92 protein-coding genes, 1 tRNA gene, 2 pseudogenes and 1 riboswitch (1 of these 96 cut by a window edge) are annotated in these 115,264 nt (G+C 70.0%); of the genes and pseudogenes, 27 read left to right on the forward strand and 68 right to left on the reverse strand.

Annotated features, from left to right (window positions below):
* Positions 1 to 1,327 carry the 3' portion of a hypothetical protein gene (locus ACTIMO_RS06395; protein WP_448181860.1) on the forward strand. The gene continues 221 nt to the left of window position 1, outside the view, so the window shows 1,327 of its 1,548 coding nt (coding positions 222–1,548); its start codon lies off the left edge, out of view; it ends in the stop codon at positions 1,325 to 1,327.
* Positions 1,328 to 2,212: 885 nt separating this feature from the next.
* Complete coding sequence (locus tag ACTIMO_RS06400) at positions 2,213 to 2,545, forward strand: hypothetical protein (RefSeq protein ID WP_448181861.1); 333 nt, start codon at positions 2,213 to 2,215, stop codon at positions 2,543 to 2,545.
* A 122-nt stretch (positions 2,546 to 2,667) separates the two neighbouring features.
* Here ACTIMO_RS06400 and ACTIMO_RS06405 read toward each other — a convergent pair whose 3' ends face one another.
* The gene (locus tag ACTIMO_RS06405) at positions 2,668 to 2,976 is read right to left on the reverse strand and encodes a hypothetical protein (protein ID WP_448181862.1); all 309 of its coding nucleotides are present in this window, start codon (positions 2,974 to 2,976) and stop codon (positions 2,668 to 2,670) included.
* Positions 2,977 to 3,018: 42 nt separating this feature from the next.
* Here ACTIMO_RS06405 and ACTIMO_RS06410 point away from each other — a divergent pair, with 42 nt between their 5' ends.
* Positions 3,019 to 3,252, forward strand: a complete 234-nt coding sequence (locus tag ACTIMO_RS06410; RefSeq protein ID WP_055772107.1) for a helix-turn-helix domain-containing protein — start codon at positions 3,019 to 3,021, stop codon at positions 3,250 to 3,252.
* A 12-nt stretch (positions 3,253 to 3,264) separates the two neighbouring features.
* On the opposite strand, the gene ACTIMO_RS06415 is transcribed toward ACTIMO_RS06410, so the two are convergent.
* The 17 genes from ACTIMO_RS06415 to ACTIMO_RS06495 form a co-directional block, all read right to left on the reverse strand.
* Positions 3,265 to 4,392 (reverse strand): tyrosine-type recombinase/integrase, encoded by a 1,128-nt coding sequence (locus tag ACTIMO_RS06415; protein ID WP_448181863.1) that lies wholly within the window; start codon positions 4,390 to 4,392, stop codon positions 3,265 to 3,267.
* 110 nt (positions 4,393 to 4,502) lie between these two features.
* Positions 4,503 to 4,575: transfer RNA gene (locus tag ACTIMO_RS06420), tRNA-Ala, on the reverse strand.
* A gap of 97 nt (positions 4,576 to 4,672) precedes the next feature.
* Complete coding sequence (locus ACTIMO_RS06425) at positions 4,673 to 5,353, reverse strand: histidine phosphatase family protein (RefSeq protein ID WP_055772114.1); 681 nt, start codon at positions 5,351 to 5,353, stop codon at positions 4,673 to 4,675.
* On the reverse strand, positions 5,350 to 5,760 hold the full coding sequence (gene rsfS, locus ACTIMO_RS06430) for a ribosome silencing factor (protein ID WP_055772117.1): 411 nt from the start codon (positions 5,758 to 5,760) through the stop codon (positions 5,350 to 5,352). The genes ACTIMO_RS06425 and rsfS overlap by 4 nt, the downstream gene beginning before the upstream one ends.
* 27 nt (positions 5,761 to 5,787) lie before the next feature.
* Positions 5,788 to 7,179 carry a hypothetical protein gene (locus ACTIMO_RS06435; protein WP_448181864.1) on the reverse strand — a complete coding sequence of 464 codons (1,392 nt, stop codon included), beginning with the start codon at positions 7,177 to 7,179 and terminating at the stop codon, positions 5,788 to 5,790.
* 82 nt (positions 7,180 to 7,261) lie between these two features.
* A complete protein-coding gene (nadD, locus tag ACTIMO_RS06440) occupies positions 7,262 to 7,975 on the reverse strand; it encodes a nicotinate-nucleotide adenylyltransferase (protein ID WP_448181911.1) in 714 nt (237 codons plus the stop codon).
* 37 nt (positions 7,976 to 8,012) lie between these two features.
* Positions 8,013 to 8,249 (reverse strand): hypothetical protein, encoded by a 237-nt coding sequence (locus ACTIMO_RS06445; protein WP_055772123.1) that lies wholly within the window; start codon positions 8,247 to 8,249, stop codon positions 8,013 to 8,015.
* A gap of 107 nt (positions 8,250 to 8,356) precedes the next feature.
* A complete protein-coding gene (locus ACTIMO_RS06450) occupies positions 8,357 to 9,736 on the reverse strand; it encodes a glutamate-5-semialdehyde dehydrogenase (RefSeq protein ID WP_448181865.1) in 1,380 nt (459 codons plus the stop codon).
* Between the two features lie 107 nt (positions 9,737 to 9,843).
* Positions 9,844 to 11,007 (reverse strand): glutamate 5-kinase, encoded by a 1,164-nt coding sequence (proB, locus tag ACTIMO_RS06455; RefSeq protein WP_055772128.1) that lies wholly within the window; start codon positions 11,005 to 11,007, stop codon positions 9,844 to 9,846.
* Positions 11,008 to 11,011: 4 nt separating this feature from the next.
* Positions 11,012 to 12,595 carry a GTPase ObgE gene (gene obgE / locus ACTIMO_RS06460; RefSeq protein ID WP_448181866.1) on the reverse strand — a complete coding sequence of 528 codons (1,584 nt, stop codon included), beginning with the start codon at positions 12,593 to 12,595 and terminating at the stop codon, positions 11,012 to 11,014.
* 126 nt (positions 12,596 to 12,721) lie between these two features.
* Positions 12,722 to 12,982, reverse strand: coding sequence for a 50S ribosomal protein L27 (rpmA, locus tag ACTIMO_RS06465; RefSeq protein ID WP_028280075.1), 261 nt, complete (start codon positions 12,980 to 12,982; stop codon positions 12,722 to 12,724).
* Between the two features lie 55 nt (positions 12,983 to 13,037).
* A complete protein-coding gene (rplU, locus tag ACTIMO_RS06470; RefSeq protein ID WP_043444935.1) occupies positions 13,038 to 13,346 on the reverse strand; it encodes a 50S ribosomal protein L21 in 309 nt (102 codons plus the stop codon).
* 212 nt (positions 13,347 to 13,558) lie between these two features.
* On the reverse strand, positions 13,559 to 15,139 hold the full coding sequence (gene thiD / locus ACTIMO_RS06475) for a bifunctional hydroxymethylpyrimidine kinase/phosphomethylpyrimidine kinase (protein ID WP_448181867.1): 1,581 nt from the start codon (positions 15,137 to 15,139) through the stop codon (positions 13,559 to 13,561).
* Positions 15,131 to 15,244: riboswitch (TPP riboswitch) on the reverse strand. It overlaps the preceding gene by 9 nt.
* Positions 15,245 to 15,420: 176 nt before the next feature.
* Positions 15,421 to 18,948: an Rne/Rng family ribonuclease gene (locus ACTIMO_RS06480; RefSeq protein WP_448181868.1), complete on the reverse strand. Its 3,528-nt coding sequence runs from the start codon at positions 18,946 to 18,948 to the stop codon at positions 15,421 to 15,423.
* Positions 18,949 to 19,361: 413 nt separating this feature from the next.
* The gene (gene dxs / locus ACTIMO_RS06485) at positions 19,362 to 21,335 is read right to left on the reverse strand and encodes a 1-deoxy-D-xylulose-5-phosphate synthase (RefSeq protein WP_422391743.1); all 1,974 of its coding nucleotides are present in this window, start codon (positions 21,333 to 21,335) and stop codon (positions 19,362 to 19,364) included.
* Between the two features lie 130 nt (positions 21,336 to 21,465).
* Positions 21,466 to 22,818, reverse strand: a complete 1,353-nt coding sequence (locus ACTIMO_RS06490) for a class I SAM-dependent RNA methyltransferase (RefSeq protein WP_448181869.1) — start codon at positions 22,816 to 22,818, stop codon at positions 21,466 to 21,468.
* A gap of 9 nt (positions 22,819 to 22,827) precedes the next feature.
* Positions 22,828 to 24,804: an APC family permease gene (locus ACTIMO_RS06495; protein ID WP_055772142.1), complete on the reverse strand. Its 1,977-nt coding sequence runs from the start codon at positions 24,802 to 24,804 to the stop codon at positions 22,828 to 22,830.
* 113 nt (positions 24,805 to 24,917) lie between these two features.
* On the opposite strand from ACTIMO_RS06495, the gene ACTIMO_RS06500 reads away from it, so the two are divergent.
* A complete protein-coding gene (locus ACTIMO_RS06500; RefSeq protein ID WP_055772364.1) occupies positions 24,918 to 25,589 on the forward strand; it encodes a potassium channel family protein in 672 nt (223 codons plus the stop codon).
* Positions 25,586 to 26,272: a potassium channel family protein gene (locus ACTIMO_RS06505; protein ID WP_448181870.1), complete on the forward strand. Its 687-nt coding sequence runs from the start codon at positions 25,586 to 25,588 to the stop codon at positions 26,270 to 26,272. The genes ACTIMO_RS06500 and ACTIMO_RS06505 overlap by 4 nt, the downstream gene beginning before the upstream one ends.
* Here ACTIMO_RS06505 and ACTIMO_RS06510 read toward each other — a convergent pair.
* From ACTIMO_RS06510 to dut, 4 genes are all read right to left on the reverse strand, one after another.
* A complete protein-coding gene (locus ACTIMO_RS06510; protein ID WP_448181871.1) occupies positions 26,269 to 27,105 on the reverse strand; it encodes a DUF3159 domain-containing protein in 837 nt (278 codons plus the stop codon). The genes ACTIMO_RS06505 and ACTIMO_RS06510 overlap by 4 nt on opposite strands.
* 23 nt (positions 27,106 to 27,128) lie before the next feature.
* Positions 27,129 to 27,533 (reverse strand): hypothetical protein, encoded by a 405-nt coding sequence (locus tag ACTIMO_RS06515; RefSeq protein ID WP_448181872.1) that lies wholly within the window; start codon positions 27,531 to 27,533, stop codon positions 27,129 to 27,131.
* A gap of 5 nt (positions 27,534 to 27,538) precedes the next feature.
* Positions 27,539 to 28,438 carry a DUF3710 domain-containing protein gene (locus ACTIMO_RS06520; protein WP_448181873.1) on the reverse strand — a complete coding sequence of 300 codons (900 nt, stop codon included), beginning with the start codon at positions 28,436 to 28,438 and terminating at the stop codon, positions 27,539 to 27,541.
* 150 nt (positions 28,439 to 28,588) lie between these two features.
* Complete coding sequence (dut, locus tag ACTIMO_RS06525) at positions 28,589 to 29,083, reverse strand: dUTP diphosphatase (RefSeq protein ID WP_448181874.1); 495 nt, start codon at positions 29,081 to 29,083, stop codon at positions 28,589 to 28,591.
* A 243-nt stretch (positions 29,084 to 29,326) separates the two neighbouring features.
* Here dut and ACTIMO_RS06530 point away from each other — a divergent pair, with 243 nt between their 5' ends.
* Positions 29,327 to 29,803, forward strand: a complete 477-nt coding sequence (locus tag ACTIMO_RS06530) for a DUF3093 domain-containing protein (RefSeq protein WP_055772152.1) — start codon at positions 29,327 to 29,329, stop codon at positions 29,801 to 29,803.
* A 14-nt stretch (positions 29,804 to 29,817) separates the two neighbouring features.
* Here the strand turns inward: ACTIMO_RS06530 and ACTIMO_RS06535 are convergent, their stop codons facing one another.
* Positions 29,818 to 30,141 carry a DUF4193 family protein gene (locus ACTIMO_RS06535; protein WP_055772154.1) on the reverse strand — a complete coding sequence of 108 codons (324 nt, stop codon included), beginning with the start codon at positions 30,139 to 30,141 and terminating at the stop codon, positions 29,818 to 29,820.
* A gap of 189 nt (positions 30,142 to 30,330) precedes the next feature.
* On the opposite strand from ACTIMO_RS06535, the gene sepH reads away from it, so the two are divergent.
* Positions 30,331 to 31,671, forward strand: a complete 1,341-nt coding sequence (gene sepH / locus ACTIMO_RS06540; protein ID WP_055772157.1) for a septation protein SepH — start codon at positions 30,331 to 30,333, stop codon at positions 31,669 to 31,671.
* A gap of 70 nt (positions 31,672 to 31,741) precedes the next feature.
* Here sepH and ACTIMO_RS06545 read toward each other — a convergent pair whose 3' ends face one another.
* From ACTIMO_RS06545 to ACTIMO_RS06560, 4 genes are read right to left on the reverse strand one after another with little or no spacing between them, the layout of a single operon-like run.
* Positions 31,742 to 32,563, reverse strand: coding sequence for a thymidine kinase (locus ACTIMO_RS06545; RefSeq protein WP_082471555.1), 822 nt, complete (start codon positions 32,561 to 32,563; stop codon positions 31,742 to 31,744).
* Complete coding sequence (locus ACTIMO_RS06550) at positions 32,556 to 33,710, reverse strand: alkaline phosphatase family protein (RefSeq protein WP_321166900.1); 1,155 nt, start codon at positions 33,708 to 33,710, stop codon at positions 32,556 to 32,558. Before ACTIMO_RS06550 ends, ACTIMO_RS06545 begins: the two co-directional genes overlap by 8 nt.
* A gap of 54 nt (positions 33,711 to 33,764) precedes the next feature.
* On the reverse strand, positions 33,765 to 34,442 hold the full coding sequence (locus tag ACTIMO_RS06555; RefSeq protein ID WP_157365917.1) for a DUF5998 family protein: 678 nt from the start codon (positions 34,440 to 34,442) through the stop codon (positions 33,765 to 33,767).
* Positions 34,443 to 34,489: 47 nt separating this feature from the next.
* Positions 34,490 to 37,345, reverse strand: coding sequence for a bifunctional acetate--CoA ligase family protein/GNAT family N-acetyltransferase (locus ACTIMO_RS06560; protein ID WP_448181875.1), 2,856 nt, complete (start codon positions 37,343 to 37,345; stop codon positions 34,490 to 34,492).
* 125 nt (positions 37,346 to 37,470) lie between these two features.
* On the opposite strand from ACTIMO_RS06560, the gene ACTIMO_RS06565 reads away from it, so the two are divergent.
* On the forward strand, positions 37,471 to 40,086 hold the full coding sequence (locus ACTIMO_RS06565) for a DNA gyrase/topoisomerase IV subunit A (protein ID WP_448181876.1): 2,616 nt from the start codon (positions 37,471 to 37,473) through the stop codon (positions 40,084 to 40,086).
* 72 nt (positions 40,087 to 40,158) lie between these two features.
* Here ACTIMO_RS06565 and ACTIMO_RS06570 read toward each other — a convergent pair whose 3' ends face one another.
* From ACTIMO_RS06570 to ACTIMO_RS06585, 4 genes are all read right to left on the reverse strand, one after another.
* A complete protein-coding gene (locus ACTIMO_RS06570) occupies positions 40,159 to 41,208 on the reverse strand; it encodes a GNAT family N-acetyltransferase (RefSeq protein ID WP_448181877.1) in 1,050 nt (349 codons plus the stop codon).
* A 153-nt stretch (positions 41,209 to 41,361) separates the two neighbouring features.
* A complete protein-coding gene (gene cydD, locus ACTIMO_RS06575; RefSeq protein ID WP_448181878.1) occupies positions 41,362 to 45,183 on the reverse strand; it encodes a thiol reductant ABC exporter subunit CydD in 3,822 nt (1,273 codons plus the stop codon).
* A gap of 20 nt (positions 45,184 to 45,203) precedes the next feature.
* Complete coding sequence (cydB, locus tag ACTIMO_RS06580; protein ID WP_055772171.1) at positions 45,204 to 46,226, reverse strand: cytochrome d ubiquinol oxidase subunit II; 1,023 nt, start codon at positions 46,224 to 46,226, stop codon at positions 45,204 to 45,206.
* A gap of 75 nt (positions 46,227 to 46,301) precedes the next feature.
* The gene (locus ACTIMO_RS06585; RefSeq protein WP_055772173.1) at positions 46,302 to 47,876 is read right to left on the reverse strand and encodes a cytochrome ubiquinol oxidase subunit I; all 1,575 of its coding nucleotides are present in this window, start codon (positions 47,874 to 47,876) and stop codon (positions 46,302 to 46,304) included.
* 222 nt (positions 47,877 to 48,098) lie between these two features.
* Here ACTIMO_RS06585 and ACTIMO_RS06590 point away from each other — a divergent pair, with 222 nt between their 5' ends.
* Both ACTIMO_RS06590 and ACTIMO_RS06595 read left to right on the forward strand, forming a co-directional pair.
* A complete protein-coding gene (locus ACTIMO_RS06590) occupies positions 48,099 to 48,467 on the forward strand; it encodes a BlaI/MecI/CopY family transcriptional regulator (RefSeq protein ID WP_055772177.1) in 369 nt (122 codons plus the stop codon).
* A 7-nt stretch (positions 48,468 to 48,474) separates the two neighbouring features.
* The gene (locus ACTIMO_RS06595) at positions 48,475 to 49,467 is read left to right on the forward strand and encodes a M56 family metallopeptidase (protein WP_055772180.1); all 993 of its coding nucleotides are present in this window, start codon (positions 48,475 to 48,477) and stop codon (positions 49,465 to 49,467) included.
* A 37-nt stretch (positions 49,468 to 49,504) separates the two neighbouring features.
* Here ACTIMO_RS06595 and ACTIMO_RS06600 read toward each other — a convergent pair whose 3' ends face one another.
* A complete protein-coding gene (locus ACTIMO_RS06600; RefSeq protein ID WP_055772183.1) occupies positions 49,505 to 51,613 on the reverse strand; it encodes a DNA gyrase/topoisomerase IV subunit B in 2,109 nt (702 codons plus the stop codon).
* A gap of 253 nt (positions 51,614 to 51,866) precedes the next feature.
* On the opposite strand from ACTIMO_RS06600, the gene ACTIMO_RS06605 reads away from it, so the two are divergent.
* Positions 51,867 to 52,088 carry a DUF7455 domain-containing protein gene (locus tag ACTIMO_RS06605; protein ID WP_055772186.1) on the forward strand — a complete coding sequence of 74 codons (222 nt, stop codon included), beginning with the start codon at positions 51,867 to 51,869 and terminating at the stop codon, positions 52,086 to 52,088.
* A gap of 286 nt (positions 52,089 to 52,374) precedes the next feature.
* Here ACTIMO_RS06605 and ACTIMO_RS06610 read toward each other — a convergent pair whose 3' ends face one another.
* From ACTIMO_RS06610 to ACTIMO_RS06625, 4 genes and pseudogenes are all read right to left on the reverse strand, one after another.
* Positions 52,375 to 53,586, reverse strand: a complete 1,212-nt coding sequence (locus ACTIMO_RS06610; protein WP_055772189.1) for an RNA polymerase sigma factor — start codon at positions 53,584 to 53,586, stop codon at positions 52,375 to 52,377.
* 310 nt (positions 53,587 to 53,896) lie between these two features.
* Positions 53,897 to 55,303: a DUF4192 domain-containing protein gene (locus tag ACTIMO_RS06615; RefSeq protein WP_448181879.1), complete on the reverse strand. Its 1,407-nt coding sequence runs from the start codon at positions 55,301 to 55,303 to the stop codon at positions 53,897 to 53,899.
* Positions 55,304 to 55,385: 82 nt separating this feature from the next.
* On the reverse strand, positions 55,386 to 56,726 hold the full coding sequence (locus tag ACTIMO_RS06620) for an MFS transporter (protein WP_448181880.1): 1,341 nt from the start codon (positions 56,724 to 56,726) through the stop codon (positions 55,386 to 55,388).
* 425 nt (positions 56,727 to 57,151) lie between these two features.
* Positions 57,152 to 58,102, reverse strand: a pseudogene (locus ACTIMO_RS06625) (proteasome assembly chaperone family protein); the annotation flags it as partial.
* 202 nt (positions 58,103 to 58,304) lie between these two features.
* On the opposite strand from ACTIMO_RS06625, the gene ACTIMO_RS06630 reads away from it, so the two are divergent.
* From ACTIMO_RS06630 to ACTIMO_RS06650, 5 genes are all read left to right on the forward strand, one after another.
* Positions 58,305 to 59,852: a leucyl aminopeptidase gene (locus tag ACTIMO_RS06630; protein WP_422391720.1), complete on the forward strand. Its 1,548-nt coding sequence runs from the start codon at positions 58,305 to 58,307 to the stop codon at positions 59,850 to 59,852.
* A gap of 224 nt (positions 59,853 to 60,076) precedes the next feature.
* Positions 60,077 to 61,459 carry a dihydrolipoyl dehydrogenase gene (gene lpdA, locus ACTIMO_RS06635; RefSeq protein WP_448181881.1) on the forward strand — a complete coding sequence of 461 codons (1,383 nt, stop codon included), beginning with the start codon at positions 60,077 to 60,079 and terminating at the stop codon, positions 61,457 to 61,459.
* A 159-nt stretch (positions 61,460 to 61,618) separates the two neighbouring features.
* The gene (gene sucB / locus ACTIMO_RS06640) at positions 61,619 to 63,505 is read left to right on the forward strand and encodes a 2-oxoglutarate dehydrogenase, E2 component, dihydrolipoamide succinyltransferase (protein ID WP_448181882.1); all 1,887 of its coding nucleotides are present in this window, start codon (positions 61,619 to 61,621) and stop codon (positions 63,503 to 63,505) included.
* 206 nt (positions 63,506 to 63,711) lie between these two features.
* Positions 63,712 to 64,143 (forward strand): OsmC family protein, encoded by a 432-nt coding sequence (locus ACTIMO_RS06645; protein WP_448181883.1) that lies wholly within the window; start codon positions 63,712 to 63,714, stop codon positions 64,141 to 64,143.
* Between the two features lie 381 nt (positions 64,144 to 64,524).
* The gene (locus ACTIMO_RS06650; protein WP_055772206.1) at positions 64,525 to 65,427 is read left to right on the forward strand and encodes a TIGR01777 family oxidoreductase; all 903 of its coding nucleotides are present in this window, start codon (positions 64,525 to 64,527) and stop codon (positions 65,425 to 65,427) included.
* Positions 65,428 to 65,436: 9 nt separating this feature from the next.
* On the opposite strand, the gene ACTIMO_RS06655 is transcribed toward ACTIMO_RS06650, so the two are convergent.
* The gene (locus tag ACTIMO_RS06655) at positions 65,437 to 67,854 is read right to left on the reverse strand and encodes a serine/threonine protein kinase (protein WP_448181884.1); all 2,418 of its coding nucleotides are present in this window, start codon (positions 67,852 to 67,854) and stop codon (positions 65,437 to 65,439) included.
* Positions 67,855 to 67,991: 137 nt separating this feature from the next.
* Here ACTIMO_RS06655 and ACTIMO_RS06660 point away from each other — a divergent pair, with 137 nt between their 5' ends.
* The 4 genes from ACTIMO_RS06660 to ACTIMO_RS06675 all read left to right on the forward strand — a co-directional run bounded on the left by ACTIMO_RS06660 (position 67,992) and on the right by ACTIMO_RS06675 (position 70,981).
* Positions 67,992 to 68,339: a hypothetical protein gene (locus tag ACTIMO_RS06660; protein ID WP_055772212.1), complete on the forward strand. Its 348-nt coding sequence runs from the start codon at positions 67,992 to 67,994 to the stop codon at positions 68,337 to 68,339.
* 56 nt (positions 68,340 to 68,395) lie between these two features.
* Positions 68,396 to 69,160, forward strand: coding sequence for a lipoyl(octanoyl) transferase LipB (gene lipB / locus ACTIMO_RS06665; protein WP_448181885.1), 765 nt, complete (start codon positions 68,396 to 68,398; stop codon positions 69,158 to 69,160).
* Positions 69,157 to 70,158 carry a lipoyl synthase gene (lipA, locus tag ACTIMO_RS06670; RefSeq protein ID WP_448181886.1) on the forward strand — a complete coding sequence of 334 codons (1,002 nt, stop codon included), beginning with the start codon at positions 69,157 to 69,159 and terminating at the stop codon, positions 70,156 to 70,158. The genes lipB and lipA overlap by 4 nt, the downstream gene beginning before the upstream one ends.
* A 70-nt stretch (positions 70,159 to 70,228) precedes the next feature.
* Positions 70,229 to 70,981, forward strand: coding sequence for a DUF4191 domain-containing protein (locus ACTIMO_RS06675; protein WP_152814889.1), 753 nt, complete (start codon positions 70,229 to 70,231; stop codon positions 70,979 to 70,981).
* 148 nt (positions 70,982 to 71,129) lie between these two features.
* Here ACTIMO_RS06675 and ACTIMO_RS06680 read toward each other — a convergent pair whose 3' ends face one another.
* Complete coding sequence (locus ACTIMO_RS06680; RefSeq protein WP_422391714.1) at positions 71,130 to 71,567, reverse strand: RDD family protein; 438 nt, start codon at positions 71,565 to 71,567, stop codon at positions 71,130 to 71,132.
* Between the two features lie 254 nt (positions 71,568 to 71,821).
* Between ACTIMO_RS06680 and glnA (ACTIMO_RS06685) the strand changes: the two genes are divergently transcribed.
* Entirely contained in the window at positions 71,822 to 73,246 is a 1,425-nt protein-coding gene (gene glnA / locus ACTIMO_RS06685) for a type I glutamate--ammonia ligase (RefSeq protein WP_055772222.1), read from the forward strand.
* Between the two features lie 78 nt (positions 73,247 to 73,324).
* Here glnA (ACTIMO_RS06685) and ACTIMO_RS06690 read toward each other — a convergent pair whose 3' ends face one another.
* Positions 73,325 to 76,336 (reverse strand): bifunctional [glutamine synthetase] adenylyltransferase/[glutamine synthetase]-adenylyl-L-tyrosine phosphorylase, encoded by a 3,012-nt coding sequence (locus ACTIMO_RS06690; RefSeq protein WP_448181887.1) that lies wholly within the window; start codon positions 76,334 to 76,336, stop codon positions 73,325 to 73,327.
* Between the two features lie 38 nt (positions 76,337 to 76,374).
* Entirely contained in the window at positions 76,375 to 77,715 is a 1,341-nt protein-coding gene (gene glnA, locus ACTIMO_RS06695) for a type I glutamate--ammonia ligase (protein WP_055772377.1), read from the reverse strand.
* 252 nt (positions 77,716 to 77,967) lie between these two features.
* On the opposite strand from glnA (ACTIMO_RS06695), the gene panB reads away from it, so the two are divergent.
* Complete coding sequence (panB, locus tag ACTIMO_RS06700) at positions 77,968 to 78,858, forward strand: 3-methyl-2-oxobutanoate hydroxymethyltransferase (protein ID WP_448181888.1); 891 nt, start codon at positions 77,968 to 77,970, stop codon at positions 78,856 to 78,858.
* A 15-nt stretch (positions 78,859 to 78,873) separates the two neighbouring features.
* Here the strand turns inward: panB and ACTIMO_RS06705 are convergent, their stop codons facing one another.
* Positions 78,874 to 79,035, reverse strand: a complete 162-nt coding sequence (locus ACTIMO_RS06705; RefSeq protein WP_422391710.1) for an SPOR domain-containing protein — start codon at positions 79,033 to 79,035, stop codon at positions 78,874 to 78,876.
* Between the two features lie 140 nt (positions 79,036 to 79,175).
* On the opposite strand from ACTIMO_RS06705, the gene map reads away from it, so the two are divergent.
* A complete protein-coding gene (gene map / locus ACTIMO_RS06710) occupies positions 79,176 to 80,054 on the forward strand; it encodes a type I methionyl aminopeptidase (protein WP_448181889.1) in 879 nt (292 codons plus the stop codon).
* 78 nt (positions 80,055 to 80,132) lie between these two features.
* Positions 80,133 to 80,945: a polyphosphate--glucose phosphotransferase gene (gene ppgK / locus ACTIMO_RS06715; protein WP_448181890.1), complete on the forward strand. Its 813-nt coding sequence runs from the start codon at positions 80,133 to 80,135 to the stop codon at positions 80,943 to 80,945.
* 185 nt (positions 80,946 to 81,130) lie between these two features.
* On the opposite strand, the gene nrdR is transcribed toward ppgK, so the two are convergent.
* From nrdR to ACTIMO_RS06730, 3 genes are all read right to left on the reverse strand, one after another.
* Complete coding sequence (gene nrdR, locus ACTIMO_RS06720) at positions 81,131 to 81,628, reverse strand: transcriptional regulator NrdR (protein ID WP_055772236.1); 498 nt, start codon at positions 81,626 to 81,628, stop codon at positions 81,131 to 81,133.
* Between the two features lie 112 nt (positions 81,629 to 81,740).
* A complete protein-coding gene (gene hisD / locus ACTIMO_RS06725) occupies positions 81,741 to 83,141 on the reverse strand; it encodes a histidinol dehydrogenase (protein WP_448181891.1) in 1,401 nt (466 codons plus the stop codon).
* Between the two features lie 50 nt (positions 83,142 to 83,191).
* Positions 83,192 to 83,719, reverse strand: a complete 528-nt coding sequence (locus tag ACTIMO_RS06730) for a hypothetical protein (RefSeq protein WP_448181892.1) — start codon at positions 83,717 to 83,719, stop codon at positions 83,192 to 83,194.
* A 161-nt stretch (positions 83,720 to 83,880) separates the two neighbouring features.
* Between ACTIMO_RS06730 and ACTIMO_RS06735 the strand changes: the two genes are divergently transcribed.
* A complete protein-coding gene (locus tag ACTIMO_RS06735) occupies positions 83,881 to 84,381 on the forward strand; it encodes a flavin reductase family protein (RefSeq protein WP_448181912.1) in 501 nt (166 codons plus the stop codon).
* Positions 84,382 to 84,393: 12 nt separating this feature from the next.
* Here the strand turns inward: ACTIMO_RS06735 and dnaE are convergent, their stop codons facing one another.
* The 23 genes and pseudogenes from dnaE to dinB all read right to left on the reverse strand — a co-directional run bounded on the left by dnaE (position 84,394) and on the right by dinB (position 112,364).
* A complete protein-coding gene (gene dnaE, locus ACTIMO_RS06740) occupies positions 84,394 to 87,939 on the reverse strand; it encodes a DNA polymerase III subunit alpha (RefSeq protein ID WP_448181893.1) in 3,546 nt (1,181 codons plus the stop codon).
* A gap of 162 nt (positions 87,940 to 88,101) precedes the next feature.
* A complete protein-coding gene (locus ACTIMO_RS06745; protein ID WP_055772248.1) occupies positions 88,102 to 89,037 on the reverse strand; it encodes an RluA family pseudouridine synthase in 936 nt (311 codons plus the stop codon).
* 253 nt (positions 89,038 to 89,290) lie between these two features.
* Positions 89,291 to 89,758: pseudogene (gene lspA / locus ACTIMO_RS06750) on the reverse strand (signal peptidase II); the annotation flags it as partial.
* Positions 89,759 to 90,025: 267 nt separating this feature from the next.
* Positions 90,026 to 90,697, reverse strand: coding sequence for a DivIVA domain-containing protein (locus ACTIMO_RS06755; protein WP_422391707.1), 672 nt, complete (start codon positions 90,695 to 90,697; stop codon positions 90,026 to 90,028).
* Positions 90,698 to 90,843: 146 nt separating this feature from the next.
* Positions 90,844 to 91,134, reverse strand: coding sequence for a YggT family protein (locus ACTIMO_RS06760; protein WP_055772253.1), 291 nt, complete (start codon positions 91,132 to 91,134; stop codon positions 90,844 to 90,846).
* 60 nt (positions 91,135 to 91,194) lie between these two features.
* Positions 91,195 to 91,716, reverse strand: coding sequence for a cell division protein SepF (locus ACTIMO_RS06765; protein ID WP_055772257.1), 522 nt, complete (start codon positions 91,714 to 91,716; stop codon positions 91,195 to 91,197).
* Between the two features lie 94 nt (positions 91,717 to 91,810).
* On the reverse strand, positions 91,811 to 92,572 hold the full coding sequence (locus tag ACTIMO_RS06770) for a YggS family pyridoxal phosphate-dependent enzyme (RefSeq protein WP_448181894.1): 762 nt from the start codon (positions 92,570 to 92,572) through the stop codon (positions 91,811 to 91,813).
* A complete protein-coding gene (locus ACTIMO_RS06775) occupies positions 92,569 to 93,327 on the reverse strand; it encodes a polyphenol oxidase family protein (RefSeq protein ID WP_448181895.1) in 759 nt (252 codons plus the stop codon). The genes ACTIMO_RS06770 and ACTIMO_RS06775 overlap by 4 nt, the downstream gene beginning before the upstream one ends.
* A 3-nt stretch (positions 93,328 to 93,330) precedes the next feature.
* Entirely contained in the window at positions 93,331 to 94,530 is a 1,200-nt protein-coding gene (ftsZ, locus tag ACTIMO_RS06780) for a cell division protein FtsZ (protein ID WP_422391705.1), read from the reverse strand.
* Positions 94,531 to 94,768: 238 nt separating this feature from the next.
* On the reverse strand, positions 94,769 to 95,599 hold the full coding sequence (locus ACTIMO_RS06785) for a cell division protein FtsQ/DivIB (protein WP_082471561.1): 831 nt from the start codon (positions 95,597 to 95,599) through the stop codon (positions 94,769 to 94,771).
* On the reverse strand, positions 95,596 to 96,960 hold the full coding sequence (murC, locus tag ACTIMO_RS06790; protein WP_448181913.1) for a UDP-N-acetylmuramate--L-alanine ligase: 1,365 nt from the start codon (positions 96,958 to 96,960) through the stop codon (positions 95,596 to 95,598). Before murC ends, ACTIMO_RS06785 begins: the two co-directional genes overlap by 4 nt.
* 257 nt (positions 96,961 to 97,217) lie before the next feature.
* Entirely contained in the window at positions 97,218 to 98,339 is a 1,122-nt protein-coding gene (gene murG / locus ACTIMO_RS06795; protein ID WP_448181896.1) for an undecaprenyldiphospho-muramoylpentapeptide beta-N-acetylglucosaminyltransferase, read from the reverse strand.
* The gene (gene ftsW, locus ACTIMO_RS06800; protein WP_422391703.1) at positions 98,336 to 99,811 is read right to left on the reverse strand and encodes a putative lipid II flippase FtsW; all 1,476 of its coding nucleotides are present in this window, start codon (positions 99,809 to 99,811) and stop codon (positions 98,336 to 98,338) included. Before ftsW ends, murG begins: the two co-directional genes overlap by 4 nt.
* Positions 99,812 to 101,386 carry a UDP-N-acetylmuramoyl-L-alanine--D-glutamate ligase gene (murD, locus tag ACTIMO_RS06805; protein WP_448181897.1) on the reverse strand — a complete coding sequence of 525 codons (1,575 nt, stop codon included), beginning with the start codon at positions 101,384 to 101,386 and terminating at the stop codon, positions 99,812 to 99,814.
* Positions 101,383 to 102,483 (reverse strand): phospho-N-acetylmuramoyl-pentapeptide-transferase, encoded by a 1,101-nt coding sequence (gene mraY / locus ACTIMO_RS06810; protein ID WP_448181898.1) that lies wholly within the window; start codon positions 102,481 to 102,483, stop codon positions 101,383 to 101,385. The genes murD and mraY overlap by 4 nt, the downstream gene beginning before the upstream one ends.
* On the reverse strand, positions 102,480 to 104,015 hold the full coding sequence (locus ACTIMO_RS06815; RefSeq protein WP_448181899.1) for a UDP-N-acetylmuramoyl-tripeptide--D-alanyl-D-alanine ligase: 1,536 nt from the start codon (positions 104,013 to 104,015) through the stop codon (positions 102,480 to 102,482). Before ACTIMO_RS06815 ends, mraY begins: the two co-directional genes overlap by 4 nt.
* 6 nt (positions 104,016 to 104,021) lie before the next feature.
* On the reverse strand, positions 104,022 to 105,608 hold the full coding sequence (locus ACTIMO_RS06820; RefSeq protein WP_448181900.1) for a UDP-N-acetylmuramoyl-L-alanyl-D-glutamate--2,6-diaminopimelate ligase: 1,587 nt from the start codon (positions 105,606 to 105,608) through the stop codon (positions 104,022 to 104,024).
* A gap of 57 nt (positions 105,609 to 105,665) precedes the next feature.
* The gene (locus ACTIMO_RS06825; RefSeq protein WP_448181901.1) at positions 105,666 to 107,468 is read right to left on the reverse strand and encodes a peptidoglycan D,D-transpeptidase FtsI family protein; all 1,803 of its coding nucleotides are present in this window, start codon (positions 107,466 to 107,468) and stop codon (positions 105,666 to 105,668) included.
* A gap of 66 nt (positions 107,469 to 107,534) precedes the next feature.
* Positions 107,535 to 108,221 (reverse strand): hypothetical protein, encoded by a 687-nt coding sequence (locus ACTIMO_RS06830; RefSeq protein ID WP_448181902.1) that lies wholly within the window; start codon positions 108,219 to 108,221, stop codon positions 107,535 to 107,537.
* Entirely contained in the window at positions 108,218 to 109,219 is a 1,002-nt protein-coding gene (rsmH, locus tag ACTIMO_RS06835) for a 16S rRNA (cytosine(1402)-N(4))-methyltransferase RsmH (protein ID WP_448181903.1), read from the reverse strand. Before rsmH ends, ACTIMO_RS06830 begins: the two co-directional genes overlap by 4 nt.
* 244 nt (positions 109,220 to 109,463) lie before the next feature.
* Entirely contained in the window at positions 109,464 to 109,895 is a 432-nt protein-coding gene (gene mraZ / locus ACTIMO_RS06840) for a division/cell wall cluster transcriptional repressor MraZ (RefSeq protein ID WP_055772290.1), read from the reverse strand.
* Between the two features lie 403 nt (positions 109,896 to 110,298).
* The gene (locus ACTIMO_RS06845; RefSeq protein ID WP_055772293.1) at positions 110,299 to 110,676 is read right to left on the reverse strand and encodes a DUF3040 domain-containing protein; all 378 of its coding nucleotides are present in this window, start codon (positions 110,674 to 110,676) and stop codon (positions 110,299 to 110,301) included.
* A 230-nt stretch (positions 110,677 to 110,906) separates the two neighbouring features.
* Positions 110,907 to 112,364, reverse strand: a complete 1,458-nt coding sequence (gene dinB, locus ACTIMO_RS06850; protein ID WP_448181904.1) for a DNA polymerase IV — start codon at positions 112,362 to 112,364, stop codon at positions 110,907 to 110,909.
* A 131-nt stretch (positions 112,365 to 112,495) separates the two neighbouring features.
* Between dinB and ACTIMO_RS06855 the strand changes: the two genes are divergently transcribed.
* Positions 112,496 to 113,620, forward strand: coding sequence for a polyprenyl synthetase family protein (locus ACTIMO_RS06855; protein WP_448181905.1), 1,125 nt, complete (start codon positions 112,496 to 112,498; stop codon positions 113,618 to 113,620).
* Positions 113,621 to 113,660: 40 nt separating this feature from the next.
* Here ACTIMO_RS06855 and ACTIMO_RS06860 read toward each other — a convergent pair whose 3' ends face one another.
* On the reverse strand, positions 113,661 to 114,014 hold the full coding sequence (locus ACTIMO_RS06860; RefSeq protein WP_055772391.1) for an Rv2175c family DNA-binding protein: 354 nt from the start codon (positions 114,012 to 114,014) through the stop codon (positions 113,661 to 113,663).
* A 306-nt stretch (positions 114,015 to 114,320) separates the two neighbouring features.
* On the opposite strand from ACTIMO_RS06860, the gene ACTIMO_RS06865 reads away from it, so the two are divergent.
* Positions 114,321 to 115,264: LysM peptidoglycan-binding domain-containing protein (locus ACTIMO_RS06865; RefSeq protein ID WP_448181906.1), on the forward strand; the 944-nt coding region annotated here is incomplete at its 3' end.

A 115,264-nucleotide genomic window follows, 5' to 3' on the forward strand; every position in this document is an offset into this window, starting at 1 on the left:
CGTCGAGGTCGACACGAATGCGTTCATCCTCGGACAGGGCCGGAACGCCACCCAATTCCAGATCGCCGCCGGTGTGGGCTGGGACGCCCGAGGCTTCATCTTCCCTCCGGGATCCCAAGACGCAGGCCTGAAACACCTCACCGTCGACGGCCGCTACTTCGAGCGGGAACTAACCATCGGCACCTTCCCTGGCACGGTACCCGCCGGCGGGATCTACGGGACCAACGTCTCTGGGGTGAACTGCCGGTTCATCTATACCGAGCATGTCCGCTCCATCAACGCCGTCCAGCACGCCTTCGACTTCACCACCCCCTACTACGGTGACGCCGGGGACGGCGCGATCATCCCGAACCCGTCCGAGAACATTTTCCAGACCGACTGCTACGCGGACAAGTACGGCGACGACGGCTTCACCGCCCACGGGTCCGGGAAGATCTGGCGCACCCGATGCCACGCCAACGGCACCCGGTACGCGATGGAACGCTCCTACGTGAACTCCAACGGGTTCGAGGAGGACGACTACTCCTACGACATCACCAACACCGACTGCTACTCGACCGGCAACGCCCACGGCTTTGAGGCGAAAGCTCACGGCACCATGAGCGCGGCCCGGAACATCACGTACATCGGGTGCACCGCCGAACGCAACGAGTGCAACTGGTCGCAGCGGCACATCGGCCACCACATGGCGACCGCCCCTAGGTCGCTCACCGCCCGCAACATCCAGATGATCGGGTGCAAATCCCTCTACCCGCGCCGCGTGTTCTTCGGCGGGATCGACAACCCCGACCAGGATGTTCCCGACGACCAGACACCACCAGGAAACCAGTATCGGCACTGGGTGGTCGGCGCTTACCACGGGGTCACGAACACCAACTTCCTCATGGTCAGCGACCCGAACTACAACTACGCCGGCAGCTCCCCCGTCCTCATCCACTTCATGGCCGGCGACGTCGTCCTCGACGGATACCGGGTCGAAGGGCACACCACCGGCACCTGGGACATTCACTGCACCGGCGGCGCCCAACCAGCCGAAAACATCACGATCAAGAACGGCACCCACAAGGACTCCGCACCCGGCGGAATCACCTGCGGCAGCGCGTCCAACGCCTCCCTCGAAAGCATCCGGCTCTCACGCAACGTCCCCGGGTCTCCGAACGGGGTCGCCGTGCAAGCGTTCGGCAGCAACAAAACGGTGCGGGACGTGAAGATCGACCCGACTACGCCGTACCAGTACAACTTCCGGATCAGCGACACCTTCTACAGCCAGTACGAGAGCCCCCTGAGCCCGAACGTTGCCTACAGCCCGCAGCCAGTCCTCGCTTGATAGAGCTAAAGCCCCGCCTCGATGAGGTGGGGCTCCAGCTCTCGAGTGCGACTTGTTCGGTCGCTTGCGTATGCCGCTACCAGTTGATGTGTTTCCAAGGTTCTTACGGCATGATGGCGACATGCAAGAAAAAGTTACGCGGTCAGAAGTGGTTCGCATCGCCAGCATGACAGTTGCCATGCCCTTCGTTGAAGGACACACGTTCGAAGACTGCTTGATCCTGGGGCCAGCGATCTTAGGGATGTCCGGAAGTACCTTGGAAGAATGCGCTTTCGAGGGAGAAGTTGAAGCCATGCTATGGGAGGTGCCACCCGAGAGGCCACAGGTAATCGGCCTAATAGGTATCACAAATTGCGTTTTCCTACGTTGCAGATTCCAAGGAATTGGATTCGCTGGTAACCGAGAATTCGTGGAGCAGTTCAGAGCGAGCGTACCGGAGAATAACAATGCTTGACGCCCTAGTTGATTTTCCGTCGGCAGTTAATGCTACTCGCGGAGATGTAACCCTGAGAAAGAACTTCACAGAGGGTATGACTCATGAGAATTTGCGTACATCGCAACGCATATATTCTATGGAAGGAATCGTCATCGTTTACGAGGACGATCTGCATAAATTTCGCATTTCCGCATTTAGGAGCGCGAGCTCAGGCCAAGCTTCTCCCAACACCGATGCGCGATCAGAAACAACCACCGCTTCGCCCGCTTCTGTCACTCACCCTGATGAACGGTTGGGCTTGCGCGAGCGCCTCCGGTTGCTCATTTCTGGAGGAAGTACCATCACGACTCTCTTCCCCAGCGTATCTCGCCCTCTAACTAACGCTGAGAAGCAGCTAGAAGCAGAGAAAGTCTACGAAGAACTGAGTTCATGGGCCGAAAAGCGCATAAATGGCTGATGAACTGACGTTTAAACAGCAGCTGATAAGCGATCAGCTCACTCATCGGCATAACATGGAGGAGAAAAGGCATCGCCTTCTCGTCACTGGTCAGCGTTGGGCCGGATCAATAGCTTGTCTGGGTGTAGGCGGAACAATCACGTGCGTCCTTGTAGGAGCAAACGGATGGGCAATCGGTGTAATTTCAGCCGAATTTGCCGCGATTATCGGGTTTTTTCTGTACCGCAAGGACGTGCAAGTGCCTGGCAGTATCAGTCCGGGTACAGCAGACGCCAATGTCGGAGAAGACGCAGTTTTGGAGGCAGAAGCAACAGATCGAACGTAGCGTCGACTGAGAACCTTCATCCTCAATCACCGTGCCCTACCTCCACGGAGGTAGGGCACGATGTCGTTGGCGGCGAACGCGGTGAACGACTCGAGGAGCGGAAACGCCACCTCGACGGCTGATCACGCAGGAGTAACTGCGTTCCGCCACACCCAACCCTCTCGCCATGCGTCGACGTGCTGCTCATAGAAGCGAATTTTCACGGCGGTCGTGGTCCACGCTGTAGCTATGGCTTGCATTCGCACCGCCTGCGTCGGGTAGCGGACCCATGCATACACGCGGCGTGGCTGGTCGAAGTTCTTCGGAGGGTTTTGTCGAAGCTGCAGCTCGGCTGCGGTGAGGAGCATGGGTTCCTCGCGCATGACCCATTCCCCGATCCGCTCGTCCATCAAGCGGCCGTAGTGCTCGGCGTACCGCTTGTTCTGGCCCATTCGATGCAGGGTAGGAGCCGCCGGTGACCTTATGATCGGCTCATGACTGCTCAGCCCCGTTTCATGACCCTCACCGATGCTGCGGAGGAGTTGGCGGTGAGTCAGTCCCAGATGTACGCGCTCGTGAAGTCCGGCGACCTGCAAGCCATACAGGTTGGCGGCCGCGGACAATGGCGGGTAGAGCGGGTGAAGCTCGAGGAGTACATCGCCCGCATGTACGAGCAGGCGGAGAAGCAGCGCGGGAAGCTCAAGCTCGAAGACCTCCCCGCCGAGTAGCCCTGGGCCCGGCTAGGCGCCCGCGATGGCCCGCTGAGCGCTGACTGCGGTGGACTCCAGCGCCTCGGGGAGCAGGTGGCTGTAGAGGTCGGTCGTTGTGGTCGTCGACTCGTGTCCAAGCCGCCGGGACAGCTTGAAGATGTCGGTGCCGGCGTTCAGCATCCATGACGCATGGGTGTGTCGAAGGTCGTGGAGGCGCGGCTTCTTCTCCAGCCCGTGCCCCTGTGCAGCGATGATCGCCGGGTACCAGGCTCGCCGGTACACGGTCCCGTTCCGCATGACCTTCCCCGTCGGCGACGTAAAGACCTCGCCCTTGGTGAGCTTCGCCCGCTTCACGAGCGGCGACACCACGGCGACAGTGTCCGGTGCCAGGGCGACCGTCCTCCGGGACCTGCGGGTCTTCGGCGGGCCCACGTAGTAGCCGCCCGCCCCGTCCTGCTTCCACGCCTTCGAGATACGCACCGACGGCGTTGCCCCGTCGAGGTCGAAGTCCGACGCAACGAGTGCCGTCGCCTCCCCCATGCGTAGCCCTGTTGCCACGAGGAACCGGAACAGCGGCACATAGTGCGGGTGCGCGAAACGCATGAGAAGCCGGAACTCCTCGTGAGTGAGGAACGTGACCGGCTCGACGATGTGGTCGCCCTTCGGCAGGCTCACCCCCTTGCACGGGTTGTCGGGCCGCAGCTTCAAACGGACCGCGGTGGACAGCCCGGCGGACAGGAGCCCGTGCACATTAGCGATCGTCTTCGACGACTTCCCCTGCACCTGCATCCACTTAATCCAGGCGACGACGTCGTCGTACTCGATCGCGTCTACGGGGCGGCCACCGAGGGGCTCGTTGAGATAGAGGCGAAGGTACGTCCGGTACTTGCTCTCCGTGCCGAGGCTGATGTTCGTGAGCGACCCGATGTGCTTCTCGATGGTCGAGGTGACGGTCGGGGCGAGAGACTTCTGCTCGAGGATGAGCCGTTGGGCGATGTCGAAGGACTGGCCGTTGGCGTCGAGGAGTCTCTTGAGGGTGAGCGCGTGGTCGCGGTCCTCTGTGGCGATGGAGTCCTGCTTGCGTGTGGCCGGGTCACGCCACCGGACCGTGTAGGTGATGTCCCCGCTCTTGCGGGGCCGCTCGACAATGCTTGCCATGCCCTGAACTTTAGGCATCGGCGCCGACTTTCAAACCCCGACTTGTGAGCAGGTGAGCCGGCTTTGTGAACAGGAAACAGAAAAGGCCCGGTTTCCCGGGCCTTACACTGTGGAGCTAAGGGGATTCGAACCCCTGACCCCCTGCATGCCATGCAGGTGCGCTACCAGCTGCGCCATAGCCCCGTACTCACGCCGCTTCAGAAGGCTTTCACACCGCCGAAGCAACTCGTCCAGTGTAATGAATTCTGGCGGCAGCGCCAAATCGGCTGGGGCACCGAGGTCAACCCTCGATGGGCTCGGCCGGAAGGGAGCCCAGACCCACGTTGTGCTCCGTGAGTTGCCAGGAGAACAGCGCATCGCCCCGGTCCACGACTTCGTGCACCTCGGACCAGTGGCAGTTGGACAGGCCCGCCAAGGCCCCCCACCGTTCGGGCGGCAGCCCCATCAGCGCTGCCAGCGCAGCCCTGATCGCTCCCCCATGACTGACGACGACGAGCGTGCCGGCCGGTGCGATGCGTCCGACGGCCTCGGTCACCACCGCAAGCATCCTCCGTCCGACCTCGATGCGGTTCTCCGCACCACCCGCGCGGACGGTCGGGTCACCACCGCGCCAGGCAGCGTTGTCCTCGGCGAACTGCTCGTCGATCTCGGCGAAGGACAACCCCTGCCACCGGCCGGCATCCGTCTCGCGCAGCCGCTCGTCATAACTCACGGTCAGGCCGGTCCGCTCCGCCAGCGCGGCAGCGGTATCCGCCGCGCGGCGCAGGTCCGACGAGATGATGGCTGCCGGATGGCGGGTCTCGAGCACCTCGGAAGCCCGCAGGGCCTGCTCGCGGCCCGTGGCATCGAGGTCGATGTCCTCCTGGCCCTGGAACCGTCCCGCATGGTTCCACTCCGTCCGCCCGTGCCTCCAGAAGATGACGCGACGAGCCCCGGGGTCAGCGTGTACGTGCCGCGTCACTCCGCGACGTCGCCGGACACTGCCGCCTGCGGCGAGCTCTGGAGCGTACCTTCGAGCTCCAGGTCCACGGACGGGCAGTCCTTCCACAGCCGGTCGAGCGCGTAGAACACGCGGTCCTCCTCGTGCTGCACGTGAACGACGACCTGCGCGTAGTCGAGCAGCACCCAGCGGCCCTCGCTGCGACCCTCGCGACGAACGGGCTTGAGTCCCTGCTTCGAGAGTTCCTCCTCGATGCCGTCGACGATCGCGTTGACCTGGCGCTCGCTCGGAGCGGAGGCGATCACGAAGACGTCCGTGATGGCGAGGCGGTCACTGACGTCGATGGCGACGATGTCCTGGGCGATCTTGTCCGCTGCCGCGTGCGCCGCGGTGCGGGCGATGCTGATGGACTGTTCGGTTGCGCTCACTGATCTCCTTGTGTGTGGCCAGCATTCTTACCCATTGAGGGAGCTGACTGTCATCATTATCCCGGTTGAAAGTGCGGCTGCGCCCACCCCGAGCAACGAGTACTGCAGGTAGCGTACGCGGCGCATCCGCCCGAGCCCCGCCGTCATCGCATCGAGGGGTTCCAGTCCGAAGGCGCTGCGTGCCTCGACGGGCCCGGACTTCGGCTCCCCGGCAGGGTCGGATGCCACGCGCGGATCCGTCTCCCCGGACCGGGCCGGCACGACCGTTGCTTCCCGCCCGGGCGTCGGCAGCACGATCGGGATGTGCGACGTCGCAGGCGCCCGGAGGATGGCCTTGCTGCCACCGGGCACCTGGATGTACTCGGGCGGCGCGACGATCGACAGGTTGTGGGCCGCCGCCGGGTCATTCGGGACGGGTGTGCGCGGCTGCATCTGCTCTGCCAGTTCCCTGACCCGCCTGGCACGCGCGTTGAGGACGGCGGCCCGCTCGGCCAGCGCCTTCTGCTGCGCCAGGACCTCCAGGTCGACCGTGAACGGATCCTTCTCGCCCTGCAGGAGGACGGCATGCCGCCGCGCGTCCTCGAGGAGCGCTTCGCGGGTCGCCGGGTCGTTCTCGATCGGCGTCCCGGCAGATCCTTCGGCCGCGCCGGCCTCATGCTGGCCGGTGTCGCCGGTGTCGCCGGTGTCGCCGGTGTCGCCGGTGTCGCCGGTGTCGCCGGAGTCGCCGGGAGCCGGCAGCGCCGCTTGCGCCATCCTGCCCGTGTCGGTCTGTCGACGTCGGTCCCTGCGGCCGCCGGGTAACCGATCACGCGTGGACCCTGCGGTGGTCGAACCTGCGCGTGGCGGCAGGGGCTCGGAGGAGGGTCGGACGGCGGAGGATTCCGCTGTGCCGTTCTCCTCGGCGGCCGGAGAGCCGGAACCGGCGAGCACCGGAGGTGCCTCGACGGCGTGCGACGGATCCACCGCGTCGGCCGCGCCGTCATCGTCGGTGTCGGTGGGGACACCGTCGGCCTGAGGGTGCCCCGTGGGATCGACGGCCCGCCCCTGCGCGAGCTGCAGCCTCAGCTGACGACGGGTGGGCGTCTCGACCCTCGCGCCGTCCTCCGTCCCTGCCGTCGCGCCCTCCATGAATGCACGCCTGGCCAGCAGCGCTTCCCGGTCGCGGGCGCGGGCCTGCGCATCGCGCTCCTGGCGCCCCGCGGGAACGGCGTCCACCGGTGTACCGGCCGCTCTCCTGCTCCTGCGCGGCAGCTGCCGCGCAGGAGCTCCCCCGTCCGTCGCGGTCCCGGACCCGCCTCCTGCTTCGGCTTCGTCGATGGTTTCTGCTCCGGTTCCGGCAATGGTCCCTGCCGCGCCGGTGTCCACCACCGAACCATCGACCGGCTCGTCCCGTGACGCCGACGCGTCGCTTCCTGCCATGACCGACTCCCCTGACTCGGCACGGTCCGCTTCGTGAGACCCGGAGACCCGTGCGTCGTCCATCATCCTGCTCGTTGCTGATTCACCCGGTGGGTCGTTGTGCGGAGCTGTGATCGCCCGCGTGCCTTCCCTCGGACGGGAAGACGTCTTCGTCGATCTCCGCCGACATGACTTCCTCGAGGTCGCCGACCCTGCGGTAGAGGCGGTGCTTCGCGATGTACTGCACCACGCCGTCGGGCACGAGATACCAGACGGGCTTGTCCTCGCCGACGCGCCGACGGCAGTCCGTGCTGGAGATGGCCATCGCCGGTACCTCCAGCAGGCTGACGTCGCGTCCCCCGCCGTTGAGTTCGTGCCCGGGCCGTGTCACACCGATGAAGTGGGCCAGGGACCACAGTTCCTCGGCGTTCTTCCAGGTGAGGATCTGCGACATCGCATCCGCGCCCGTGATGAAGAAGAGCTGCGCATCGGGCCGCTGGACCTTGAGGTCCCGCAGCGTGTCGATCGTGAACGTCGGTCCGGGCCGCTCGATGTCGACGCGGCTCACCGTGAAGCTGGGGTTCGACGCCGTGGCGACAACCGTCATCAGGTATCGGTGCTCGGCCGCCGTGACGTCCTTGTCCGCCTTCTGCCACGGCTGTCCGGTGGGGACGAAGACGACCTCGTCGAGATCGAAGACCGAGGCCACCTCGCTGGCAGCCACGAGGTGCCCGTGATGGATCGGATCGAAGGTTCCACCCATGACGCCGAGGCGCCAGGGTGAACCGTCACGATGTCGCTGCCGGGGCCCGCCCATGACGTCCCTCCGGTTGCTGTCCACGGGACCGGTACGGCTAGTGCCGGCCCGCTTCACCGTGGTCGTGGTTGTTGGCGTGCTGCTTGTGGGGATCGAGGTGCTCCTCGACGGCCTCGTGCCGGTTGCGCACGTTGGAGAAGGACACCGTGACGATCATGAGGGTCAGGAGGATGCCCATGGCGATCAGTCCGTACGCGATGGCGGGCATCGGGAGTTCGGTGTGGTGTTCCATGGCTTCGGTCGCCAGCAGTGCGCTGCCGAGGGAGTAGAGCATCGTGTGTCCTCTGTCGGGTCATGAACTGTCGGACCATTCGGTCCGGCGCGGGCATTACGTCCCATGGTACGCGCTCGGCCCCCGGGGCCTCCCCTCGGCCACGGCCTTCAGCGCCGGATCTGGCCCTCGCCCTGGACGATCCACTTGGTCGTCGTGAGCTCGCTGAGGCCCATGGGCCCGCGAGCGTGCATCTTCTGCGTGGAGATCCCGACCTCCGCACCCAGTCCCAGTTCCCCGCCGTCGACGAAACGGGTCGAGGCGTTCACCAGGACGGCTGCGGAGTCGACGCCGGCGACGAACTCCTCGGACGCCGCGAGGTCGTTGGTGATGATGGCTTCGCTGTGTCCCGTGCTCCACCGTCGGATGTGCGTGAGGGCCTCGTCGACGGAATCGACGGTCCGCACCGCGAGGTCGAGTTGCATGTACTCGCGGCCCCAGTCGTCATCGGTCGCTGCGGGGGCGTCGACCCCCTCTGGCAGCAGCGACCGGGCCCGATCGTCCACGTGCAGGGTGACACCGGCGCGGATGAGCGCGGCAAGCACGCCCGGTGCAGCCGCCGACCGGCTGTGGACGAGGAGCGTCTCGACTGTGTTGCACACACTGGGGCGCTGGGTCTTGGCGTTGAGCAGGAGGTCGACGGCCATCTCCTCGTCCGCGGACGCGTCGAGCAGGATGTGGACGTTGCCCTCACCGGTCTCGATGACCGGCACGCGCGCCGTCGTCACGACGGACTGGATGAGGTCACGGCCACCGCGTGGGATGAGGACGTCGATCCGACCGCGCGCGGCCATGAGGACCTGGGCACCGGCCCTGCCGTATTCGTCGATGGTGAGGACGGCGTCGTCGGGCAGCCCGTGGTCCTCGAGCGTATCGCGGATGATGCCGATCAGCGCGGCGTTGGTCGCCTGGGCCGCGCTGCCGCCGCGGAGGACGACGGCGTTGCCGCTCTTGAGCGCCAGCCCGGCGATGTCGACCGTGACGTTGGGACGCGCCTCGTAGATCGCCGCGACGACTCCGAGGGGTACACGGACCTGCCGCATCCGCAGTCCGTTGGGCAGGGTCTCCGCACGCACCGCGGTGCCGACGGGGTCCGGGAGGGCTGCCAGCTGCGCGAGGGCGGCGGACAGCCCGTCGATCCGCACGGGGTCCAGGGTCAGGCGGTCGAGGAGATAGTCGGAGGTTCCGGCCGCACGGCCGCGTTCGACGTCGGCCCGGTTCGCTGCGAGGACGACGTCGCGGCGCGCCACGATCGCCTCGGCGATGGCCAGCAGCGCGCGGTCCTTGCGAGCCCTGGTGGCGCGGCCCAGGACGCGCGAGGCGGCGCGGGCCCGGTCGGTGATGGAGTGGACGGCCTCGGTCAGCTCGTCCGGCGACAGCGACGAGCCGGACGACGCGGGCGACACGGACGACGCGGACGGGTGGGTCGACGGCGATCGCTCGGCGGCGTCGTCGTTCTGCGTGGTGCGGGCGTCCTGGAGCTCGGTCATGCGGACAGTCTAGCGAGCTGCTCCGTCCGGGCCCGCGGGCCTCCGCTTCGTGACGCAGCCCTCAGCCGAGGCGGTGAAGGCCACACCGCCGCCCTGCCGCGGCTCGCTCAGGACGCCGCCGGTCCCTGCCGGAGGACCACGAGATCGTTGACGTGGACGACCGAGCGTTCGTACTCCGCGCCGAGCTCCTCGGCGAGGTCGTGGGTGGACCGGCCGAGCATGCGTGGCAGCTCCGACGAGCTGTAGTTGACGAGACCGCGGGCCACGACGGTCCCGTCCCCGGCGACCAGCTGCACCGGATCTCCGGCCTCGAAGGCGCCCGAGACGTCGACCACCCCGGCCGGGAGCAGGGACCGGCGCCGCTCGCCGACAGCGCGGACCGCACCGTCGTCGAGGACGAGCGTTCCGACCACCCGCGCCAGGTGGGCGAGCCAGAGGAGCCGGATCGGTTGGCGCTTGCCGGTGGCCGTGAACCACGTGCCGACGTCGTCCCCCCGCAGGGCGGCTGCCGCGTTCGTGGTGGACGTGACGAGCGCGGGGATGCCGGACGACGCGGCGATCGTGGCGGCCTCGACCTTCGTGACCATGCCGCCCGTCCCGACGCCGGCCTTGCCGGTCCTGCCGATGGTGACCCCCTCGAGGTCCAGCGGTGAGGCGACGAGGGGGATACGCCGGGCCCCCGCGCTGGGCGGGCCGTCGTAGAGGGCGTCGACATCGGACAGGAGCACGAGTGCCTCCGCCTTGACGAGGTGTGCCACGAGCGCGGCGAGGCGATCGTTGTCGCCGAACCGGATCTCGTGACTGGCGACGGTGTCGTTCTCGTTGACGATCGGTACCACCCCGAAATTGAGGAGGCGCTCCATGGCCCGGTGGGCGTTCGCGTAGTGGGAGCGCCGGATCAGGTCGTCAGCGGTGAGCAGGATCTGGCTCACGGTGATCCCGTGCGTGCCGAAGGCCTGCGAGTACCGTGCCATGAGCAGACCCTGCCCCACGCTGGCAGCGGCCTGCTGGGTGGAGAGCTGGGCCGGGCGTCGGGCCAGGCCCAGCGGGGCGAGGCCCGCCGCAATGGCACCGGAGGACACGAGGATCACCTCGGTCCCCCGTTCCCGCCGCTCGGCCAGCACGTCGGCGAGGCCTGTCAGGGCCTCGCCGGAGATGCCGCCCGTCACCGACGTGAGCGAGGACGACCCCACCTTGACGACGATGCGGCGTGCCGATGCGAGCCCTGCCCGATCGGCGGCGGGCCGCGGCCCGGACTGGTCCAGCGCCACGGTCCTAGCTCTGGGACTCGGCGTCGGCCTCCTGCTGGGCAGGGGCGGACTGCTTGCGGTTCTGCACCGACTCGGTCCAGATGCCGGCTTTGCGATCGGCTTCGAGCTCGGCGCGCGCCGCAGCCTTGGCGTCCTTGCGCTCCTGGTACTCCTCGCGCTTCTGCTCGCGCGTGGGCCGGATGTACTCCGCCAGGCGGAGATCGCTGCCGCGGGGACCCGCCAGCAGTTCGGCGCCGCCCATCATGGTCGGCTCCCAGTCGAAGACGACGCCGTCGCCCTCGCCGATGACCACCGTGTCGCCGGGCTTCGCGCCCGACTTGAACAGCTGCTCCTCCACGCCGAGCTTGGCGAGGCGGTCGGCGAGGAAGCCCACGGCCTCGTCGTTGGTGAAATCGGTCTGCTTGACCCAGCGCTCGGGCTTCTCGCCCAGCACGCGGAACAGCGGCAGCGCGTCCTTCTCCTCGTTGCGGATGCGGAAGGAGGCGGCATTGACGCCGCGGGGGCGCAGCACGGGGGGCGCCACCACGGGCGGAGCCGTGGCGACGGCCTTGCGGGCCGCCTCGACGATCTCCGCCATGGCGAAGCCCAGCTGGCGCAGGCCCTCGTGGCTCGATGCGGAGACCTCGAACACACGGTAGCCACGGGATTCGAGTTCGAGCCGGACGAAACCGGCCATGTCCTTGCCGTCGGGGACGTCCACCTTGTTGAGCGCGATCAGGCGGGGCCGCTCGTTGAGGGGCACGACGTCGCCGGCGGGGCCCGCGAAGCTCATGTCCACGGCGTACTTCTGGAGCTCGCGCTCGATGATGGCGAGGTCGTTGAGGGGGTCGCGGTCCGTCTCCAGCGCGGCGCAGTCGAGGACGTGCACGAGGGCCGCGCAGCGCTCGACGTGGCGCAGGAAGTGGTGTCCGAGCCCCTTGCCCTCGCTCGCACCCTCGATGAGTCCGGGGACGTCCGCGATGGTGAAGCGCGTGGAGCCCGCCTCGACGACGCCGAGGTTCGGGACGAGCGTCGTGAACGGGTAGTCCGCGATCTTGGGCCGGGCGGCCGACATCGCGGCGATCAGGCTGGACTTGCCCGCCGACGGGAAACCGACGAGGGCGATGTCCGCGATGGACTTCAGTTCCAGCACGACGTCGCGCTCGTCGCCCGGGATACCGAGGAGGGCGAAGCCGGGCGCCTTCCGCTTCTGGGAGGAGAGCGCGGCGTTGCCGAGGCCGCCCTGGCCGCCGGCAGCGGCGACGAACTCGGTACCCTCGCCCACGAGGTCGGCGAGGACCTCACCGTCCTTGGTCTTCACGACCGTGCCGTCGGGGACGGAGAGGATCAGGGTCTCTCCGCTCTTGCCGCCGCGCCAGTCGCCCATGCCGTTGCCGCCGTTGGTGGCGTGGCGGTGGGGGGCGTGGTGGTAGTCGAGGAGGGTCGTCGTCTGGTGGTCCACGCGAAGGATCACGTTCCCGCCGTCGCCGCCGTTGCCGCCGTCGGGTCCACCCAGGGGCTTGAACTTCTCTCGGTGGACGGACACGCAGCCGTGGCCACCGGTGCCACCGGATACGTGCAGGACGACGCGGTCTACGAAGCTCGCCACGTGGGTCTCCTTCTACAAGTACTTCACTGTGCCGAGTCTGATCGGCTTAAAAGAAGGTGGGGCGAGCCGAAGCGGCTCACCCCACCCGAATGCTGGTGCACGGTCGGTGCACGTCCGCGGCGCAGATTACTCTGCTGCGGCCCCTACGATGTTGACGACCTTGCGTCCGCGACGGGTACCGAACTCGACGGCACCTGCCTCGAGTGCGAAGAGGGTGTCGTCGCCGCCGCGGCCTACGTTGGCACCGGGGTGGAAGTGGGTGCCGCGCTGGCGGACGATGATCTCGCCGGCCTTGACGACCTGGCCACCGAAGCGCTTGACGCCGAGGTACTGCGCGTTCGAGTCGCGGCCGTTACGAGTGGAGCTTGCGCCCTTCTTATGTGCCATGGTGTGTGCCTGCCTTCGCTGAAGTGTCTAGGTGACCGATCGGTAGTCCGAAGGACTACGCGATACCTGTGATTTTGACGCGGGTCAGTTCCGAACGGTGACCCTGGCGCTTCTTGTAGCCGGTCTTGTTCTTGAACTTCTGGATGACGATCTTCGGTCCACGGAGATTCTCGACGATCTCGGCAGTCACGGAGACCTTCGCGAGGTCCTCCGCTGCCGAGGTGATCTTGGCGCCGTCGACCAGAAGGAGGGCGGGAAGCTTGAACGTGCTTCCGGCCTGACCGGTGACGCGGTCAAGGGTAACGAGGTCTCCTACAGAAACCTTTTCTTGGCGGCCGCCTGCGCGGACAATCGCGTACACCACTTGGGAACTCACTTCTCTCGACAATCTGACTTCTGATGAAAAAACTCGGGTGCTCCTCGAGCACGAACTGCTGCGCCGCACCGGGCCCGCTCTGTGCGTCGTCGACGCTGCTGCCCTGGGGCTGCCGGAGCCCGACCGGATTCCTGCGGGGCCGTGCCCCTCCGGGTTCCGGCGGACACGCCGTTAACAGGCGGATGCACCGAGGGTCAAGATTACGGCAGGACGACGCCTTCCCGCAAATCAGCGTGCTCGGTCGGCGCGGCGTCCGCGGCTGGTCCGCGGTGCGCGTCGAAGAAGTCGCGCTCGTAGGTGGCGGACCAGCGGAACGCCAGGAGCATCGCATCCCGCTCGCCCGGCGAGGCGGCGCGGTGGGCTCGGTCGGCGATCAGCTTGGCCTCCGCGGTGGCCTCGACGAAGACGGGGTCGGCGTACGTCGCGATCCAGGCGCCATAGGGGTGGGCCGCCTCTGCCGCGCCGCCGTCCTGCCGCACCTGGTCCCGGACGTAGTCCCCCACCGCGGCATAGAGCCAGAAACAGGGCAGCACCGCGGCGACCAGCTCGGCGTAGGAGCCACGGGCCGTCGTCGCCACGAGATGGTCGCAATAGGCACGTGTGACGGGGCCGGGCAGGTCCGCGCCGCGCGGTCCGGGCTCCGTCCCGAGCCATGACCGGTGCAGCTCCGCCTCCGTCTCGAGGCACGAGGCGGCGCACCGGAGCCAGAACAGCTGCTCGGCCTCGGTCGGTGCCAGTGAGGCGGTACGGGCCAGCACGCCCGCGTACTCGCGGAGATAGAGGGCGTCCTCCCTCAGGTACCGCGCGAAGTCCGCCGCGGGCAGGCTGCCGTCGGTCAGCCCGACGACGAACGGGACCTGCAGGATCTCGCGCCGCAGGCCGGCGGTGTCCCGCCAGGCGAGGTCGGTGAACGGCTGCCGGTGGCGCGGATCCGGCAGCGCATGGAAATGGTGCACGGGCCCCGCGCCATGCCCGACCCGCAGGGATCCCGAGGCGCCGAGGGCTGCTTCGAGCCACGCCTTCGCTTCACGGACGGCGGCGGACCAGTCCCCGGTCACCGCGTACCGCGTGGCGATGGCGGACGAGAGCGAGCAGCCGGTCCCGTGCCTGTTGTCCGTGCCCACACGGCGTCCGTCGAACACGAGGGCGTCACCGGGGCGTCCGGCTCCCTCGCCCGGCAGGATCAGGGCATCGGGGCAGCGCGGCCCCGGCAGGTGCCCGCCCTTGACGAGGACGGCCGTCCGCACGCGTCCGGCGAGCTCCCGCCCCTGCCGTAGCGCCTCCTGCCAGGATCCTGCAGGTTCCACACCGATGAGGACGGCGAGCTCCGGGATGTTCGGGGTGACCAGGGACGCGCGGGCGGCCAGACGGAGAACGGCCCGTACGGCGTCGTCGTGGAGCAGGCGCGCTCCACTCGTCGCCACCATGACGGGATCGAGGACGACGGCGGCGGGCCGGACGCCGTCGAGCCAGCCGGCGACGCAGTCCGCGACCTCCTCGCTCCCCAGCATCCCGATCTTCACGGCATCGAGGAGGATGTCGTCGGACACCGTATCGAGCTGCCGGCGCAGGAACTCCACGGGCGGGGTGTGCACGCCTGTGACACCCATGGTGTTCTGGGCGGTCAGCGCCGTCACCACCGCGAGGGCGTACCCGCCGTTGGCACTGATGCTCTTGACGTCCGCCTGGATCCCGGCTCCCCCGCTCGGGTCGGATCCGGCGATGCTCAGGACGTTCGGGATGACCGTGTCCGGGCTCGTCGCTGCTCGGTGAGGTTCCATGGCTGACATCCCTCCGCTAGGCCCCGGACGCCGTGCGTCCGCTAGATCAGGTTCGACGGGTGTGATCTCAGCCCTGCATCCGGCAGGGCACCCCGTGTCACCGGTCAGCCTATCGCAGCTCCAGGGCACCACGTCCCTGGCCGGCGGCAGGGGCCGGACGTCAAGCGTCGTGCCCTTGGTGCAGGCGATCCGCCGTCGCTCCCGGATCGGACCTCCCTGGACGCGGAAGAGGACCGGAGTCCCCTGGACCCCGGTCCTCTTCCGTCCTGCAGCGCCTGCTGCTACAGCTCCGAGGCGGGTACCCCGACGCCGAAGATCAACGGCTCTGCGGCACCGGTCGCGGGCGTCCGCACCGGAGCGTGGGCTCGAGCGACATGTCGCGTGCCCGACGGTTCGGCTGCGGCTTCGGCGCCCTGCGTCTCGATGGTGGTGTCCGCAGCACCCTGCGCGCTGCGGGCGACACGGCGGCGGGGCCGTGACCGGACGGCAGGAGCCTCCTCCGCCGCGGCCGGGGCCACCCGGGTGGTCCCGGCGGGAGCGGACGACGGCGCCACTGCGGCATCCGCCTCCGGTCCGGGCGCGCGCTGCGCGGCAGCCTGCCGCGCCTCGCCCGATACCGCCGTGCGTCCGAAGGCCTCGCTCAGGCTGTCGAGGGTCAGGCGGGTCGCCGGGGCGTCCGCCGTCTCCTCCGCGGCAGGACGACGCCGATGGGTGGCCCGCGGCAGGGTCACCGTCTCGCCGTTGATCGTCAGCACGGCCTCGGTGACCTGGATGTCCGCGTCGGCGGCCGCGACGTCGGTGTGTGCACCCCGATCACCGTGTGCCGCGGATTCCTCATGGGCGTGGTGCGTTGCCGCTGCGATACTCGCGAGTGCCGCTCGGGCCGCCTCGGCCTTCGCCGCGCGGTCGGGACTGTCCGCGACGGGCGCGGCAGGCGGCGTCACGAGGTCGTCCTGCTGGCCGCCACGTCCGCCGCGGTTCCGCTTGCGCTCGCTGCGGGACATCTTGTCCTGCCGCGACTGCTGCTGCTCGGGTGCAGGCAGAGCCCGGCGGTGCTCGACGGGCTCCATGTGCGTGACGACGCCGCGACCAGCACAGTGCTCGCAGTCCTCGCCGAAGACCTCCAGCAGCCCGGTCCCCATGCGCTTGCGCGTCATCTGGACGAGGCCGAGCGAGGTGACCTCCGCGACCTGGTGCTTGGTCCTGTCGCGCCCGAGGCACTCCACGAGGCGCCGGAGCACGAGGTCGCGGTTCGCCTCGAGCACCATGTCGATGAAGTCGATGACGATGATCCCGCCGATGTCGCGCAGGCGCAGCTGCCGCACGACCTCCTCGGCGGCCTCGAGGTTGTTCTTGGTGACGGTCTCCTCCAGGTTGCCGCCGCTGCCGGTGAACTTCCCCGTGTTGACGTCGACCACCGTCATGGCCTCCGTCCGGTCGATCACCAGTGATCCGCCCGAGGGCAGGAACACCTTCCGCTCGAGGGCCTTGGCGATCTGCTCGTCGATGCGCGACGCCGCGAAGATGTCCTCCTCGCCCGTCCACTTCTCCAGCCGGCCCACCAGATCGGGCGCCACGTACATGACGTAGGCCTCGATGGTGTCCCAGGCGTCCTCACCGGAGACGACGAGCTTCGAGAAGTCCTCGTTGAAGACGTCGCGGACCACCTTGATGGTGAGGTCGGGCTCGCCGTACAGGAGCTCCGGCGCGAGGGTCTTTGTCGAGCCGGACTTGCGCTCGATCTCCTCCCACTGCGCGCGGAGCCTGTTGATGTCGTGCGTCAGCTCTTCCTCGCTGGCACCCTCGGCCGCCGTGCGGACGATCACGCCCGCGTTCTCCGGCAGGCGGTCCTTCAGGATGCGCTTCAGGCGGTTGCGCTCGACGTCGGGGAGCTTGCGCGAGATGCCCGTCATGGAGCCGCCGGGCACGTAGACCAGGTAGCGGCCGGGCAGCGAGATCTGGCTGGTCAGGCGGGCGCCCTTGTGGCCCACCGGGTCCTTCGTGACCTGGACGAGCACCGGGTCGCCGGACTTCAGGGCGAGCTCGATCCGGCGCGGCTGCCCGTCGAGGCCGGCGGCGTCCCAGTTCACCTCGCCGGCGTACAGGACGGCGTTGCGGCCGCGCCCGATGTCGACGAAGGCCGCCTCCATGCTGGGGAGCACGTTCTGGACCTTGCCGACGTACACGTTGCCGATCAGGGAGTCCTGCTGGGTGCGGGACACGAAGTGCTCCGCCAGGATGCCGTCCTCGAGCACGCCGATCTGGATGCGGTCGTCGCTCTGGCGCACGATCATCTGCCGGTCCACCGACTCACGGCGCGCGAGGAACTCCGCCTCGGTGATCACCTGGCGGCGTCGGCCCGTGTCACGCGACTCGCGGCGGCGCTGCTTCTTGGCTTCGAGGCGCGTGGAGCCGCGCACACTCGTGACGCGGTCCGAGACGGGTTCGCTGGACTGGCGCGGTGCGCGGACGCGCGTGACGGTGTTGGGCGGGTCGTCGTCCTCGCCACCGGTGAGTTCGAGATCCTGGTCACCGCGGCGGCGGCGGCGACGACGACGCGAGGTGACGGCGGTGGAGGCATCCGGCCCGTTCGCCTGCGGGGCATCGTCGGAGCCCTCGGCGACGGACCCGTCCTCGGCGGCACCGGTCGCGGAATCCGCGGCAGCGTCTCCGCGCGTGCGGTTCCTGGTCCGGCGGCTACGACGCGAGCGACGGCCGGCATCCTCGGTGTCGTCCTCCTCGGAGTCGTCGTCCCGGGGCGCCGCGACCTTGACGGACGGCACGGTGACGGTGGTGAGGTCGGGCGCGTGGAACAGCAGGGACAGCGGGGATTCGGGGACGGCGAACGGGTCGAAGCGGTGGGTCGAGCTGTCCGCTGCCTCCTCGGTCACGTCGGCCGGATCCTCGCCGGCGGCGACGTCCGGCTGGTTGCTCGGCTGCCCGGCAGGCTCGGACGATACTCCGGTCGCGGGTGCGTCCGCCTGTGCCGCTGCGTCGACCTGCCCGTCGCCCTTCGTCGCGGCGCGGCCGGACCTCCGGGAGGTGCGCCGTGTCGCCGGGCGGGTCGATCCGGTCTCGGTGGCGGTGTCCGGCGCTGCACTGTCGGGCGCGGCTGCAACGACGTCCGTCGGGGCGGAGGCGTCGGGGACGGTGTCCGTCGTCGGTGCTTCCACGGGCTCGGAGGCGCGACGGCTGCGGGTGCGGGTGGCGGTCCGCCTGGTGCGGGCGGGCTTCTCCTCGGCACCGGACGAGGTGTCTCCGTCGCCCACGGCTACGCCCGACGCCGTTGCGTCGGCGGGTGCCGCAGCGCTGTCGGACGACTCGGGGGGAGCGGCGGCCGCGGCACTGCCTGCCACGATCGTGGCCGGCACGGCGGGCTCGACGGCACGGGCCGGTCCGGCCTCCGCTGTCGCAGCACGACGGCGGGTCCGGGGCGCGCGTGCAGGTGCTGCACCGTTCTGTGCCCCTGCCTCGGTGGAGATCGCCGAGGGCAGAGCGGACTCGGCCCCGACGGATGCGTCGGCAGGGTCCGCGACGCCCGCGGCAGGGGCGGCAGCCGGTGCAGCGGTCTCGTCGGTGACGACGACCGGCTTGCGGACGCGGGTCGCCCTCTTCCGCACGGGGGCCGCGACGGCCTCGGGGGCCCCCTCGGGCGGCGCCGGCGGCGCGGGTGGGGCGCCTTCCGGCGCGCTGGCCGCCCGGCGCTTCCTCGGGGCCTTCGGCGGGGCGGTGTCCGCCGCGACCTCCGGAGTGGTCACCGGCGCGTCCGTGCGGTCCTGTTCGTTCCCCTGCAGTTCTGACTGATCCATGGGTCTCGCTCCAAACCCCTGCGGCGCCGGCCACATTCCGGCACCCACCAGGGCGGTATGTCGGCCGGCCGCGGGCCCTTCGCCCGGCGGCAGACCGGAAGTCGTTGTCATGTCGTCCGAGGTCACACCGTCAATCGGGTGCGGAATCACTCGGAGACCAGTGGCGCTTTTCCACCTCAGCCGCCCTTGCGGACGGTGGGTCCCCCCAGCGGATTCCGCCTCCTTCCGCCGGTGGGGCGGACTCGGGAGGGCAGAAGCATCGCTCGCGGAACGGAAGCCTGTCACTGGACCGGCGGGGGAATGTGGTTCCCTCTCCGGCCTTCGTCATTGTCTCACACCACCCCCCGGAAGGACCGTCGCGCCGGGCCGGACGTGCTCGCGGGGCCGCGCCGCGCCCGCGGCGCCCGACGAGCTCAGCGCTGGGGGAACTGACCCGTCGCCGGGGCCGTGTCCTCGGCCAGCGGGCGCGCGACCGGCACCTTCGTGCCGAGGACCTGCGCGACGACGTCGTGCGTGATCTGCTGCGCGGTCAGCCCCACGCGCTCCAGCACCTGGTTGCGCGAGCCGTGGTCGAGGAACTCGACCGGGAGACCCACCTCGTTCAGCGCGGTGTCGACCCCGGCCGAGCGCATCTCCTGCCGGATGCGCGACCCCACGCCGCCTGCGCGGACGCCGTCCTCGATGACGATGACGATCCGGTGCTCGGCAGCGAGGTCGATGACCGACCGTCGGACGGGGAGCAGCCAGCGCGGGTCGATGACGGTGGAACTGATGCCCTGGGCGCCGAGCCGGTTCGACACGTCGAGCGCGAGCTCACTCATGGCCCCGACGCTCACGATCAGGACGTCGTTGTGGCGTGAGCCCGCGGGCCGGCGCGAGAGCACGTCCACGCCGTCGTCGAGTCGCTCGACCGCCTCGACCTCCGCACCGACCGACCCCTTGGAGTAGCGGACCACGCTGGGCGCGTCGGAGATCGCGACGGCCTCGCGCAGCTCCTCACGGAGGCGGGAGGCATCCCGCGGAGCGGCGAGGTGCAGGCCGGGCACTGCCTGCAGCAGGGCGAGGTCCCACATGCCGTGGTGGCTGGCGCCGTCGGGCCCGGTGACGCCGGAGCGGTCGAGGACGACGGTGACGCCGGCCCTGTGGAGGGCCACGTCCATCAGCAGCTGATCGAACGCCCGGTTGAGGAACGTCGCGTAGAGCGCGATGACGGGGTGGAGCCCGCCGAAGGCCATGCCGGCCGCACTGGTGAGGGCGTGCTGCTCGGCGATGCCGACATCGAACACACGGTCCGGGTGCCGCGCGGCGAAGCGGTGCAGGCCGACGGGGATGAGCATGGCGCCGGTGATGCCGACGATGTCCGGACGCTCGTCCGCGATGTCCGCGATCTCGTTCGCGAACACCGAGGTCCACGACTGCTGGCCCGCGGCGTCGACGGGTTCGCCCGTCTCCGGGTCGATGATGCCGACGGCGTGGAACTGGTCGGCCTCGTGGGCGCGGGCAGGAGCGTAGCCGTGACCCTTCTCGGTGATCGCATGGACGATCACGGGCCCCTCGTAGTTCTTGGCGAGGTGCAGCGCCTGCTCGACGGCTGACTGGTCATGACCGTCCACCGGGCCCACGTACTTCATGCCGAGGTCCTCGAACAGGCCCTGGGGCGCCCACCAGTCCTTGATGCCCTTCTTCATGGCATGGAGGCTCTTGTAGCTGAACTCCCCGACCGGTCCCCCGTTCTGCATGCGGAGCTTGACCCAGTCGAGCGTGCGCTCGTAGACGCGGTGGGTGCGGACGGAATCGAGCGTGGGACGCAGCGAGGCGAGATAGTCGGCGACTCCGCCGATGGTGGGCGCGTAGGACCGGCCGTTGTCGTTCACCACGATGACCACGCGCCGGCGCTTGTCGGCGGCGATGTTGTTGAGGGCCTCCCACGCCATGCCACCGGTGAGCGCGCCGTCGCCGACGAGCACGACGGTGTAGCGATCACCTTCGCCGTTGAGGGCGCGGGCGCGCGAGATGCCGTCGGCCCAGGAGAGGGAGGAGGAGGCGTGGGAGCTCTCGACGACGTCGTGCACCGACTCCGCGCGGGAGGGGTACCCGGAGAGGCCGCCCTGCTGGCGGAGGGTGCTGAAGTCCTGACGCCCGGTCACGAGCTTGTGCACGTAGGACTGGTGGCCGGTGTCGAAGATGATGCTGTCGCGCGGCGAGTCGAAGACGCGGTGGATACCGAGCGTCAGCTCGACGACGCCGAGGTTGGGACCGAGGTGTCCCCCGGTGCGGGACACGGTGCTGACCAGGAAGCTGCGGATCTCCTTCGCCAGGGCCGTCAGCTGCACGGCGGTCAGTTTGCTCAGGTCCTGCGGGCCGTTGATCGTCTCCAAGAGTCCCATCGGCGCCTCCTCGCTTCGTTCGGCACGGGCGGTCGACCACCCGTGATTGACCTTAACCCTAACGTTCGGGCTTCCCCAGGGGTGCCATTGACGGCGCGGCACCCGCGGGGCTTGCGTCCCTTCCGAACCGTCAGGCGGCAGGCGGCAGCAGACGGGCGAAGGATTCCAGGTGGTGGGTGTGCGGGTACAGGTCGAAGACGCGCAGGCTGTCCAGCGTCCAGCCTGCCGCGTGGAAGTAGCCGAGGTCGCGCGCGAAGGACGCGGGGTCGCACGAGACGTACCCGACGGCCCGCGGACGGGCGGCGGCGATCTGCCGCACCACCTTCTTCCCCGCACCCGCACGCGGCGGGTCGAGCAGGACGATGTCGAGCCGGTCCGTCCAGCGTTCGAGGACGGCGTCGACCCTGCCCTGGACGATCGACACGTGGCCCTGTCCGTGGAGGTTGCGGCGCGCGTCCCGGCTGGTGCCCGCCGATCCTTCGACCGAGAGGACCGCACCGTCCGGTCCGACGGCGCGCGCCATCGGGACGGTGAAGAGGCCGGCGCCCGCATAGAGGTCGGCGACGCGCTCGCCGGGCGAGGGGACGAGTCCGTCCAGCACCGCCGACACGAGGGCTTCCGGCGCACCGCGGTGGATCTGCCAGAACCCGGCGCCGGTGACCCGGTAGTCGGTACCGAGCACCGATTCCTGCAGCCAGGTGCGGCCCTTCAGCCGTTCCACCTGGCCGGATCCCGGATCGAGGACCCCGACGGACGCGCCGTCGATCGATGCGGCGACGGTGCCGACGCGCTTCGGTGTGGTGCCCGCTGCGGGGACGAGCAGCACCAGAGGCTCCCCGCCGCCGGAGGGGACGGCGACATCGACGCGCTCGATCCCGCTGAGATCGAGGGTCCACAGGCGCAGCGCGTTGACCGGCCCGACGGCGAGGGGCATCTCCTGGACGGGCAGGACCTCGTGCGAGCGGTGGAGATGCATCGCGAGCCGGCCCGCGGCGTCGACCGCGAAGGCCGCACGCGTCCGCCAGCCCAGGCCGTCCTCCGACTCCCCGGGCGCCGGCTCCACGACGACGGCGCGGTCGGTCCCCGCGAGCCGCGAGAGCTGCTCCTCGACGACGGCGGCCTTGAGCCGCCGCTGCTCCGCCAGGTCGATGTGTCCGAATTCCGCGCCGCCCACCGCCGAGCGCCCGCGGGCGGCGGCGCGCAGGGCATCCGCGACGGGCCACACATGGTCCACGCGATGGGGCGAGGCCTCGAGGACCTCGACGACGTCGGCCCGCCAGAAGCTGGCGTCGTCGGACGTGTCGGTGAAGCGGACCCGCACGCGCTCACCGGGCAGCGCGTGCCGGACGAAGACCACGCGGCCCTCGTGCCGTGCGACGAAGTGCCCGCCGTGCGCGGGGCGTCCGATGGTCAGCTCCGCGGTGGGCGGACCGGCCTGCTCCCCCGTCGACGGGGCGGCGGCGGCTGGTACTGCGTCGGTCATGGTGTCTTCCTACTTGAGGTCCTGGTAGATCTGCGCCGCGTCGGAGGACGCCAGCTGCCAGGGCACGCTGGCGACCATCACGCCGGGCACGAAGTGCAGGCGCGCCTTGATCCGCAGGGCGGTCTGGTTGTGGACCAGTTGCTCCCACCACTTTCCCACGACGTACTCCGGGATGTAGACCACGATCAGGTCGCGCGGGGAGTCGCGGCGCATGGTCCTGATGTAGTCGAGGATCGGTGTGATGGTGTCGCGGTAGGGCGAGGCCAGGACCGTGATCGGGACCGGGATCTCGTACTTCTCCCAGTCCGCGAGGGTCCGCCGGGTCTGCTCGGGGTCGACATCGACCGTGACCGCGTCCAGGCGGGAGGGTCGCGACGCCCGCGCGAAAGCCAGAGCGCGCAGGACGGGTTTCCGTAGATGGGAGACCAGGATCACCGCGTGGACGCGTGACGGGAGCGCACGCAGCCGGACGGCGTCGTCGATCGCGAGTTCGGCGGCCACGGCGTCGTAGTGCTTCTTGATGCTGCGCATCACCGCGAAGAGGATGGCCATCGCGAGCACGGCGATCCAGGCCCCGTACTCGAACTTGGTCACGAGGACCACGACGAGCACCGCCGCGGTGAGCGCGAAGCCCAGGCTGTTGATGGCCCGGGACTTGTGGATGGCCCAGCGGTTCTGCGCCCCGACGGTGCTCCGCAATGTCCTGTTCCAGTGGCGGATGAGTCCGAGCTGGCCGCCCGTGAAGGAGACGAACACCCCGACGATGTACAGCTGCACCAGGGCCGTGACGTCGGCGCGGAACACGAGGATGAGCACCACGGCGCCGAGGCCGAGCGCGAGGATCCCGTTGCTGAAGGTCAGCCGGTCACCGCGCGTGCGGAGCTGCCGCGGGAGGTACCCGTCCGTGGCCAGGATCGACGCGAGGACGGGGAAGGCGTTGAAGGCCGCATGACCCGCGAGCATCAGGATCAGCGCCGTCGCCGCGACCACGAGGTAGAAGGCGGGCGAACCGGCGTCGAAGACGGTGCGCGCGAGCTGGCTCACCACCGGCGCCTGGATGTAGTCCTCGGGGACGGGCCCGCCGTCGAGCAGCAGTTGCCGGGACGGGTCCTGGACCACGTGGACGCGCGCCGCATTGGCGAGGTAGATGACACCGGCGAGCATCGCGGCCGACACGATCCCGAGGACGACGAGCGTCGTCGCGGCGTTGCGAGCCTGCGGCGCCTCGAAGCGCGGCACATTGGAGCCCGGGCCCTCGAGCCCGGTCAGGGCGGCGGCGCCCGCGGAGAACGCGCGGAGGATCAGCAGGGCCCCGGCGAGCCCGACCAGGCCGGCGTCGAGGGCCGCATCCGGGACGATCTCGAAGCGGGCGCTCGGAGCCTGCGCCAGGGTACCCGTCGCTGCTTGGACGATCCCGGTGACGCAGAGTGCGGCGATCCCGGCGAGGAACGCGTAGGTCAGCACGGCCCGGGCGCGGACGCCGCGCGTGATGCCCCGCAGGTTGAGCAGGACGAGGACCGCGACGCCGAGGACGGCGAGCGTGGTCCGGGCGCCCTCCAGCGCCGGGGCGAGGGACACGACGTACTGCGCGGCCGCTGACACCGAGACCGCGACGGTCAGCAGATAGTCGATCATGAGCGCGGAGGCCACCGTGGTGCCCGCGCGGGGACCGATGTTCCGCTTCGCGATCTCGTAGTCGCCGCCACCGGAGGGGTAGGCGTGCACGGCCTGCCGGTAGGACGCGACGACGACGAGGAGGACCGCGATCACGGCGAGTCCGACCCAGGGTGAGATGGCGACCGAGGCGACCCCGGCCAGGGCGAGCGTCAACAGGATCTCGTCCGGCGCGTAGGCCACGGAGGAGAGGGCGCTCGCGGAGAAGACGGGCATGGCGAGGCGCTTGGGGAGGCTTCGGTTCCTCAGCCTGTCGCTGGCGAACGGCTTACCCACCAGCACCCGCTTGACGGCCTCGAGAAAAGTCAGCACAGCCCACAGACTAGCGCGTCCGCGCGGGTGGGCAGCCACTAGGCTTGGGGCTGGTACAGCACGGATCAGCAGGATCTCCACGACGAACAGACCAGGAATCAGGGGTGCCCTCGGTGGCTCATTTTGTGATCATGGGGTGCGGCAGGGTGGGTGTCAGCCTCGCCCACACGCTCGACGAATCCGGGCACTCGGTGGCCATCATCGACCAGGACGACCGTGCGTTCCGCCGCCTCCGCTCCTCCTTCGGCGGCCGCAAGGTCACCGGGGTCGGCTTCGACCGGGACACCCTGAAGTACGCCGAGATCGACGACGCCTATGCCTTCGCCGCGGTCTCGAGCGGCGACAACTCGAACATCCTCGCCACGCGCGTGGCCCGCGAGACCTTCCACGTCCCCCACGTCGTCGCCCGCATCTACGATCCCGGCCGCGCGGAGATCTACCAGCGCCTCGGGATCCCCACCGTGGCGGCCGTCCGCTGGAGCGCGGACCAGGTACTCCGGCGGATCCTCCCGGAGCAGACCATCAACGGCGACTTCCGCGAGACGTCCGGGCGCCTGATCCTCGCCGAACTGGCCCTGAGCGACGCCTGGCTCGGGCGGCCCCTGCGCGGCATCGAGATCGCGAGCGGTGTGCGCATCGCGTACATCACGCGCTTCGGCGAGGGCATCCTGCCGACACCGGAGACGAGCTACCAGCAGGGCGACATCCTGCACGCCATGATGAAGACGACCGCGACGGACGAGATCGGACGGATCCTCGCGGCCGCACCGAAGGAGGAGTCATGAGGGTCGTCATCGCCGGGGCCGGGAGCGTCGGCTCCTCCATCGCCCGGGAACTGCTCGGCAACAAGCACGAGATCCTCCTGATCGACGAGAAGCCCGAGGTGATCGGGCGGAGCGGGCTGAAGGGGGCCAAGTGGCTGATCGGCGACGCCTGCGAGCTCACCACCCTGAAGGACGCGCGGCTGGACGAGGCCGACGTCGTCGTCTCCGCGACCGGCGACGACAAGGTGAACCTCGTGGTCTCACTGCTCGCCAAGAGCGAGTTCGGCGTGGGCCGGACCGTCGGCCGGGTCAACAACCCCAAGAACGACTGGATGTTCGACGACTCGTGGGGCGTCGACGTGGCCGTCAACACGCCCCGCCTCATGACGGCTCTCGTGGAGGAAGCCGTGGAGATCGGCGACCTCGTGCGCCTGCTGACCTTGCAGACCGGTATGTCCTCGATCGTCGAGTTCACGGTCCCCCAGGACTCGCCGCTGGTCGGCGGGACGATCGGCAGCATCAGCCTGCCCGCGGAATGCGCGGTGGTGGCCGTCCTGCGCGACGACTCCCCCATCACGCCGAGCCCCGACGACGTCGTCGAGGGCGGCGACGAGATGTTCTTCCTCGCGGCGATCGCGGCGGAGGACGAACTGAGGATCGCGCTCTCGGCGCGGAACGACGACGACCCGGAGGAGGAGCGCTAGCTGCGCCCGGGCCCCGCAGGGTCCGGCGTGGGTCCCTGCCCGGAGGCGTCCGCCGCAGCAGGCGTGGCGGACGCGGGACGCGAGACGACCCACGCGAGCCACAGGCCGAGGGCGTAGAGCGGGAGGCCCATGGCCACGCGCGTCGAGCCGAGTGCGGCGACGTTCTCGACGAGGTAGAGGGGGACCTGCACCACGAGGCGCAGGGCGAGGACCGCAACGATGATCCACGTGGCGAGGGAGTAGGCGCGGACGCGCAGCGGATCCTTCCGCCACTCGATGCCCTCGTTGCGGATGAATCCGAAGAGGAGCCCGGCGAAGGGCCAGCGGAACAGCACGGACGCGGCCATCGCCACGATGTAGGCGCCGTTGATGAAGAACCCCGGAAGGAAGAAGTCCTCGGCGTTCCCCGTCCTCAGCGCCACGAAGGCGCAGAACGCGACACCGACCAAACCGGCGAGGGCCTGCGTGACGGGCTTCCTCGACACCAGGCGGATCACGGTGAAGACCGCGGCGACCGCGAGGGCGGCGACGAGGGACACCATGAGGTCCCGCGCGAACGTGAAGACGAGCGTGAACACGAGCCCGGGCGCGATGCTCTCGGCGAGTCCCTGCACCCCGCCGATCGAGGAGAGGACATCGATCTGCCCGTCGTCGCTCCGGCGCACGCCCGACGTCGCGGCGTACTGCGTCGCCAGGTCCGCCGCCGTCAGGCCTGCCGGGCGCTGATCGGCCCCAGCTGCGGTGCCCTCCGGATGCTGCTGCGGGCTGTGCTCCGGATGCTGCTCGGGACCGTGCTCCGGGGACTGCTCCGGGGACTGCTCCGGGGTGCTCATGCGTGGACACTCATTCGTACTCCTCAGTACTCCTCGGGACGCCCGAAGAGCTCGTAGCGGGGGTTGTAGACCGTGGGCGTGCCGGCGACGCGGCTCAGCATGCCCTCGAAGCGCAGCGTCACGCCTGCCTCGACGCCCGGCACGCGGCGCTGGCCCATCCACACGATCAGCACCGACTCCCGGGCTCCGTTCCACTCGATGCGGGCGAGCGCCCGGAACGACGGAGACGCCGTCACCGGAGCGATCGTGATCCGCTCGATCACCCCGTGCGCCTTGATCCTGCCCCGCGTCGGCAGGGCGGACGACGACGGCGCCGGGGAGACCGCCGCGGGGCCCGGGCGCTGAGCGTGGTGGAACGTGCCGTGCGCCGACCGATCCGCGGACCCGGAGGGATCGGCGGGCCCGGGAAGGGAGGTCGTGGCGGGCACCGGAGCTAGCGGGTCTCGGTGATCTCGGGGCCGCGCTCGAGCGGATTGAGGTCCGGCCGCCGGGACTCGGGAGCGGGAGTCGGTGCTGCGGCGGCGTCCTTCGGCAGCTTGAGCTGCAGCAGTTCGCGTGGCGGCAGCGGATGGTCACCACGCACCACGACCACGTCGCGGAAGAGGCTCTCGATCGGGGCGGCCGCATTCTGCTCCAGCGCCGCCGGTCCCCCGAAGACACCGCGCAGGAACCACCGCGGTCCGTTGATGCCCGCGAAGCGCGCCACGCGGTAGCCGGCCTGACCGTCGGGCAGCTGCGCGGGCAGCCTGGCCAGGAGTTCGGTGCCCAGCCGCCCTGGGCGCTCCTCGACCGTTCCGCCCTGGGACCCGACCGAGACGCCGATCTGCTCGCGGATCTCGTCCCACAGGCCCTCGGTCTTCGGCGCCGCGAAAGCCTGCAGCTGCAGGGTCGAACCACCGAGGTCCAGGGTCACGGCGATGACGCGCTTGCTGCGTTCCTCGACCTCGAGGCGCAGCTGCAGTCCTTCGGCGGCCTTGATCCTCAAGGCGCCGAGATCGATGTAGCCGCTGTCGGTGTTCTGCTCGGAGACGTCGAACGGCCCGAGAGCGGTCCGGTCGTAGTTCGCGCTGGAGACGTGCCCGGCGGGGACGGCAGATGCGGTGGGAGCAGCAGGCGCTGCGGCATCACCGGCCACGCCCTCGCCCCCTGCCGGCGACCCGTTCGTCGATTCCTCGTCCGAGGAGGGGAGACCGGCCGCGTCGTCGGACCCGGCAGCTGCGGTCGTCCCCGGGGCGCTGTCCTGCGGCGTCGCCGGCACGGCGTCGCCCGTCGTCCCCGCAGCTTCGCCGGTCGCGTCGTCCTGCTTCTTCTTCCTGAGGCGCCCAAAAGCCATTCCGGGTCCCTTTCCTGATGCCATGGTCTGTGTGTCGGAGAAATCTGTCGGTATCTGTCGGTATCTGTGGCTGTACGTGATGATCGCTGCTGCCGGGCGTCCCCGCCCGGGTCCCGGGGGCGCGTGCTCCGCGCCCGGTCAGCCGCCCGGTCAGCCGACCGCGGGACGGACGGCGGGTTCCGCGTCGATGGTGCCGAAGCCACCGGTCGAGCCGAAGCCACCGGTTCCACGCACGCTGCCCGGGAGCTCGTCCACGATCTCGAACACCGCCCGCTCCACGCGCTGGATGACCAACTGCGCGATCCGGTCGCCGCGGGTGAGGCGCACGGACTCGGTCCGGTCCGTGTTGAGGAGGCAGACCTTGATCTCGCCACGGTAGCCCGCGTCGATGGTCCCCGGCGCATTGACGATCGTGAGGCCGTGGCGGACGGCCAGCCCCGACCGGGGATGGACCAGCCCGGCATAGCCGTCGGGGAGCGCGATCGCGACTCCCGTCGGGACGAGCACACGCTCGCCGGGGGCGATGACGACGTCGACGGCGGTCCTGAGGTCCGCTCCGGCATCCCCCTCGGTGGCGTACGACGGTGGCTCGAGGCCGTCGTCGAGCAACCGGATGCGGACCGGAAGGTCCTGCTGCGTACTCATCGGTGTACCCCTTGATGTACTTGATGAACCTGTGCTGGCGGGCCGGCTGGCGAGGACGCGGCCGGCACGGAGGTGAAGGTGCGTGCGCGGCTCCGTCGAGCACCTCTCCCGGTGACCAGCACCCAACTGTAGCGCCTTTGCCGGAGCCCCACCTGACAGTCCTCGGCATGGCCCGGGAGTGGGGCCGCACGCCTCACCGACCGTCGGGATGAGGTCGCCGCCCAGAAGTGGAATGCTGGTGTCATGTCCAGCGCGCCAGGGGAAGCCCCCCGCAACACACCAGACCAGGCAGTCCTGTACGAGGAGCGGCTCTGGCCGTCGCCGTGGATCTGGCTCATCGCGGCGGGATTCTCGTCGGCCACGATCGTCATGTTCGCGCCGATCTCGATGGAGGTCGGGTTCGGGGCGGCCGCCGTCGTCGCCGTCATCGTCTTCACCCTGCTCTTCACGTCCACCCCACGTATCACGGTCACCCCGACCACGCTGACGGTGGGGCGGGCCACGATCGAACGCCGGTACCTCGGGACCGCGGAATGGTTCACGGGCGACGACGCCACGTACCAGCGCGGCCGTGGCCTGAACGGGCTCGCCTATCTGTGCATCCGCGGGTGGATCTCACCGGTGGTCAGGGTGGAGGTCGTCGATCCTGAGGACCGGACGCCCTACTGGCTCGCCTCCTCGCGCACACCGGAGCGCCTGGTGGCCGCCCTCGAGGGCTGACGCCACGTCCCCGGTCAGCCCTCGCAGTCCACGCAGTACAGCCGGCCTCCGCGGTCGGCGGCGATCTGCGACCGGTGGCGCACCAGGAAGCACGAGGCACAGGTGAACTCGTCGGCCTGGGCCGCGAGGATCTGGACCGAGATCTCCTCGCTCGAGAGATCCGCACCCGGCAGGTCGAAGGCGTCGGCGGCCGCCAGCTCGTCCTCGTCGATCAGCACCTCACCCACTCCTCGCCGGTCTCCCGTGTGGGCGACGAGCAGCTGTGCTACGGCACCCGCGCCCCCGGTCCCGCCGTCGTTCGCCGTTGTCGTGCGCGGCGTCTCGTCATCCATCGGCATACCTGTTCTCCCACGCTCCATCGGTCGGGTCCTTCCCCGGCTGTGTCCCCTCGGCAGCCACAACGCCGGGACCCCCGGATTTGTGCCCGTTCATCGCCGTGCGCCCCGCCACGCCTTACCGCGTAGTAGGAATGGCCGCCATTCAATGGCAAAGTTTCACCTAGTGATTATTCTCGGCTGGAGGAATTGATGCAGGAGTTACGCCTGGTGGGTGTCCATGAGGATGGCGGACATCTGCTTCTGAGCGGTGAGACGGGTACGTCCTTCAGACTGCCCATCGACGACGCACTGCGCACTGCGAGCACGGGTGGGTCGGAGGAGACGGCCACGCCGGCCTCCGCCCCGGCGCAGGACCTCCGGCAGCCCCCACGCCAGAAGGCGGCCAAGGCGCCCGTGCATCTCACGCCCCGTGACATCCAGGCACGGATCCGCGCCGGGGCGACGGCGGAGCAGGTCGTCGCCGAGTCCGATCTCGACCTGGCGCACGTCCGACGCTACGAAGGCCCCGTGCGTGCCGAGCGGGACTACGTCGCCTACCTCGCCCAGCGCGTGGAGGTGGCCTCGCCCCTCCCCAGCCACGACGGCTACCGCTCCGCCTTCGGCGATGCTCCCGCGCTGCTCGGTGACATGGTGTCCTACCGCGTCCAGAGCTACGGGATCGATCCGGGGTCTCTCGAATGGGATTCCTGGCGCCTGCAGGACGGCTCCTGGCACGTCGAGGCCTCCTTCGACCTGCCCGAGGACTTCGCGGTCGATCTCGGCGAGCAGCCCCCGGCGCACTGGACGTACAACCCGACGCGGAAGACCGTGGCGAACGGCAACCGGTGGGCGCAGGTGCTCAGTGAGCTCGAGCCGCTCGACGGTCCCCTGCCCTCGCGCCGCCTGAGCGCCGTCGCCGATCGCGTGTTCGACTTCGAGGCGGAGAAGGAGGAGGAAGCACCGGGGTCGGTAGAGACGGACCAGGACGGCCTGCTCGACGTGCTGCGCTCGCGCCGGGGCCAGCGCCTCGGCGCGGACGAGGACGGCGACGACGCCCTCGCCGAACTCCTCACCCGCGGCAGCATCCCCGCAGCACACCCGCGCGACGGTGAGGCGCCCGACGGTCCCGTCGACGACCCGTCCGAGGACCCCGCGCAGGAACGCGACACCCTGATCCCCGGTCTGTCACTCGCGCCGAGGGCCGGAGGGGACGGCCTGGACGAGTCCGACGACGCGACGGCGTATCACGAGGACGGGACGCCGCGCCTCTACGACGGGGTCAGTACCGAGACACGCGAGATCAGCATCTTCGCGCAGCCCTCGCGCCGGCTGCAGCCGCTCGCTCCCCCGAAACCCCCGTCCGACGACGCCTCGGCGCGCCCCGCTCAAAGCGCCCAGGACCCGGGTCAGCAGGCGGGTCGGGAGGCCGGGAGGAACAGCCAGAAGGACGCAGCGGACGGCACCGGGCCCGCACCCGAGCGGAAGGCCAAGCCGAAGCGGTCGAGTGTCCCGAGCTGGGACGACATCGTGTTCGGCCGCAAGGGCGACTAGCACCAGCCGGACACCGCCTCTGCACGCACGACGGGCGGATCCGCCCGGACGAGCACTGCACGGCGTCGGGTCAGGCCTGCACCGATGCCTGGCCGGAGAGCGTCCGGTCCTTGCCCGCATCCGGTCCCGCCGTCGGGCCCTGCTCGAACGGCAGGGGCACCTGGTTGACGTACAGCGAGGGCGACGTGCGTGAGGTCTGCTGTCGCATGTGGTGCCGCCGGCACAGCGTCTCGTAGCCGACGGTCGCTCCACGGGGCGCAGGTCCCGTCGTGGACGCCGGTCCGCCGGACACGTCCTCCCCTGCACCGGATGCCGGCCCGGCCGCATCGGTGGGCTGCGGGACGGGACCGGCGCCGTCGGACTGGTCCACGTCCCCCACGACCATCTGGTCCCCCTCGACGACCATGACGCCGTCGAGGGTGCGGGCGTTGTGCGTGGCCCGCTTCCCGCACCAGCACAGGGCCTCGACCTGCAGGACCTGCACGCGGTCCGCCAGCTCGATGAGCCGCTGCGACCCCGGGAAGAGGCGGGTCCGGAAGTCCGAGGTGATGCCGAAGCCGAAGACGTCGATGCCCATCTCGTCGACGACGCGCGCGAGCTGGTCGATCTGCTCGATGGAGTAGAACTGCGCCTCGTCGCAGATCACGTAGTCGATGCGCGCACCCATGGTCTGGCGCGCGGTCAGATCCGCCCAGAAGTCCGTGTCCGGGAAGACCTCGACGGCGGGTACCTGCAGGCCGAGCCGGCTCGAGATCATCGACTCCCCCGCACGGTCGTGGGAGCTGAACAGCACTCCGCGCCGGCCGCGGGCCTTGTGGTTGTGGTCCATCTGCAGTGCGAGGGTCGATTTCCCGCAGTCCATGGTGCCCGAGAAGAACAGCAGCTCAGCCATGCCCCGTGCCCGTCGTCCGCCCACGGCGCCCGTCGCCCACCGGTGCTGCGAGGGTCAGGAGCGGGATCTCGCGCTCCGCCCTGGTGAGCGAGCCGTGCTGGCCCACCATCTCGAACGCCGCGGGCTGCGACCGCCGCCCGTCCACGAGGGCGATCCCCTCCCGTGCGAGCACGAGCAGGTCCCCGATCCTCGGCAGGACGACGTCGCTCACCGTGCCGAAGTACCCGTGCGCCACCGCTTCCTGGCGGGTCATGATCCAGGCCCGGTTGCCGAACGCCTCCTGCCAGCGCTCCGCGAGGAGTTCACGCTCAGGAGCGCCGAGTGCCGGCTCGAGGTACAGGTGCAGCATCCGCGCCTCCCCACCCGTATGGGCGACGCCGTCGAGCAGGTCCGGGCGCTCGGAGTAGTCGATCCGCTGCGAGCGCGCGACATCCACCATCCCGTGGTCGGCGGTCAGCAGCAGCAGCGTGTCCGACGGGACGCGGCGTGCGAGCAGCTTCAGGGCGGCGTCGAGGTCCTCGAGCGCGGTGATCCACTGCGGCGAGTCGACCCCGTACCGATGGCCGGCCTTGTCGAGGTCGTTGACGTAGAAGTAGACGAGCGCCCGAGGGGCGGCGGCGAGCTCCGTCGCGGCCGCATCGATGCGCGCGTGGATCGTGTTCTCCCCCACGAAACGCCCCCCGCGCAGCGCCGCGCGCGTCATGGGCGAGTCGGCGAAGCGGGGCTGGCTCACCGTCACCATCGGGAGGTGTTCGGCGACGCGCTCGAAGACGGTGCGGTGCGGTTGCCAGGCCTGCGGATCGACACCGGGATCCCAGCGGCCCAGCATGTTCACCACCCTGCCCTGGTCGGGGTCCAGGACGTCGTAGCCGACCATGCCGTGCTGGCCCGGGGCGAGGCCCGTACCGAGGCCGGCGAGGGACGCCGCGGTGGTCGAGGGGAACGCGGAGGACAGGGTCCTCGCAGTCCCGAGGCCCTCGCGGAGGAACGGGGCGTGCGCGGCATATCTGCGCAGCAGGGTCATCCCGAGTCCGTCGACCATGACCACCGCGATCCGGCGCGCGGCAGGCAGGGCGAGGGCGTTGGTGAAGCCGTCGACGCCGAGCGCGGCGGCCGCACTCGTCATCACCTCGGAGACTGTGGACACGCCGTAGGCGGGCGGAGCCGGGAGGGGCTCCCTGTGCTGTCGGGGCATCGGCCGCTACCGCTGGTGGTGGGCCCGCGTGAACCGGCCTGCGAAGCCCGGCTGGCGACGCGGCGCCACGTCCGGGCCGGCGAAGTACCCGCCACCCACGGGGCTCGCCGTGTTGACCTTGCGCAGGGCGCGGGCGAACGCCTTCGCGTTCTGGACCGCCTGCGCGCCGTCCGCCTCGGCGCTGACGCGCAGCACGATGTCCTCCTGGGCCACCGTCCCCGTGAAGCCGTGGTCGGCGTCGCACTGGGGGTCCCCGCAGCTCGCCGGACCGATGTCGAGCCGCTGGGCGCCCGACCAGGCGATGGCGAGGGTCACCTCGCGCGTCTGGTCGCTGGGTTTGTAGTCCTGGGGCTGCGCGTAGAGGTAGCTCAGGACCACCGAGCGGATCTGACTGACGGGCACCGACTCCGTGGAGATCTGCGCCGTGACCTGTTCGCCGGCGTCGTCGAGCTGCTGGTCGTCCACGTGCGTGATGACCAGCATGTCCTCGGTCAGCACGAGCACCGTGATGTGCCGGTGCACCTCGGTCCGTTCGAAGTGGGTCTCGAGATGCGCGACGTGGGACAGGGGTTCACGCCCGTCGAGGGCATCGTGCACCACGTCGGCCACGAGTCGGGGGTAGAAACCAGCCCGCTCGAGGGACGCATCGAGGTCGCGCCACGTGGCGGAGGGCGATGGGGTCATGCTCCCAGTTTCCCCCACCGGGCCGCCCAGCGCCTAACCCGGTGGCGTCAGTCCCGCATGGCGCGGCGCGCGCTGTCGGTCCGCCGCTGCGGGTTCCCGACGTCGATCGCGGCGCTCAGGACGGTCAGCCCGGACGTCGCGACGAGCACCGGGTTGAGGTCGAGCCGGGCGATCTCGGGATGGTTGTCCTTCAGCAGCGCGACCCGCGCCAGCAGGTCCTCGATCGCGGGGACGTCGGCCGGCGGCAGGCCCTGGTACCCGAACAGCTTGCGGCTCGCGCGGGGAGAACGCACCAGGTCGGCGGCGTCCACCGTGCTGAGCGGAGGGACGGCGTGCGCCCAATCGTCGAGGAGGTTGACGGCGTCGCCCGCGAGACCGAAGGACACCACCGGTCCCATGAGGGGATCCTCGATGGCGCGGATACTGCAGGCCTGGCCCGCCGGCGCCATGGACTGCACCTCCATGCCGAAGCTCCCGAACGGGGCCAGGACACGTTCCATCTGGGCGATGTTGCGCCGGAGCGAGGCGGCATCGTCGATGCTCAGGCGCACCCCACCGAGGTCGAGGCGGTGCCGCAGGTGTTCGTCCATCGTCTTCAGGGCGACGGGCCAGCCCAGGCGTGTCGCCTCGGCGACTGCCTCCTCGGCCGTGGTGAACCGCGCCGAGGGCAGCAGGCGGATGCCGTAGGCGGCCATCAGCGCGACGCACTCCTCGCCGGTGAGGCGCGACAGCTCGACGTCGGCGACGCGCCTCCGCGCCGTCGCGAGGACAGCGGCCGCGGCGTCGACGTCGACCCCCTCCGGGTCGAGGAACTCGCCGTGGTCCCGTGCACGCCATCGCGCGTACCGGACGACGGCGCCGAGGGCGGCGAGGGCCGCACCGGGACTCGTGAAGCAGGGCAGTCCGCGCTGCAGCGGGAGCGCCAGCGGCGTCGCGGCCTGTCCGTCGGCCGCCGTCGTGACAGGTCCCGCAGGCGCTCCCGACGGTCCCGCGGGTGCGGACCCGTCGTGCGCTGCTTCCACCTGCACGCCACCCTTCCCCTCGCCCTCCGGCGTGGCGTCCAGCGGAGCCGGGCTCACGCCGCCCGCCGACGCGGCGGTGACGAGCCCGTCGAGCTGCAGGGCGGCGTCGAGGATGCCGGTGAAGGAGGCGACGACCGGCTTGCCCGCGGACTCCGCGCACCGCTGCAGGCAGGCGGCGACGGACTCGGCGGTCAGCCCGCGCGCCGGCAGGGTCGTCACGACCGCCGCGTGGACGGCCGGATCGGCGAGGGCACCGTCCACCGCCGCGGCGAGGGCAGGCAGGGCGACGGACTGCCCGGCGTCGAGCTGCAGGTCGGTGTGGAGGCGGGCGACCGTCATGCCCTGCGACACGACGCCGTCCGCCACGACCTTGCCGAGCGCGGAGGAGTTGCTGAACACGGCGATCCCGCCACCCCCGGGCAGCGGCTGGCTCGCGACGATCTGCGCGATGTCCATCAGCTGTTCCGTGGTCTCGACGCGCATCACGCCGGACTGCCGGAGCATCGAGTCGAGCGCTCCCGGCGGCGCCTGGCTGGTCCGCACGGCGTGCCCGGGCGGGAGCTGGTGGCCGGTGACGTCGGACTTCGCCACGATCACGGGTTTGGTGCGGGCGAGCCTCCGGGCGATCCTCGAGAACTTCCTCGGGTTGCCGATGGACTCGAAGTAGAGCCCCACAGCACGGGTGGAGGGATCGTCCTCCCAGAACTGCATGGCGTCGTTACCGGACACGTCGGCGCGGTTGCCCGCCGAGATGACGGAGGAGACGCCGAGGCCGCGGCGGTGCGCACTGGCGTAGAGGAGGACCCCGAGTCCCGCCGACTGGCTGAAGAGGGAGAGGGCCCCCCGCTCCGGCAGGTCGGGTGCCATCGACGCGTTGAGGCGCACCAGGGGATCGGTGTTCACCAGGCCGAGGGACGCCGGTCCCACGACCCGCATGCCGTGGGCCCGCGCCCTGTGTACGAGGGCGCGCTGCCGCACCATGCCCTCACCGGCGTCGTCGGCGTAGCCCGCGGTCACCACCAGGAGGCCCTTCACGCCGGCACGCGCGCAGTCGTCCACGACGGCGTCGACCTCCTCGTGGGGCACGGCGATCACCGCGAGGTCGACCTGCTCGGGCACCTCGGCGAAGGAGGCGTACGAGATCATGCCGCCGAGCTCGAAGGCCTCGGGATTGACCGCGTGGATGCGGCCCGTGAATCCGCCGTCCACGAGGTGCTCCAGCAGCGCGTGGCCCACCGTCCCCCACTCACGGCTCGCGCCGATGACGGCGACCGACGACGGCGTCAGGAGCTCGGCCATGCTCCGCGCCTCCGCGCGGTGCTCCCTCGCCTCCATCACGGCCTGCGACTTCCGCGTGGGGTCGATGTCGAAGCTGAGCATCACCACGCCGTCGTCGAAGTGGCGCTCCACCTCGTAGCCCGCCTCGGCGAAGACCGTGATCATCTTCCGGTTCTCGGGAAGCACCTCGGCGGAGAACCGCCGGATCCCGTTCTCGCGAGCGGCCACCGCGAGGTGCTCGAGGAGGATCGACCCCACGCCGCGGCCCTGGTGGTGGTCCGAGACGTTGAAGGCCACCTCCGCCTCGAGGGGATCGTCGAGGCGGTCGTACCGGCCGATCCCGATGATGTCCGCACCCCGCGTGATGACGAACGCCACGCGGTCCCGGTGGTCCACCTCGGTGAAGCGCGTCAGCTCCTTGGCGCTCAGCTTCGCCTTGTAGGTGAAGAAGCGGAGGTAGATCGATGCCTGGGACTGGCGTACGTGGAAGGCCTGGACCGCATCGGCGTCCGTCGGCGAGATGGGCCGCAGGTGCGCCGTGCCGCCGTCGCGCAGGATGACATCAGCCTCCCAATATTCCGGGTATTGTCCGTCCGCCACCATAGACTCAGGGTAGTCGGCATCCCCTGCGGTGTCGCAGGCCCGGCCGTCACCGGAGCCGCGCCGCGGGGTGGACGCAGGCACAGCACCCCGTCATCACCCCCCGAACCACTGAGGAACAGCCGCACATGGCCAGGCGCCAGACCCCCGCTCCGCCGGAGGATTTCACCGAGAAGATCATCGACGTCGACGTCGAAGCCGAGATGGAGGAGTCCTTCCTCGAGTACGCGTACTCGGTCATCTATTCGCGTGCCCTGCCGGACGCTCGCGACGGGCTCAAGCCCGTGCAGCGGCGCATCCTCTACATGATGTCCGACATGGGGCTGCGTCCCGACCGCGGCCATGTGAAATCCGCCCGCGTGGTGGGCGAGGTCATGGGGAAGCTCCACCCGCACGGTGACAGCGCCATCTACGACGCCATGGTCCGCATGGCCCAGGACTTCTCCCTGCGGCTGCCCCTCATCGACGGGCACGGCAACTTCGGGTCGCTCGATGACGGACCGGCGGCCGCGCGCTACACGGAAGCCCGTCTCGCAGCAGCGGCGCTGACCATGACGAACCACCTCGACGAGGACGTCGTCGACTTCATCCCCAACTACGACAACTCGCTCGAACAGCCCGAGGTGCTCCCGGCGGCCTTCCCCAACCTCCTCGTCAACGGTGCGAGCGGGATCGCGGTGGGCATGGCGACGAACATGCCGCCGCACAACCTCGGCGAGGTCGTCGCCGCCGCACGTCACCTGATCGCGAACCCCGACGCACCGCTCGAGGACCTCATGCGGTTCATCCCCGGCCCGGACCTCCCGAGCGGCGGGAAGATCGTCGGGCTCGACGGCGTGCGCGACGCCTACGCGACGGGCCGCGGCTCGTTCAAGACCCGGGCGACGGTCAAGGTGGAGCAGCTCTCCGCGCGGCGGACGGGCCTCGTGGTGACCGAGCTGCCCTACACCGTCGGCCCGGAGAAGGTGATCGAGCGCATCAAGGACGCCGTGACCGCCAAGAAGCTGCAGGGCATCTCGGACATCGTCGACCTCACCGACCGGAAGCACGGGCTGCGGCTCGTGATCGAGCTCAAGAACGGGTTCAATCCGAATGCCGTCCTCGCGCAGCTGTACCGGTTCACGCCCATGGAGGATTCCTTCGGCATCAACAACGTGGCGCTCGTCGACGGACAGCCCCGCACCCTGGGGCTCGTGGAGCTCCTGCAGGTCTATGTAGCGCACCGCATCCTCGTGGTCCGCCGTCGCACCTCCTACCGGCTGCAGCGCAAGCGCGACCGCCTGCACCTCGTCGAGGGCCTGCTCGTCGCCATCGTGGACATCGACGAGGTCATCCAGATCATCCGTTCGTCCGACGAGTCCTCCGCCGCGCGCGAGCGCCTGATGGCCATCTACGATCTCACCGAGATCCAGGCCAACTACATCCTCGAACTGCGCCTGCGCCAGCTCACCCGCTACTCGCGCATCGAGCTCGAGAAGGAGCAGGAGCAGTTGCGTCTCGAGATCGCCGAGCTGGAGGCGATCCTCGGGTCGGAGGAGCGCCTGCGGACCCTCGTCTCCGACGAGCTCGCGGCACTGTCCGAGCAGTTCGCGACACCACGCCGCACGGTCCTCCTCGAGTCCGAGGCGGCCGCCCCGCTCAAGGGGTCCAGCCTGCCCGCTCCCGCGGGCAAGGGGGCGAAGGCCGTCATGCCACTCGAGATCGCCGACGACCCCTGCTGGGTCCTGCTCTCGGCCTCGGGTCAGCTCGCCCGGACGTCGGACCGGGAGCCTCTTGCCGACGGCCAGCGCATCAAGCACGACGCCTTCCGTTCCGTGCTGCCGTCCACGGCCCGCGGCGAGGTAGGTGCGGTGACGTCGGCGGGTCGCATGATCCGCCTGCAGGTGATGGACATGCCGGCCCTCCCGCCCACCGCCGGAGTGCCGAATCTCGCGGGCGGCGTGCCGTCGACGGAGTTCATCACCCTCGAGCGCGGGGAGCGCCTGATAGGACTCGCTCCGCTCAACGGCGTGGTGGCTCTCGGCACGGCGCAGGGCGTGGTGAAGCGCGTGCAGCCGGACCATCCGCTGAACAGGGACGACTGGGAGGTCATCTCGCTGAAGCCGAAGGACGCCGTCGTGGGTGTCGCGACCGCCGCGGACCAGGACGATCTCGTCTTCGTCACCCGCACGGCCCAGCTCCTGCGCTTCCCGGCGTCGGCCGTGCGGCCGCAGGGCAGGACCGCCGGCGGGATGGCAGGCATCAAGCTGGGGGCCGGGGACACCGTGCTGCACTTCGGCGCCGTCGCGGCCGGCGACGGCCAGGCCGTCGTCGTGACGGTCACGGCTGCGGGAGATGCACTGCCGGGGACCTCGGCCGGCTCGGCCAAGGTCACCGAGTTCGCCGAGTACCCGGTCAAGGGACGCGCGACCGCGGGAGTGCGCGCCCACCGTTTCCTTCGCGGCGAGGAATCGCTCTCCCTGGCCTGGGCCGGTCACGGTCCGGCGAGGGCCGCCTCCACGAACGGCGTGGCGCGGGCCCTGCCGACCGAGCACGGACGCCGGGACGGATCCGGCGTGCCCCTCACGCAGCAGATCGACGCGGTCGGCCCGGCGCTGAAGGGACTCCTCGAGCCCGGGAGATCGGGAGCGGAGGCTCCGGTCGGGAAGACGCAGCCCGCGAACGATGATGCTCCGGGTACGGTCAGGGCGGTCGACGGCTCGGCCGGTGGGACACCCGACGACGCGCAGGGCACCCTGCTCTAGCCCCTCCCGGCCGGGCCGGTGGCCGCCCGTCCTCCTGGCGCGGCGTGGCGTCCCGTGGTCGCGCGGGAAGGGTCAGTCGATCGCTGGGTCGAGGGGCAGATCGAAGACGATGGAGCGCTGCGTGGGGACGAATCCCATGCGCTCGTACAGGCCGAGCGCACCGGACGGGTTCTCCGTGTCGACACCGAGGCCGGCATTGTCCATGCCCGCCGCACGGTAGCGCCGCATCGCCTCGGCGAGAAGGGCCGGGGCGAGTCCCCGTCCCCGCCACTTCCGCCGCACGCCCAGCAGATCGGTGTAGCCCTCGGAATGACCGAGCAGCTCCGGCGAATCCGGGTCGAAGCTCGCCAGCTGATAGGCCACCACCTCCCCGGTGCGGGGGTCCACCAGGCCGAGACTCCAGTCGTCGCGGAACTCCGGATGACTGACCGTGAACTGCCATGACTCCTGGTCCCGGGGCTCACTCCCCCAGTGGTCCTGGAAGGCGTCGTTGTGGGCGAGGCGCACCCGTTCCGCGATGTTGCGGTCCGCGCCGTCCGCGAACGTCACCAGCTCCAGCTCGGCGGGGAACGGCAGATCGGGGATGGGTTGGTCCAGCGGGCGCGTCATCTCGGTGAAGTACCGGACGATCGTGCTCCCGCTCGCCGTCATCAGCGCCAGGTGCGAGGGGTTCCGCTCCTCGACATAGTTGCGGAAGATGCCGTCGGTCCGGCCGGTGTCCCGCACTCGTTCCGCTGCACGCCGTGCCTGCCACGCGAGGACCGCTCCGCCGATCCCCCGCCGGCGCCAGGCCGGATCAACGCCGCCCGCGCCGTGGACGAGTGACGAGCCGGCGTTCATCGACACCCGGCCGAACGCGCGGAGGACGCCGTCGTCGTCGAGACCGGCGAGGGTGTCCCGCCGCGGGTCGTTCTTCGACGCCCGGAGGGCCTGCTCGAGATCGGCACGCTGTTCCACCCAGTCCGGCTGGTCCTCGACGGCGATCCGCCTGACGAGCGCCAGCCAGCGGTCGATGTCCGCGTAGGCCAGCGGCCGCCACTGCAGCACAGCGGGCAGCGGGAGGACGTCCTCCGTGCGGTCGGAGGTGGGACCGATGTCCGGTGATGAAGTCTCGCGCGTCATGATGCCAGCGTATTGCAGGGTCAACCGGCCCCGCTGGAGGTCCGTCCGCCTCCGGGCGGTTTCCGGGCGCGGCGGGGTCCCGGGCCCCGGCACACGCAGGACCGGTCCAGTGCGGACGGGCCGGGCGGGGCCGTAGGTCCCATCGGGACACGACTACGGGCGGATGCGGGGTACCGCGGCCTCCGCCTGCCTGCGCGCCGCGCCGAGGAGCAGGACCTCGTCGCAGGTCGCCGCCTCGGCGGGATCGTGCGTCACGAGGAGTACGGCGGTGTGCGGCAGGCCACCGCGCAGGTCGGTGAGCAGCGCGCGGGCACCGTCACGGTCCAAGTGCGCGGTCGGCTCGTCGAGGAGCACGACGCGGGACCGCGTGAGCAGGGCACGTGCAACGGCGAGCCGCTGGCGCTGCCCGCCCGAGAGGCGCGACCCGCCGGAGCCCACCTGGGCATCGAGACCGTCTTCGAGTCCGTCCACCAGCTCCGCCAGGCCCACCGCCCGGACCACCGCGCGGAGCTCCTCCTCCGTGGCGGGATCCCCGGGCCTCCGGGCGAGCTGGAGGTTCGCCCGCAGGGTGGAGGTGAACAGGTGGCTCTCCTGCGGACACCAGGCGACCCGCGGCCTCGTCGACGGCCGGGCGGACCCGCCATCGACGAGGAGCCGCCCCGTATCCAGCGGCAGGAAGCCGAGGAGCGCGCCGAGGACGGTCGACTTGCCGCTCCCCGAAGCGCCGGTGAGACCCGTCCACCGACCCGGGACGAGCGTGAGGTCCACGCCGGTGACCACGGGCTCCCCGGGCACGTACCCGATCGAGGCGTCCTCGAGGGCGAGCGTCGAGGCGGCGACGGGATCCTGCCGGTCCGGCCGGGCGTCGTCGCGTCCCGCCGTCGGCGCAGCGTCCAGCGACGGCCGGAGCCTCCCCACCACGGCGGCGAGCGGACCCCAGTGCCGGACGGCCGATGTACCGGCCGCGAACGGCTCGATCAGGGCGAGTTGCATGAGGACGAGGACGGCCGTGACATCGGCCGGCAGCCCCTCCGCCGTGACGAGGATGCCCAGAGCTGCGGCTGAGCACGCGGCGACCACCACCGCGGTCGACACCCCGGCTGCCGCTGCGGAACGATGCGCCGCGCGGGCGAGCAGCGCCTCCGTCCGACGTGTCGCCAGCAGGGCGGGACCGTGGACACCGTTGACGCGGAGATCAGGTGCGGCCCGCAGCAGCCGCGCTACCCGTCCGAGGGCATCCGCCCTCAGCTGCACTGCCGCAGCACCCGCCGCCCGTTCCCTGAGGACCGCGACCACGGGCGCGACGACGACGGCGCCGCCCACGGCGAGGACCTGCCAGCCCAGGGAGGCGGGGTGCAGGACGGCAGTCGTCACCAGGGCCGCCGCGCCGGTGAGGACAGCGGTGAGGAAGGGTGACAGCGCCCGCGCGGAGAGGTCCCTCAGCTCGTCGACGTCGCCGACGAGCTGCTCGATCGCGCCGGATCCGCGAGCCAGCGTCCGCCAGGACTGCCCTGCGCGGAGGAGGCCTGTCCAGAGGCGGAGCCGCGTCTCGTCCGCCCGGTGGAAGACCGCCCGGTGGAGCCAGAGCCGCTCCTCGTAGCGCAGGAGCGACCGGCCGATGCCGAAGAATCGCACGCCGACGATCGCCGTGAGCAGGTAGAGGATGGGCGGCTGTTCCGATGCGCGGACGATCAGCCAGCCGCTGAGCGCGGCCAGGGCGACCGCGAACACGGCGGATCCGAGACCGAGGAGTGTCGCGGCGACGAAGCGCCGGTCCCACGGCTTCACGAGGACCAGCACGTGACGCGCCGAATGCAGCCACCCGGAGACGGACGGTCGCGTCCCCGGGACGCCGGTGGACGGGTCCGCAGACGGATCCTCCGCCGTCCGTCCCGTCATCCGTCCCGTCGTCCGCCCTGCTGTCCGTTCCGTTGCGCGGGACGCAGCACGTGGAGCGGCCGGCGCCGATGCGCCGGACGGGACACCGGTCGGGACGCCGGTCGATGCACCGGACGGGACACCGGTCGATGCACCGGTCGGGACGCCGGTCGAGCTGCTGGTCAGGGTATCCGTCGAGACATCGGTCGGGCTGTCGGTCGGGCTGCCGGTCGGGCAGCCGGTCGGGCAGCCGGTCGAGGTGCCGAATGACGTGGCGGACGGGGTGGGCGACGATGCGACCGCCGATGCCCGTAGCTCGGGCCCGTCAGGCGCGTCAGGCCTGTCAGCGATCGGCAGACCCACGGCCGACGCACTCGTGGTGGCCCGGGTGCCGGCCGCGGCTCCCAGGTGGACCTGCGTGTCGGCGATGGCCGCGGTGGCGTCGTCGTGCGCGATCAAAAGGACCGTCAGCCCCGGCCGACGCAGCGCGATCGCGGCGCGGATGGCTGCGGAGGATCCTTCGTCGACGTGCGCTGTCGGCTCGTCGAGGAGGAGCAGCCCGACTGCAGGGTCCTGCGCGCGCAGGAGAGCCCGGGCGACGGCGACGCGCCGCAGCTCGCCGGGACTGAGCTCGCCCGTCCGACGGTCGACGAGGTCCGCCGCGCCCACGCCTGCGAGCACCTCGGTGATCGCGGGATCGTCCTCCTCCGTCCGTCCGTACAGCGCGAGTTCTGCGCGCACCGTCGGGGCGATCAGCTCCGGATGCTGCGGAACCCACGCCACCGCGCCGTCCGCCGGTGTTGTGATCGTCCCCTCCAGGTGCAGCCCTGCCGGCAGCGCCGCCCCGCCGGCAAGAGTGCGCATGAGCGTCGACTTGCCGGTCCCGCTCGGTCCCCTGAGTGCGGTGACCGTTCCCCGGTCGAGCCGGAAGGACACGCCCGACACGACGGGCGGGACGACGCCGTCGTACCGGACCGTCACGTCCTCCAGCCTGGCGGTCACCGGGTCCGCCATCGCCGATCGGACCAAAGCCGCACCGGCCGTCGACGGCGGCGGGGCGTCGATGACGGCGCGCACGCGCTCGCCGCTCTCCTCGCCGTCCTCGCTCGCGTGGTGCGCGGCTCCGACGTCGCGCAGCGGCCCGTAGCACTCGGGCGCGAGGATCAGGGCGATCAGGGCGGTTTCGAGTCCAAGGTCCCCGTGGATGAGGCGTACACCGGCGAAGACGGCGACGACGGCGACCGAGATGGTGCTGATCAGTTCGAGGGCCAGCGAGGACAGGAAGACGGTCCGGAGGGTCGTCATGGTGCGCGATGAATAATCTGCGGCGATCTCGCGCAGCGCCCTGGTCTGCTCGCCCGCGCGGCCGAGGCCCACGAGCACCGGCAGCCCCCGGGCCAGTTCCAGGAGATGGTCGGAGAGCCGTCCGAGCGCCGTGGCTGCCTGCTGCGTCCGCTCCTGCGTGTGCAGGCCGATGAGGACCATGAACACCGGCACGAGGGGGACGGTGAGGACGATGATGAGTGCGCTCACCCAGTCTGCGGCGAGGATCCGCGCGCCGACGAGGAGTGGCACGACGGTGCAGGTGATGAGCGACGGCAGGTACTGCGTGTAGTACGCGTCGAGTCCGTCGAGGCCGCGTGTGAGCAGCACGGCGAGGGAGCCCTGGCCGGTGCCGCCGTGGGCCGCCCGGGTGGTCCCCCCGTCGTCGAGCACGCGCAGCAGCGCCGCCTCACGGAGCCGCTCGCGGACGCCGAGGGCCAGCCGGGCGGCGGTGGCGTCCTGCCCCCAGGCCGCCACCGTCCGGAGGATCGCGCCCGCGACGCCCTGGACGAGGACGGCCCCCACCTCGAGATCGCCTGCGGCGACGGAGGCGATGCCGACAGCGAGTGCCTGCGCCATGAGGACCAGGCCGAGCGCGCGTGCTGCGGCGAGGACACCGAGGAGATAGACCGCCGTCGTCGATCCGGCCGCACCGGCCGGTCCGCCCGCCCTCAAGGAGGCGATGGGGGACCTCCGCGCGGCAGGCGCCGACGCAGCGGGCGCCTGCGACAGGTCACCGGCGGGGACGTCCGCGGTGGGCGTGAAGTCGCGCATGCCGGTCCTGATGGCTCCGCTCACAGGGCGTGGACGGCGTGGGCCGCGGGGATGCTCTCCTCGGAGACACGCCGGCGGAACACCCAGTAGGTCCAGGCCTGGTACGCCAGGACAAGGGGTAATCCGATGCAGGCGACGATGCTCATCAGGCCGAGCGTGTAGGGCGAGGACGAGGCATTCTGCACCGTGAGGTCGAACGCGGTGTCGATCGTGGACGGCAGGACCACAGGGAAAGCGGCGCCGAAGATGGACCCGACGAGGACGAGCATCCCGATGCCGAGGGCGGCGAAGGCCCGGCCGTCCCGCCCGGTCGCGGCGGACCTGTAGGAGGCCAGGAAGGCGACCACGCCGAGGACGACGGCGGACCAGGTGACCACGGTGCCGTCGTCGGCCTGGACGAGGAGCGCCCACCCGACGAACGGGATCATGGCGACCGGCAGCAGCCGCCGGAACAGGCGATCAGCCTGGCGGCGGACGCCACCCTCGGTCTTGAGTGCCACGAACGCCGCCGCGTGCACGAGGCAGAAGAGCACGACGGCGACCGCTCCGAGGAGTGCCGGTGGCGTGGCCCAGGCGAACGCCCCGCCGACCCGGTCGCCGTTCGCGTCGAGCGGCAGTCCCGTGGTGGTCAGGGCGAGGGCCGCCCCGATGCCTGCTGCCGCGGTGAAGGAGCCGAGGGCGATGGCCCAGTCCCACCGGTTGCGCCAGGCGTCGCTGTCACGCTTGCCCCTCCACTCGAAGGCCACGGCCCGGAAGATCAGTCCGAGGAGCACGAGCATGAACGGCAGATAGAGCGCGGACAGGAGGGAGGCGTACCAGAGGGGGAACGCGGCGAAGGTTGCACCGACGGCGGTCACGAGCCAGACCTCGTTGCCGTCCCAGACCGGCCCCACGGTGTTGAGCAGGACGCGCCGCTGGGTGTCGCTTCGCGCCATGAGCTTCATGAGCATGCCGACGCCGAGGTCGAAACCCTCGAGGAAGAGGTAGCCGGCCCAGAGCAGGGCGATGAGGACGAACCACACGGTGGGCAGGGCCTCGGTCATCGTGGTGCCTTTCGGGGTGCGGACGGGTGGGGTGCACGGGCACCGATGGCGGTCCCGCGAGGATCGAAGGGCCGGTCAGTACGCGAACGCGAGGACATCGCCGTCGTCCTTCCTGCCGCTCCGCGGGTCTTCGTCGTCGTCGGTGTGGGCGAGTTCGGGCATGGCGGATGCGGTGCCACCCCGGACGTAGGTCACGAGGAGCCTCACCTCGACGACGAGGAGCACGGCGTAGACGGCGGTGAACAGCACGAGGGAGGTGACGAGTTCGGCGAGGGACACTCCGGGTGACACGGCTGCCGCGGTGAACATGAAGACTCCGTCGACGCCGGTCGGATCCGGGTTGGGGGCGACGACGAAGGGCTGGCGGCCCATCTCGGTGAACACCCAGCCCGCGATGTTCGCGCCGAAGGGCGCGAGGATGCCGAACACCGCCAGGCGCATGAGCCAGCGCGACTCCGGGACGGTGCCCCTGCGCAGGACCCACAGGGCGGCTGCGGCTGCAGCGGCCGCGATCGCACCGAAGCCGATCATGATGCGGAAGCCCCAGTAGGTGACCTCCATGACGGGCAGGTAGTCGATCTCGGTGCCGGCGAGGTCGCCGTACCGGGGGTCGTCGGGCAGATTCGTGCCGTACTTCTCCTGGTACTCCGGGAGGAGGGTGTTCACACCCTTGACCTCGGTGGTGAAGTCGCCATTGGCGAGGAAGGAGAGCACCCCCGGGACCTCGATCACGGCGGTGATGTCGTCGCAGCTCTGCGCCCCGAGGTTGCCGACGGACAGGATGGAGAATCCGGTGCCGTCGTGGCAGGCAGCCTCGGCCGCGGCCATCTTCATGGGCTGCTGGTCGAACATCAGCTTGCCCTGGAGGTCGCCGGTGATCCCGGTACCCGCGAACGCGATCATCGCGACGACGGCCCCGGCGCGCGCCGAGCGCAGCCACACGGCGTGGTCGACGGCGTCCCGGGACCCCGTCCGTGCGCCGACGACGACCCTGCCGTCCGCACCGACGGCGTCGATCCCGTCGTGGCGACGCCTCCACAGGTGGTACCAGCTGATGCCGAGGAGGAATGCCCCGGCGACGGCGAGGCATCCGAAGAGCGTGTGGGGGAAGGCGACGAGCGCCGTGTTGTTGGTGAAGACGGCCCACGCGTCCGTCATCACCGGCCTGCCGTCGACCATCTCGACGCCCACGGGGTGCTGCATCCAGGAGTTCGCCACCAGGATGAAGTAGGCGGAGAACACCGAGGCGAGGACCGCCGCCCAGAGCGACATGAGGTGCAGCCGCTTCGGCAGGCGGCCCCAGCCGAAGATCCAAAGGCCCAGGAAGGTGGACTCGACGAAGAAGGCGAGCAGCGCCTCCATGGCCAGCGGGGCGCCGAAGACGTCACCGACGAAACGACTGTACTCACTCCACGCCATGCCGAACTGGAACTCCTGCACAAGTCCCGTGGCCACCCCGACGATGAAGTTGATGAGGAAGAGCTTCCCCCAGAACTTGGTCATGCGCAGATACTGCTCATGACCGGTGCGATGCCACATGGTCTGCATCATCGCCACCAGGAGCCCGAGACCGATCGTCAGGGGCACCATGACGAAGTGGTAGACGGTCGTGATCCCGAATTGCCACCTGGCGATCTCCAAGGCTTCCATGAGGCCCTCTCAGCTGTGCCCACCGTCGCTCCGGACGGGACTTCTACGGCGTGTAGAAGAGTTCTTCTACACAGTGTAGAACGATTCCGACTGCACTTCTACGTGGAGTAGAAATGTGCGGCTCGACGCTGTACGTTAGATGCACCACGCCTCATCGCTCCCTGCCGGGAGCGGATCCCCGTCCGAGGCGGGCCGGGATCGCGGAATGACTGAAGGAAGAACATGGCAACGCTCGGAGACCTCGAACGCACGGTGATGGATCTGCTGTGGGCGACGCCGGAGGCGGCCACCGCCAATGAACTGCGGGACGCCATCGCCGAGGCACCGTCGGGAGAAGTGGGACGTGAACTGGCCGTGACGACGGTGCTGACGGTCCTGTCCCGGCTCGAGAAGAAGGGCCTGGTGGAGCGGGAGCGCGACAGCCGCCCTCATCGGTACAGGTCGGTGACCAGCCGCGAGGACCACACGGCAGAGCTGATGCACGAGGTCCTCGTGACGGCCCCCGACCGCGAGGCCGTGCTCGCCCGCTTCATCGGCAGCGTCTCGGAGACCGAGGCGCAGACCCTCCGCAAGCTGCTCGGCGGCAGCTGACCCTCCGATGTTCTGGGCCTCCTATCTCCTGGCGGCTCTCGCGATCATCCTCGCGTGGCCTGCGCCGATCGCGCTGTCACGTGCGTCCTGGCCGGCCCGGGCGCCGTTCACGGCGATGGTGCTCTGGCAGTCGATTGCACTGGCGGGTGGCCTGTCGATGATCGGGGCGATGCTCGTCTGGGGTCTCGAACCCCTGGGGGACAACCTCGTCTCCGCCTCCGTGGGTTTCCTCGACATCCTGATCGACGACGAATCCGCTGAGACACTCGGTGTCGTCCACGTCTTCGCCATCAGCGCGGCGACCCTGCTGTTCGCGCATCTGGTCAGCACCCTGGTCCTGACCTTCATGCGCATCCGGCGCCAGCGCCGCCGGCACCGCGACATGCTGAACCTGCTGAGTTCGCCTGCGGCGGATCAGCCCGCAACGCTCGTGATCAACCATCCCGCTCCGGTCGCCTACTGCCTGCCCGGTGGCGCCCGGTCGGTCACCGTCATGTCCGACGGCCTCATGGACCTGCTGACCCGCGCCGAACTCGACGCCGTGCTGACGCACGAGAGCGCCCACCTGCACCAGCGCCACCACCTGCTGCTGTGGGCGTTCGCGGCCTGGCGCTCCGCGCTCCCCTGGCTTCCGACGTCACGGCTCGCCCAGCGGGCCGTGAGTGAGCTCATCGAGATGCTCGCCGACGACGAGGCTCTGCGCCATGTGGACGAGCCCACCCTCGTGCGGGCGATCGCCATCGTCGGCTCGGGGGCGCTCCCCCGGGCGGAGGACGTCCTGGACGACCCCCTTGCCGACGACCCCGGACGCGACACGAGTGCAGGTGCCGAGGTGACCGGCGGGACGGCCGACACGCGGTCCACGGCGCACCGCCTGAGCCGGCTGCTCACACCGCTTCCACCACTGAGCAGATTCCAGCAGGGTCTGGCCCTCTCGACGGCCGGCCTGCTGCTCGTGGTCCCGCCCGTCCTGCTGGTGGCACCGGAACTGCTCGGCTGAGCCGTGACCGCGGCTTCGCGTCTCCTGAAGAGACGTCTCAGGCGTCGATGCGGTCCCGGTCGAGCGACGACGCTCCGGCCACGATGAAGTCCTTCCGCGGAGCGACATCACTCCCCATGAGGAGGTTGAACACGCGCTCGGCGGACTCCGCCTCCTGGATCCGCACACGCCGCAGCGTACGGTGCCGCGGATCCATGGTGGTCTCGGCCAGCTGGTCGGCGTCCATCTCCCCCAATCCCTTGTACCGCTGGATGGGCGACTTGTAGCGCTTGCCCTGCTTCTCCATCGCCGCGAGCAGGCGGTTGAGTTCCGCCTCCGAGTACGTGTAGATCATCTCGTTCGCCTTCGACCCGCCGTTGATCACCTCGACCCGGTGCAGGGGCGGGACCGCGGCATACACACGCCCGTCCTCCACCAGCGGCCGCATGTAGCGGAAGAACAGCGTGAGCAGGAGCGTGCGGATGTGCGCGCCGTCGACGTCGGCGTCCGTCATCAGGATGACCTTGCCGTACCTCCGGGCATCGAGCTGGAAGCTCCGTCCGGACCCGGCGCCGATGACCTGGATAAGGGCAGCACACTCGGCGTTCGACAGCATGTCGCCGACCGAGGCCTTCTGCACGTTCAGGATCTTGCCCCGGATGGGAAGCAGCGCCTGGTAGTCGGAGGACCGTGCGTTCTTGGCCGTCCCGAGAGCGCTGTCCCCCTCGACGATGAACAGCTCGGAACGCTCCTGGTCGTCGATGCGGCAATCGGCGAGCTTCGCGGGCATGGTCGAGGTCTCCAGGGCGTTCTTCCGGCGCTGGGTCTCCTTGTGGACACGCGCCGAGATGCGCGACTTCATCTCCGCCACGACCTTCTCGAGGAGGAGCGTGGACTGCGTCTTGTCGTTGCGCGCCGAGGAGGTCAGCCGCGCCTGCAGCTCCTTCTCGACGACCTTCGTCACGATGGCCTTCACCGCCGACGTGCCGAGGATCTCCTTCGTCTGGCCCTCGAACTGGGGCTCGGCGAGCCGCACGGTGAGCACGGCGGTGAGCCCCGCGAAGACGTCGTCCTTCTCGATCTTGTCGCTGCCGGCCTTCAGCTTGCGGGCGTTGTCCCCGATGACCTTGCGGAACGTCTTCAGGAGGGCCCCTTCGAAGCCGCTCTGGTGCGTCCCGCCCTTCGGCGTCGCGATGATGTTGACGTAGCTGCGCACGGTGGTCTCGTAGCCGATGCCCCAGCGCAGGGCGATGTCGACGTCGCAGTCGCGCTCGACCTCGGCCATCCTGCTGTGTCCCCGCTCGTCGAGGACGGGGACCGACTCCTTGAACCGACCCGACCCCTGGATCCGCCAGACGTCCGTTACGGCGGCATCGAGGGCCAGGAACTCGGCGTACTCCGAGATGCCGCCGTCGTGCTGGAAGACCTCTTCCACCGGCCCGGACTCACCGGGCGTACCCGGCATCCTCCGCTCGTCGCGCAGCACGATGCGGAGTCCCGGGACCAGGAAGGACGTCTGTCGTGCCCGCGTCTGGAGCTCCTCGTAGGAGAAGGTCGCATCGGCGGTGAAGATCTGGCGGTCCGCCCAGTACCTGATGCGCGTCCCGGTGACACCCCGTTTCGCCGTCCCGACCACGTCGAGGCGCGATCCGTCGAGGAACGGCTCGAAGGCGGATGTGGGCGACGGCGTCCTCGCGTCCTTGAAGGTGCCGGGTTCACCGCGGCGGAAGGACATGGTGTACGTCTTGCCGCCGCGGTCCACGAAGGCGTCCAGCCTCGAGGAGAGGGCATTGACCACACTGGCCCCGACACCGTGCAACCCGCCGGAGGCGGTGTAGGAGCCGCCACCGAACTTGCCTCCGGCATGGAGTTTCGTGAAGACGACCTCGACCCCGGTCAGACCGGTCTTGGGTTCGATGTCCACCGGGATACCACGCCCGTCGTCGTGGATCTCGACGGACCCGTCGGCGTGCAGGATGACGGTGATGCTCTGTCCGTGCCCGGCCAGGGCTTCGTCAACCGAGTTGTCGATGATCTCCCAGAGGCAGTGCATGAGGCCCCGCGAGTCCGTCGACCCGATGTACATGCCGGGGCGCTTGCGGACTGCTTCGAGTCCCTCGAGCACCGAGAGGTGCCGGGCTGTGTAGTCCGAAGTGGGAGGTGTCACGGTGCGGGGGTCTCCTTGGCGGGACGGCACGATCCAGGACAGGAGTCAGGAGGGTGATGGTGGGGATGGCTCTCCGTCAGTTTATTACGGGTGACCGACACCGGCCGGAAGGGCGCGATCGGGGCCTGGTTCCGGGGCTCGGCGACTGCCTCCCATACCCCCGGTACGCCCGGAGCGAAAGGAGGCCCAGCCTGCGAAGAGGCTGCGACGAATAGTGGTTATATGAGTACACGATCCACATGAGGAGGCATTCATGACCACTGCAGTAGCAACTCGCGAACTCACTGCCCTGGACCGCTGTGACCGATGCGGCGCCCAGGCCTACGTGCGGGCGGTCCTTCAGTCCTCCGGTGGAGAGCTTCTGTTCTGCGGCCACCACGCGCGTGCAGTCGAAGCAAACCTGAAGCCGCTCACATCCGAGTGGCAGGACGAGACCCAGCGGCTTCATGAGAAGCCCGTCGTCGCGGCCGACTGACCGGGATCATCCCGCCCCATCCGACGTACGACACCGGCTCCCCCCGTGTACAGGGAGCTGACAAGGAAAGGCCCCCTCCATCGGAGGGGGCCTTTCCTGCTTCTGGACGAGCCACCTGGCGTGCGGGCCCAGCCATCACCTCCGCAGGGCGAGCTGCTGCGCGTTGCAGGCGTGACGGCACGGGAGCCGACGGGACGCCCGGTGCCGTGCTCGAACGACACAGGGCCCCTCCCGAGGGAGGGGTCCTGTGTCGACCGAGCAGGACCGGCAATGCCGGCGTCGCTGATCAGTCGAGGTAGTCGCGCAGCACCTGGGAGCGCGAGGGGTGGCGCAGCTTGGACATCGTCTTGGATTCGATCTGGCGGATCCGCTCGCGGGTCACGCCGTAGACCTTGCCGATCTCGTCCAGCGTCTTCGGCTGCCCGTCGGTCAGGCCGAAGCGCATGGCGACGACGCCGGCCTCACGCTCGGACAGGGTGTCGAGGACGGAGTGCAGCTGCTCCTGCAGGAGGGTGAAGCTGACGGCATCCGCGGGCACGACGGCCTCGGAATCCTCGATCAGGTCGCCGAACTCGGAGTCGCCGTCCTCGCCGAGCGGCGTGTGCAGCGAGATGGGCTCGCGGCCGTACTTCTGTACCTCGACGACCTTCTCCGGCGTCATGTCGAGTTCGAGGGCCAGCTCCTCCGGAGTGGGCTCGCGGCCGAGGTCCTGCAGCATCTGTCGCTGGACACGAGCCAGCTTGTTGATGACCTCGACCATGTGGACGGGGATACGGATGGTGCGGGCCTGGTCCGCCATGGCCCGCGTGATGGCCTGGCGGATCCACCAGGTGGCGTAGGTCGAGAACTTGAAGCCCTTGGTGTAGTCGAACTTCTCGACGGCGCGGATGAGGCCGAGGTTGCCCTCCTGGATGAGGTCGAGGAAGAGCATGCCACGGCCGGTGTAGCGCTTGGCCAGCGAGACGACCAGGCGGAGGTTCGCCTCGAGGAGGTGGTTCTTGGCGCGCTTGCCGTCATGGATCACGAACTCGAGCTCGCGCTTCAGCTTCGGATCCATGTCCGGATCGGCGGCGATCTTCTCCTCGGCGAACAGGCCGGCCTCGATACGCAGCGCGAGGTCGACTTCCTGCTCGGCGTTGAGCAGCGCGACCTTGCCAATCTGCTTGAGGTAGTCCTTGACGGGGTCGGCCGTCGCGCCGGCCGACACGACCTGCTGCGCGGGGGCGTCGTCGTCGTCCGCATCGGAGTAGACGAAACCGGTGGTGGTGCCGACCTCGGCCGCCTCGGGCTTGGCGTCCTCGGAGTCAGTGTCGACGGCGACCTCGATGGCCGGATCCGTCGGCTCGAGCGTGTCCACCGAACCCTGCGCGGCGGAGGCCTTCGCCGCCGCAGCGGAGGAAGCAGCCTTCGTGGCGGGCTTCTTGGCCGCTACCCGTCGCTTGGTAGTGGTGGTACCAGCGTCTGTCGACGCCGGAGCTGCTGTCTTCTTGACCGGCACAGGGGACCTTTCATACGGCGGTGTGTGATGTCATCAGACGGACAACACCACTATGACCCTGTCAAGTCCGCGCTGATCCCAGACGATACCGACGGAGTCCGTTCCCTGGAGAACGGTTCCGCCGACCGAGCTATTCCCTGCCGGCGTGTGCCTTGCGGCCTTGCACGGACGGGCATGCTCGATGGAGTTCTGGTGCACGGACCCAACCGGGTCTCAAATTTCATTGTCTCACGACCGACCGTCGCGCCGGAAATTTCCGTCGGTACCCACGGGCGCGGCAGGATGCACCCGTTACCCCCGTGAGTGCCCGTCACGCAGCGGTCCCACGACCCTGCCCGGCCGTCGCCGTCCATGCCGTCCTTCGGGTCCTGGCCCAGGCGGGCATCCCACCGCGCCGGAGGAGTTCGTGGAGCAGGCGGGCGAGACGATACCCCGGCACCGCCTGCTCGGCGGCGTCCAGGTAGACGGCCGCCCGTGATCCCCTGCCCCGCGCGTAGTCGAACCAGCCGGCCATCGTCAGCGCGGCGGCCCTCGACTCCCCCTCGCCGACCAGAGCGAGGCGACCGAGCACATGGCTCATCGCATCGACGCGTGCCCACTGGATGGTCCCCGCGTAGCGCCCGGCGAGGAGATCGCCGTACAGCCGGGCTGCCTCGTCGAGGAGATGGCCGAGGGAGCCGGGATCCTCCTCCTGCCCGACCGACACGGATGCCGAGGACGTCGCTCCGTGATCCAGCGCCGCCCGGAGCGCCTCGGGAAGGTCGACGCGCTCCGGCACCTGCGCCGGACCGGCGTCGCGAGGGGACGCCGCAGGGGACGCCGCAGGGGACGCCGCAGGGGCCATCGCCCCCGGGCTCCGCGACGGTCGGAGCAGGCCGGAGGCCGCGACGCCCTGCAGGGCTGCGGCGGACCCCAGGCACGCGCTGACCAGGAGGAAGTCGCGCACCGTCCTCGACTCGACGGTGGCGAGCAGGAAGCCTGCGAGCCCCGCGTCGGCGGCGACGTCGATTCCGGGAGTGCCCTCGAGCACGGCATCCCACACCGCTGACGTCGCCCGGAACCGGCCCTCGTCCGCCCATCGGCCTGCACACCGGACGCCGGCGCGGGCCCGGGCCTCCTCGATGTCCGGGCGGGCCCCGTCCGTCCCCGCGGACCCCGACCGGAGAAACGGTGTGGCCCGCTCCACCGCGGCGGGAGCGGACGCGTCGAAGGCGCTGCCGCCGTAGACGAGTTCCGCGTTGAGAGCACTGTCGGTCACGGTGTCGAGCGGCCGGCCCGGCCAGGGGCAGCACTCCTCGTCGCGGCAGAAGTAGTCCCGCCACGCCTCGTGGGACACGTGCCAGCCCGCGCGGACGGGCAGACCGGCAGCTCCGAGCACGGCCTCGAGGGCGCGCACCGTGTCGGACGCCGGCGGGGCGGTGAGCCGCTGCCACTCCTGGCCCGCATACACGAGGACCAGCGTGCCGTCCGCCTCCGTGTCGCCCTCGAGGAAGGACAGGACACCCTCGGCGAAGGTCAGCCGGTCCGTGCCGGAGCACGGGAGGTCGACCCGGAGCGTGGCGCCGAGTCGCCGCTCCGAGGTGGTCAGGACGACGAGGCTCTCCTCGGGCATGAATCCGAGGGCATGGGGTACGTAGGACAGGATGTCGGCGGGCGAGGTGACGGCATAGGCCGGGGACGCGTGGCTGCCCGCTGCGGGGCTCGTGGAGGAGGACATGCGGTCCAGCCTCGTGGCGTATCCGCCGCGACGGGCGAGGATGCGCTGGTATGTGGACAACGGGTCGGGCCCCCCGACGGACCTAGCCGTCCTGCCTCCGCGCGGCCTTCCGCGCGCGGCGCAGCCGCCGCTCCCGGGCGAGCGCGTCCCGCAGGGGCGGGACCACGACGCCCTGCTCGGCCATCCGCCGTCGCACCCTCCCGCGAGCGATGACCACCGCCGTCGCACCGGTGGCCAGCACCACGAGCTGGACGGCCATCGCGAGGCGGAAGGAGGTCAGGGCGTAGAGGTCACCGCGTGAGTACCCACCCGCGAGGAGGAGGTCGAGCACGATCCCGATCACGAACATCGTCAGGAGCGACGCCATGAAGCCGCCGATGTTGACGATCCCGGTCGCAGTGCCCATGCGGGCCGCGGGGTTGAAGGTGCGCGCGAAGTCGAAGGCGATCATCGATCCGGGTCCGCCGACGGCGAGCGCCACCACCAGGAGGGTCAGCAGAGGCAGGGGTGCGGGCCCGGGATAGAGCAGGACGGCGAGCCAGGCAGCCGCCATCAGGCCGGCTATGGAGAGCACCATGGTGGAGCGGCGGAGCGGGTGGCGGCCCACGTAGCGCCCGAGGAGAGGCCCGCAGGCGATACCCACGGCCACGAACAACGTCATGAGCGCGGACGCGGCGCCTTCACCGACCTTCTCCGCACGGACGAGGTACGGGTAGCCCCACATGAGCACGAAGACGGTCCCGGGGAACTGGATGGTGAAGTGGGACCACAGTCCCAGCCGGGTCCCCGGCTGCTTCCAGGCCTCGGCGAGCGACGTCCCGGTCTCCCGGAGGGTCTGGGATCGTCGTTCGCTGCCCGCGACGGGGGAATCGCGGATCACACTGACGGACAGCACGACGGCGACGACCGACAGCGCGGCAGCGGACAGGAACGCGGGCTGCCAGCCGACGCCCGACAGGAGGGCGACGAACGGGATGACGGACACCACCTGCCCGAGCTGCCCGATGATCCCGGTCCACTGGGTGAGCACCGGGATGCGCCGTGGCTCGAACCAGGCGGGGAGGAGTCGCAGGACACTGATGAACGTCGTCGCGTCACCGGCGCCGACGAACAACCGTCCGACGATGCCGGCGCCGACCGAGTCCGCGAAGGCCAGCTGGGCCTGGCCGAGCGCCATCAGCACGCCACCGGCCACGATCAGCGTGCGCGGCCCCCACCGGTCCACCAGGACACCCACGGGGACCTGCAGGCCGGCGTAGACGAGCAGCTGCACCACGGTGAAGACGGACAGCTGGGACGCCGTCGCGCCGAACCGGTCCGTCGCTTCGAGCCCTGCCACCCCGAACGTGGTGCGCTGCGTCACGGCCACCAGGTACGCCAGCACGCCCGCCGCCCACACCAGTCCGGCTCTCGAGAAGATCACGCTACCCATTATCCCGTGACGTCCCGTGCGCGACCGCCGTCCTGCGGCTCTGCCGCCTATGACGATGCCCACCCGCCTGGTCGGCGGATGGGCATCGGCGGCGCGGTACCGGTCTGTCCGACAGGGTTCGGGCCGCGGGGATCAGGCGGGATCCGGTCGCCGGATCGAGGCGCGGGGACGCGTGCGGCGGCTCAGGAGGGCGGGCGGGTGCCGGACGGGCCGTCGTCGTCCGTCGACCCCGGAGCCCCGATCCCGGACCCGTCGGACCCGTCGGACCCGTCGGCGGCGTCGGACCCGCCCGCAGCACCGGACCCGCCCGATACCGCTCCATCCGGAGCGCTGCCGTGCGAGCCGTAGTCGATGGGCGTCGTCCCCAGGAACTCCGTGTCCCACAGCAGCGTCGACTCCTCCTCCGCCTGGGGGCTGGCGAGATAGGCCTCGACGGCGGCACCGAGTTCGTCGGCGCTCGCCAGTTCGCTGTTCTCCTTGACGAGCAGCGACCGGCGGGCCGCCCCGTCGGCGTACTCGTCGTACCGCTGCTCGAGGGACGTGACCACGGACTGCACCTCGGTGGAGTTCCCCACCTGCCGGGCGATCTGCCGCTCGACGTCGCGGCCCGTCTCGCGCAGCCTGTCCGTCGGCAGGACGAGCCGCGCCGACGCGCCGAGGTACTCGAGTCCGGCGACGGCAGCGGGCGGGTACTCCGCCTCGGCGAGGTAGTGCGGGACGTGGATGACGTGCCCGACGACGTCGTTCCCGGCCTCGATGAGCCGCATCTCGAGGACGTGACCGATCGACGCCTGGAACTCCGCCGTCGGCCGCCACGCGCTCATGCCGTCGATGAGGTCGGGACGGTTGCCGTGCACGGTCACGCCGAGGGGGCGCGTGTGCGGGACGGGCATGGGGATGGCGTGCACCCAGGAGACGATCGAGACCTCGAGGTCCTTCACCAGCCCGACGACGGCGCTCGAAAAACGCTCCCACTGCAGGTCGGGCTCGAGTCCGGCCAAAAGGAGGAACGGCTCGCCGAGGCCGTCGTACAGGCGGTGGAGGCCGAGGCGATGCGGCCGGTAGTCCGTCAGGTGGTCCTCGACGAAGGTGATCCTCGGACGCCGCCCGCGGTAGTCGATGAGCTGGTCGGCATCGAACTCGGCGACGGGCTCGTGCTCGAGCACCTCCATCAGCTCCTCGCTGACCTGGGACACCACCTGGCCGGCGTCCATGAAGCCGGTGAGGCTCATGAGCAGCGGGAGGCCCTTGGTCGAGGGGTCGTCGAAGACGTCGGTGTTGATGTTGTAGAGGGTTCCTGGATCCAGCATGGCTCTCTCCTTGCTCCGTGGTCCTGCAGGCGTCAACGCCACCCGGACCGGCTTCATTCCGGGGAGCGGGAGGATGGGGACCGCGGGGCGGGCGGCAAGCGGCGGATGCGGATCGCGCGGTATGCGTCCTGCGAACGGCTGCGGGGCACCCGCGGCACAGAGACTACGATCGTCAGGACGGTTCCCGGACCACCAGATACCGGAACCACGCAGCATGCAGCATCTGGACAACCCATCCGGACACGAGGAGACAGATTCCGTGATCAAGACGAGCGAACTACACCTGACGGCTTCCGCGAAGGACATCAAGAAGATCCCGAGCGACGCGCTCGTGATCGCGGTCGCCAAGGGGACGGACGGACCGGTCCTGCTCGAGAACCCTCTTCCCGCCAAGGCTGCGCGCGCCCTCGGTGACTCCCTGCAGGTGCTCGGGATCACCGGGGCGGCGGACGAGGTGCGCAGGCTCCCCGGCCTCCCGGAGACCAGCGCGGACTCGCTCGTCCTGTCCGGCGTCGGTCCGGTGTCCGCGGACGCCGAGGTACCCGCCGAGACCCTGCGCCGCGCGGCGGGAGCCGCGGTCCGCCAGCTCACCGGGCTCGACACCGTGGTCATCGCGCTCCCCGCCACGACGGTGGCTGCGGCGACAGCCGTCGCGGAAGGCGCCGCCTTCGGCGCCTACAGCTACGAGGGCCACAAGTCGGGCATGAAGGCCGACGGGACGATCGCCCCGGCGACCGACCGAGCGGCCGTGCGCAACGTCGTCGTCCACACGGCCGTGGCCGACGACGCTCAGCTGGCTCCCGCCCTCCGGCGGGCCACCATCCTGGGGAAGAACGTCAACACCACGCGCTCCCTCGTCAACCAGCCGCCCAGCCACCTGTACCCGGAGACCTTCGCCCAGGCGGCCAAGGACCTGACGCGGGGTCTGCCGATCAAGGTCACGGTCATGGACGAGAAGCGCCTCGAGCGGGACGGCTACGGCGGGATCCTGGGCGTCGGCAAGGGTTCGTCGCGTCCCCCGCGCATGGTGAAGGTCGAGTACTCCCCCGCCAGGTCCGCCGTGCACCTGGCCCTCGTGGGCAAGGGCATCACCTTCGACTCCGGTGGACTCTCGCTGAAGCCCGCTGCGGGCATGCAGACCATGAAGCTCGACATGGCCGGTGCCGCCGTCGTCCTCAGCACCCTCCTGGCCGTCGCCGAACTGGGCCTTCCCGCCAAGGTCACGGCCTGGCTCTGCCTCGCCGAGAACATGCCCTCGGGTACTGCGCAGCGCCCCGAGGACGTCCTGTCCATCTACGGCGGGCGCACCGTCGAGGTCCTCAACACCGACGCCGAGGGACGGCTCGTGATGGCCGACGGCCTCGCCGCCGCGAGCGAGGAGGCACCCGATGCGATCATCGACATCGCCACGCTCACCGGTGCGCAGATGATCGCCCTGGGTACGCGGGTCTCGGGCGTCATGGGCGACGACGGCGTACGTGACGCCGTCAAGGCCGCAGCAGACCGCGCGGGCGAGCAGTTCTGGCCGATGCCGCTCCCCGAGGAGCTGCGGCCGAGCCTCGAGTCCCAGGTCGCCGACATCGCGAACATCGGCGAGCGGAACGGCGGCATGATGACCGCAGCCGTGTTCCTGCGGGAGTTCGTCGGCCAGGTCGACGGCGAGAAGATCCCCTGGGCGCACCTCGACATCGCGGGTCCCGCCTTCAACGAGGGTGCGCCCTACGGCTACACGCCCAAGGCGGGTACCGGCGTCGGCGTCCGTACGCTCCTCGCCTACGTCGAGGACACCCTCGCCCGCACGGTCTGACCGGGGGTCCGTCCGGCGGGCGGCCCCTCCGGCGCGTGAGAAAGCGCACATCACGACCCCACGGTGCGTCCGGCGCCGACTTCGAGTAGAAGCCGGATGCACCGTGGGGATAGGGTGAAAAACAAAGCACACGAACGATCAGCGACCGCATCGCGACCGCATGAGCAAACGATCCACCAACTGACGCGCAGGGCGCGTCCCAGACCACGCGAGGGAGCGTTCAAGTGGCCGCATCGGCAACTGCGCAAGAATTCGACATCCTGGTACTCGGCGGAGGAAGTGGCGGATACGCCGCCGCACTCCGTGCCGTGCAGCTGGGCTTCACGGTGGGGCTCATCGAGAAGGGCAAGCTCGGGGGCACCTGCCTGCACAACGGCTGCATCCCCACCAAGGCCCTCCTCCACTCCGCGGAGATCGCCGACGGCGCCCGCGACGCCGAGAAGTACGGCGTGAAGGCGACGTTAGAGTCCATCGACATGAACGCGGTCAACGCCTACAAGGACGGCATCATCGCCGGTAAGTACCGCGGCCTGCAGGGACTCATCAAGTCCAAGGGCATCACCGTGATCGAAGGATCGGGCAAGCTGGCGTCGGAGAACACCATCGACGTCGACGGCACCGTCTACACCGGGAAGCACATCATCCTCGCCACCGGGTCCTTCTCCCGCAGCCTCCCCGGCCTCGAGATCGGCGGCAAGGTCATCACCTCGGACCAGGCCCTGACGATGGACTTCGTGCCGGAGTCGGTCATCATCCTCGGCGGCGGCGTCATCGGCTGCGAGTTCGCCTCCGTGTGGAAGTCCTTCGGCGTCGACGTCACGATCGTCGAGGCGCTGCCCTCGCTCGTGCCCAACGAGGACGCGTCGATCGTCAAGAACTTCGAGCGCGCCTTCAAGAAGCGCGGCATCAAGTTCAACACCGGAACCCGCTTCAAGTCGGTCGAGCAGAACGACGACGGCGTCGTCGTCTCGCTCGAGGACGGCAAGACCTTCGAAGCGGACCTCATGCTCGTCGCCGTCGGCCGCGGACCGGTCACGCAGAACCTCGGCTACGAGGAGGCGGGCCTCACGATGGACCGCGGCTTCGTCATCACCAACGAGCGCCTCCACACCGGTGTCGGCACCATCTACGCGATCGGCGACATCGTCCCCGGCCTGCAGCTGGCCCACCGCGGCTTCCAGCAGGGCATCTTCGTGGCGGAGGAGATCGCGGGCCTGAAGCCCGTCGTCGTCGCCGATCTCAACATCCCCAAGGTCACCTACAGTGATCCGGAGATCGCGTCGGTCGGCTACACCGAGAAGGCCGCCCGCGAGAAGTTCGGTGACGAGAACGTGCTGACCCACGAGTACAACCTCGCCGGCAACGGTAAGAGCTCGATCATCGGCACCGGCGGCATCGTCAAGCTCGTCCGGGAGAAGGACGGCCCCATCGTCGGTGTCCACATGCTCGGCAGCCGCATGGGCGAGCAGATCGGCGAGGCACAGCTGATCGTCAACTGGGAGGCCTACCCGGAGGACGTCGCCCCGCTGATCCACGCACACCCCACGCAGAACGAGGCGCTCGGCGAGGCGCACCTCGCGCTGGCGGGCAAGCCGCTGCACGGCTGACGCCCGTCCGGGAGCCGTCACATGGTCCCACGAGCCTCATCCACGCCCCGGAGGCGTGGACTAAGCTCGGAACCAGGAATCTCACGCACGTCCAGCTGAGCGGGCCCCGCTCGTCGATCAGCTGTCAGGAACGATCTACGAAGGAGAAACGGGCGCATTATGTCTGAATCCGTGAACTTGCCCGCTCTCGGTGAAAGCGTCACCGAAGGCACCATCACCCGCTGGCTCAAGCAGGTCGGTGACCGTGTCGAGGTGGACGAGCCGCTCCTCGAGGTCTCCACCGACAAGGTCGACACCGAGATCCCGTCGCCCATCGCCGGCGTCATCGAGGAGATCCTGGTGGCCGAGGACGAGACCGCCGAGGTCGGCGCACCGCTTGTCCGGATCGGCGACGGATCGGGCAGCAGCGACTCCGGAGATGCCGCTCCGGCCGAGGACTCCGCACCGGCCGAGGCCTCCGCACCCGCCGAGGCCGAGCAGGCCTCGCAGCCCGACACATCGGAGGCACCGCAGGCGGAGGCCTCGTCCTCCGACGGTGGGACCGGCGCAGGGAGCGATGACGCCGGATCGGGCGAAGGCACCGAGGTCACCCTTCCCGCCCTGGGCGAGAGCGTCACCGAGGGCACCGTCACCCGCTGGCTGAAGGCCATCGGCGACGAGGTCGAGGTCGACGAGCCCCTCCTCGAAGTCTCGACGGACAAGGTCGACACGGAGATCCCCTCGCCCGTGGCCGGCACCCTGCAGGAGATCCGCGTCAACGAGGACGAGACCGCCGAGGTCGGCGCGGTCCTCGCCGTCATCGGTGCCGGGGCCTCCGCCCCCCAGAAGGTCGAGGCCGCGTCGGGTGAGCCGCTCGTGGCCGCGCCCGCCGAGGAGCGCGAGGACGCCCCCACGGAGAAGCCCGGCTCGCATCACGAGGCCGAGCGGGCCTCCGGTACGTCGGAGCCCGACGACGACGCGAGCGGCGCATCGGCTCCGCAGCCCGCCGCTGCTGAGAAGCCCGCTGAGAAGCCGGTGGAGAAGCCCGCAGAGAAGTCCGCGGACAAGCCTGCCGGGACGGCGTCCGACTCCAGCGGTTCGGATTCGTCCGCGTACGTGACCCCGCTCGTGCGACGACTCGCGAACCAGAACGACGTCGACCTGTCCACGGTCAAGGGCACCGGGGTGGGAGGGCGCATCCGTAAGCAGGACGTCCTCGACGCCGCCGAGGCCCGGAAGGCGGCGCAGGCGGAGCCCGCTCAGCAGGCCGCGCCGGCGCCCGCCGCTCCCGCTGGAGGCGCAGCGCCGTCGAAGCCCGCGGCGCCAGCCGTCGAGCCCTCGAAGCTGCGCGGCACCGTGGAGAAGGCCCCGCGCATCCGCCAGACCATCGCCAAGCGCATGCGGGAGTCCCTCGAGGTCTCGGCGCAGCTGACCCAGGTGATCGAGGTCGACATGACCCGGATCGCCAAGCTGCGGACCGCGTCGAAGGACACCTTCCTCGCGCAGAACGGCGCGAAGCTCACGTTCCTCCCCTTCATCTCGAAGGCCGTCACCGAGGCCCTGAAGCAGCACCCGAAGCTGAACGCCTCCTTCGACGAGGAGAAAAAGGAAGTGACCTACCACGACGCCGAGCACCTGGCGATCGCGGTGGACACCGAGAAGGGCCTGCTCGTCCCCGTCATCAAGGACGCCGGGAACCTCAACCTCGGTGGTCTCGCCAAGAAGATCGCCGATGTCGGATCCCGGACCCGCAACGGCCAGATCGGTCCCGACGAGCTCTCCGGCGGCACGTTCACGATCACGAACATCGGCTCCGCCGGTGCTCTGTTCGACACGCCGATCATCAACCAGCCGCAGGTCGGCATCCTCGGCACGGGCATCATCGTCAAGCGCCCCGTGGTGATCACGGGTGCGGACGGCGACGACACCATCGCCATCCGGTCGATGATGTACCTGAGCCTGACCTACGACCACCGCCTGGTCGACGGCGCGGATGCGGGACGCTTCCTGCAGACGCTCAAGGCTCGCCTGGAAGGCGGCGCCTTCGAGGCCGATCTCGGCCTCTAGCAGCAACCCGGGCCGTCGCGTCCGCACGGAAGCCGCTTTCCCCTGGGGAGGCGGCTTCCGTCGTCCCGGGGTACCCGTCCGCCGTCATCTCCGGTGCAGCCCGCAGCCCGGCGCCGGTGGGGCGGGGCAGGACGCGGATCTGCTCCTAGGATGGGAGGGAAGTACCGGACGCGACCTCCGCGTCCGGACGGACAGCAAGGAGAACCATGGCTACCGTTCGCACAGCCCACACCATCTGGAGCGGGGATCTGCCCTCGGGCTCGGGGCAGGTCACACTGGATTCCTCCGGCCTCGGAACCTACGACGTGACCTGGAAGGCCCGTGCAGAGCAGTCGGAGGGCAAGACCAGCCCCGAGGAGCTCATTGCGGCCGCACACTCCGCCTGCTTCTCCATGGCCTTCAGCCACGCGCTCGGCGAGGAGGGCAAGACGCCCGACCGCGTCGAGACCAAGGCCGAGGTCGACTTCCAGCCCGGCACCGGGATCACCGCGATCCGCCTCACGCTCGACGCCATCGTCCCGGATCTCTCCGAGGAGGACTTCCAGCGTGTCGCGCAGGCCGCGAAGGAAGGCTGCCCCGTGTCCCAGGCGCTGGCCGGAGTGAAGGACATCTCCCTGACGGCGACACTGCGCAGCTGACCCCGGGCGGTCCGGCCCCGCATCGGGTCCAGGACCGCTCACAGGTCCGCTCACGGGCCGCACGAGGAGGCCTCCGGATTCGTTCGGGGGCCTCCCGCATGTTCGGAGTCGATTCGTCCGCCGTGGCACGACCTGCGCAACGTCGGCGGTCGGTGAGGCCGATGACGCCCCGCCACGCCGGGACGCCAGTGCGTTCGCGGTGCACGACACCGTGTGCCGCGTTTCGGCATCACCGCATCAGCGCGGGGCCCGACACCGTTCGCCGCGTTGCGGCGTCACCGCATCAGCGCGGGGCCCGACACCGTTCGCCGCGTTGCGGCGTCACCGCGTCCGCTTGGGGGCCCGATACCTTTCGTCGCGCACAAGTGGTTCGATGGGAGCATGCGTATCCTTCTCGCCGGCGCGTCCGGGACCATCGGCACAGCCCTCGTCCGTCAGCTCGAGAAGAACCACGAGGTGACACGCCTCGTGCGGCGCGCTCCCAAGGGGGCCGGGGAGGTCCGCTGGGACCCTGCACGGGGTGAACTGGACGTCGCTGCCGTGGAGCAGGCCGACGCCGTGATCAACCTGTCCGGGGCGGGAATTGCCGGCGGTCTGTGGACGCGGAGCTACAAGGAGACCCTGTACTCCTCCCGGATCATGCCCACGAGGACCCTGGTGCGGGCGATGCGGCAGGCGGCCCACCCGCCGGAGGTCTTCATCAGCCAGTCGGCGTCCGGTTACTACGGCGACCGCGGTGACGACGTGCTGACGGAGGAGGCCTCCTCGGGCGAGACGCTGCTCGCGGACATCTGCCGTCGGTGGGAGGCGGAGGCACTCGCCGCTCCCTCCTCCGTGCGGGTGGTCCTCCCCCGCACCGGCATCGTCATGGCCACGGAGGGGGGCGCGCTGCCCAACCTCCTGATCCCGATCCGGGCGTTCATCGGGGCTTCGCTCGGGTCCGGCCGCCAGTGGTGGCCCTGGATCAGCTTGAATGACGAGATACGTGCCATCGAGTTCCTCCTCACGGCTGACCTGGCGGGGCCCGTCAACCTGAGCGCCCCGACGCCCGCGACCCTCGACACCATCGCGCTGCAGCTGGGGAAGGCTTTCCACCGACCGGTGTGGCTGCGGGCCCCCGCCTTCATCCTCACAGCGGCCATCGGACAACTCGGCTATGAGCTCCTCCTCGTGAGTACCCGGATGCAGCCGCGCGCCCTCACGGCGTCGGGCTTCTCGTTCGACGAACCGACCCCGGAGGCGCTCGCCGCCTGGGTCCGTCGGAACGTCGGATCGAAGCAGTAGCGGGATCCTTCAGGCAGGGGGCTCGATCGTGGAGTGGATCCGCCAGCCCCCGCCCGAATTCCACAGGACGAAGATCATGTCCTGACGGCCGGCCGCCATCAGCGACGGTGATCCGCGTTCGTCGGCCCGGACGGTTCGTTCCTCGGTGTAGGAGGACAGCGCCGCGGTGGCCCGCACCAGGGACACGGTCGTGCCCGACGGAGCATCGCCGACCGCCGGCGAGTCCGCGAGCGCCGTCATGGCTGCTTGCTCGTCACCGGTGAGGGCCCGGGGCTCCCTGATGCTGATCGTCAGGCCCGGGAACGTGATTCCGGACGTCACCAACGACTCCACCGCCTCGCGGTCTGCCGTCATCGCCGGAGATCCCTCCACATCGATCCTCGACAACAGGGACGGGTCCGCGGTCGCGAAGGCCTCCGCCCGCAGATTCGCGAGGTCACCGAGCGCGATCAGCGGGTCCTCGCCGGCGGGACCGTCGCGGCCGGGCACCCGCGGATCGGCTGCTTCCAGGACCCCCCGACCCAGATCGCCCTCCCCCACCTGGTCGTGGATCTCCTCCTCATCCGCGCCCTCCTCCCGCCCCTGATCGGAGCCGGTCGCCGGGGCGCCTCCGTCCTCCCGCGTCGCCCCCGTCCCCGGACTCCGCCCCGACCCGCCGGCCTCCGGACCATCCTTCGTCCGCGCCTCACCGCCGCCCCGTCCCGGTGTGTCCGCCGTCACCGTTACGGGCGCGGACAGAACGCCCGGACGCAGCGGACCGCTCACGGTCAGTGCCAGCCCGGCAACCAGCAGGGCCAGGGCGAGTACTCCCGCCACCAGGGCGGCACGGCCGCGCAGGATCCCGTCCCGCCCATCGCGCGGACGCGACCGGAGGGAGCCGAGGGAGCCGGTGGCGGGCCTGCCGACCAGCGCCGCACCACCGCGTGCGCCTGAGGCCACGCCCGGGGCGATCAGGGAACCGGGGCGGACCGCCACCGCGGCGCGCTCCCCTGCTCGGGCACGCGGGGCCCTGATCGGCGCCCTGCCGGATCCGGGACGCGGAGTGCCTGGCCTGGCGATCCGCTGCTCTTCTCCGGGCGCGCGCCGTGCATCTGCCTGCGGAGCCCCACGTCGCCACGCCGGGCGCAGGACCGCCACCAGGCGCCGCCAGCCCGTCGGCTTTCTGTCCGACGGGACGGACGCACGGCGGGTCAGGAGTTCGGGAAGGACACTGGGGTGCACGGCGGGCACCAGGTCGACCGGTCGGGCCGCCGCACTCGAGAGGAGGGTCCGGGCGAACTGCTCGGCGGTCGGGCGGCGTCGGCGATCAGCGCTCAGGCCGTCCTCGATGAGGTGCATGAGCGGCGCCGGGACCTCGGGCACCATCAGCGAGAGCGGAGGTCGCTGCTCCGTGGGGCCGGGGACGCGTCCGGTCATGGCGAACCAGGACACCGCAGCCAGGGCGAAGACGTCGGCTCCCGGGTCGAACCCGCCACCACCCGAGGGATCGATGAAACCGGGCGTCCCCCGGGACCTCGACGCATCCGTTCCGAGCAGCTGACCCGTCCCGAGATCAGCGAGGATAGGCCTCCCCTCGTGGCTGAAGAGGATGTTCCCCGGTGTCACGTCGCCGTGCACAGCACCGGCGTCGTGCAGGTACTGCAGGACGTGCGCGATGGGGACCAGCGACGTCACGACCTCGGGGATGGGCAGCGGACCCCGGCCCGCCACCAGGGCGAGGATCGATCCCCCTGCCGCAAGCTCGGCCAGCAGGGCCGGGCCCTGGTCCGTCGGGACGATCCGGTGCACGCGCAGGAGGTGGTCGTGGGTGAAGCGCTGCAGCAGGGCGAGCTCACGCGCGAGCCCGTCCGCCCCCGGAGGTGTCCCCGCCATCCGCCGGGCCGACGGCGCCTCCGTCGCACGTCCGAAGAGCTTGGTCGGCTCTTCTGACACTGAAGTGGGCAGCTCCGCGGGTGCCGGCGCCCTCCGCACAGCGGAGATCGAGGGCGATGTCCCGGCAGAGCGACGTCCGCGCCGGGCGGGGGACGACGACGCGCTCGGCGCGGCGGCATCGCCCACGAGAGAACGGGGTGGGAGGCCGGCCGATCCGCCGCTTCCAGCTCGCGCCCGTCGGTTCGGGCGTTCGCCGCGCCGGCCTCCTCCAGCCTCCACGCCCGCGCCGGCGTCCTCCGGACAGGGGCTCGTGCGGGACGGCTCACCCACATCCGACGGCGTCATCGGCACCTTGAGGGCGAAGCTCAGGCCGGCGGCGTCGGTGACCTGCCACACCACGGAGGCGCCTCCCCGCCCGAGCAGGCGTCCTACCGACAGTCCCGCCACCACGGGACGCGCGGGCTCGTCGTGCGGCCACGGGTCGTCCTGGCGCAACCGGGCGGTATCGTCGGCATCCGCGTCCGGGGAGGGAGGGCAGGAGGTGGGGTCATCCATCCATCTGTTCTAGGCGATCACGGCGTCGTCCCGGAGGTTATCCACAGCCTTCCCGGCCTCGCCCATCTGCGGAGCTTGCCCGAATAGAACATGTGTTCTATTTTTAACGTTCATCCGGCGATCGGGACAGGGACGTCATGCGGAACAGCACCACCGAGAGCGGGATGACCTGGAGAGCGCTCGACGACCCCCTCGTCCTGCACTTCTCGCAGGTCGATGGCGAGAAGCGACCGGAACGGATCCTCTGGCGTGGTTCGGAGTGGTGGGTCATCGGAGTCACCCGTCACTGGACGACCTGGCGCGCACTGCCGGTCCTCGGCCCGGATGCCGTCGGATCGTCACCCGTGCGGGAGTTGACGGCGCACTTCTGGCGCTTCGGCGCACAGACGAACCCCGCCGGGCCCCTCCTGCATTTCGAGGTGCGGAGCGCCGGGCACGAATGGCGGCTGGCGCGCCTGGCGTTGACCTTCTCCGTCCCGGAATGATGCTGTGCCGTTCGAACCCCGGCACTCGTGTCACCGCGCAGGACTAGGCTTGCGTCATGACTCTCGTCCTGTCGCGCGTCGGCCTCGCTCCCGACTACATCGAGTACACGCAGGGCTGGGAGATCCAGAAGGCGCTGCACGCGGACGTCGTCGCCGGCGCTGCACCCAGTACCGTACTGCTGCTCGAACACACCCCCGTCTACACCGCCGGGAAACGGACCGAGGATCACGAGCGGCCCTTCGACGGAACCCCTGTCATCCCCGTCGATCGCGGCGGCAAGCTCACGTGGCACGGGCCGGGTCAGCTCGTCGGCTATCCCATCCTCGCGTTGCGTGATCCAGCGAGGATCGCCGACTATGTCGACGTCCTCGAGCAGGTCATCATCTCCGCCCTCGCCCACTTCGGCATCGAGGGTGTCCGGATCGCCGGCCGATCCGGCGTCTGGCTGCCGGCGTCCGCTACGATGCCCGCCCGGAAGATCGCGGCGATCGGCATCCGGGTCAAGGATCGCGTGACGATGCACGGCTTCGCCGTCAACTGCAGCAACGATCTCGCTCCCTTCCAGCAGATCGTCCCCTGTGGCATCAATGACGCCGGGGTCACCTCGATCTCGGCGGAATGCGGACGGCCCGTCGAGCCCTCGGACGTCGTTTCACTCATCGAGGCCGAACTGCGCAAGAATGAGGCGGTGCTCGTAGGCGACGATGCCATCGAGCCATCCGGATCGACCCCCGGCGCGATCGCCGGGACGGCAGACACAGCGGGCCCCGACACGATCGGTCGTGCCCGTCACACCCAGCCAGAAGGAGCTTCACTGTGAGCCTTGCACCCGAGGGCCGTCGCATGCTGCGCATCGAGGCGCGTAACGCCGAGACGCCGGTAGAACGCAAGCCGGACTGGATCAAGGCCAAGGTGAACATCGGCCCCGAGTTCGTCGCCATGAAGAACCTGGTGAAGAAGGAAGGGCTGCACACCGTCTGCGAGGAGGCCGGGTGCCCGAACATCTTCGAGTGCTGGGAGGACCGCGAGGCGACCTTCCTCATCGGAGGGTCCGAGTGCACGCGGCGCTGCGACTTCTGCCAGATCGACACGGGCAAGCCGCAGCCGCTGGATCGCAGCGAGCCCTTCAAGGTGGCGCAGTCCGTGCGGTCGATGAACCTGCGCTACGCGACGGTGACCGGGGTTGCCCGTGACGATCTCGCGGACGAGGGCGTATGGCTCTATGCGGAGACCATCCGCCAGATCCACAGCATGAACCCCGGCACAGGTGTGGAGATCCTCATTCCCGACTTCTCCGGCAAGCCCGAGCACATCGCCGCCATCTGCGACGCGGCGCCGGAGGTCTTCGCCCACAACGTCGAGACAGTACCCCGCATCTTCAAGCGCATCCGGCCGGCCTTCCGGTACGAGCGCTCGCTGGACGTCATCACGCAGGGCCGGGACCGCGGCATGGTCACGAAGTCGAATCTCATCCTCGGCATGGGCGAGACGCGCGAGGAGATCTCGGAAGCCCTGCGTGACCTGCACGACGCCGGCTGCGATCTCATCACCATTACGCAGTATCTCCGACCGAGCGAGCGCCACCTGCCCGTCGACCGCTGGGTGAAGCCCGGTGAGTTCGTCGAGCTGAGCGAGGAGGCCGAGGAGATCGGTTTCCTCGGGGTGATGAGCGGACCCCTCGTCCGTTCGTCCTATCGGGCAGGCCGCCTCTGGGCGCGTGCCATGCGCAGGAAGGGACTCGAGCTCCCTGCCGAGCTCGCGCACCTCGACGATTCGGGCTCGGCGATACAGGAAGCATCCTCTCTCCTCGCCGGGTGACACCCGATCCGTGCCCGTGTCCGTGCGCGTCGGGGTGAGCGCGCCGCCCATCCCGTAGAATCGAGGGACTATGTCACACGCGATCGATCCCTCAGGCTCACCTACGCCCAAGCGCCGTCTGTTCTCCCGCAAGCCGAAGGCGGACAAGGGGCCGAAGAAGCCCGGGCGGATGAAGCAGATCCGCGAGGTCTTCGCGATGACCCGCCGCAACGACCCGAGCGTCGTCTGGTTCATGCTGCTGGCCTTCATCGGCATCATCGCCGTCGGCCTCCTCGTCGGCCTGCTCATCAACAACGTCATCACGCTGATGATCATCGCGGTGCCGCTGGCGTTCCTCGCCGCGATCTTCATCCTCTCCAGGCGGGCCGAGAGGGCGGCTTTCTCGCAGATCGAAGGACGCCCGGGGGCGGCAGGGGCGGCTCTCAGCGTGCTCCGGAGAGGCTGGATCCTGCAGGAGCAGCCGGTCGCGGTGAATCCCCGCACGCAGGATGCCGTCTTCCGTGTCATCGGCCGGCCCGGAGTGATCCTCGTGTCCGAAGGTCCGTCGACGCGAGTGAAGCAGCTCGTGGACGGGGAGAAGCGGAAAATGGCCCGCATCATCCCCAACGTCCCGGTCCATGTCATCGAGACAGGGCGGGATGACCGCCAGGTGCCGCTCTCGAAGGTCCCCAAGGCCGTCCAGAAACTGAAGAAGACGCTGACCAAGCAGGAGGTCTACGCCGTGGACAAGCGACTGACGGCCCTCGGCACGAAGCTTCCCATCCCCAAGGGCGTGGACCCCTTCAAGGCTCGCCCGGACCGTAAGGCCATGCGCGGCCGCTGAGCACCCCGCGCCTGACGACAGAGGAAGCCCCTCCTGGAAACGGGAGGGGCTTTTCCTGTGCCGCACGCAGGGCATCGGGGGCCGGGCACGGCACCGACATCCGGCTTTGCGCCCGGGCTGCGCCGGATGCCCGAGGTGACGCAATGGATCAGATCCGGAAGAGACCCGTGGCACGGGCGCGATCGTGCAGGCCGCGCTGGTCGACGTCGATGATCAGTGCCGGGATGACGAGGCACAGCAGGACGCTGCGGATCAGTGCCGTCAGATACCCGGCAGGCTGCCCGTCCAGTGTCTGCACCTGCATCCGCAGGATCCGGTGCCCGATGCTGTAGCCGAAGAACCCGACCAGGAGGACCTGCTCGACCAGGAAGATGTACAGCGTGGCGAACCCGTCGTAGCCGAAGAACGCAGCCGACAGGAGGGAACAGAGCACCCAGTCGATCAGGAGCGCCGCTGCCCGCGGGGCGAACCGCGCGATGGAGCCCGGGCCGGATTCGGGTCGCCCGAGGCGCTGCCCTGGCCACTGCTGATTGCCGGAGGGCGAGGGCCCCTCCATCCACGAACCGAGGTCTCGTCTGTTCACCACGTCCCCAGCGTACCGGTCCCGCGCGGGGCGTATTATGCTCCTGCCGCACCGGAGACGCTAGGGTGGGGAGCGCAGTTCCTGTCACGTAACGTCCCGGAAACACGAGCGATACCAGCGAGAAACTGCCCGCTCCTACAGTTGTGACGAGTCGGCGGCAGCGTTCCATCCTGCCAGAGCCCGTGACTTCCCGTGCGGTGCAGGGACACGCGCTGGCGCCGGATTCCACCCCAGCCATGCGTTAGGAGCATGAATCGATGTTTAAGAATGCGGACGAGGTCCTCAAGTTCATCGCCGATGAAGACATCAAGTTCGTCGATGTCCGTTTCACCGATCTTCCGGGGGTGCAGCAGCACTTCAACGTCCCCGCCAAGTCGGTCGATGCTGACTTCTTCATCCACGGTCAGCTCTTCGACGGCTCCTCCATCCGTGGTTTCCAGGGCATCGCGGAATCGGACATGCAGCTCATCCCGGACGTGACGACAGCATTCGTCGATCCGTTCCGGACCGAGAAGACCCTCGCCCTGAACTTCTCGATCGTGAACCCCCGCACGGGTGACCCCTACCACCGCGACCCCCGCAGCGTGGCCGAGCGCGCCGAGGCGTACCTGTCCTCCACCGGTATCGCGGATACGGCGTTCTTCGCACCCGAGGCCGAGTTCTTCATCTTCGACAACGTGCAGTACGAGTCCTCCCCCCAGGGCAGCTTCTACAAGGTCGACTCCATCGAGGCACCGTGGAACTCCGGGCGCGAGGAGGTCGGTGGAAACCTGGGCAACAAGACCCCCTTCAAGGGCGGGTACTTCCCCGTCTCCCCCGTCGACAAGCAGGCCGACCTCCGCGACGCCATCTGCGTGGAACTGGACAAGGCAGGCCTCGAGGTCGAGCGCTCGCACCATGAGGTGGGCGGTGCCGGGCAGGCCGAGATCAACTACAAGTTCACGACCATGACACATGCAGCCGACGACCTGCAGAAGTTCAAGTACATCGTCAAGAACGTCTCCAACGCGTGGGGCAAGTCGGCAACCTTCATGCCGAAGCCCATCTTCGGCGACAACGGCTCCGGCATGCACTGCCACCAGTCGCTGTGGGCCGACGGCCAGCCCCTGTTCTACGACGAGCGCGGCTACGCCGGGCTCTCGGACACGGCCCGCTGGTACATCGGCGGCCTGCTCAAGCATGCCTCCGCCGTCCTCGCCTTCACCAACCCGACGGTCAACTCCTACCGCCGCCTCGTGAAGGGCTTCGAGGCCCCGGTCAACATGGTGTACTCGCAGGGCAACCGCTCCGCCGGCATCCGCATCCCCATCACGGGCTCGAACCCGAAGGCCAAGCGCATCGAGTTCCGCGCGCCGGACCCCTCGTCGAACCCGTACCTCGCCTTCGCCGCGCAGCTCATGGCCGGCCTCGACGGCATCAAGAACCGCATCGAGCCGGCCGAGCCGATCGACAAGGACCTCTACGAGCTCCCTGCCGAGGAGGCCAAGGACATCCAGAAGGCGCCGGGGTCCCTCGAGGAGGCACTGCTAGCCCTCGAGGCCGACAACGAGTTCCTCCAGGCCGGAGACGTCTTCACGCAGGACCTGATCGACACCTGGATCGACTACAAGCGCGAGATGGAGATCAAGCCGCTCTCGCTCCGCCCGAACCCCTACGAGTTCGAGCTCTACTACGGCGTCTGATCGGCGCCGCACCACCTGATCGACCGCGACGGCGGCTCCCGGACGGGAGCCGCCGTCGTCGTGTCCGGGCAGTGCTGCTCAGTACCCGTAGAAGTGCCGCTCGAAGATGGCCCGGCTGCGCCGTGTCATCCGCAGGTAGTCCTCCTCGAGGTCCGAGCCGCTGCCCGGACCGTACCCGCACCAGCGCGCCACCGCCTCGAGGTCGCGGCGCGGGGACGGGAGGAGGTCTGAGCCGCGGCCGCTCCAGATGACGTTTGCCGCGCGGATGCGCGTGGCGAGGTTCCAGCCGGCACGGAGGGTGTCGACGTCGTCAGCGGGCAGGAGTCCTTCCGCGGCGATGACGTCCAGGGCTGCGAGGGTGGACTGCACGCGCAGGCCCGGTACCGCGTGTGCGTGCTGCAGCTGCAGCAGCTGCACGAGCCATTCGACGTCGCTGAGGGCTCCCCTGCCCAGCTTGAGGTGCCGCGACGGGTCGGCCCCGCGCGGGAGCCGCTCCGCCTCCACCCGGGCCTTCACGCGCCGGATCTCCCGCACCTCCGTCTCGCCGAGGTCCTGCGGGTAGCGCACGGGGTCGATGAGGGCCACGAACTCGGCAGCGAGTCCGTCGTCGCCGGCGAGCGGCCTCGCCCGCAGCAGGGCCTGCGCCTCCCACACGAGCGACCACCGGCGGTAGTACTCGCGGTAGCTGTCGATGGACCGCACCATCGCGCCCTGCTTGCCCTCGGGGCGGAGCGCCGTGTCGATCTCCAGCACGCGCTCGGCCAGCACGGGAGGTTTGCACGGCTGCGTGAGGAGGGCGGCCAGCCGGGCCACGATCCCCTCGGCCTGCCGCTGCGCGGCTGCCGCGTCCGCGCCCTCGAGGGGTCGGTGGACGTAGATGACGTCCGCATCGGACCCGTAGGTGATCTCCCTGCCGCCCTGCCGTCCCATAGCCATGACGACGACGTCGGTGAGCCGCGGTTCACCGCGGGCCGTGAGCTCCTTCTCGGCGACGTGCAGCGCGCCGAGGACGGCGGCGCGATCGGTATCGGCCAGGGCCTCCCCGACCTGCGCCTGGGTGAGGAGGCTGGAGCTGTCGGCGATGGCGATGCGCAGGAGCTCACGCCGCCGGATCAGCCGGATCAGCCGGATCGCCTCGCCCGGCTCCGGATGCCGGGACATCTTGGACTGGATCTCCTGCCACTGCGCCTCGAAGGTGTCGGGTACCAGCGCGCTGTCCGAGCCGAGCCACTGGGTGGACTCCGGCGACACCTCGAGGAGGTCCGTGATGAACCTGCTGCTCGACAGGACGGCACAGAGCCGCTCGGCGGCGGCGTTGGAGTCGCGCAGCATCCCCAGATACCAGTGGCTCTCACCGAGCGATTCGCTGAGCCGCCGGAAGCCGAGGAGCCCGGCGTCGGGATCGACGCCGTCGGCGAACCAGGCCAGGAGGATGGGCAGCAACTGCTTCTGCAGCATCGCCCGCCGGCGCAGGCCGCCCGTGAGCGCTTCGATGTGCCGCATGGCGCCGCGCGGATCCTGGTACCCGAGCGCGGCCAGGCGCGCCTGTGCCGCCTCGGCCGTCAGCTGGACGTCCTCCGGCCGGAGCGTGGCCGCGTTGTTGAGCAGCGGCCGGTAGAAGATGGCTTCGTGCAGCCGCTTCACGAGCCGCCGCGTCCGCTGCCACTTCTCGTGCAGGCTCTGGGCGCTGGGCCGGACCGTCACCATGCACCCCTCCGACGACCGGGCGAGGGAGCGCAGCGCTGTCTCGTCCTCCGGCATCAGGTGGGTGCGGCGCATCTGGACCAGCTGGATCCGGTGCTCGAGCACGCGCAGGTACCGGTAGGCGTCGTCGAGGTCCAGCGCATCGGACCGCCCGATGTAGCCGGCGGCGCTGAGCGCGGCGATCGCCGAGACCGTGTCCCGGACGCGGAGCGAATCGTCGAGCCGGCCGTGCACCAGTTGCAGGAGCTGCACCGTGAACTCGACGTCGCGCAGTCCGCCCGGGCCGAGCTTGAGCTGGCGGGCCTCCTCCTCCCGCGGGATGTTGTCGGTCACCCGGCGCCGCATGGCACGCACGGCCTCGACGAAGCCCTCGCGCTGCGAGGACGCCCACACGAAGGGCGCGATCGCCTCCTCGTAGCGGCGGCCGAGCTCGAGATCGCCCGCCACCGCGTGCGCCTTCAGCAGCGCCTGGAACTCCCAGGTCTTCGCCCATCGACGGTAGTAGGACACGTGGGACTCGAGGGTGCGGACGAGCTGGCCGTCCTTGCCCTCCGGACGGAGGTTCGCGTCGACCTCCCACAGCGCCGGTTCCGGGCCGGGCGAGTAGACACCGCGGGACATGCCGGAGGCCAGACCGGTCCCGATCCGGGTCAGTGTCGTGTCGTCGAGGTCGTCGCCCTCCACCACGTAGACGACGTCGACGTCGGAGATGTAGTTCAGTTCACGGGCACCGCACTTGCCCATGGCGATGACGGCGAGGCGTACGCGCCGGACGACATCGGACCCGTGGACCTCCTCGAGCTCGGCCCGGGCGACGGCCAGCGACGCCTCGAGCGCCGCAGCGGCGAGATCGGCCAGTTCACGCGCGACGACGGGCAGGTAGTCGACCGGCGCGCAGTGGCCGAGATCGCGGACGGCGAGGTCGGTCAGCTGCCGCCGGTAGGCGATCCTGAGTGCACGGTGGGCGTCCACCCCGGTGACCCCTGCGACCGGGTTGTCCTCCCCCGGGTCCGCCTGGACCGCCCGGAGGAGGACTGTCCGGAGGTCCGAGGCCTCCACGACGCGGGGCGTGGCCGGACCGGGCACGACGACATCGAGGTGCTCGGGATGGCGCATGAGGAACTCGCCGAGTGCCTCGGAGGCTCCGAGCAGCCGGAACAGTGCCGACCGCCTGCCCTCGTCGGCGAAGGTCGCCTCGACCGGGGTCCGGCGCGCAGCCAGGAGGCGGACGAAGGACTGGAGTGCGAGATCCGGATTCGCGGCGACCGCGAGGCCCGCGAACAGGGCGTCGTCGTTGAGCCCCTGCAGCTCCGGCGCGTCGAGGAACCGCCGGCTCTTCTCGAGGTCCGCGAACCCGTGACTGATCAGCTTGCGGTTGAGGCTCATGAGGCAACACTAGCCACGCAGCGACGGCCCGTCGGCACCTAGAGGATGTTGAGGTTCCGTCGCAGCTCGTAGGGCGTGACCTGGATGCGGTAGTCGTGCCACTCCGCGCGCTTGTTGCGCAGGAAGTTCTCGAAGACCTGCTCGCCCAGGATGTCGGCCACCAGCTCCGAGTCCTCCATGACACGGATGGCATCGTGCAGGCTGGCCGGCAGGGGGTCGTGGCCCATCGCGCGCCGCTCGGCCGCGGTGAGGCTCCAGACGTCGTCCTCGGCCGCGGGCGGCAGCTCGTAGCCTTCCTCGATGCCTTTCAGCCCGGCGCCGAGCAGCACGGAGTAGGCCAGGTAGGGGTTGCTGGCGGAGTCGATGCCCCGGTACTCGATGCGGGCGGACTGCCCCTTGTTCGGCTTGTACAGGGGCACGCGGACCAGCGCCGAGCGGTTGTTGTGGCCCCAGGCGAGGTGGCTCGGGGCCTCCCCGCCTCCCCACAGGCGCTTGTACGAGTTCACGAACTGGTTGGTGACGGCAGTGAACTCGGGCGCGTGCCGGAGGATGCCCGCGATGAAGTGGCGTGCGGTCTGCGACAGCTGGAACTCCGCGCCCGCCTCGTAGAACGCGTTGGTGTCACCCTCGAACAGCGAGAAGTGCGTGTGCATGCCCGAGCCCGGGTGCTCCGAGAAGGGCTTCGGCATGAAGGTCGCGTAGCTGCCGGATGTGAGCGCGACCTCCTTGATGATCGTGCGGAACGTCATGATGTTGTCGGCGGTCTGCAGCGCGTCCGCGTAGCGCAGGTCGATCTCGTTCTGGCCCGGCCCCGCCTCGTGGTGGCTGAACTCCACGGAGATCCCCACGGACTCGAGCATCGCGACGGCGGTGCGGCGGAAGTCCTGGGCGACGCCGCCCGGTACGTGGTCGAAGTAGCCGGCCTGATCGACGGGGACGGGCTGGCCGTCCGCACCGACCTCAGCGGACTTCAGCAGGTAGAACTCGATCTCCGGATGCGTGTAGCAGGTGAAGCCCATGTCGGCTGCCTTGGCCAGGGTCTTCTTCAGTACCCCGCGGGGATCGGCGGTGGAGGGCTGCCCGTCGGGTGTCAGGATGTCGCAGAACATGCGCGACGTCTGCTCCTTGTCGCCGCGCCAGGGCAGGATCTGGAACGTCGAGGGATCCGGCTGCGCCAGCATGTCGGACTCGTAGACCCGGGCCAGGCCCTCGATCGACGAGCCGTCGAAGCCGAGGCCCTCCTCGAAGGCGCCCTCCACTTCGGCCGGGGCGAGGGCGACGGACTTCAGCGAACCGACGACGTCGGTGAACCAGAGGCGCACATAGCGCACGTCGCGCTCCTCGATGGTGCGCAGTACGAACTCCTGCTGCCGGTCCATGACCACCCTCATTCCTTGCCTCGTTGCCCGGGCCGCCCCGATGGGCGGCGGGCTGTCCCTGTCCGGCGTCGTGCGCGTGCGGCCCATGCCGAGACCGGGACGCCGGTGCGCGGACCACCGTGAATACTCTACTGACACGGTCGCACAGATCAGGTGCGGCCCTGCCCAGTGTGGCGCGCCGGTATTAACACGGGGTTTCCACCGGCGGATGGGCGGAGGGAAGCGGCGGCAGGGGTCCGCTAGTCTCGTGGCATGACATCCGCCGAACTGCCAGCACCCTACGGAGAAGGCGTTGCTGCCGTGCCTGCACCTGCTGCGCCTGCTGGTCCCGCCGGCGGGCCGAAGGCGCCCGGCAGGGTCCGGATCCACCACCTGCAGCAGGCCAAGGAGCAGGGCACGCGTTTCGCGATGCTCACGGCGTACGACCAGTACGCCGCCCAGGTGTTCGACGAGGCCGGCATCGAGGTCCTCCTCGTCGGCGACTCAGCGGCCAACAACGTGCTCGGACACGCCACGACCCTGCCCATCACCATGGACGAGATGATCCTCTTCAGCCGCGCCGTGAGCCGGGCCGCCCGGCGCGCACTCGTCGTCGCGGACCTGCCCTTCGGCAGCTACGAGGTCTCCCCGCAGCAGGCCGTCGAATCCTCGGTACGGCTGCTCAAGGAGGGGCTCGTGCACGCCGTGAAGATGGAGGGCGGCGCCGACTACGCCGGGACCGTCCGGGCACTGGTGCGCGCCGGCATCCCCGTCATGGCGCACATCGGTTTCACCCCGCAGAGCGAGCACGCGCTCGGCGGGTACCGCGTGCAGGGCCGGGGCGACGCCTCGCAGCGGATCGTGGACGACGCCGTCGCCCTCGCCGAGGCGGGTGCCTTCTGCGTCCTGATGGAGATGGTGCCCGCCGCCACCGCCGACGCCGTGGACGCCGCGGTGCGGGTCCCGACGATCGGCATCGGGGCCGGACCCGGGACCACCGGCCAGGTGCTGGTGTGGCAGGACATGGCCGGACTCCGCGGCGGGCGGCAGGCGAGATTCGTCAGGCAGTACGCCGACATGCGCCGCGTCCTGGCCGATGCGGCCCGCTCCTACGCGGACGACGTGCGCTCGGGGACGTTCCCCGGGCCCGAGCACACCTTCTAGGCGCGGCCTCCCGGACTACTCGTCGTCCCGATCCCAGGCGTCGTTGCGCTGCTGCACCTTCTCGAGCGCCTTCTCGGCCTCGGCGCGCGTCGCGTAGGGCCCGATGAGCTGGGACCAGTCCGACTGCCGGTCCTCCTCCACCTCGCGGGTGCGGACGTTGAACCAGTACTCCGTCATGTCGACCTCCTGCTCTCCTCGGCCATCGCTGGTCCGGATCGGTGTGCGGCGTCGCGGCCCCGGCGCCGGGATGCCCAGTGACCGTGCCGCACCACCTGTCCGGGCGGCCGTCCCGACGGGCCCGCTATAGGATCAAGGGTATGCCCCAGTCTTCCGTCACCGCTCCCCTCGGGACCCTGACACCCGGTACGGTCTCGCCGCAGCGCCCCGTCCCGCCGGGCATCGCACGGCCCGAATACGTGGGCCGGGCAGCACCCGCCCCGTTCACCGGTTCCGAGGTGAAGACCGCCGAGGTCATCGAGAAGATCCGCACGGCCGGCAGGATCGCCGCCCAGGCGATCGTCGAGGTCGGCAGGCATGCGAAGCCCGGCGTCACCACCGACTTCCTCGACCGGATCGGGCACGAATTCATCCTCGACCACGGTGCCTATCCGTCGACGCTCGGCTACCGGGGGTTCCCGAAGTCCCTGTGCTCCTCACTGAACGAGGTCATCTGCCACGGCATCCCCGACTCCACGGAGCTCCGGGACGGGGACATCCTCAACATCGACATCACCGCCTACAAGGACGGCGTCCACGGGGACACCAACCACACGTTCTGCATCGGGGACGTCGACGAGGAGTCGCGCCTCCTGGTGGAGCGCACCCGGGAGTCGCTCGCGCGGGCCATCCGGGCCGTCGCTCCCGGGCGCGAGATCAACGTCATCGGCCGGACCATCCAGTCCTACGCGAAGCGCTTCGGTTATGGTGTTGTCCGTGACTTCACCGGGCACGGCGTCGGAGAAGCGTTCCACACGGGCCTGATCATCCCGCACTACGACGCCGCTCCCGCCTACAACCGCGTCATCGAGCCCGGCATGGTCTTCACCATCGAGCCGATGCTCACCCTCGGGACCATCGACTGGACCATGTGGGCGGACGACTGGACCGTGGTCACGAAGGACCGGAAGAGGACAGCGCAGTTTGAGCACACGCTCGTTGTCACCGACCGCGGTGCGGAGATCCTCACCCTGCCCTAGCGCAGCCGTACCGCTGGTCCTGCTTGCACGCTGTACCCCACCCCTCCGGCTCGCGCCGAACCACCTCAACGGAGAATCATGGCCAAGGACATCGAGAAGAAGAAGTCGAAGAAGCTCCCCGCGACCGTCATCGGCGTCGACATCGGCGGGACCGGAATCAAGGGCGGCATCGTCGACCTCGAGAAGGGCGTGATCGTCGGCGAGCGCTACCGTATCCCGACACCCAAGCCCTCCACTCCCGAAGCCGTCGCCGACGTCGTCGCGCAGATCGTCACGGAGCTGTCCTCGCGCCCCGAGGGACCGGCGGCGGAGGTCCCGGTCGGCGTGACCTTCCCGGCGATCATCCAGCACGGCGTGGCCCGCTCCGCCGCGAACGTCGACAAGAGCTGGGTCGACACCGACGTCGACGCCCTCTTCACGAGGGTCCTCGGACGCGACGTGCACGTCATCAACGACGCCGACGCGGCCGGACTCGCGGAGGTCCGGTACGGTGCGGGCAAGGGCAAGATGGGCACGGTCCTGGTGATCACGCTCGGCACCGGCATCGGCTCGGCCTTCATCTTCGACGGCAAGCTCGTACCGAACGCGGAACTCGGTCACCTGGAGATCGACGGCCACGACGCCGAGACGAAGGCGTCCGCCGTCGCCCGCGAGCGGGACGGCATCGACTGGGACGAATACGCGGTGCGGCTCCAGCGCTATTTCTCGCACGTCGAGTTCCTCTTCTCCCCCGAGCTGTTCATCGTCGGCGGCGGGATCTCCAAGCGCAGCAGCGAGTACCTGCCCTCGCTCGAGCTCCGGGCCCCGATCATCCCCGCACAGCTGAAGAACCACGCAGGGATCGTGGGCGGCGCCCTCCAGGCGGCACTGCTCTTCACGCCGAAGGCCTGAGCCCCGTTCCTGCCTGCGCGGGCAGGAACGGCATGGAGGACCCTGCCCGACAGCACAGGAGCCCGGTACGGACGTGATCCGTACCGGGCTCCTGTGCGTCCGCCGCCTGGAGGGGCGGAACCGGACGTGGAACCGGTGGTGGCGTCGGCTTCCCCTCCGCAGCCACCACCGGGGTCTGATGGGCGCTACTGCGCCGTCAACGGCCTCTGCGCTCCCGAGGGGACGCGCGCGTTGTCCTTCGCCTGCTGGCGGAGGGTACCGATGGCCTCCTCGAAGTCCTCGAGGGACTCGAAGCCCTGATAGACGCTGGCGAAGCGCAGGTAGGCGATCTGATCCAGCTTGCGCAGCGGTTCGAGGATGGCGAGCCCCACCTCGTGCGCGTCGATCTCCGCCACGCCGCTGGCGCGGACGCTCTCTTCGACCTCCTGGGCGAGCAGGGCGAGATCGTCCTCCGTCACGGGCCTGCCCTGACACGCCTTCCGGACGCCGTTGATGATCTTCGAGCGGCTGAAGGGCTCGCCGGCGCCGGAACGCTTGATCACGCTGAGGCTCGTGGTCTCGACCGTGCTGAAGCGGCGGCCGCACTGCGGGCACTGGCGACGCCTGCGGATCGCCGACCCGTCGTCGGCCAGTCGGCTGTCGACGACGCGGGAGTCCGGGTTGCGGCAGTACGGACAGTACACGGCTCCCCTTTCCTCTCGTCGACGCTCGACCGGATCAGTCTAGGACTAGATGTGGGGAAACTACAACCGTGTCATTACCACATGTAGTGGCAGCTGCACCGTGGGCAGGGTTCTAGACCGCCCCATCCGCCGCCGGGAAGCGCACCGAGACGGCCTCGCCGTGCGCCGGCAGGTTCTCGGCCTCGGCGAGGGACAGGATGGACGCCGACACCTCACGGAGTGCGTCCCTGTCGTACTGGACGATCTGCACGACCTTCAGGAACGTGGTGACGTTGAGCCCAGAGGCGAAGGACGCCGTGCCACTGGTCGGCAGGACATGATTGGAACCGGCGCAGTAGTCGCCGAGGCTCACGGGGCTGTAGGCACCGACGAAGATGGCACCGGCGTTCCGGATCCGGTCGGCGACCCGCGCGGCGTCCGCGGTCTGGATCTCGAGGTGCTCCGCCGCGTAGGCGTCACAGACCGCGATGCCGTGCTCGACGTCGTCGACCAGGATCACGCCGGACTGCTGCCCCGAGAGAGCGGTCCTCACCCGATCGGCGTGCCGGGTGGCAGCGGCCCGCACCTGCAGGGCCTCGACCACCGCCGTCGCCAGGTCCTCCGAGTCCGTCACGAGGACCGATGCCGCCTGGGGGTCGTGCTCGGCCTGGCTCACCAGGTCCGCGGCCACGAGGCCGGCATCCGCACCCGCGTCCGCCAGGATGGCGATCTCGGTGGTACCGGCCTCGGAATCGATGCCCACCGCACCGAGGACGAGGCGCTTGGCCGTCGCGACGAAGACGTTGCCGGGGCCGGTGATGACGTTCACGGGGTCGATCGCCCCGGAGCCGGCCCCACTCGCGTCCGACCCGTCGGAGAGGCCGGGTACTCCGGAAACCCCGTAGGCCAGGGCCGCGACGGCCTGGGCCCCTCCCATGGCGTACACCTCGGTGACGCCGAGCATGGACGCCGCTGCGAGGATGACGGGGTGCGGCCAGCCGCCGAACTCCTTCTGCGGCGGCGAGGCGAGGGCGATCGAGCCGACGCCGGCGGCCTGGGCCGGCACGACGTTCATCACCACGGAGGACGGATACGCCGCGAGGCCACCGGGGACATACAGACCGACGCGGTCGACGGGGACCCACCGGGACCTGAGGGTCGCGCCGGGCGCGATCGCGACCTCCACGTCCGCGGGCACCTGGGCCTTCGCGAAGATCCGTGCGCGGCGGATGGCTTCCTCCAGGGCGAGCCTGACGTCGTCGTCGAGGCCTGCGACGGCCGCCTCGATCACGTGGGCGGGCACGCGCGGGTGGTCCTGCTCGACGCCGTCGAAGCGGAGCGCGAAGTCGCGCAGCGCCTCGAGACCCCGGGCGCGCACGTCGTCGATGATGGCCTGCACGGCACTCTCGGAGGATGAGGCGTTGGCGGCGGCCCGTGGCATGGCGTTCTTCAGCTCCCCCGGGCTGAGCGCCCGGCCGCGGAGATCGATGGTGCGGAAGGCGACGGTGGTCGGGGTGCTGGGCGCGGAAGTCACCCGTGAAGTCTATCGGGAGCGATGGCGGCGCGGCGCGGCGGAGCCGGTGGTCAGGCCTTCCGGCGCGCGAGCCCGATCAGCGCCGTCACGAAGATGATGACGGCGGCGACGGCCGGCCAGAGCGCCAGCGCTCCGTAGGAGTGCAGCATGAAGGTGGACCCGGGGAGATCCTCCCGGCCGTGGGGTCCCAGCATCAGCGCCAGTCCCTCCCCCACGCCGAGGGCCAGCAGCGACCCGAGGACGGAGCCGCCGACGGCAGCGAGGATCCGCGCGACCACGCCCGGCAACCGGAGCCGGACGGCGACGACGGCCCCGACGGCGATGCCGGCCAGGAGTTGCAGTCCCGCAAGGGTCAGATCACGCAGCACCCACTGCTGAACGTCCTCGGGATCACCGAAGAGGCGCCCCGTCGGAGCGAGCAGCCACCAGGCCGCGCCGAGGACCGCTCCGAGCAGGATCGTCGAACCGAGCCACCAGAAGACTCCCGCGGGCGGTACCGACCGCCGGTCCTCGGCGACCGCGTAGACGGGAGGAGGGTAACTGCTCGAACCCGTATCCGGTCCCTGGCTGGCGCGCATGACTTCTACATTAACAAACCCTCCCGCCGCCGGGGACCGCGCCTAGGGTGGTGGTGGCAGCGCGACGTACCCGCCTCCGCGGCGGGACCATCAGCACCCGTGCCGTCCCCGCCGTCGAACCCCGGAGGAACCACGTGACCAACCCGAGTACAGCGGCGGGCCTGCCCGCCGTCGCCGAACCCCACGCCGAGTCCTTCCGGGAGGTGTTCCGCCGGCACGCCGCCGGAGTGGCCATCATCACCGCCACGTACGACGGCGTACCGTTCGGCTTCACCGCCACCTCCGTCGCGTCGCTCTCGGCCGAGCCGCCACGGTTCTCGTTCAACATGGCACGGACGTCCTCCTCGTGGCCCGCGGTCGCCAACATGAACTTCGTGGGCGTGCACATGCTCAGCACCGAGAACGAGGGCCTGGCGAACCGGTTCGCGCGCACGAAGGACCGGTTCACCGGCGACCACTGGGAGCCCGGACCCGAGGGGGTCCCCATCCTCAGGGACGTGGCCGGGTGGCTCGTGGGCCGCATCAGCATGCGGCTCTCGTTCGAGAACAACGCCGTGGTGGTCGCCGAGGTGGTCGCCGGCAGCATCGGCGCCGACGGCGCCCCCCTGCTCTACCACGGCGGCAGCTACGGGACCCCGACGGCCACCGACTACGTCATCTGATGCGGGTGCGGCTCAGGCATCGAGGCAGGCCGGTCCGAAGAGGACCTTGAGGTCGCCGAACAGGCCCGGGGTCGGATTCACCCTGAGGTCGACCCCGAGCTTCATGACCTCCACCTTGCGTGAACCGTTCAGCCGGATCAGGACCTCACTGGTCCCCGGGTGCGTCCGCAGGACGTCACCGAGGGCCGTCACCGCCGTCTCGGTGGCCTTGTGCTGCAGCATCGAGATGACCACGGGCCCCGAGTGGCCCTCGCTGAGGTCCGGCACGGAGAGCTCCTGTGCGTTCAGCATGACGGCGCCGTCGTCCCTGCGCTGCAGGCGCCCGCGCACGACGACGATCAGGTCCTCCGCGAGGACACCCGAGATCGGCCCGTAGACCTGGCCGAAGAACATGACCTCCATGGATCCGGCGAGGTCCTCCACCTCGGCGCGCGCGTAGGCGTTGCCGCTGTTCTTGGCGATCCTGCGCTGCAGGGACGTGATCATGCCGGCGATCGTCACGATCGCACCGTCGGCCGGGCCCTCCTCGCTGATGATCGAGGGGATCGAGGAGTCCGCATGGTTGCTCAGGATGCCCTCGAGCCCCTGGAGCGGATGGTCCGAGACGTAGAGCCCGAGCATGTCCCGTTCGAAGGACAGCTTGTCCTTCTTGTCCCACTCGGGCAGGTCCGGCACCTCCACGGACAGTCCGCCCGCGCCCAGCCCGCCGCCGTCGTCGTCGAACGCGCTGAAGAGGTCGAACTGGTTCGCCGCCTCGTTGCGCTTGAGGACGATCACGGAGTCGACGGCCTCCTCGTGGATCATCGCCAGCGCCCGGCGCGGATGCTTCAGCGAGTCGAAGGCGCCCGCCTTGATGAGCGACTCGATGGTCCGCTTGTTGCAGACGACGGCGGGGACCTTCTGCAGGAAGTCGCTGAACGAGGAGAAGGCGCCCTTCTCCTCGCGCGCGCCCACCATGGCTCCCACGACGTTCGCGCCGACGTTCCGGATGGCCCCCATGCCGAAGCGGATGTCCTTGCCGACCGGGGTGAAGTTGACGCTCGACTCGTTGACGTCGGGCGGCAGCACCGTGATCCCCATGCGCCGGCACTCGTTCAGGTAGATGGCGAGCTTGTCCTTGTCGTCGCCGACGCTCGTCAGGAGGGCGGCCATGTACTCGGCCGGGTAGTGCGCCTTCAGGTAGGCCGTCCAGTAGGACACGAGCCCGTAGGCCGCGGTGTGCGCCTTGTTGAACGCGTAGTCGGAGAAGGACTCGAGGACGGTCCACAGCTTGTCCATGGCCGCCTGGGAGTAGCCGTTGGCCTTCATCCCCGCGAAGAAGTCGGCCTGCTGCTTGTCCAGCTCGGACTTCTTCTTCTTGCCCATCGCGCGTCGGAGCATGTCCGCCTGGCCGAGCGTGAAGTTCGCCAGCTTCTGCGCGGCGCTCATCACCTGCTCCTGGTACACGATCAGGCCGTAGGTGCCGCCGAGGATCTCCTCGAGCGGACCCTCGAGCTCGGGGTGGATGGGCTCGATCTCCTGCAGCCCGTTCTTCCGCAGCGCGTAGTTCGTGTGCGAGTTCACGCCCATGGGGCCCGGCCGGTAGAGCGCCAGCACCGCCGAGATGTCCTCGAAGTTGTCGGGACGCATGAGCTTCAGCAGTGACCGCATGGGACCGCCGTCGAGCTGGAAGACGCCCAGGGTGTCGCCCCGCGCCAGGAGCTCGTAGGAGTCCTTGTCGTCGAGCTCCAGGTCCTCGAGGACCAGATCGGTGTCCTTGTTGGCCTTGATGTTCTCCACGGCGTCCGTGATGATCGTCAGGTTCCTCAGGCCGAGGAAGTCCATCTTGATCAGCCCGAGACCCTCGCACGTGGGGTAGTCGAACTGCGTGATGATCTGGCCGTCCTGCTCACGGCGCATGATCGGGATGATGTCGATCAGGGGGTCCGAGGACATGATGACACCGGCGGCGTGCACGCCCCACTGGCGCTTGAGTCCCTCGAGCCCGAGGGCGGTCTCGAAGACCTTCTCGGAGTCGGCGTCGGTCTTCAGCAGCTCGCGGAGCTCCTCGGCTTCCGAGTAGCGCTTCGCGCCCTTGTTGTGGACGTCCGCCAGGGCGAGGCCCTTGCCCATGACGTCCGGCGGCATGGCCTTGGTGAGGCGCTCCCCCGTGGAGAAGGGATACCCCATGACGCGGGAGGAGTCCTTCAGCGCCTGCTTGGCCTTGATGGTGCCGTAGGTGACGATCATGGCCACGCGCTCGTCGCCGTACTTCTCGGTGACGTACCGGATCACCTCGGACCGGCGACGATCATCGAAGTCGACGTCGAAGTCGGGCATGGAGACGCGTTCCGGGTTGAGGAACCGCTCGAAGATGAGGCCGTGCTTGAGCGGGTCCAGATCGGTGATGCGCATCGCGTAGGCGACCATCGACCCGGCACCCGAGCCACGGCCCGGGCCCACCCTGATGCCGTTGTTCTTCGCCCAGTTGATGAAGTCGGCGACGACGAGGAAGTAGCCGGGGAAGCCCATCTGGGTGATGACGCCGACCTCGAACTCGGCCTGCTTCCGGACGTCGTCGGGCACGCCTGCCGGGTAGCGGAACTGCAGGCCTGTCTCGACCTCCTTGACGAACCAGGACTGTTCGTTCTCCCCGTCCGGGACGGGGAACCGCGGCATGTAGTTCGCCTTGGTGTTGAACTCGACCTCGCACCGCTCGGCGATCAGCAGGGTGTTGTCGCACGCCTCCGGGTAGTCCCGGAAGATGGCGCGCATCTCGGCGGGCGACTTCAGGTAGAACTCGTCCGCGTCGAACTTGAACCGCTTCGGATCGGCCAGGGTGGAGCCGGACTGGACGCAGAGCAGCGCGGCGTGGGCCTTGGAGTCCTCGGCGTGCGTGTAGTGGAGGTCGTTGGTGGCGACGAGCGGCAGGCCGAGATCCTTGGCGAGCCGGATGAGGTCGGCCTTCACGTTCCGCTCGATGTCGAGGCCGTGGTCCATCAGCTCGCAGAAGTAGTTCTCCGCACCGAAGATGTCCCGGAAGTCCGACGCCGCCTGCCGCGCCTCGTCGTAGAGGCCGAGGCGGAGCTTGGTCTGCACCTCGCCGGACGGGCAGCCGGTGGTCGCGATCAGGCCCTTGCCGTACGTCTGCAGGAGGTCGCGGTCCATGCGGGGCTTGTAGAGATAGCCCTCGAGGGAGGCCAGCGAGGACATCCTGAACAGGTTGTGCATGCCCTCGGTGGTCTCGGACCACAGGGTCATGTGGGTGTACGCACCGGCACCCGAGACGTCGTCGCGCCCGCCGCCGCCCCACTGGACGCGCGTGCGGTCGTTGCGTGCGGTCCCCGGCGTCAGGTAAGCCTCGACGCCGACGATCGGCTTGATGCCGGCGCTGTTGGCCTTGCTCCAGAAGTCGAAGGCCCCGAACACGAAGCCGTGGTCGGTGGTCGCGAGGGCCTTCATCCCGAGTTCCTCGGTATGGCTGAAGAGGTCCGTCAGGCGGGCCGCGCCGTCGAGCATCGAGTACTCGGTGTGGTTGTGGAGATGGACGAACGAATCGGTCGATGCAGGAGTAGCCACCGTCCGAGTCTAGTGGCGGACGGGGGTCCGGACCGCCTCCGGCAGCATCGCGCGAGGTCCTCCCGGCGTGTCACGCGAAGCCGTCCCGGCGTGCCGCACCGGGCCGTTCCGGCGCGTCGGGGCAGAACTCGACGGCGTGTCACACCGCGCCGTCCCGGTGTGTCAGACCAGGCCGTCCTGCAGCGCCGTCAGGGCGTAGGCCAGGTCCACGGGATAGGGGCTCGTGACGAGGACCGGCTCCCCGGTCCTCGGGTGCGCGAAGCCGAGCCGGTGTGCGTGCAGCCACTGGCGGGTGAGGCCCAGCTCGGCAGCCAGGCGCGGGTCCGCGCCGTAGGTCAGGTCTCCCGCGCAGGGATGCCGCAGGGCCGAGAAGTGCACGCGGATCTGGTGCGTCCGCCCGGTCTCGAGATGCACCTCGACGAGGCTCGCCCTGCCGAACGCCTCGAGCACGTCGTAGTGCGTCACCGAGTCCCGTCCGTCCTCCATCACCGCGAAGCGCCACTCGTGGTGCGGGTGCCGGCCGATGGGCGCGTCGATCGTGCCCTTGAGCGGCTCCGGCAGGCCCTGGACCACGGCGTGGTAGACCTTCTCCACGGTGCGCTCCTTGAAGGCGCGCTTCAGGGCGGTGTAGGCGGGCTCCGTCTTGGCGACGACCATGGCGCCGGAGGTCCCGACGTCGAGCCGGTGGACGATCCCGACGCGCTCGGGTGCGCCCGAGGTCGAGATGCGGTACCCGGCAGCCGCCAGAGCCCCGACGACCGTCGGCCCCACCCATCCCGGCGATGGATGCGCGGCCACGCCGACGGGCTTGTCGACGACCACGAAATCCTCGTCGTCGAGCAGGATCCCCATGCCGTCCACGGCCTCGGGGATGATCCGGTGGCGATCGTCCGGATCAGGGAGATCGACTGCCACGACGTCACCCTCGTGCACGCGGTCCGACTTCGCCAGCCGCACCCCTCCGCGCAGGATCCGGCCGTCGGCGGACCACTGCGCGACGGCGGAACGGGAGACGTCGAGGAGCCGGGACAGGGCGGCATCGGCGCGGGCGCCGGCCTCGTCGGCCGGCACGACGACGTCGCGGTGCTCAGCGGCCACGGCCGGCGCCGTCGTCGTCGGTGTCCTGTGGGCTGGTACCGGTCGTCGTCGTGCCCGAGGTCGTCTCCGGGGCCGGCTTCGCACCCGGGGTCGCCTGCTCCGGCGTCGGACCTGACGTGGTGCCCGGGGTCGACCCTGACCTCGTGCCCGGCGTCGTGCCCGGATCTGACGCGGGCGCCGATCCGGCGGTCGCCGCGTCGGCCGGAGTGTCCGACACATCTGGGGCATCCGGGGCATCCGGGGCATCCGGGGCGTCGTCGGAGGTGCGGCGACCGTCCATGCCGATACCGCGCAGCGTCAGGAGGCAGATCAGCACCACGCCGCTGACCACGGCGGAATCCGCGATGTTGAAGATGGCGAAGTTCGGCAGGGCGATGAAGTCGACGACGTGCCCCTGCCCGAAGGACGGTTCACGGAAGAGCCGGTCGGTCAGGTTGCCGAGCGCGCCGCCGAGGACCAGCCCCAGGGCCACCGACCAGCCCCACGAGGCGACCTTGCGGACCTGCAGGACGATGGCCGTCGCGACGACCACCATGATGATGGTGAACACCCAGGTGTAGTCGGTGCCGATCGAGAACGCTGCGCCGGGATTGCGGATGAAGCGCCAGGAGAGGACCGGCGGGATCACGGGCGTCACCTGGCCCTCGCTCATCGTCGACACGACCCACCACTTGGTGAGCTGATCGAGCGTGTACGCCACCAGCGTGCACAGCAGCATCACGACGCCGTAGCGCCACGGGACCTGCCGGGCGTGGCGGGAGTCGGCGCCCTGCGCGGCCCCGTGCTGGCCTGCCGTGCCGCGCTCCCCGGGGGGCGTCGTCTCGGCAGCGGGGTCGATCGGCTGGTGCTCGTTCACGGTCCATCCAGGGTTAGGTGCGACGACGGCCACCTGGGACGGCGGCCCGGACGGCGAAGGGCCGGCTTCCGGGGTCCATGCCCCGGTCACCGGCCCTTCACCTGGCGGCCCGCGATCGGGCCGACGGTCCTGCTAGGAGGCCGGAGCGTCCGACGCCAGCGATCCGCGGGAGTCGAGATCGCGCAGCTGGCCCTCGATGTAGGCCTTGAGGCGTGCACGGTAGTCGCGCTCGAAGCCGCGCAGCTGCTCGACCTTGCGCTCGAGCACCGTCTTCTGCTCCTCGAGATCCCCGAGCGTCTTGCGGCTCTTCTCCTGCGCATCGTTGACGAGGCCGTTGGCTTCGATCTGGGCCTCGGCGATGATCTTGTCACGCTGCTCCACGCCGGCGTTCACGTACTCGTCGTGCAGGCGCTGCGCCATGGCGAGGACGCCAGCAGCGGACTCCGCGCTGGCGGTCGAAGCGGCGGGTGCTGCGGCGGCGGGCGCCGCCGGTGCAGGAGCGGGGTTCGGCTCCTCGACGTCCGCGGCGACCTCGGCGGGGACACTGTCCGGCGTCGTGCCCTCGGCTCCGGCGTCCTCGGTGTGCGAGCTCGCGGCGACGGGGGCCGGCACGGTCGTGGCCTGCGGGGTGTCCGACGAACCGTCAGCGAGCTTGCGGCGGAGGTCCTCGTTCTCCTGGTTCAGGCGGCGGAGTTCGACGACGATCTCATCGAGGAAGTCGTCGACCTCGTCCTGGTCGTAGCCCTCACGGAACTTGGTGGGCTGGAACCTCTTGTTGACAACGTCATCTGGCGTCAGGGCCATGGGGTCACCTCATACTGGTAGATGCCGGCCCGCCGAAGAGGCGGACAGTGCTGCGGTACCGGATTGCGGACGCGACCGGCGGGGCTCGCGTCGAACTGTGGACCAGCGTATCCGGTCGGGAAGTCCATCACGAAACGGACTCGACGCTATGCGGCGAGGCTCCTGGACACGGACATCAGGATCAGGACGAGGATGAAGAGCACCAGGAACGCGAGGTCGAGCTGCACGCCACCGAGGCGGAGCGGCGGGATGAGTCGGCGCAGCGCCTTGATGGGCGGATCGGTGACCGAGTACACGCCGGTGGCGAGCACGAGTGCCAGTTTCTGGGGACGCCAGTCCCGCGCGAAGCCCTGCACGGCGTCGTAGACGATCCGCAGGATCAGGGCGAGCTGGAACAGCATCAGTACCAGGTAGATCAGGGCGAATACCAAACTCACAGGGCTGTTCCAGTCCTTCGGGCCGTGATGGGTCTCGTGCGACCGTCACGGCCGCGGGGCTCAGCTCTGGTTGAAGAAGCTGGTCTGTGCTTCGCTTGCCTTCAGATCCTCGCCGAGGACTTCAATATACGACGGCGACAGCAGGAACACCTTATTGGTGACCCGTTCGATGCTGCCGTGGAGGCCGAAGACCAGCCCTGCGGAGAAGTCGACGAGGCGCTTGGCGTCGGACTCCCCCATGTCCGTCACGTTCATGATGACCGGGATACCGTCGCGGAAACTCTCGCCGATAAGCTTGGCATCGTTGTAGGACCGGGGGTGGATCGTGGTGATCTGCCGCAGGGCGGCGGAGTCCTCGCGTGAGGAGGGCGCCCGCTTGATCGGGGTCACGGGAGCACGGTACTCCTCCGCCGGGGCCACGCGGCTCACGGCCGGAGCCGGCTCGAGGCGTCGTTCGTCGCGGTCGTAGTCCACTGTGTAGTCCTCGTTCCTGCTCTGCGCATTCTTCGTTTCGGGCTCGTAGTGCTCGTCACCATCGGCGAGCCCAAGGTAGATCATCGTCTTGCGCAGTGCGCCGGCCATGGTGGCTCCTGTCATGAGAGTGGATGAGGTGCGGCTCCGGGGGCCCGTCGCACAGGGCCCGGACGCCTGATATTCCGCCGTTCTAGCTCGAACGCTACCCCACGGCCGGACGCGGACCGAGGACATCAGAACCAATCCTCAGGTGTGTCGCTCCGGCGGCGACGGCGTCCTCGAGATCACCGCTCATGCCCGCGGAGACGGCGGTCGCCGCAGGGTCGACGGCACGGACCGACGCCGAGATCTCCAGCAGGCGGGTGAAGGCCTCGGGCGCCGACGCGCCCAGCGGGGCGACGGCCATGACGCCCGCCAGGCGGAGGCCGTCGGCTGCGGTGACGGCCTCCGCCAGCGCGTGCGCGTCGGCCGGGAGCGCTCCTCCCCTGCCGCCCGGTGCGGCGTCCGGCTCGAGCGTGAACTGCAGGAAGCACTCGAGGTCCGGCCGCGGCGCGACCCCCGCATCCGCACGGCGCTCCTGCTCTCCCCGGACGGCCTTGCCGAGGGCCGTGACGAGGGTGGCCCGGTCCACCGAGTGGACACTGTGGGCATAGCGGACGACTGACCTGGCCTTGTTGGTCTGCAGCTGTCCGATGAAGTGCCAGGTGAGCGGGAGCGCCTCGAGCTCCTCCGCCTTGGCGGCCGCCTCCTGGTCCCGGTTCTCACCGACGTCGGTGACGCCGAGCCCGGCGAGGATCCGCACATCGGAAGCGGGGAAGTACTTGGTGACGACGATCAGGCGCGGCTCCTCGCGCCGGACTGCCGCGGAGGCAGCTCCGATCCTCGCGCGAACGGCGGCGAGACGCTGCTCGAGGTCCTGGGCGCGGGCGGATCCGCGGTCCCCGTCCTGTCCGTCGCCGGTCATGGGCGCCAGACCAGCCCGGCGAGACGACCGGCCCCCAGCTCACGCCGGTGCGAGAACAGCGCCGTGTTCTCCTGTGTACACGACGGCGCGGCACCCCGCAGCTCCTCGACGGTGACGCCTCCCTGGGCGAGCTGGTGCCGGACCGCGGCGGGAAGATCCAGCGCTGCCGTCCCCGCGGGGGTACGGGACGCAGCCACGGGGATCTCCCGCGCGAGCTCGGTCATCATGGCGTCGGGCACCTCGTAGCAGGATCCGCAGACCGACGGGCCGATCCAGGCGGTGATCGTCGCGGCGCCACGGCGCCGCAGCTCCTCGACCGCCTTCACGACGATGCCGTTCGCGACGCCTGCGCGGCCCGCATGGACGACGGCGGTAGCGCCGGTGCCGCCGTCGTCGGGGTCCGCGTCCGCCAGGACGATCGGGACGCAGTCGGCCACGAGGACCGCGAGGGGCTCGGAGCCCGTCGCCGAGACCATGGCGTCCGCGTCCGGCGGCACGCGCTCGGCACTGTCCGACGCCCCGAGCAGCGCCACCCGGTCGGAGTGCGTCTGGCTCATGAAGCGCAGCGTGTCGGGGCGGACCCCCAGCGCAGCCTCGAGGCGGCGCCGGCTCTGCCGGACGGCATCGGGGTCGTCACCGACATGCAGCGCGAGATTCCCGGCCCCCACCGCGGTGAAGGCCACCCGTAACCCCGGCCGGACCTCCTCGTTCCAGTGGAACGGGGAGGTCCGGCCGGGATCGACGGTTCTGTCCACGGACTACTTGAGGAAGTCGGGGACGTCGAGGTCGTCGGAACGGCCTGCGGAGAGATCGGGCTCGACGATCGCCGGGAGGTCGACGTCGAAACCGGAGTCGGCCGGGACTGCCTGCACGCTCTGGGCGCGCTGCTGCGACCAGGCACCGAGGCCCGCGGTCGCTGCACCGGACGTACGCTGCGCATCACCGCCGACGCTCGGCGCCGATGCCGGCCGTGAGGACGGCACGGAGGCGGGAGCAGGCTGGGAGGTGGCGTCCACCTGGTCGAAGCCGGCGGCGATGACGGTCACGCGCGCCTCGTCGCCGAGGGCGTCGTCGATCACGGCACCGAAGATGATGTTCGCCTCGGGGTGGGCGACCTCCTGGACGAGGCGTGCGGCCTCGTTGATCTCGAACAGGCCGAGGTCCGATCCACCCTGGATGGAGAGCAGCACGCCGTGTGCGCCGTCGATCGACGCCTCGAGCAGCGGCGACGCGATGGCGAGCTCCGCGGCCTTGACGGCACGGTCCTCGCCACGGGCGGAGCCGATGCCCATGAGTGCCGAACCGGCACCCTGCATCACGGACTTCACGTCCGCGAAGTCGAGGTTGATCAGGCCCGGGGTGGTGATGAGGTCGGTGATGCCCTGGACGCCCGAGAGGAGCACCTGATCCGCGGAGCGGAACGCGTCGAGCATCGACACGTTGCGGTCGCTGATGGAGAGCAGGCGATCGTTCGGGATGACGATCAGGGTGTCGACCTCCTCGCGGAGGGTGTCGATGCCGCTCTCGGCCTGGTTCGAGCGACGCCGGCCCTCGAAGGTGAAGGGGCGCGTGACCACGCCGATGGTCAGGGCGCCGAGCGAGCGCGCGATGCGCGCGACGACCGGCGCTCCGCCGGTTCCGGTCCCGCCACCCTCGCCCGCGGTGACGAACACCATGTCGGCCCCGCGGAGGACCTCCTCGATCTCCTCGGAGTGGTCCTCGGCGGCCCGGCGGCCCACCTCGGGATCCGCTCCGGCGCCGAGCCCACGCGTCAGTTCTCGTCCGACGTCGAGCTTGACGTCCGCGTCGCTCATCAGCAGCGCCTGGGCATCCGTGTTGATGGCGATGAACTCCACGCCGCGGAGCCCGACCTCGATCATCCGGTTGACGGCGTTGACGCCGCCGCCGCCGATGCCGACGACCTTGATGACGGCCAAGTAATTCTGAGGTGCTGCCACGTCCTGTGTCCCTTGTTCGAATCTGTGTGCTGTACGGGGGCTGCCGTTGATCCGGCTTCAACCTTCACCCGAGACAACGTTAACGTTCAGGTTGAGAGTTAACGTTATGTCAAGTAACTTCTATGGACGACGCTAGTGCATGCGCAACGCGTTGCAACCACCGGCCTCCGCGTGTCGGGCGTGTCGCCGTGTCCGGAGCAGCCGTCCGTGCAGTCCGCTCCCGGACTCACCGGACCCCTCAGCGGGTGACCGGCCGGTCCGGGGTGCTCACGTCGAACTCCTTCACGGGCGGATCGCTCGCAGGCATCGCCAGCATGGCCTCCAGCACCTCGGCCTTCTCCGCGCTGCGTTCGGAGCTGCCCCAGAAGATGCGCTGGTCCCCCGTCAGGGAGAGCCTGATGGAGTCGACGCTGGCCGCGGAGGCGCTGTTCAGTCGCGAGAGGACCGACACCGGGAGCTCGGCAAGGACTGCGGTGATCGAGGAGAACACCTCGGAGTTGACGGCGTTCGTCCCGCCGTCGATCAGCGGGAGCTTCACCTGGGCACGATCGGCCACGCGTGCGAGCTGGCGGCCCTCGGCGTCGATGAGTACCACGTCCGCGCCGTTCTGCAGGACCGCGACGGGGATCCGCTCCTGCACCGTCACGACCAGGGTGGACGGCGGCTCGGCCGCGATCCTGACGTCCTCGATCGGCGCCTTGTCCTCGAGCATCCCCCTCACTCGGTCGGGTGAGATCTGCGTCAGCGAGGTCCCCGAGAGCGGGGCGAGCGCGGCGTGGATCTCCTCCGTCGACACCAGCGTGTTGCCCTCCACCACGACGGTCCTGAGCGCGAGGGCCGGCGAGAACACGACGTAGGCGACGACCCCGCCGAGGACGAGGGCGGCCGCCGTGACCGCCAGGATGACGTTGCGCAGCCGGTGCGAGCGGCGCGGGGCGGGGAAGTCGAGCACCTTCCCCACCGGAAGCGCGCCGTCGGGCTTCTCGAGCAGGGACACCTTCCCCCGGCCGGACGGACTGCCGCCGGAGGGCGTGGTGACCCTCGCCACCGTGGGCCTGCGCGGCTTCATCCGGACACCCCACCGGTTCCCGCCGCAGCAGCACGGTCCCGCAGCAGGCTGACGAGCCGCACGCCGTACTGCGTCACGTCCCCCGCCCCGATGGTGAGCACGAGGTCGCCCTCCGCCGCCCGGCCTACGACGGTCCGGAGCGCCTCCTCCGGATCCGCGACGTAGGCGGCCTCCGCCCCGGTCATGCGCTCCGTGATGGTCCAGCCGCCGACGTCGTCCACCGGGTCCTCGCGCGCGGCGTAGACGGGCAGGACCGTCGTCGTGTCGGCCAGCGAGAGGGCGTCGGCGAAACCGGCGGCGAACTCACGGGTCCGGGAGAAGAGGTGCGGCTGGAACAGGACGTGCACCCGCCGCTCCCCCGCGACGGTGCGGGCCGCGGTGAGGGCCGCGTGCACCTCCGTGGGGTGGTGCGCATAGTCGTCGAACACCCGGACGCCGTCGCCCTCGCCACGGGCCTCGAAGCGGCGGGCGGCACCGGAGAAGAGGGACAGCCCGGCAGCGGCGACAGCAGGGTCGACGCCCAGCTCCAGGGCCACCGTGAAGGCCGCCGCGGCGTTGAGGATGTTGTGCCGGCCCGGCACGCCGAGCTGGAGCTCCTGCTGCGCGTCGAGGCCGTCCACGGCGAAGGAGAGGATGCTGTTCGTCGTGCTGCCGAGCGCCCTCGTGTCGCTGATCCTGATGTCCGCCGTCCCGGTGTAGCCGTAGGTGCGCACGCGTCGCGTGGTCGGGACGGCTGCGGCCAGCGCTGCCGACCCCGGGTCGTCGGCGCAGGCGACGAGCAGTCCGTCCTCGGACACTCTCCCCGCGAACCGGCGGAACGCCTCGTGGACCGCCTCAGCCGTGCCGTAGTGGTCGAGATGGTCGGCCTCGGCGTTGGTCACGACCGCGACACTCGGGTCGTAGTTCAGGAACGAGCCGTCCGACTCGTCGGCTTCCGCCACGAAGACGTCCCCGCCGGCCCACTCGGCATTCACGCCCAGGGCCGCGACGTCGCCCCCGATGGCGAAGGAGGGTGCAAGCCCGGCCTGCCGGAGGAGCACCGTGATCATGGCCGTCGTCGTCGTCTTGCCGTGCGTACCGGCCACCGCCACGACACGCCGGCCGGTCATCGCCGCGGCGAGTGCCTCGGAACGGTGGATGACGGGAAGTCCCCGCCGGCGCGCCTCCTGGAATTCCGGGTTGCTCGCGCGGATCGCCGAGGACACCACCACGGTCCCCCGGTCCGGAACCGCCGCCGCCTCGTGGCCCGCGTGGACGACGGCGCCGAGCGCGGCGAGGGCGCGCAGGCCCTTCGACTCGGCGGCATCCGAACCGGACACGCGAACCCCCTGGCCGAGGAGCACGCGGGCGACGGCGGACATGCCGGCGCCCCCGATCCCGATGAAGTGCACGGGCTCCTGCAGTCCCCCGGCGTGCCGGGGAGCGGCCACGGCCGGCGCGGGGTCGCCGCCCTGTCCTGCGTCCCCGGGCGATGTCGCCGTCGGTGCCGTCTGTCCCGTCGATGCCGTGGTCTCGTCCGTGCTGATGCCGGATCCTTCCGAGGTGCCGCCCGCGGGCGGAATGCTGTCAGGGCTGCCGTGCCGTCCCGCCGTCGCTCCCGGCCGGTGCGGATCGGGTGTCATCGTCCGTCCTCCGCTGCGGCGAGGACGAGTCCGGCCATCCGCCGGTCACCGTCGCGGACACCCTGGGCGCGGGAGGCGGCCGACATCGCGGCGAGCCGCTCGGGATCTGCCAGGAGCGGGAGGACCTCCCGCCGGATCCAGTCCGGGCCGAGGTCGGCATCCTCGACGAGCAGGGCCCCGCCGGCCGCGACCAGCCCCGCCGCATTGAGCCGCTGCTCGCCGTTGCCGTGCGGAAGGGGCACCAGGACGGCCGGCACGCCGACAGCGCTGGCCTCGCTGACCGTCGCGGCCCCGGCACGCGCGACGAGGAGGTCCGCGGCCGCGTACACGCGCTCCATCCCGTCGACGAACTCGACCTGGTGGTAGCCCTCGAGCGTCATCGGCGCACCGTCGTCGCCGAGGACCGGCTTGCCGCGGCCCGTGATGTGGAGGACCTGCACGCCGGCCGCGACGAGGTCCGGGACAGCCCCGGCGACCGCACGGTTGACGCTCGCGGCGCCCGAGGAACCCCCGGTGACGATGAGGGTGGGCCGGTCCGGATCGAGACCGAGCGAGGCGCGGGCGGTCCCCCGTTCCGCTGTGCGGTCCAGGTCGGCGATGCTGCGCCGCATCGGCATGCCGACCAGCACGGCGTCGGTCAGCCCCGTCCCCTCGAAGGCGACAGCGACCGTGGCAGCGATCCGGGCGCCCACCCGGTTGGCGATACCGGGCCGGGCATTCGCCTCGTGGATGACCACGGGGACGCGCCGCGACCACGCGGCGAGGTAGACGGGCGTGGACACGTATCCGCCCACCCCGACGACGACGTCCGCCCCGGCCTCCGCGACGATGGCGCGCGCCTGCCGCACGGCCCGCAGCAGGCGGGCCGGCAGCTTGACCAGGTCGATGGACGGACGCCGCGGCAAGGGGACGCGGTCGATGGTCCGGAGCGTGTAGCCGGCCGCCGGGACGAGCCGCGTCTCCATGCCGGCCTCGGTCCCCACGGCGGTAATGCGGGTGCCCGGCCGCTGGTCGACGATCGCGCCGGCGATGGCCAGCAGGGGGCTGATGTGCCCGGCGGTGCCACCGCCGGCGAGGACCACGGACAGCGTGCGCCCGGGCGTGGAGGGGTGTGTCATGAAGGTGTGTGGCTTCTTCCGGCGGTGGATACGGCGGGACTGCTGCCCGCCGGGACGGGGTTCGGTGGATGCGGGGTCTTGCGGGCGAAGGACAGCAGCACCCCGACGGCGGCGAGCGTGAAGGTGAGCGCCGAACCGCCGTAGGAGATGAAGGGCAGCGGCACGCCGATGACGGGCAGCAGGCCGGTGACCATGCCGATGTTGACGAAGGCCTGCCCGATCAGCCACACGAGGATCGACCCCATGAGGATCCGCACGAACGGGTCGGTGTAGCGCAGCGCCACGCGGATGGTGGCGACGGCGAGGATCCCGAACAGCAGGATGATGACGAGCGTCCCCAGCAGCCCGAACTCCTCGCCGATGATGGCGAAGATGAAGTCGTTGTGGGCCTCCGGGATCCAGTTCCACTTCTGCCGGCTCTGCCCGATCCCGACGCCGAACCAGCCGCCCGAGGCCATGGCGAAGAGCCCGTTGTCCGACTGGAGGCACAGGTCGGCGCCGTCGTCGCAGTTCAGCCGCAGCCACGCGCTGATGCGCCCGCCACGGTTGGAACTGGTGGCGACCATCAGCAGGGATCCGGCGAGGGCGGCGAGACCGGCGAGGGTGAAGAGCTTCAGCGGAGCACCGGCGAAGAACAGGGCGGCTCCGGCGATCATCATGAGGACGAGGCCGGTGCCGAGGTCACCACCGATCAGGACGAGTCCGATCGGCAGTCCACCGAACGGGATGGCCGGGATCATCGCGTGCTTCCAGTCCCGGATGAGGGCCTTCTTGCGCTCGAGGACGGCGGCGAACCAGAGCGCGAGGGCCAGCTTGGTCGGCTCGGACGGCTGGAAGGTCTGGCTGCCGATCTGGATCCAGTTCTTGTTGCCGTTGATCTCGACGCCGATGACGAGCACCAGCACGAGCAGCACGACGGCGATGGCGAGGCTCGGCCAGGCCAGCGCCTTGTAGGCGCGGGGACCGAGCCGGGACAGCACGAGCATCAGGACGAGCCCGGCGCTCGCCCAGACCGCCTGCTTGAGGAAGAGGTCGAACGAATCCTTGCCGTCGGAGATCGCCTCGACCGATGACGCCGAGAGCACCATGAGCAGGCCGATGGCGGTCAGCGCGAGGGCCGAGCCGAGGATCAGGTAGTAGCTCGAGCCGGAGGGCGCCCGGTCGGAGCCCTCGAGGAATCGCCAGCCGCGACGGAGCCGCGCGCGGACCCCGCGGCCCTGGTCCGCCTCGGTGGCGTTCTCCGGGGTCGCCGCCGCGGCCCTCCCGAGGGAGGCCCCTGCCTTCGCGCGGGCACCCGTCCCGGACCTGCTGCCGGATGACGCTCCGCCCCGCGTGCCGCGCTGACCGGCCGGTGCGCTACCGGATGCGGCGCCCGTCGGAGCGTTCGACGTGCCCGGTCGTCCCGAGTCCGTGGGCCGGGCCGCCCGGGCGGAGGGCTTGCGTCCGCCTCCACGGGTTGGCGTGGTCACCATCTACGACTCCTTCGCGGTTGTCCCCTGATCGCCACGTGCACGGACGGCCGCCATGAAGGCGGCCCCCCGGTGCGCGTAGGAGGAGAACTGGTCCATCGATGCGGCGGCCGGCGCAAGGAGCACCGTGTCACCGTCACGGGCCATCCCCGCTGCTTCGGAGACGACCCACTGCATGAGGGCGTCGCCGGTGACCGGATCGCTCGATCCGCCGTCGTGCCCGTGTCCAGTGTGAAGGCTCGGATGGAGGGACACCGGAACATCGGGTGCGTGTCGGGCGAGGGCAGCCTGCAGGGGCGACGGATCCTGTCCCACGAGGACGACGGCGCGCAGCCGCCGCGCATGCCGGGTCACGAGATCGTCGTAGGAGACGCCCTTGGACAGCCCGCCCGCGATCCACACGACCGACTGGAAGGACGCCAGTGAGGCGGAGGCGGCGTGCGGATTGGTCGCCTTCGAATCATTGATCCAGAGCACGCCGCCCTCGTTGGCGACGACCTGGATACGGTGCTCCCCGGGCTGGTACGCCCGGATGCCGTCGCGGACCGCGGCAGCCGGCAGTCCGGCGGCGCGGACCAGGGCGGCCGCGGCGAGTGCGTTGGCGACGAGGTGGCGCGGGACCACCTCCCCCAGCTCCGACACGGACGCCAGCTCGGCTGCGGAGTCCTTGCGCTGCTCGATGAAGGCGCGGTCGACGAGGAGGTCCTCGACGACGCCCATCATGCTGATGGAGGGCGTGCCGGTCGTGAAGCCCACGGCGCGGCATCCTTCGACGACGTCGGCCTCCTCGACCATCGCCTCCGTCTCCCGCTGCTCCGCGTTGTACACGCAGGCGACACGCGTGCGCTCGTAGACGGAGGCCTTGGCAGCGAGGTAGGCCTCGTAGCTGCCGTGCCAGTCCACGTGGTCCTCGGCGATATTGAGGCAGACGCTCGCGAGCGGCGAGATCGAGTGGGCCCAGTGGAGCTGGAAGCTGGAGAGCTCGACGGCGAGGACGTCGAAGCCCTGCGGGTCACGGATGACGTCGAGGATCGGCGTGCCCACGTTGCCGGCCGCGACCGCCCGCTTCCCGCCGGCGAGGAGCATGGCCTCGGTCAGGCCGACCGTCGTCGTCTTGCCGTTGGTCCCGGTGATCGTCAGCCAGTCCGCCGTCGGCCGTCCCTCCCGGACCCGGACGCGCCAGGCGAGTTCGACGTCCCCCCAGACAGGGATGCCCGCGGCAGCGGCCCCGGCGAGGAGGGGCTGCGTGGGCCGCCATCCGGGCGAGGTCACCACGAGCTCGGCCTGCTCGCCATCGACGAGGGGGAGCGCCTCCGCGTGCTCGGCGCCGAGGAGCACCTCGCGCGCTCCGACGATGCGCAGGGTGTCGGCCTTCGCCTCGTTGCCGGCGGTCGCACCGGCATCCACGACGACGACGGCCGCGCCGAGCTCGATCAGGGTGTCCGCCGCCGAGAAGCCGGATGCCCCGATCCCGGCGACGACGACGCGCAGGCCCGCCCAGTCGGCGTCCCAGGTGGTCAGGTCCCTGACGCGATCGGTCTCCAGCACGCGCCCGGTGGTTCCCTCGGCCCCGCTCATCCCACGACCCATTCCGCGTAGAAGATCCCGAGTGCCACGGCCACGAAGAGTCCGGCCAGGATCCAGAAGCGGACCACGACGGTGACCTCGGCCCAGCCCTTGAGTTCGAAGTGGTGCTGCAGGGGTGCCATCTTGAAGACCCGCTTGCCACCGGAGAGCTTGAAGTAACCCACCTGGATGATGACCGACAGGGTGATCATCACGAAGAGACCGGCCAGGATCACCAGGAGCAGCTCGGTCCGCGAGAGGATGGCGAACCCGGCGATCGCACCGCCGATGGCCAGTGACCCGGTGTCCCCCATGAAGATCTTCGCAGGCGAGGTGTTCCACCACAGGAACCCGACGAGCGCACCGCACATGGCGCCGGCGATCAGGGCGAGGTCCAGGGGGTCCCGGACCTCGTAGCAGACGCTTCCCGCCCCGGGCGAACCGCAGCTCTGGTTGCTCTGCCAGATCCCGATCAGCATGTAGGCGCCGAAAACGAGGATCGATGCCCCTGCGGCCAGGCCGTCGAGGCCGTCCGCCAGGTTAACGCCGTTGCTGGCACCCGTGATGATGAGGTTGGACCAGATGACGAAGAGGATCGCCCCCACGACCGTCCCCGCGAAGGCCAGGTCGATCGGCAGGTCGCGGATGAAGGAGATCGCGGTGGACGCCGGCGTGCGGCCCTGCTCGTTGGGGAACCCGAGGGCCAGGACGCCGAAGACGATGCCGACCGCCGACTGGCCGATGATCTTCGCCGGGGCACTGAGGCCCAGGCTGCGCTGCTTCGAGATCTTGATGTAGTCGTCGGCGAATCCGACGAGCCCCATGCCTGCGGCGAGGAACAGCAGCAGCAGGCCGGAGGCGCTCGGGCCGCCGACGGGCGACCCGGTCGCCATCATGATCAGGTGCGTCAGGAAATAGGCCAGCAGGACGGAGCCGACGATCACCGCGCCACCCATGGTCGGGGTGCCGCGCTTGGTGTGGTGCGCCGTCGGCCCGTCGTCGCGGATGAACTGGCCGTAGCCCTTCCGCACCAGGAGCCTGATGAAGAGGGGGGTGCCGACGAAGGCGAGGAACAGCGCGGAGGCCGAGCCGATGAGGAGTGCGATCACTGCTGGTCGGCCTTTCCGAAGGGGTTCGCGTCGGCGGTCGCCTCGGCGGCGTCACGCTCGTCGGTGGCCGCCGGACCGGCCGAGACCGAGGCGTCGGCCACGGCGTGCGCGATCCGGTCGCCGAGGAACCGGAGGCCTGCGCCGTTGGAGGACTTGAAGAGGACGATGTCGCGGGGCTCGAGTTCCGCCGCCAGCATGCGCTCGGCCGCGTCGGCGTCGTCGACATGGACGGCCTCGCTCCCCCACGAGCCTTCGAGCACCGCCCCGTTGAAGAGGGCTCTGGTGTTCGGTCCCACGCAGATGAGCTTCGAGATGTTCAGCCGGACGACCACCCGCCCGAGGAGGTCGTGCTCCTCGATGGAGCGGTCCCCCAGTTCGAGCATCTCGCCGAGGACGGCCCAGGTGCGCCTGCGCCCGCCGCCGAGTTCGGCGAGGGTGCGGAGGGCGGCGCGCATGGACTCCGGATTCGCGTTGTAGGCGTCGTTGATCACGGTGACGCCGTCGGTGCGCTCCGTGCGCTCCATGCGCCAGCGGCTGGCGGCCGCCTGCGTCCGGAGGCTCGAGGCGATGGCCTCGGGCGCACACCCGACGGCGAACGCGACCGCCGCCGCGGCCAGGAGGTTGGTCGTGTGGTGCAGGCCGAGCAGCGGGGACACGACGTCGTGCTCGCTCCCGTCGGGGAACTGCAGCGTGAAGGAGGGGTTGCCCTCCGGAGTCGTGGTGCTGTTCCTCGCACGGACCACCGTGCTGCCGTCCGACGCGAAGTCGTCGGAGGAGGTGAAGAAGGCGCGCCGGGCAGGCGTCCGGGTCTGCATCGCGAGGACGCGCTCGTCGTCCGCGTTGATGATGGCGGCGCCCTGGGCGGTGAGCGCCTCGAAGAGCTCGCCCTTGGCCTTCGCGATGTTTTCGACGCCGCCGAACTCTCCCGCGTGGGCCGACCCGACGCCGAGGACCACGCCGATGTCCGGCTGCACGAGGGACGCGAGGTAGGCGATGTGGCCCGGCTTCGTGGCACCCATCTCGATCACGAGGAAACGCGTGTCCAGGTCCGCCTCGAAGACGGTGAGGGGAACACCCACCTCCCCGTTGTAGGAGCCGCGGGGCGCCACGGTGGGGCCCATGGTCGCGAGGATCCCCGCGAGCAGGTCCTTGGTGGTCGTCTTCCCGGCGGAGCCCGTGATCCCGATGACGGTGATGTCCCCGGCCGCGCGGAGGCGCCGCACCGACTCGGCGGTGAGGGCTCCCATGGCCAGGACGGCGTCGGGGACGACGACGGCGGGGAACGGTGCGCCGTCGGCCGCCGCGACCTCCCGCTCGGCGAGGGTCAGCACGGCGCCGCGCTCGAAGGCTGCTCCGACGAACAGGTGGCCGTCGGACTCCTCCCCGGGCTTGGCCACGAAGAGCGAACCGGGCGTGCACTCGCGGGAATCGGTGGCGGCGGAGGTGACGGTGATGGCAGGCCCGTGCTGGTCGATACCGACCAGGACCCCGCCCGTGAGTGCCGCGATCTCGGCTGCGCTGAATTCAATCATGACGGTTCAGGACTCTATCCCGGCGGCGGAAAGCCCAGAGAATCCGTGCCTTGTCAACGCGGAACGCAGTTCGACGCGGTCGTCGAGGGACAGGTTGATGCCCTTCACTTCCTGCCACACCTCGTGGCCGCGGCCGGCGATGATCACGGTGTCCCCCGCCGTGGCCAGGGCGACGGCGCGGTCGATGGCGTCGGCACGGGGGAAGACCTCGAGGACCTCGCAGTCGAGACCCTCCTCCGCGACGGCTGCGTCCGCGCCGGACCGGACGGCGCGGCGGATGACGGCCTCGTCCTCGTCGTGCGGATCGTCGTCCGTGATGATGAGGACGTCCGAGAGTCGCGCGCCCACGGCGCCCATGACGGGCCGCTTCGATTCGTCGCGCTGTCCCGTGGCGCCGAAGACCGCGATGACCCGGCCCCCGGGGCGGCGCACCGAGGCGAGGGTCCGCTCGAGCGCGTCGGGATTGTGCGCGAAGTCCACGATCGACGCCGGCTCCTCGGCGATGAGCTGCATGCGGCCGGGTACCTCGGTGGTGAAGGGGTCGTGGGCATCGAGTGCGTGCTGCAGGTCGTGCTCGGACACCCCGGACGCCAGCACCATGACGGCCGCGAGGGCCGCGTTGGAGATGTTGAAGGACCCGGGGAGCCCGCTGCGGACGCGCAGGCGGCGCCCGTCACGCGACTCCAGGGCGAAGGCGTGGCCGAGGCCGCTCCGTTCGACGTCGGTGACCGTCCAGTCGGCGTCCGCCGCCGGCCCGGACCCTTCGCCGCCGTCCGTACACACGGTGAGGAGGGGCACGTCAGCGGTCCTCGCGAGGCGCCGGCCCCACGCGTCGTCGACGAGGACGACCGCCGTCCGGCACCGCTCCGCCGTGAAGAGGGCGGCCTTGACGGCGAAGTACTCCTCCATCGTGCCGTGCAGGTCCAGATGGTCCTGCGTCAGGTTGGTGAACCCGGCGACGTCGAAGTGGACGCCGTCCACACGCCCGAACTCCAGGGCGTGCGAGGAGACCTCCATCGAGGCCGCATCGATGCCGCGCTCCCGCATGAGGGCGAGCAGCGAGTGCACCTGCGGGGACTCGGGCGTGGTGAGCGCGCTCGGGATGGCGTCGCCGCCGGCCCGGATCTCGATCGTGCCGATCAGTCCGGTCGAACGGCCGAGTGCCTCCAGGAGGGCGTTGACGAAGTAGGTGGTGGTGGTCTTCCCGTTCGTCCCCGTGACGCCGTACAGCGTCGGCGTGCCGCCGTCGTCCGCGGCACCGCCTCCGAAGATCACGCGCGAAAGCGGTCCGATGACGCGCCGGGGGTCGGGGACGACGACGACGGGCACGGCGATGCCGTCGCCCAGCAGCTCCCGGCCGACGTCGTCCGTCAGGACCGCGACGGCACCCGCCAGCACTGCCTGGTCGGCGAAACCGGCGCCGTGGCGGGTGGCGCCGGGCAACGCGGCGTAGACGTCGCCGGGCAGGACGGCGCGGGAATCGAGGGTGAGGCCCGAGACGGTGGGCAGGTGCCCGGTCCCGGGGCCGACCGGCAGGCCGGCTGCAGCGAGTGCCGCTGCCAGGCCGATCGGCCGCGGCTCATGCGGACGCATCAGGGAAGCGGCGCGTCCCTGTGGAGTGGTGGAATGCACGGTGCTGTGGCCTCCGGGTCAGTATTCGACCGGGTAGATGTCCGGCTTCGTCGTCGAGGCCGGGACGTTGTCGGAATTGAGGGCCTGCTGCATGACCTTCTGGAAGGACTCTCCGGGGATCAGGTAGTACAGGTCACCCTGGGGGCGCTGGAGCGTGATGACGACGACGTACTTCGGGTCCTCGATCGGGGCGATCCCGGCGTAGGACAGAGTGTAGCCGTCGTACCCGCCGGTGGCTCCCGGCGCCTCCGCCGTGCCGGTCTTGGCGCCCACGCGGTACTGCTCGAGCTCGCCGGACTTCCCGGACCCCTCCTCGGTGACGGTCTCGAGCATCTTCCGCATCTCTGCGGCCGTCTTCTCCGAGACCACCTCGGTCCCCTCGGCCTGCGGCACCACGTGCTCCGTGCCGTCCGGGTCGATGTAGGCGTCGATCAGGCGGGGCTTCAGCCGGACGCCGTCGTTGGCGATCGTCTGGTAGACCATCGCGGTGTGCAGCGCGGTCTGCGTGAGCCCCTGCCCGAAGAGCACCGTGTACTGCTGGCGATCGTCCCAGTTGTCCGGCGTGCTGAGAAGCCCCTGGTTCTCCTCGTTCAGGCCGGTGCCGAGCGGTTCGCCGATCCCGAACTTCTTCAGCCAGTCGTACCGCTCCTGCTTGGTCAGCTTCTCGCCGATCTGCACGGTCCCCGTGTTCATCGACTTCGCGAGGATGCCGGCGGCCGTGCGCTTCTCGGTGCCGTGCTCCCAGGCGTCCTTGAACGTCTGGTCCCCCACCGTGTACCGGTTGTCGAGGGTGAACTTCGACGTCGGCTCGATCAGCCCTTCCTCGAGCGCGCCGGCGAGCGTGATGACCTTCGTCGTCGACCCCGGTTCGAAGGAGGCGCTGACCGAGTTCGGTCTCCGCTGCTCGGCAGGGGTGGCCGTCGGATCGTTCGGATCGGGCGTGGTGGATTCCGCCATGGCACGGATGGCGCCGGTGCCGGTCTCGACGACCACGATGTTGCCCCACTCGGCGTCGTAGTCCTTGACCTGGGACGCGATGGTCTGCTGCGCGAACCACTGGAGATCCTGGTCGATCGTGAGGCGGACACTCTGTCCGTCCACCGCGGGCACGTCCTCATTGGTCGCGTAGGGGATACGGATACCGTCCCCGCCGATCTCGAAGGTCCTCTTCCCCGCCGTGCCCGTGAGTTGGTCGTTCAGCGAGTACTCGAGACCTTCCTGCGGGGTGCCGTCGTCGGACACGAAGCCGATGACCGATCCGGCGACCGATCCTGCCGGATAGGTACGGACGCTCGTCTTGTCGGCGTAGACGCCGGGGATGCCGATCTCGAGCGCCTGGTTCTTCACCTCCGGCGTGACGGACTTCGCGACGTAGTTGAAGGTCTTGTCCCCCAGGACCGAACCCCGGAGTGTCTCCACATCGATCCCGAGGACCGCCGAGAGCTCCTCGAGCCCCTGCTCGATGGGTACGTCGACCCGGATGGTGCTGTCGGGGTCGTCGGGATCTTGGACCGTCCGGTCGAATCCGTCGACGGCGCTGAGGCCCTGGTCCACGACGATGTCGTAACGCTCGACACTCCGGGCGAAGTACTTGCCGTTCATGTCGACGATGGAGCCGCGGACGGGGGCGACAGTGGTGTTCGTCAGGCGCTTGGACAGGCCCACCTGGGCCATCCCGCCGAGATCGAGCCCCTGTAACTGGAAGAGCCGTACACCGAGCACCATGAGGAGGACGAGGACGAAGGCAAGCCCCACGCGGAGCCGGGTCGAGCCGAGGACCAGTCGGAGGCTGTCAGGGCTGCCGGTGCGTGCAGGGGTCACGGAGGAATCCTTGTCGATCAGTGCAGGCGGTACGTGCGGAGCTGGTGACGGCGGAGGACCCGCGTGTCAGCGGTCGGACGCGGCCTGCTCCGGACCGGGGATGGTCCCCGAGGCCGTGCTGCCGGCCGCGGAGTCCGCGGCCGCATCCGCCGCCTCGTCCGCTGCACCGGCGCCCGCGGGTGCCGGATCGGCCGCTACCGGCGCCTCGGCAGCTACGGGAGCGGGCTGCTCGGTGACGAGGTCCGGGGCGGCGATCAGGACCTCGGGCTTCGGGCCTTCCTTCGCAGGTTCCGGAGTCCCCGTCACCTTCTTCGAATCTAGCTCAATGGTCCCGAACGTCGGGGAGGACACCATGCCGAGTTTCGTCGCGGCGGCGGCGAGGTTCTGCGGCGCCTCCTTGTTCTCGATCTCGAGGACGAGCGCCTCGTTCTGCTGGCTGAGTGCCACCTGCTGGCTGCGCAGCTGCACGAGCTCGTACTGCGTCCCCGACACGGAGATGTTGAGCATGAGGACTGCGGCCAGGGCTCCGGCGAGGACGAGGAGACTGAAGACGGCGAACGGCACGCGACGGCGGGAGGGCCTCACCGGTACCACGGAGAGCGGCGTCCGCACTTTCTGCGTGGCCTCCGGCCGCGCACTCGCCGGCGCTCCGTCGGAGAGACCGGCCGGCCGGCGCGGCGCGACGGCGAGTGCTCCGTTGCCGGCGAAGGCCGCGGCGCTGTGCCGCTTCTCAACAGTCAGGGTCTGGCTCATCCGTTGGTCCTGTCGACGGGTCCGGCTTTGATTCGTTCTACAGCGCGCAGTTTGGCCGAGGCCGCCCTGGGATTCTCCTCGATCTCCGCCGGCGTGGGCGCTTCCGTGCCACGCGTCAGGGACCGGAGGTAGGCCTTGTGTTCCTCGAGCTCGACCGGGAACCCGAGGGGCGCGGAGGACTTCGTGCCGGCCGCGAAGGAGCTCTTCACGATCCTGTCCTCGAGGGAGTGGTATGACATCGCGACGACCCGACCCCCCGTGTGGATCGAGGCGATGGCGGCCGGTACGGCGCGCTCGAGGACGGACAGCTCCTCGTTGACCTCGATGCGCAGGGACTGGAACGTCCGCTTGGCAGGATGTCCCCCGGTCCGTGCCGCCGAGGCCGGGACGACCCCACGGATGACCTCGACGAGCTCCGCCGTGGTGCCGAACGGACGTGCGGTGCGGGCCTGGACGATCGCCGTCGCGATGCGACCCGCGAACTTCTCCTCGCCCCAGGTCCGGATGATACGCAGCAGATCCGCCTCGGCGTAGGTGTTGACGACCTCCGCGGCCGTGATGCCCGTGGTCGTGTCCATGCGCATGTCGAGGGGGGCGTCGTAGGAGTAGGCGAAGCCGCGGTCACGCTCGTCGAGCTGCAGGGAGGAGACGCCGAGATCGAACAGGACGCCGTCCACCCCCCCGATCCCGAGGTCCTCGAGCACCTCGGGCAGATCGTCGTAGACGGCGTGGACCAGGTCGGTGCGGTCGGAGAAGCGCGTCAGGCGTTCCCCGGCGAGGCCCAGCGCCTCGGTGTCGCGGTCGATCCCGACGAGGTGCGCGGAGGGGAAGCGCTCGAGCATGCTCTCGGAATGGCCGCCCATGCCGAGGGTCGCATCGACGACCACCGGCCGGCGTCCGGCTGTTGCTGCTGCCTCGACCGCGGGAGCAAGGAGGGAGACGCAGCGGTCCCGGAGGACGGGGACGTGTCGCTCGCCCGTCGGCCGGTTCTCCCCCATGCGCGCTCTCCCTCCTGCAGTTCGTCGTTCGTGATGTCGGTGTCCCTGCAGGCGTGGGGCGATGGTCCATCTCTGGGATCAGACCCCCATCCGGCCGGACGGTCTCCGCCTGGCTTCGGGGAAGTGAAGCCAGGAGTCGTACCTGGTCCGGCGGCTGGAGATCTCATCCAAGAGGTGAATCCGTTCGCGTCGGGTGCTGCTGGTACTGCTGGTACTGCTGGTTCTGCCTGTCCTGCGCCGTGGATCAGATGATTCCCGGGAAAGCGTCCTCGTCCGTCTCGGAGAAGGCGGTCTCCTTCTCCGTCAGGTACGAGTCCCAGGCATCCGCCGCCCAGATCTCGGCGCGGCTTCCTGCTCCGATGACCGCGAGGTCACGGTCGAGCCCTGCATACGTCCGCAGGGCCGGTGGGATGGTGATCCTGCCCTGCTTGTCGGGCACCTCGTCCGAGGCTCCCGACAGGAAGATACGGTTGTAGTCCCTCGCCTGGCGTGACGAGATGGGTGCGGCCCGCATCTGCTCGTGAACCCTCTCGAACTCACTCGCACTGAACACATAGATGCACCGTTCCTGGCCCCGGGTCAGGACCAGCCCCTCGCTCAGTTCGTCGCGGAACTTCGCCGGGAGGATGAGCCTGCCCTTCTCGTCCAGACGGGGGGTATGAGTTCCGAGGAACATCCCTGACCGCCTGTTCTGAGTCCGCCAAGCCCAGCTCGATGCTGCCTTGCTCTTATGTTCCCCACTTTACTCCACAACTCTCCACCGTCAATGCATCCGGGGCGCGGCGCGCCCGGGATTGCTCCGCCGACGACGTCCGTCCGCCCCGCGATCACGCGGCCGGGTGCTATCTGCCTCGCTGGGGAGCGAAGTGGAGGGGGCGATGGAGGGGGCGGCCGGTATGAGGCGGTCGGCATGGGGCACCGACCCGGTGCAGAGCAGTGCATGCGGCAGTGGAACGCCTGGGGATGACCGGTTAACGAGCGAGGACCCGCCGTAGCGGGTCCTCGTCAGTTCGTGGCTGCCCGGTCACGCCGGTGCAGCGAAGCTGTATCGGGGTCACCATCGGTGGCCCGGCAGGGAATCAGCTCTGGTCGCGCTTCCGCTCGTCCCACTTGTCTTCGAGACTCGTCATGAACCCGCTCTTCCCGCCGGTCGGAGCCTTCGTCGGCCTACCCGCGGGCTGGCCCTGGTCCAGCTGCTTCGACTTGGTCGTCGCGAAGTAGACGCCGCCCCCCATGACGAGGAAGCCGGCCACTCCGATGAGGATGTTCTGGTTGACGATGCCCGCGAGCAGGACCAGGATGCCCGCGATCGTGATGAGCGCACCGATGACCAGACGCCTGGTCGACATCGACTTGCGGGTGTCCGACGCCATCGAGTGCGCGAACTTGGGATCGTCGGCGTGCAACTGCTGTTCAAGCTGATCAAGCAACCTCTGCTCGTGTTCCGAGAGTGCCATGACCGCCTCCTTGATATGGGTACCAACGTTCCTCCACCCACCCAACGTCCCGAACGCTCACCAGGTTCCCGGTGGAGGGGTCGATGACCACGGGCTCCGGAGGCTGCAAAAGCGTGCTGAACGGCAGCTGGACTACCTGCTTCAAGACTAGTTTGCTACGTGGTGCCCGCAAAGTCACAATGCGGAATCCGAGGGGGGTTCCATGAAGGCATACTGACCCCGTATACCGCTCAGGCACGCGGATCGCGATGGGTCCGCGGGGCTCCCCGGGAGGACCCGCCAGCACCCGGCCCCTGGTCGTGTCCGGCCCGCCTGCCGGACTCCGCCTCCGGCACCGCGCCGCCCCGGCCCAGCGCGCTTCCACCACTCCGCCCAGCGGCGCGTCCGCCAGCACCTCCGCCAGCACCCACACCCGCCGCGGTACCTGCACCAGCGTCACCTGCGGCGGGCGGCGGCCCGCCCGCCCGTCCCCTACGGGGCTCGTCCGCACGTCGGGAAGCGAGCAGCCCGGCCGGGACGACGCCGGCGTCACCGAATCTCCTGTTCACGTCGTCGAGCACCCGCTCGGCGAGGCGCCAGTTGTCGTCGCGCCGGTCGATCGTCAGCTGCGTGGAGCCGTCTCCGCCACTCTCGAGCGATTCGGCACGCAGGCCGATGAGCCGCACGGCCATGGGCCGATCACCGAGGGCGGCGAGCAGGGCCGTCGCCGCCGTGTACAGCGCGTTGGCACTGTCGACCGGTTCATCGAACTTCTTCGACCGCGTCAGGGTGGAGAAGTCGGCGTACCTCAGTTTGAGCGCCACCCCACCGGCCCGATTGCCCGAGGCGCGGAGCCGGGTCGCCGTGCGGTGCGCCAGCCGCAGCAGTTCCCGCCGTAGGACGTCGGAGTCGTCGATGTCCCTGGAGAACGTCTCCTCCGCTCCGATGCTCTTCTCGGGCCGGGCCACGACGACGCGCCGCGGGTCCCTCCCCCAGGCGAGGTTGTGCACGTGCTCGCCGGAGCTTCCGAGCAGGCGCCGCAGGGTGGTGACCGGCGTGTGCGCCACGTCCTCCACCGTGCGGATGCCGATGCGGCCCAGGACTTCCTGTGTCTTCGCGCCGACCCCCCAGAGCGCGGAGACGGGAAGCGTGTGCAGGTACGCGACGGTCCGGTCACCCGGGATCAGCAGGAGGCCATCCGGCTTCGCCCTCGTGGAGGCGATCTTGGCCACGAACTTCGTCGTCGCGGCACCGACGCTCGCGGTGATACCGAGGGTGGAACTGATCTCCTCGCGCACCTGCTCACCGATCTCGCGCGGACCGCCCAGCCGGCGCATGGACCCGGCCACGTCGAGGAATGCCTCGTCGACGCTGAGCTGCTCCACGTGCGGCGTCACCGACCGGAAGATCCGCATGACCTGTCCGGAGATCTCCGAGTACCGACGATGGTGCGGCGGGAGGATCACCGCGGTGGGGCACTGGCGCATGGCGACCGACATCGGCATCGCCGAGCGCACCCCGAAAGCGCGGGCCTCGTAGGACGCGGACAGGACGACGGACCGGCCGGACGGTGATCCCACGACAACCGGGACGCCGTGGAGATGAGGGTAATCCAGCAGCTCGACGGAGACGAAGAAGGCATCCATGTCGATGTGCAGGATGCGGCACTCCGCATGCTCGACCGGCGTCCGACCCTCATCCCTGACCACGCCCACATCGTACGCAGTGCCACCGACAGCCGGGCCCGGCGGATCCGACGGCCCGTCCGTACCGCCGGGCCGGGGCAGAGCCGCCCGATAGAGTGTGAGGACCTGACCCAGTCGAACCGCCCGGGAGATCCATGCTGTCCGCACCTGCCACCCCTGATCCGGGCGGCCCCGCTCCTGACGTCATCACGGCGGAGCAGGACCTGTTCCGGTCCGCGCTCACGAGGACCATCGACGAGTTCCTGGCTGACCAGGCGGACGTCCTGACGGCCATCTCCGAGGAATCACTGCCCCTCATCTCGAGCATCGCGACACTCACCCGGGGCGGTAAGCGGATGCGCGCCCTGCTCTGCTACTGGGGATGGCGCGCGGCGGGAGGCGCGCCCGGAGCTGCGGCTCCGGTGACGGCCGGGACGGCACTGGAGTTCTTCCAGGCCGCTGCCCTTATCCATGACGACATCATCGATCGCTCGGATACCCGGCGCGGAGGGCCGAGCGTGCACCGGCAGTTCTCCGCGCGCCACACGGAGGCGGGCTGGCATCTCGACCCCGAGCGCTTCGGCGTGTCCGCAGCCATCCTGGCCGGGGACCTGTGCCTCGCGTTCAGCGAGGAGCTCTTCACGGCGTCCTGCTCCGCCGAGGCGGGTGAGGCTGCCCGCACCATCTTCAACCGCATGCGCACCGAGGTCATGGCCGGCCAGTACCTGGACCTGCTCGAGGAGGCGGTGGGGCCCGACCAGACGCCCGAGCAGGCCGAACTCCGTGCCCTCAACATCCTGCGCTTCAAGTCGGCGAAGTACTCGATGGAACGGCCCCTCATGCTCGGCGGAGCACTGGCCGGAGCCGATGAGGAGCTGCTCTCGGACTTCTCTGCCTTTGCGCTCCCCCTGGGCGAGGCCTTCCAGCTCCGGGACGACGTCCTCGGTGTGTTCGGGGATCCGGGAGTGACCGGCAAGCCGGCGGGCGACGATCTGCGCGAGGGGAAGCGCACCTTCCTGATCGCGCGCACTCTCGGCGAGAGCGGCAGCGACGTCCGGGCGAGGATCAACGCGATGCTCGGCGACACGGAGCTCGACGACGACGCGGTGCACACGCTCCGCGGGCTGATCGTGGCGAGCGGTGCGCTGGCGCAGACCGAGACCCTGATCGAGGAGCGATCAGCCGAGGCCTTCCGGGCCCTCGCCCAGCTCGATGTCGATACGACGTCGCTCGAGGCCCTGCGCCTCCTCGCCGAAGCCGCCGTCACTCGCACTGCCTGACGCACGGCCGGGTGCGTGACCCATCCGGCGGTGGATCGGCCTACCAGGCAGCGGCCTGCGCCCGACGGCGGATCTCCGTCTTCCGTCCCTCGCGCAGCGCATCGATCGGCCGACCCGGAAGCGACTCGTCCTCCGTGTAGAGCCATCGGATGATGTCCTCGTCCCCGTAGCCGGAGTCCGCCAGGACGACGACGGTGCCCTTGAGGCTGTCGAGGATCGCCCCGTCCACGAGGAATTCCGCGGGCACGCTGCGGATGTTTCGCTCACCGATACGGACGCTGACCAGCGCCCGCTCACTGATGAGCGAATGCACGCGGGTGATGGGGAGGTCGAGCGCCTGCGCCACCTCGGGGAGATTCAGCCAGGCCGGGACGAGCTGTTGGAGTTCATTCACCGTCCAAGGGTGCCATGCCGACGCATTCCGGCTCCACTCGGACGACCTGCGGCACAGGGCGCCGGCTGGTCCGCAGGGACGCGACACGATGCGGATCTCCTGCGACACGCCGGACAGCAGCTTCACGGGATCTTCATGCCTCTTGTGCTACAGCCCTCATCGTGTAAGTTCACATGGGTCACAGAAGTAACAGTAACCACAGGTGACACATCAGCATCACCAGCACTGCGCGCGCCCGATCAGGAAGAATCACCACGGGCGCGTGCGTCCGCGCGGACTCAGCCGCCAACAGACGAGGAACGAAACATGACTGCCCAGCGATCGAACGCACCGCTGAACGGCACCCGCAGGAAGGCCACCGGCGCCAGCGCGCGCGGCCTGAATGTCGCCGTGACCACCGCCGCCCTCCCCGCGGTGATTCTCTCTTCGGTCGCCCTCGCCCAACCGGCGACGGCGGCTCCTGCCCAGGTCGCGCCTGCCATGCGTCACCTCGGCACCCCTGCGGTCTCCCTGCCCTCGCGCACGCTCGTGCCCGCCGCACTGGTGGCGGTACAGGTACCCGCGCAGAGGATCGCGATAGCCGCCCAGCCCGTTCCCGCCGAATACACCGTCAAGCCGGGCGACACCATCGGAGCGATCGCCAAGCGTCACGGGCTGTCCACGGACAGCCTCCTCACCCTGAACCGGATGAACGCGCGGACCATCATCTACCCGGGCCAGAAGATCACGCTCGGCGGTAAGGCCGGGGCGGAGAAGCCCGCACCCTCCGCTCCCGCTGCCCCGGCGGTGAAGACCACCGGTTCGACCTACGTGGTGAAGCCCGGCGATACCCTCGGCGCCATCGCCTCGCGTGCCGGGGTCAGCCTCCAGAGCCTCCTCACGGACAACAAGCTCTCGATGACCTCGATCATCTACCCGGGCCAGAAACTGACGATCGGCGGGAAGGGGGCAGCACCTGCTCCCGCGCCGGGTAAGCCCGCACCTGCTCCCGCGCCGGCTCCGGCCCCCGCGCCGCAGGCCGGGTCCTACACCGTGAAGGGCGGGGACACACTCGGCGCCATCGCCTCCCGACACGGTGTCTCCCTGCAGGCCCTGCTGGCCGCCAACAAGATGAGCATGACCACGATCATCTACCCGGGCCAGAAACTGACGATCGGCGGGAAGGGGGCAGCACCTGCTCCCGCGCCGGGTAAGCCCGCACCTGCTCCCGCGCCGGCTCCGGCCCCCGCGCCGCAGGCCGGGTCCTACAC

Source organism: Arthrobacter sp. CP30 (genome assembly GCF_053470025.1).

What these genes read in the sequence shown, in the direction of transcription:
- ACTIMO_RS06400 (WP_448181861.1), top strand. Translation starts at nt 2,213, where the DNA reads ATGGCTGATGAACTGACGTTTAAACAGCAGCTGATAAGCGATCAGCTC.
- ACTIMO_RS06405 (WP_448181862.1), bottom strand. Translation starts at nt 2,976, where the DNA reads ATGGGCCAGAACAAGCGGTACGCCGAGCACTACGGCCGCTTGATGGAC.
- ACTIMO_RS06410 (WP_055772107.1), top strand. Translation starts at nt 3,019, where the DNA reads ATGACTGCTCAGCCCCGTTTCATGACCCTCACCGATGCTGCGGAGGAG.
- ACTIMO_RS06415 (WP_448181863.1), bottom strand. Translation starts at nt 4,392, where the DNA reads ATGGCAAGCATTGTCGAGCGGCCCCGCAAGAGCGGGGACATCACCTAC.
- ACTIMO_RS06435 (WP_448181864.1), bottom strand. Translation starts at nt 7,179, where the DNA reads ATGGCAGGAAGCGACGCGTCGGCGTCACGGGACGAGCCGGTCGATGGT.
- nadD (WP_448181911.1), bottom strand. Translation starts at nt 7,975, where the DNA reads ATGGGCGGGCCCCGGCAGCGACATCGTGACGGTTCACCCTGGCGCCTC.
- ACTIMO_RS06445 (WP_055772123.1), bottom strand. Translation starts at nt 8,249, where the DNA reads ATGCTCTACTCCCTCGGCAGCGCACTGCTGGCGACCGAAGCCATGGAA.
- ACTIMO_RS06450 (WP_448181865.1), bottom strand. Translation starts at nt 9,736, where the DNA reads ATGACCGAGCTCCAGGACGCCCGCACCACGCAGAACGACGACGCCGCC.
- rpmA (WP_028280075.1), bottom strand. Translation starts at nt 12,982, where the DNA reads ATGGCACATAAGAAGGGCGCAAGCTCCACTCGTAACGGCCGCGACTCG.
- thiD (WP_448181867.1), bottom strand. Translation starts at nt 15,139, where the DNA reads ATGGAACCTCACCGAGCAGCGACGAGCCCGGACACGGTCATCCCGAAC.
- ACTIMO_RS06480 (WP_448181868.1), bottom strand. Translation starts at nt 18,948, where the DNA reads ATGGATCAGTCAGAACTGCAGGGGAACGAACAGGACCGCACGGACGCG.
- dxs (WP_422391743.1), bottom strand. Translation starts at nt 21,335, where the DNA reads ATGGGACTCTTGGAGACGATCAACGGCCCGCAGGACCTGAGCAAACTG.
- ACTIMO_RS06490 (WP_448181869.1), bottom strand. Translation starts at nt 22,818, where the DNA reads ATGACCGACGCAGTACCAGCCGCCGCCGCCCCGTCGACGGGGGAGCAG.
- ACTIMO_RS06505 (WP_448181870.1), top strand. Translation starts at nt 25,586, where the DNA reads ATGAGGGTCGTCATCGCCGGGGCCGGGAGCGTCGGCTCCTCCATCGCC.
- ACTIMO_RS06510 (WP_448181871.1), bottom strand. Translation starts at nt 27,105, where the DNA reads ATGAGCACCCCGGAGCAGTCCCCGGAGCAGTCCCCGGAGCACGGTCCC.
- ACTIMO_RS06520 (WP_448181873.1), bottom strand. Translation starts at nt 28,438, where the DNA reads ATGGCTTTTGGGCGCCTCAGGAAGAAGAAGCAGGACGACGCGACCGGC.
- dut (WP_448181874.1), bottom strand. Translation starts at nt 29,083, where the DNA reads ATGAGTACGCAGCAGGACCTTCCGGTCCGCATCCGGTTGCTCGACGAC.
- ACTIMO_RS06530 (WP_055772152.1), top strand. Translation starts at nt 29,327, where the DNA reads ATGTCCAGCGCGCCAGGGGAAGCCCCCCGCAACACACCAGACCAGGCA.
- ACTIMO_RS06535 (WP_055772154.1), bottom strand. Translation starts at nt 30,141, where the DNA reads ATGCCGATGGATGACGAGACGCCGCGCACGACAACGGCGAACGACGGC.
- sepH (WP_055772157.1), top strand. Translation starts at nt 30,331, where the DNA reads ATGCAGGAGTTACGCCTGGTGGGTGTCCATGAGGATGGCGGACATCTG.
- ACTIMO_RS06545 (WP_082471555.1), bottom strand. Translation starts at nt 32,563, where the DNA reads ATGGCTGAGCTGCTGTTCTTCTCGGGCACCATGGACTGCGGGAAATCG.
- ACTIMO_RS06555 (WP_157365917.1), bottom strand. Translation starts at nt 34,442, where the DNA reads ATGACCCCATCGCCCTCCGCCACGTGGCGCGACCTCGATGCGTCCCTC.
- ACTIMO_RS06560 (WP_448181875.1), bottom strand. Translation starts at nt 37,345, where the DNA reads ATGGTGGCGGACGGACAATACCCGGAATATTGGGAGGCTGATGTCATC.
- ACTIMO_RS06565 (WP_448181876.1), top strand. Translation starts at nt 37,471, where the DNA reads ATGGCCAGGCGCCAGACCCCCGCTCCGCCGGAGGATTTCACCGAGAAG.
- ACTIMO_RS06570 (WP_448181877.1), bottom strand. Translation starts at nt 41,208, where the DNA reads ATGACGCGCGAGACTTCATCACCGGACATCGGTCCCACCTCCGACCGC.
- cydD (WP_448181878.1), bottom strand. Translation starts at nt 45,183, where the DNA reads ATGCGCGACTTCACGCCCACCGCGGACGTCCCCGCCGGTGACCTGTCG.
- cydB (WP_055772171.1), bottom strand. Translation starts at nt 46,226, where the DNA reads ATGACCGAGGCCCTGCCCACCGTGTGGTTCGTCCTCATCGCCCTGCTC.
- ACTIMO_RS06585 (WP_055772173.1), bottom strand. Translation starts at nt 47,876, where the DNA reads ATGGAAGCCTTGGAGATCGCCAGGTGGCAATTCGGGATCACGACCGTC.
- ACTIMO_RS06590 (WP_055772177.1), top strand. Translation starts at nt 48,099, where the DNA reads ATGGCAACGCTCGGAGACCTCGAACGCACGGTGATGGATCTGCTGTGG.
- ACTIMO_RS06595 (WP_055772180.1), top strand. Translation starts at nt 48,475, where the DNA reads ATGTTCTGGGCCTCCTATCTCCTGGCGGCTCTCGCGATCATCCTCGCG.
- ACTIMO_RS06605 (WP_055772186.1), top strand. Translation starts at nt 51,867, where the DNA reads ATGACCACTGCAGTAGCAACTCGCGAACTCACTGCCCTGGACCGCTGT.
- ACTIMO_RS06615 (WP_448181879.1), bottom strand. Translation starts at nt 55,303, where the DNA reads ATGTCCTCCTCCACGAGCCCCGCAGCGGGCAGCCACGCGTCCCCGGCC.
- sucB (WP_448181882.1), top strand. Translation starts at nt 61,619, where the DNA reads ATGTCTGAATCCGTGAACTTGCCCGCTCTCGGTGAAAGCGTCACCGAA.
- ACTIMO_RS06645 (WP_448181883.1), top strand. Translation starts at nt 63,712, where the DNA reads ATGGCTACCGTTCGCACAGCCCACACCATCTGGAGCGGGGATCTGCCC.
- ACTIMO_RS06650 (WP_055772206.1), top strand. Translation starts at nt 64,525, where the DNA reads ATGCGTATCCTTCTCGCCGGCGCGTCCGGGACCATCGGCACAGCCCTC.
- ACTIMO_RS06655 (WP_448181884.1), bottom strand. Translation starts at nt 67,854, where the DNA reads ATGGATGACCCCACCTCCTGCCCTCCCTCCCCGGACGCGGATGCCGAC.
- ACTIMO_RS06660 (WP_055772212.1), top strand. Translation starts at nt 67,992, where the DNA reads ATGCGGAACAGCACCACCGAGAGCGGGATGACCTGGAGAGCGCTCGAC.
- lipB (WP_448181885.1), top strand. Translation starts at nt 68,396, where the DNA reads ATGACTCTCGTCCTGTCGCGCGTCGGCCTCGCTCCCGACTACATCGAG.
- ACTIMO_RS06675 (WP_152814889.1), top strand. Translation starts at nt 70,229, where the DNA reads ATGTCACACGCGATCGATCCCTCAGGCTCACCTACGCCCAAGCGCCGT.
- glnA (WP_055772222.1), top strand. Translation starts at nt 71,822, where the DNA reads ATGTTTAAGAATGCGGACGAGGTCCTCAAGTTCATCGCCGATGAAGAC.
- ACTIMO_RS06690 (WP_448181887.1), bottom strand. Translation starts at nt 76,336, where the DNA reads ATGAGCCTCAACCGCAAGCTGATCAGTCACGGGTTCGCGGACCTCGAG.
- glnA (WP_055772377.1), bottom strand. Translation starts at nt 77,715, where the DNA reads ATGGACCGGCAGCAGGAGTTCGTACTGCGCACCATCGAGGAGCGCGAC.
- panB (WP_448181888.1), top strand. Translation starts at nt 77,968, where the DNA reads ATGACATCCGCCGAACTGCCAGCACCCTACGGAGAAGGCGTTGCTGCC.
- ACTIMO_RS06705 (WP_422391710.1), bottom strand. Translation starts at nt 79,035, where the DNA reads ATGACGGAGTACTGGTTCAACGTCCGCACCCGCGAGGTGGAGGAGGAC.
- map (WP_448181889.1), top strand. Translation starts at nt 79,176, where the DNA reads ATGCCCCAGTCTTCCGTCACCGCTCCCCTCGGGACCCTGACACCCGGT.
- ppgK (WP_448181890.1), top strand. Translation starts at nt 80,133, where the DNA reads ATGGCCAAGGACATCGAGAAGAAGAAGTCGAAGAAGCTCCCCGCGACC.
- ACTIMO_RS06730 (WP_448181892.1), bottom strand. Translation starts at nt 83,719, where the DNA reads ATGCGCGCCAGCCAGGGACCGGATACGGGTTCGAGCAGTTACCCTCCT.
- ACTIMO_RS06755 (WP_422391707.1), bottom strand. Translation starts at nt 90,697, where the DNA reads ATGGCCCTGACGCCAGATGACGTTGTCAACAAGAGGTTCCAGCCCACC.
- ACTIMO_RS06765 (WP_055772257.1), bottom strand. Translation starts at nt 91,716, where the DNA reads ATGGCCGGCGCACTGCGCAAGACGATGATCTACCTTGGGCTCGCCGAT.
- ACTIMO_RS06770 (WP_448181894.1), bottom strand. Translation starts at nt 92,572, where the DNA reads ATGACCGGCGACGGACAGGACGGGGACCGCGGATCCGCCCGCGCCCAG.
- ACTIMO_RS06785 (WP_082471561.1), bottom strand. Translation starts at nt 95,599, where the DNA reads ATGAAGCCGCGCAGGCCCACGGTGGCGAGGGTCACCACGCCCTCCGGC.
- murC (WP_448181913.1), bottom strand. Translation starts at nt 96,960, where the DNA reads ATGTCCGCCGTCGCCCGCGTGCTCCTCGGCCAGGGGGTTCGCGTGTCC.
- murG (WP_448181896.1), bottom strand. Translation starts at nt 98,339, where the DNA reads ATGACACACCCCTCCACGCCCGGGCGCACGCTGTCCGTGGTCCTCGCC.
- ftsW (WP_422391703.1), bottom strand. Translation starts at nt 99,811, where the DNA reads ATGGTGACCACGCCAACCCGTGGAGGCGGACGCAAGCCCTCCGCCCGG.
- murD (WP_448181897.1), bottom strand. Translation starts at nt 101,386, where the DNA reads ATGAGCGGGGCCGAGGGAACCACCGGGCGCGTGCTGGAGACCGATCGC.
- ACTIMO_RS06815 (WP_448181899.1), bottom strand. Translation starts at nt 104,015, where the DNA reads ATGATTGAATTCAGCGCAGCCGAGATCGCGGCACTCACGGGCGGGGTC.
- ACTIMO_RS06820 (WP_448181900.1), bottom strand. Translation starts at nt 105,608, where the DNA reads ATGCGTCCGCATGAGCCGCGGCCGATCGGCCTGGCAGCGGCACTCGCT.
- ACTIMO_RS06830 (WP_448181902.1), bottom strand. Translation starts at nt 108,221, where the DNA reads ATGAGCCAGACCCTGACTGTTGAGAAGCGGCACAGCGCCGCGGCCTTC.
- rsmH (WP_448181903.1), bottom strand. Translation starts at nt 109,219, where the DNA reads ATGGGGGAGAACCGGCCGACGGGCGAGCGACACGTCCCCGTCCTCCGG.
- mraZ (WP_055772290.1), bottom strand. Translation starts at nt 109,895, where the DNA reads ATGTTCCTCGGAACTCATACCCCCCGTCTGGACGAGAAGGGCAGGCTC.
- ACTIMO_RS06845 (WP_055772293.1), bottom strand. Translation starts at nt 110,676, where the DNA reads ATGGCACTCTCGGAACACGAGCAGAGGTTGCTTGATCAGCTTGAACAG.
- ACTIMO_RS06855 (WP_448181905.1), top strand. Translation starts at nt 112,496, where the DNA reads ATGCTGTCCGCACCTGCCACCCCTGATCCGGGCGGCCCCGCTCCTGAC.